The sequence below is a fragment of the Enterobacter cloacae complex sp. HYC003_NIDB genome (genome assembly GCF_056673375.1).
The window spans coordinates 2,700,944-2,813,925 of sequence record NZ_CP114220.1 but is presented as its reverse complement, the minus strand read 5'-3'; the positions used below and the strand labels follow the sequence as shown (position 1 = coordinate 2,813,925).

115 protein-coding genes and 2 pseudogenes (2 of these 117 running past the window's edge) are annotated in these 112,982 nt (G+C 54.9%); 42 read left to right on the top strand and 75 right to left on the bottom strand.

Features of this window, described 5'->3' with window-relative positions; genetic code table 11:
- Positions 1–434, bottom strand: the 5' portion of a protein-coding gene (locus O1722_RS13375) for a TetR/AcrR family transcriptional regulator (RefSeq protein ID WP_033487102.1). It extends 166 nt beyond the left edge of the window; 434 of the gene's 600 nt are visible here — the first part of the coding sequence; it begins with the start codon at positions 432–434; its stop codon lies off the left edge, out of view.
- A gap of 41 nt (positions 435–475) precedes the next feature.
- A complete protein-coding gene (gene eptA / locus O1722_RS13370; protein WP_032619787.1) occupies positions 476–2,101 on the bottom strand; it encodes a phosphoethanolamine transferase EptA in 1,626 nt (541 codons plus the stop codon).
- A gap of 147 nt (positions 2,102–2,248) precedes the next feature.
- Here eptA and O1722_RS13365 point away from each other — a divergent pair, with 147 nt between their 5' ends.
- The 3 genes from O1722_RS13365 to sodC all read left to right on the top strand — a co-directional run bounded on the left by O1722_RS13365 (position 2,249) and on the right by sodC (position 4,033).
- Entirely contained in the window at positions 2,249–2,488 is a 240-nt protein-coding gene (locus tag O1722_RS13365) for a DUF1289 domain-containing protein (RefSeq protein WP_017384600.1), read from the top strand.
- 48 nt (positions 2,489–2,536) lie between these two features.
- A complete protein-coding gene (locus O1722_RS13360) occupies positions 2,537–3,433 on the top strand; it encodes an aldo/keto reductase (protein ID WP_033487101.1) in 897 nt (298 codons plus the stop codon).
- Between the two features lie 81 nt (positions 3,434–3,514).
- The gene (gene sodC / locus O1722_RS13355) at positions 3,515–4,033 is read left to right on the top strand and encodes a superoxide dismutase [Cu-Zn] SodC (RefSeq protein WP_023303563.1); all 519 of its coding nucleotides are present in this window, start codon (positions 3,515–3,517) and stop codon (positions 4,031–4,033) included.
- Here the strand turns inward: sodC and O1722_RS13350 are convergent.
- The 3 genes from O1722_RS13350 to O1722_RS13340 are packed head-to-tail and all read right to left on the bottom strand — an operon-like array spanning position 4,012 to position 7,144.
- On the bottom strand, positions 4,012–6,045 hold the full coding sequence (locus O1722_RS13350; protein ID WP_033487290.1) for an FUSC family protein: 2,034 nt from the start codon (positions 6,043–6,045) through the stop codon (positions 4,012–4,014). The genes sodC and O1722_RS13350 overlap by 22 nt on opposite strands.
- Positions 6,045–6,905: an efflux RND transporter periplasmic adaptor subunit gene (locus O1722_RS13345; RefSeq protein ID WP_026080710.1), complete on the bottom strand. Its 861-nt coding sequence runs from the start codon at positions 6,903–6,905 to the stop codon at positions 6,045–6,047. The genes O1722_RS13350 and O1722_RS13345 overlap by 1 nt, the downstream gene beginning before the upstream one ends.
- A gap of 2 nt (positions 6,906–6,907) precedes the next feature.
- Complete coding sequence (locus tag O1722_RS13340) at positions 6,908–7,144, bottom strand: DUF1656 domain-containing protein (protein WP_003857607.1); 237 nt, start codon at positions 7,142–7,144, stop codon at positions 6,908–6,910.
- Between the two features lie 187 nt (positions 7,145–7,331).
- On the opposite strand from O1722_RS13340, the gene slyA reads away from it, so the two are divergent.
- Positions 7,332–7,772 carry a transcriptional regulator SlyA gene (slyA, locus tag O1722_RS13335; protein ID WP_006808997.1) on the top strand — a complete coding sequence of 147 codons (441 nt, stop codon included), beginning with the start codon at positions 7,332–7,334 and terminating at the stop codon, positions 7,770–7,772.
- Between the two features lie 35 nt (positions 7,773–7,807).
- Here the strand turns inward: slyA and O1722_RS13330 are convergent, their stop codons facing one another.
- Positions 7,808–9,172, bottom strand: coding sequence for a sensor domain-containing diguanylate cyclase (locus O1722_RS13330; protein ID WP_033487099.1), 1,365 nt, complete (start codon positions 9,170–9,172; stop codon positions 7,808–7,810).
- 192 nt (positions 9,173–9,364) lie between these two features.
- Positions 9,365–9,832 carry an outer membrane lipoprotein SlyB gene (slyB, locus tag O1722_RS13325; RefSeq protein ID WP_003857604.1) on the bottom strand — a complete coding sequence of 156 codons (468 nt, stop codon included), beginning with the start codon at positions 9,830–9,832 and terminating at the stop codon, positions 9,365–9,367.
- A 255-nt stretch (positions 9,833–10,087) separates the two neighbouring features.
- Between slyB and anmK the strand changes: the two genes are divergently transcribed.
- The 5 genes from anmK to pdxY all read left to right on the top strand — a co-directional run bounded on the left by anmK (position 10,088) and on the right by pdxY (position 14,670).
- Positions 10,088–11,212, top strand: a complete 1,125-nt coding sequence (anmK, locus tag O1722_RS13320) for an anhydro-N-acetylmuramic acid kinase (protein WP_033487098.1) — start codon at positions 10,088–10,090, stop codon at positions 11,210–11,212.
- Positions 11,213–11,305: 93 nt separating this feature from the next.
- Positions 11,306–11,629 carry a C-type lysozyme inhibitor gene (gene mliC, locus O1722_RS13315; protein WP_015570672.1) on the top strand — a complete coding sequence of 108 codons (324 nt, stop codon included), beginning with the start codon at positions 11,306–11,308 and terminating at the stop codon, positions 11,627–11,629.
- 57 nt (positions 11,630–11,686) lie between these two features.
- A complete protein-coding gene (gene pdxH, locus O1722_RS13310; RefSeq protein WP_033487096.1) occupies positions 11,687–12,343 on the top strand; it encodes a pyridoxamine 5'-phosphate oxidase in 657 nt (218 codons plus the stop codon).
- 125 nt (positions 12,344–12,468) lie between these two features.
- The gene (gene tyrS, locus O1722_RS13305; protein ID WP_017384594.1) at positions 12,469–13,743 is read left to right on the top strand and encodes a tyrosine--tRNA ligase; all 1,275 of its coding nucleotides are present in this window, start codon (positions 12,469–12,471) and stop codon (positions 13,741–13,743) included.
- Between the two features lie 66 nt (positions 13,744–13,809).
- Positions 13,810–14,670: a pyridoxal kinase PdxY gene (gene pdxY / locus O1722_RS13300; protein WP_015570669.1), complete on the top strand. Its 861-nt coding sequence runs from the start codon at positions 13,810–13,812 to the stop codon at positions 14,668–14,670.
- 90 nt (positions 14,671–14,760) lie between these two features.
- Here the strand turns inward: pdxY and gstA are convergent, their stop codons facing one another.
- The 12 genes from gstA to blr all read right to left on the bottom strand — a co-directional run bounded on the left by gstA (position 14,761) and on the right by blr (position 24,945).
- Entirely contained in the window at positions 14,761–15,366 is a 606-nt protein-coding gene (gstA, locus tag O1722_RS13295; RefSeq protein WP_003857598.1) for a glutathione transferase GstA, read from the bottom strand.
- A 105-nt stretch (positions 15,367–15,471) separates the two neighbouring features.
- Complete coding sequence (gene dtpA / locus O1722_RS13290; protein WP_003857596.1) at positions 15,472–16,980, bottom strand: dipeptide/tripeptide permease DtpA; 1,509 nt, start codon at positions 16,978–16,980, stop codon at positions 15,472–15,474.
- Positions 16,981–17,593: 613 nt separating this feature from the next.
- Positions 17,594–18,229 (bottom strand): endonuclease III, encoded by a 636-nt coding sequence (gene nth / locus O1722_RS13285; protein ID WP_033487095.1) that lies wholly within the window; start codon positions 18,227–18,229, stop codon positions 17,594–17,596.
- The gene (locus O1722_RS13280) at positions 18,226–18,912 is read right to left on the bottom strand and encodes an electron transport complex subunit E (RefSeq protein ID WP_003857592.1); all 687 of its coding nucleotides are present in this window, start codon (positions 18,910–18,912) and stop codon (positions 18,226–18,228) included. The genes nth and O1722_RS13280 overlap by 4 nt, the downstream gene beginning before the upstream one ends.
- 2 nt (positions 18,913–18,914) lie before the next feature.
- On the bottom strand, positions 18,915–19,535 hold the full coding sequence (rsxG, locus tag O1722_RS13275; protein ID WP_033487093.1) for an electron transport complex subunit RsxG: 621 nt from the start codon (positions 19,533–19,535) through the stop codon (positions 18,915–18,917).
- Positions 19,536–19,545: 10 nt separating this feature from the next.
- A complete protein-coding gene (gene rsxD, locus O1722_RS13270; protein ID WP_015570666.1) occupies positions 19,546–20,598 on the bottom strand; it encodes an electron transport complex subunit RsxD in 1,053 nt (350 codons plus the stop codon).
- Entirely contained in the window at positions 20,599–22,620 is a 2,022-nt protein-coding gene (rsxC, locus tag O1722_RS13265) for an electron transport complex subunit RsxC (RefSeq protein WP_033487091.1), read from the bottom strand.
- Positions 22,613–23,191, bottom strand: a complete 579-nt coding sequence (rsxB, locus tag O1722_RS13260; protein ID WP_015570664.1) for an electron transport complex subunit RsxB — start codon at positions 23,189–23,191, stop codon at positions 22,613–22,615. Before rsxB ends, rsxC begins: the two co-directional genes overlap by 8 nt.
- Entirely contained in the window at positions 23,191–23,772 is a 582-nt protein-coding gene (gene rsxA / locus O1722_RS13255; protein WP_000133206.1) for an electron transport complex subunit RsxA, read from the bottom strand. Before rsxA ends, rsxB begins: the two co-directional genes overlap by 1 nt.
- Positions 23,773–23,848: 76 nt before the next feature.
- Complete coding sequence (locus O1722_RS13250) at positions 23,849–24,289, bottom strand: DUF2569 domain-containing protein (RefSeq protein WP_033487090.1); 441 nt, start codon at positions 24,287–24,289, stop codon at positions 23,849–23,851.
- An 85-nt stretch (positions 24,290–24,374) separates the two neighbouring features.
- Complete coding sequence (ydgT, locus tag O1722_RS13245) at positions 24,375–24,590, bottom strand: transcription modulator YdgT (RefSeq protein ID WP_000217941.1); 216 nt, start codon at positions 24,588–24,590, stop codon at positions 24,375–24,377.
- 229 nt (positions 24,591–24,819) lie between these two features.
- Entirely contained in the window at positions 24,820–24,945 is a 126-nt protein-coding gene (blr, locus tag O1722_RS13240; RefSeq protein ID WP_151884424.1) for a division septum protein Blr, read from the bottom strand.
- Positions 24,946–25,184: 239 nt separating this feature from the next.
- Here blr and O1722_RS13235 point away from each other — a divergent pair, with 239 nt between their 5' ends.
- Positions 25,185–26,225 carry an oxidoreductase gene (locus O1722_RS13235; RefSeq protein ID WP_032648137.1) on the top strand — a complete coding sequence of 347 codons (1,041 nt, stop codon included), beginning with the start codon at positions 25,185–25,187 and terminating at the stop codon, positions 26,223–26,225.
- A 56-nt stretch (positions 26,226–26,281) separates the two neighbouring features.
- Here O1722_RS13235 and add read toward each other — a convergent pair whose 3' ends face one another.
- From add to malX, 3 genes are all read right to left on the bottom strand, one after another.
- The gene (gene add / locus O1722_RS13230) at positions 26,282–27,280 is read right to left on the bottom strand and encodes an adenosine deaminase (RefSeq protein WP_100151269.1); all 999 of its coding nucleotides are present in this window, start codon (positions 27,278–27,280) and stop codon (positions 26,282–26,284) included.
- A gap of 96 nt (positions 27,281–27,376) precedes the next feature.
- The gene (locus O1722_RS13225; RefSeq protein WP_033487087.1) at positions 27,377–28,549 is read right to left on the bottom strand and encodes a MalY/PatB family protein; all 1,173 of its coding nucleotides are present in this window, start codon (positions 28,547–28,549) and stop codon (positions 27,377–27,379) included.
- 49 nt (positions 28,550–28,598) lie between these two features.
- Entirely contained in the window at positions 28,599–30,191 is a 1,593-nt protein-coding gene (gene malX, locus O1722_RS13220) for a maltose/glucose-specific PTS transporter subunit IIBC (protein ID WP_015570659.1), read from the bottom strand.
- Positions 30,192–30,370: 179 nt separating this feature from the next.
- On the opposite strand from malX, the gene O1722_RS13215 reads away from it, so the two are divergent.
- Positions 30,371–31,399, top strand: a complete 1,029-nt coding sequence (locus O1722_RS13215; protein WP_033487086.1) for a Mal regulon transcriptional regulator MalI — start codon at positions 30,371–30,373, stop codon at positions 31,397–31,399.
- Positions 31,400–31,500: 101 nt separating this feature from the next.
- Here the strand turns inward: O1722_RS13215 and O1722_RS13210 are convergent, their stop codons facing one another.
- The gene (locus tag O1722_RS13210) at positions 31,501–33,027 is read right to left on the bottom strand and encodes a YdgA family protein (protein ID WP_033487085.1); all 1,527 of its coding nucleotides are present in this window, start codon (positions 33,025–33,027) and stop codon (positions 31,501–31,503) included.
- A gap of 99 nt (positions 33,028–33,126) precedes the next feature.
- Positions 33,127–34,302: a mannose-6-phosphate isomerase gene (gene manA, locus O1722_RS13205; protein ID WP_033487084.1), complete on the bottom strand. Its 1,176-nt coding sequence runs from the start codon at positions 34,300–34,302 to the stop codon at positions 33,127–33,129.
- A gap of 199 nt (positions 34,303–34,501) precedes the next feature.
- Here manA and fumA point away from each other — a divergent pair, with 199 nt between their 5' ends.
- Both fumA and fumC read left to right on the top strand, forming a co-directional pair.
- Positions 34,502–36,148: a class I fumarate hydratase FumA gene (gene fumA / locus O1722_RS13200; protein WP_015570656.1), complete on the top strand. Its 1,647-nt coding sequence runs from the start codon at positions 34,502–34,504 to the stop codon at positions 36,146–36,148.
- Between the two features lie 182 nt (positions 36,149–36,330).
- A complete protein-coding gene (gene fumC / locus O1722_RS13195) occupies positions 36,331–37,725 on the top strand; it encodes a class II fumarate hydratase (protein ID WP_017693543.1) in 1,395 nt (464 codons plus the stop codon).
- Here the strand turns inward: fumC and tus are convergent, their stop codons facing one another.
- From tus to O1722_RS13180, 3 genes are all read right to left on the bottom strand, one after another.
- Positions 37,726–38,655 carry a DNA replication terminus site-binding protein gene (gene tus / locus O1722_RS13190; RefSeq protein ID WP_033487083.1) on the bottom strand — a complete coding sequence of 310 codons (930 nt, stop codon included), beginning with the start codon at positions 38,653–38,655 and terminating at the stop codon, positions 37,726–37,728.
- Between the two features lie 74 nt (positions 38,656–38,729).
- Complete coding sequence (gene rstB / locus O1722_RS13185; protein WP_033487082.1) at positions 38,730–40,028, bottom strand: two-component system sensor histidine kinase RstB; 1,299 nt, start codon at positions 40,026–40,028, stop codon at positions 38,730–38,732.
- A gap of 281 nt (positions 40,029–40,309) precedes the next feature.
- Positions 40,310–40,540 (bottom strand): hypothetical protein, encoded by a 231-nt coding sequence (locus O1722_RS13180; protein ID WP_033487288.1) that lies wholly within the window; start codon positions 40,538–40,540, stop codon positions 40,310–40,312.
- Between the two features lie 114 nt (positions 40,541–40,654).
- Between O1722_RS13180 and O1722_RS13175 the strand changes: the two genes are divergently transcribed.
- Positions 40,655–40,852, top strand: coding sequence for a YnfU family zinc-binding protein (locus tag O1722_RS13175; RefSeq protein WP_306414190.1), 198 nt, complete (start codon positions 40,655–40,657; stop codon positions 40,850–40,852).
- Between the two features lie 161 nt (positions 40,853–41,013).
- Here the strand turns inward: O1722_RS13175 and O1722_RS13170 are convergent, their stop codons facing one another.
- The 3 genes from O1722_RS13170 to rstA form a co-directional block, all read right to left on the bottom strand.
- Positions 41,014–41,232: a cold shock domain-containing protein gene (locus O1722_RS13170; RefSeq protein ID WP_017384577.1), complete on the bottom strand. Its 219-nt coding sequence runs from the start codon at positions 41,230–41,232 to the stop codon at positions 41,014–41,016.
- Positions 41,233–41,619: 387 nt separating this feature from the next.
- The gene (gene iraM / locus O1722_RS13165; protein WP_033487287.1) at positions 41,620–41,991 is read right to left on the bottom strand and encodes an anti-adapter protein IraM; all 372 of its coding nucleotides are present in this window, start codon (positions 41,989–41,991) and stop codon (positions 41,620–41,622) included.
- Positions 41,992–42,428: 437 nt separating this feature from the next.
- Entirely contained in the window at positions 42,429–43,145 is a 717-nt protein-coding gene (gene rstA / locus O1722_RS13160; protein ID WP_015570649.1) for a two-component system response regulator RstA, read from the bottom strand.
- A gap of 127 nt (positions 43,146–43,272) precedes the next feature.
- On the opposite strand from rstA, the gene O1722_RS13155 reads away from it, so the two are divergent.
- Complete coding sequence (locus tag O1722_RS13155; protein ID WP_032670034.1) at positions 43,273–43,608, top strand: GlpM family protein; 336 nt, start codon at positions 43,273–43,275, stop codon at positions 43,606–43,608.
- Here O1722_RS13155 and folM read toward each other — a convergent pair.
- The 3 genes from folM to ydgH form a co-directional block, all read right to left on the bottom strand.
- Positions 43,605–44,327 carry a dihydromonapterin reductase gene (gene folM / locus O1722_RS13150; protein ID WP_033487081.1) on the bottom strand — a complete coding sequence of 241 codons (723 nt, stop codon included), beginning with the start codon at positions 44,325–44,327 and terminating at the stop codon, positions 43,605–43,607. The genes O1722_RS13155 and folM overlap by 4 nt on opposite strands.
- Positions 44,328–44,366: 39 nt before the next feature.
- Entirely contained in the window at positions 44,367–45,749 is a 1,383-nt protein-coding gene (locus O1722_RS13145) for an amino acid permease (RefSeq protein WP_003857548.1), read from the bottom strand.
- Between the two features lie 185 nt (positions 45,750–45,934).
- The gene (gene ydgH, locus O1722_RS13140; RefSeq protein ID WP_000769339.1) at positions 45,935–46,879 is read right to left on the bottom strand and encodes a DUF1471 family protein YdgH; all 945 of its coding nucleotides are present in this window, start codon (positions 46,877–46,879) and stop codon (positions 45,935–45,937) included.
- Positions 46,880–47,414: 535 nt separating this feature from the next.
- Here ydgH and pntA point away from each other — a divergent pair.
- From pntA to O1722_RS13125, 3 genes are all read left to right on the top strand, one after another.
- A complete protein-coding gene (gene pntA / locus O1722_RS13135; protein ID WP_033487079.1) occupies positions 47,415–48,944 on the top strand; it encodes a Re/Si-specific NAD(P)(+) transhydrogenase subunit alpha in 1,530 nt (509 codons plus the stop codon).
- A gap of 10 nt (positions 48,945–48,954) precedes the next feature.
- Positions 48,955–50,343, top strand: a complete 1,389-nt coding sequence (gene pntB, locus O1722_RS13130; protein WP_003857541.1) for a Re/Si-specific NAD(P)(+) transhydrogenase subunit beta — start codon at positions 48,955–48,957, stop codon at positions 50,341–50,343.
- A 107-nt stretch (positions 50,344–50,450) separates the two neighbouring features.
- The gene (locus O1722_RS13125) at positions 50,451–51,560 is read left to right on the top strand and encodes a mechanosensitive ion channel family protein (RefSeq protein WP_017694101.1); all 1,110 of its coding nucleotides are present in this window, start codon (positions 50,451–50,453) and stop codon (positions 51,558–51,560) included.
- A 40-nt stretch (positions 51,561–51,600) separates the two neighbouring features.
- On the opposite strand, the gene uspE is transcribed toward O1722_RS13125, so the two are convergent.
- The 6 genes from uspE to O1722_RS13095 all read right to left on the bottom strand — a co-directional run bounded on the left by uspE (position 51,601) and on the right by O1722_RS13095 (position 58,483).
- Entirely contained in the window at positions 51,601–52,551 is a 951-nt protein-coding gene (gene uspE, locus O1722_RS13120) for a universal stress protein UspE (protein WP_006808916.1), read from the bottom strand.
- A 137-nt stretch (positions 52,552–52,688) separates the two neighbouring features.
- Positions 52,689–53,441, bottom strand: coding sequence for a fumarate/nitrate reduction transcriptional regulator Fnr (gene fnr / locus O1722_RS13115; protein WP_000611906.1), 753 nt, complete (start codon positions 53,439–53,441; stop codon positions 52,689–52,691).
- A gap of 183 nt (positions 53,442–53,624) precedes the next feature.
- On the bottom strand, positions 53,625–54,140 hold the full coding sequence (gene ogt / locus O1722_RS13110; RefSeq protein WP_015570643.1) for a methylated-DNA--[protein]-cysteine S-methyltransferase: 516 nt from the start codon (positions 54,138–54,140) through the stop codon (positions 53,625–53,627).
- 9 nt (positions 54,141–54,149) lie between these two features.
- On the bottom strand, positions 54,150–55,676 hold the full coding sequence (gene abgT, locus O1722_RS13105; protein ID WP_017694100.1) for a p-aminobenzoyl-glutamate transporter: 1,527 nt from the start codon (positions 55,674–55,676) through the stop codon (positions 54,150–54,152).
- Positions 55,677–55,727: 51 nt separating this feature from the next.
- On the bottom strand, positions 55,728–57,173 hold the full coding sequence (locus O1722_RS13100) for a M20 family metallopeptidase (RefSeq protein ID WP_033487077.1): 1,446 nt from the start codon (positions 57,171–57,173) through the stop codon (positions 55,728–55,730).
- Positions 57,173–58,483 carry a M20 family metallo-hydrolase gene (locus O1722_RS13095; RefSeq protein ID WP_032671083.1) on the bottom strand — a complete coding sequence of 437 codons (1,311 nt, stop codon included), beginning with the start codon at positions 58,481–58,483 and terminating at the stop codon, positions 57,173–57,175. The genes O1722_RS13100 and O1722_RS13095 overlap by 1 nt, the downstream gene beginning before the upstream one ends.
- 174 nt (positions 58,484–58,657) lie before the next feature.
- Between O1722_RS13095 and O1722_RS13090 the strand changes: the two genes are divergently transcribed.
- Complete coding sequence (locus tag O1722_RS13090; RefSeq protein ID WP_032648168.1) at positions 58,658–59,563, top strand: LysR family transcriptional regulator; 906 nt, start codon at positions 58,658–58,660, stop codon at positions 59,561–59,563.
- Between the two features lie 350 nt (positions 59,564–59,913).
- Positions 59,914–60,477 (top strand): DNA endonuclease SmrA, encoded by a 564-nt coding sequence (smrA, locus tag O1722_RS13085; RefSeq protein ID WP_015570640.1) that lies wholly within the window; start codon positions 59,914–59,916, stop codon positions 60,475–60,477.
- A gap of 32 nt (positions 60,478–60,509) precedes the next feature.
- On the opposite strand, the gene tcp is transcribed toward smrA, so the two are convergent.
- Positions 60,510–62,171, bottom strand: a complete 1,662-nt coding sequence (gene tcp / locus O1722_RS13080; protein ID WP_017384568.1) for a methyl-accepting chemotaxis citrate transducer — start codon at positions 62,169–62,171, stop codon at positions 60,510–60,512.
- Positions 62,172–62,315: 144 nt separating this feature from the next.
- Between tcp and O1722_RS13075 the strand changes: the two genes are divergently transcribed.
- The gene (locus tag O1722_RS13075; RefSeq protein WP_023296516.1) at positions 62,316–63,182 is read left to right on the top strand and encodes an aldo/keto reductase family oxidoreductase; all 867 of its coding nucleotides are present in this window, start codon (positions 62,316–62,318) and stop codon (positions 63,180–63,182) included.
- Positions 63,183–63,228: 46 nt separating this feature from the next.
- Here the strand turns inward: O1722_RS13075 and O1722_RS13070 are convergent, their stop codons facing one another.
- Positions 63,229–63,429, bottom strand: coding sequence for a hypothetical protein (locus O1722_RS13070; RefSeq protein ID WP_032670025.1), 201 nt, complete (start codon positions 63,427–63,429; stop codon positions 63,229–63,231).
- 325 nt (positions 63,430–63,754) lie between these two features.
- Here O1722_RS13070 and O1722_RS13065 point away from each other — a divergent pair, with 325 nt between their 5' ends.
- Together O1722_RS13065 and O1722_RS13060 are read left to right on the top strand one after the other, a co-directional pair.
- Positions 63,755–64,174 carry a translesion error-prone DNA polymerase V autoproteolytic subunit gene (locus O1722_RS13065; RefSeq protein ID WP_003857514.1) on the top strand — a complete coding sequence of 140 codons (420 nt, stop codon included), beginning with the start codon at positions 63,755–63,757 and terminating at the stop codon, positions 64,172–64,174.
- Between the two features lie 346 nt (positions 64,175–64,520).
- On the top strand, positions 64,521–66,950 hold the full coding sequence (locus O1722_RS13060) for a glucose/quinate/shikimate family membrane-bound PQQ-dependent dehydrogenase (protein ID WP_033487076.1): 2,430 nt from the start codon (positions 64,521–64,523) through the stop codon (positions 66,948–66,950).
- Between the two features lie 86 nt (positions 66,951–67,036).
- Here O1722_RS13060 and pqqF read toward each other — a convergent pair whose 3' ends face one another.
- From pqqF to O1722_RS13020, 8 genes are all read right to left on the bottom strand, one after another.
- Positions 67,037–69,313, bottom strand: a complete 2,277-nt coding sequence (pqqF, locus tag O1722_RS13055; RefSeq protein WP_100151270.1) for a pyrroloquinoline quinone biosynthesis protein PqqF — start codon at positions 69,311–69,313, stop codon at positions 67,037–67,039.
- A 5-nt stretch (positions 69,314–69,318) separates the two neighbouring features.
- Positions 69,319–70,461, bottom strand: a complete 1,143-nt coding sequence (pqqE, locus tag O1722_RS13050; RefSeq protein WP_022651046.1) for a pyrroloquinoline quinone biosynthesis protein PqqE — start codon at positions 70,459–70,461, stop codon at positions 69,319–69,321.
- A complete protein-coding gene (gene pqqD / locus O1722_RS13045) occupies positions 70,448–70,726 on the bottom strand; it encodes a pyrroloquinoline quinone biosynthesis peptide chaperone PqqD (protein WP_003857508.1) in 279 nt (92 codons plus the stop codon). Before pqqD ends, pqqE begins: the two co-directional genes overlap by 14 nt.
- A gap of 2 nt (positions 70,727–70,728) precedes the next feature.
- A complete protein-coding gene (gene pqqC, locus O1722_RS13040; protein ID WP_003857506.1) occupies positions 70,729–71,484 on the bottom strand; it encodes a pyrroloquinoline-quinone synthase PqqC in 756 nt (251 codons plus the stop codon).
- Between the two features lie 2 nt (positions 71,485–71,486).
- Positions 71,487–72,404 (bottom strand): pyrroloquinoline quinone biosynthesis protein PqqB, encoded by a 918-nt coding sequence (pqqB, locus tag O1722_RS13035; protein ID WP_017384563.1) that lies wholly within the window; start codon positions 72,402–72,404, stop codon positions 71,487–71,489.
- Positions 72,405–72,459: 55 nt separating this feature from the next.
- Positions 72,460–72,531 (bottom strand): pyrroloquinoline quinone precursor peptide PqqA, encoded by a 72-nt coding sequence (pqqA, locus tag O1722_RS13030; RefSeq protein WP_002905689.1) that lies wholly within the window; start codon positions 72,529–72,531, stop codon positions 72,460–72,462.
- Positions 72,532–72,669: 138 nt separating this feature from the next.
- Complete coding sequence (locus O1722_RS13025; RefSeq protein ID WP_033487073.1) at positions 72,670–73,689, bottom strand: dipeptidase; 1,020 nt, start codon at positions 73,687–73,689, stop codon at positions 72,670–72,672.
- 104 nt (positions 73,690–73,793) lie between these two features.
- Positions 73,794–75,059 carry a Y-family DNA polymerase gene (locus O1722_RS13020; RefSeq protein ID WP_033487071.1) on the bottom strand — a complete coding sequence of 422 codons (1,266 nt, stop codon included), beginning with the start codon at positions 75,057–75,059 and terminating at the stop codon, positions 73,794–73,796.
- A 317-nt stretch (positions 75,060–75,376) separates the two neighbouring features.
- Here O1722_RS13020 and O1722_RS13015 point away from each other — a divergent pair, with 317 nt between their 5' ends.
- Positions 75,377–75,823, top strand: a complete 447-nt coding sequence (locus O1722_RS13015; RefSeq protein WP_017384560.1) for a hypothetical protein — start codon at positions 75,377–75,379, stop codon at positions 75,821–75,823.
- A gap of 67 nt (positions 75,824–75,890) precedes the next feature.
- On the opposite strand, the gene yajD is transcribed toward O1722_RS13015, so the two are convergent.
- Positions 75,891–76,238: an HNH nuclease YajD gene (gene yajD / locus O1722_RS13010; protein ID WP_006808895.1), complete on the bottom strand. Its 348-nt coding sequence runs from the start codon at positions 76,236–76,238 to the stop codon at positions 75,891–75,893.
- Between the two features lie 75 nt (positions 76,239–76,313).
- Positions 76,314–77,207, bottom strand: coding sequence for a PhzF family phenazine biosynthesis protein (locus tag O1722_RS13005; RefSeq protein ID WP_033487070.1), 894 nt, complete (start codon positions 77,205–77,207; stop codon positions 76,314–76,316).
- Between the two features lie 192 nt (positions 77,208–77,399).
- On the opposite strand from O1722_RS13005, the gene O1722_RS13000 reads away from it, so the two are divergent.
- Positions 77,400–78,434: an LLM class flavin-dependent oxidoreductase gene (locus tag O1722_RS13000; RefSeq protein ID WP_032609085.1), complete on the top strand. Its 1,035-nt coding sequence runs from the start codon at positions 77,400–77,402 to the stop codon at positions 78,432–78,434.
- On the top strand, positions 78,427–79,374 hold the full coding sequence (locus O1722_RS12995) for a zinc-dependent alcohol dehydrogenase family protein (protein ID WP_033487068.1): 948 nt from the start codon (positions 78,427–78,429) through the stop codon (positions 79,372–79,374). Before O1722_RS13000 ends, O1722_RS12995 begins: the two co-directional genes overlap by 8 nt.
- Here O1722_RS12995 and O1722_RS12990 read toward each other — a convergent pair.
- The gene (locus tag O1722_RS12990; protein WP_033487067.1) at positions 79,371–80,411 is read right to left on the bottom strand and encodes an AI-2E family transporter; all 1,041 of its coding nucleotides are present in this window, start codon (positions 80,409–80,411) and stop codon (positions 79,371–79,373) included. The two genes, O1722_RS12995 and O1722_RS12990, sit on opposite strands and share 4 nt — an antisense overlap.
- A 132-nt stretch (positions 80,412–80,543) precedes the next feature.
- On the opposite strand from O1722_RS12990, the gene O1722_RS12985 reads away from it, so the two are divergent.
- The 3 genes from O1722_RS12985 (at position 80,544) to mdtI (ending at position 81,511) form a co-directional block, all read left to right on the top strand.
- Positions 80,544–80,714, top strand: coding sequence for a protein YdgV (locus tag O1722_RS12985; RefSeq protein WP_006808891.1), 171 nt, complete (start codon positions 80,544–80,546; stop codon positions 80,712–80,714).
- Positions 80,715–80,832: 118 nt separating this feature from the next.
- A complete protein-coding gene (gene mdtJ / locus O1722_RS12980) occupies positions 80,833–81,195 on the top strand; it encodes a multidrug/spermidine efflux SMR transporter subunit MdtJ (protein ID WP_015570633.1) in 363 nt (120 codons plus the stop codon).
- Complete coding sequence (gene mdtI, locus O1722_RS12975; RefSeq protein WP_003857463.1) at positions 81,182–81,511, top strand: multidrug/spermidine efflux SMR transporter subunit MdtI; 330 nt, start codon at positions 81,182–81,184, stop codon at positions 81,509–81,511. The genes mdtJ and mdtI overlap by 14 nt, the downstream gene beginning before the upstream one ends.
- A gap of 5 nt (positions 81,512–81,516) precedes the next feature.
- On the opposite strand, the gene O1722_RS12970 is transcribed toward mdtI, so the two are convergent.
- From O1722_RS12970 to O1722_RS12955, 4 genes are all read right to left on the bottom strand, one after another.
- Positions 81,517–82,338, bottom strand: a complete 822-nt coding sequence (locus O1722_RS12970; protein ID WP_003857461.1) for a trypsin-like serine peptidase — start codon at positions 82,336–82,338, stop codon at positions 81,517–81,519.
- A 102-nt stretch (positions 82,339–82,440) separates the two neighbouring features.
- A complete protein-coding gene (gene ydgU / locus O1722_RS12965) occupies positions 82,441–82,524 on the bottom strand; it encodes a small membrane protein YdgU (RefSeq protein ID WP_057979992.1) in 84 nt (27 codons plus the stop codon).
- Between the two features lie 92 nt (positions 82,525–82,616).
- Positions 82,617–82,922, bottom strand: a complete 306-nt coding sequence (asr, locus tag O1722_RS12960) for an acid resistance repetitive basic protein Asr (RefSeq protein WP_003857459.1) — start codon at positions 82,920–82,922, stop codon at positions 82,617–82,619.
- A gap of 150 nt (positions 82,923–83,072) precedes the next feature.
- Entirely contained in the window at positions 83,073–84,560 is a 1,488-nt protein-coding gene (locus O1722_RS12955; protein ID WP_033487066.1) for a carboxypeptidase M32, read from the bottom strand.
- A 264-nt stretch (positions 84,561–84,824) separates the two neighbouring features.
- Between O1722_RS12955 and O1722_RS12950 the strand changes: the two genes are divergently transcribed.
- A complete protein-coding gene (locus O1722_RS12950) occupies positions 84,825–85,415 on the top strand; it encodes a hypothetical protein (protein ID WP_127341563.1) in 591 nt (196 codons plus the stop codon).
- A gap of 73 nt (positions 85,416–85,488) precedes the next feature.
- Here the strand turns inward: O1722_RS12950 and O1722_RS12945 are convergent.
- Positions 85,489–85,656, bottom strand: a pseudogene (locus tag O1722_RS12945) (MFS transporter); the annotation flags it as partial.
- A 32-nt stretch (positions 85,657–85,688) separates the two neighbouring features.
- On the opposite strand from O1722_RS12945, the gene O1722_RS12940 reads away from it, so the two are divergent.
- Positions 85,689–86,657, top strand: a complete 969-nt coding sequence (locus O1722_RS12940) for an IS5-like element IS903B family transposase (protein WP_022652343.1) — start codon at positions 85,689–85,691, stop codon at positions 86,655–86,657.
- Between the two features lie 56 nt (positions 86,658–86,713).
- Here O1722_RS12940 and O1722_RS12935 read toward each other — a convergent pair.
- Positions 86,714–87,808, bottom strand: a pseudogene (locus O1722_RS12935) (MFS transporter); the annotation flags it as partial.
- 121 nt (positions 87,809–87,929) lie between these two features.
- On the opposite strand from O1722_RS12935, the gene O1722_RS12930 reads away from it, so the two are divergent.
- From O1722_RS12930 to bioD, 3 genes are all read left to right on the top strand, one after another.
- Positions 87,930–88,835, top strand: a complete 906-nt coding sequence (locus O1722_RS12930; protein ID WP_015570629.1) for a LysR family transcriptional regulator — start codon at positions 87,930–87,932, stop codon at positions 88,833–88,835.
- A 121-nt stretch (positions 88,836–88,956) separates the two neighbouring features.
- On the top strand, positions 88,957–90,177 hold the full coding sequence (gene mlc, locus O1722_RS12925; protein WP_003857451.1) for a sugar metabolism global transcriptional regulator Mlc: 1,221 nt from the start codon (positions 88,957–88,959) through the stop codon (positions 90,175–90,177).
- Positions 90,178–90,306: 129 nt separating this feature from the next.
- Positions 90,307–91,002, top strand: coding sequence for a dethiobiotin synthase (bioD, locus tag O1722_RS12920; RefSeq protein WP_015570628.1), 696 nt, complete (start codon positions 90,307–90,309; stop codon positions 91,000–91,002).
- Here the strand turns inward: bioD and clcB are convergent.
- The 8 genes from clcB to O1722_RS12880 all read right to left on the bottom strand — a co-directional run bounded on the left by clcB (position 90,937) and on the right by O1722_RS12880 (position 99,301).
- Positions 90,937–92,247: a voltage-gated ClC-type chloride channel ClcB gene (gene clcB, locus O1722_RS12915; RefSeq protein ID WP_023296525.1), complete on the bottom strand. Its 1,311-nt coding sequence runs from the start codon at positions 92,245–92,247 to the stop codon at positions 90,937–90,939. The two genes, bioD and clcB, sit on opposite strands and share 66 nt — an antisense overlap.
- Before the next feature lie 105 nt (positions 92,248–92,352).
- Complete coding sequence (osmV, locus tag O1722_RS12910; protein WP_003857446.1) at positions 92,353–93,501, bottom strand: osmoprotectant ABC transporter ATP-binding protein OsmV; 1,149 nt, start codon at positions 93,499–93,501, stop codon at positions 92,353–92,355.
- Positions 93,501–94,148, bottom strand: a complete 648-nt coding sequence (gene osmW / locus O1722_RS12905; RefSeq protein ID WP_006808875.1) for an osmoprotectant ABC transporter permease OsmW — start codon at positions 94,146–94,148, stop codon at positions 93,501–93,503. Before osmW ends, osmV begins: the two co-directional genes overlap by 1 nt.
- An 8-nt stretch (positions 94,149–94,156) precedes the next feature.
- Positions 94,157–95,056 (bottom strand): osmoprotectant ABC transporter substrate-binding protein OsmX, encoded by a 900-nt coding sequence (osmX, locus tag O1722_RS12900; RefSeq protein WP_100151272.1) that lies wholly within the window; start codon positions 95,054–95,056, stop codon positions 94,157–94,159.
- An 18-nt stretch (positions 95,057–95,074) separates the two neighbouring features.
- Entirely contained in the window at positions 95,075–95,785 is a 711-nt protein-coding gene (gene osmY, locus O1722_RS12895) for an osmoprotectant ABC transporter permease OsmY (protein ID WP_032648184.1), read from the bottom strand.
- A gap of 250 nt (positions 95,786–96,035) precedes the next feature.
- Complete coding sequence (locus O1722_RS12890; protein ID WP_017384553.1) at positions 96,036–96,785, bottom strand: YoaK family protein; 750 nt, start codon at positions 96,783–96,785, stop codon at positions 96,036–96,038.
- 146 nt (positions 96,786–96,931) lie between these two features.
- Positions 96,932–98,116: an MFS transporter gene (locus tag O1722_RS12885; protein ID WP_033487065.1), complete on the bottom strand. Its 1,185-nt coding sequence runs from the start codon at positions 98,114–98,116 to the stop codon at positions 96,932–96,934.
- 57 nt (positions 98,117–98,173) lie between these two features.
- A complete protein-coding gene (locus O1722_RS12880) occupies positions 98,174–99,301 on the bottom strand; it encodes an alpha/beta hydrolase (RefSeq protein ID WP_033487064.1) in 1,128 nt (375 codons plus the stop codon).
- A 114-nt stretch (positions 99,302–99,415) separates the two neighbouring features.
- Here O1722_RS12880 and O1722_RS12875 point away from each other — a divergent pair, with 114 nt between their 5' ends.
- The 3 genes from O1722_RS12875 (at position 99,416) to O1722_RS12865 (ending at position 101,416) form a co-directional block, all read left to right on the top strand.
- Positions 99,416–100,300 carry a LysR family transcriptional regulator gene (locus O1722_RS12875; protein ID WP_033487063.1) on the top strand — a complete coding sequence of 295 codons (885 nt, stop codon included), beginning with the start codon at positions 99,416–99,418 and terminating at the stop codon, positions 100,298–100,300.
- 85 nt (positions 100,301–100,385) lie between these two features.
- On the top strand, positions 100,386–101,063 hold the full coding sequence (gene catA, locus O1722_RS12870; RefSeq protein WP_015570622.1) for a type A chloramphenicol O-acetyltransferase: 678 nt from the start codon (positions 100,386–100,388) through the stop codon (positions 101,061–101,063).
- 38 nt (positions 101,064–101,101) lie between these two features.
- The gene (locus tag O1722_RS12865) at positions 101,102–101,416 is read left to right on the top strand and encodes a hypothetical protein (RefSeq protein WP_033487062.1); all 315 of its coding nucleotides are present in this window, start codon (positions 101,102–101,104) and stop codon (positions 101,414–101,416) included.
- A 114-nt stretch (positions 101,417–101,530) separates the two neighbouring features.
- Here the strand turns inward: O1722_RS12865 and O1722_RS12860 are convergent, their stop codons facing one another.
- From O1722_RS12860 to O1722_RS12830, 7 genes are all read right to left on the bottom strand, one after another.
- Positions 101,531–101,842, bottom strand: a complete 312-nt coding sequence (locus tag O1722_RS12860) for a YebG family protein (RefSeq protein WP_017384548.1) — start codon at positions 101,840–101,842, stop codon at positions 101,531–101,533.
- Positions 101,843–101,951: 109 nt separating this feature from the next.
- Positions 101,952–102,566, bottom strand: coding sequence for a Tat proofreading chaperone DmsD (dmsD, locus tag O1722_RS12855; RefSeq protein WP_015570619.1), 615 nt, complete (start codon positions 102,564–102,566; stop codon positions 101,952–101,954).
- 44 nt (positions 102,567–102,610) lie between these two features.
- On the bottom strand, positions 102,611–103,465 hold the full coding sequence (locus O1722_RS12850) for a dimethyl sulfoxide reductase anchor subunit family protein (RefSeq protein WP_058686655.1): 855 nt from the start codon (positions 103,463–103,465) through the stop codon (positions 102,611–102,613).
- Between the two features lies 1 nt (position 103,466).
- Positions 103,467–104,084 carry a DMSO/selenate family reductase complex B subunit gene (locus tag O1722_RS12845; RefSeq protein WP_017384545.1) on the bottom strand — a complete coding sequence of 206 codons (618 nt, stop codon included), beginning with the start codon at positions 104,082–104,084 and terminating at the stop codon, positions 103,467–103,469.
- A gap of 10 nt (positions 104,085–104,094) precedes the next feature.
- The gene (gene ynfE / locus O1722_RS12840; protein ID WP_033486748.1) at positions 104,095–106,533 is read right to left on the bottom strand and encodes a selenate/tellurate reductase subunit YnfE; all 2,439 of its coding nucleotides are present in this window, start codon (positions 106,531–106,533) and stop codon (positions 104,095–104,097) included.
- 130 nt (positions 106,534–106,663) lie between these two features.
- Positions 106,664–106,969, bottom strand: a complete 306-nt coding sequence (locus tag O1722_RS12835) for a DUF1161 domain-containing protein (RefSeq protein ID WP_003857424.1) — start codon at positions 106,967–106,969, stop codon at positions 106,664–106,666.
- A gap of 128 nt (positions 106,970–107,097) precedes the next feature.
- Entirely contained in the window at positions 107,098–107,853 is a 756-nt protein-coding gene (locus O1722_RS12830; RefSeq protein ID WP_033486749.1) for a glycosyltransferase family 25 protein, read from the bottom strand.
- 136 nt (positions 107,854–107,989) lie between these two features.
- Between O1722_RS12830 and O1722_RS12825 the strand changes: the two genes are divergently transcribed.
- The gene (locus tag O1722_RS12825) at positions 107,990–108,700 is read left to right on the top strand and encodes a YnfC family lipoprotein (RefSeq protein WP_017384542.1); all 711 of its coding nucleotides are present in this window, start codon (positions 107,990–107,992) and stop codon (positions 108,698–108,700) included.
- A gap of 17 nt (positions 108,701–108,717) precedes the next feature.
- Here O1722_RS12825 and speG read toward each other — a convergent pair whose 3' ends face one another.
- Positions 108,718–109,278 (bottom strand): spermidine N1-acetyltransferase, encoded by a 561-nt coding sequence (gene speG / locus O1722_RS12820; protein ID WP_003857416.1) that lies wholly within the window; start codon positions 109,276–109,278, stop codon positions 108,718–108,720.
- A complete protein-coding gene (locus O1722_RS12815) occupies positions 109,278–109,616 on the bottom strand; it encodes a DUF1283 family protein (protein ID WP_006808856.1) in 339 nt (112 codons plus the stop codon). The genes speG and O1722_RS12815 overlap by 1 nt, the downstream gene beginning before the upstream one ends.
- Positions 109,617–109,766: 150 nt before the next feature.
- Between O1722_RS12815 and O1722_RS12810 the strand changes: the two genes are divergently transcribed.
- The 4 genes from O1722_RS12810 to O1722_RS12795 all read left to right on the top strand — a co-directional run.
- Entirely contained in the window at positions 109,767–110,093 is a 327-nt protein-coding gene (locus O1722_RS12810; RefSeq protein WP_003857412.1) for a YnfA family protein, read from the top strand.
- Positions 110,094–110,204: 111 nt separating this feature from the next.
- Positions 110,205–111,419, top strand: a complete 1,215-nt coding sequence (gene manD / locus O1722_RS12805; protein ID WP_017384541.1) for a D-mannonate dehydratase ManD — start codon at positions 110,205–110,207, stop codon at positions 111,417–111,419.
- Between the two features lie 14 nt (positions 111,420–111,433).
- Positions 111,434–112,453: a Zn-dependent oxidoreductase gene (locus O1722_RS12800; protein WP_033486750.1), complete on the top strand. Its 1,020-nt coding sequence runs from the start codon at positions 111,434–111,436 to the stop codon at positions 112,451–112,453.
- Between the two features lie 73 nt (positions 112,454–112,526).
- Positions 112,527–112,982, top strand: the 5' end (the start) of a protein-coding gene (locus O1722_RS12795) for an MFS transporter (protein ID WP_017694076.1). 930 nt of this gene lie beyond the right edge of the window; the window shows 456 of its 1,386 coding nt (coding positions 1–456); it begins with the start codon at positions 112,527–112,529; the stop codon falls past the right edge of the window.

The following is a 112,982-nucleotide window of genomic DNA, read 5'->3' as shown; positions in this document are numbered from 1 at the left end:
CGCCCGCTCTCCAGCGCCTGAGCCAACAGGGCAATAACGCCGCTGGCCCCTTTATCCATTGCGGTGCGCATATCTTCGGAGAGATCGCACACTTCGGCAGACAGTTTTACCGTCAGGCAGCCGCTGATGATGCCCTGCTGACAGAACTGCGTCAGCGTTTCCTGATAGTAGTTCAGAACACGATCCCGGTAGTCACCTACACCGCTGGCGAAGTGGGTTGCCAGGCGCTGATGGTAGCTGGCGTAGTGCCGCTCCAGCATGGCAACGCCGAACGCCTCTTTGGATCGAAAATAGTGATAAAACGATCCCTTAGGTACTTCAGCGGTTTTTAACAACTCGCTCAGCCCCATACCGGTAAACCCGCGATGCATGCAAAGACGCTCGCCGGTAGCCAGCAAATGTTCTCGTGTATCGTGTTCAGTGTGTCTGCTCATGCCCTTACTCTAATAGACCGTTCGGTCTAATGCAAGCCCGCTTAGCGACGACATTGCGACAGAATATCCAGCTGCGGTTGATAAACCGCTGATTTCACGTCCATCATGCCCAGAACGGTGGCGAATAAATTGTCCTGTGAAACCGCCTCTTTTGCGGCATGGTCACGCAGGCAATCCGTGTTTACGCCGAAGTTTTTCGCATAATCCGGGGAGAGCCAGAACATAAACGGAATATGCGTTTGCTGCTCCGGGGCCAGCATATACGGCGTACCGTGCAGGTAAATTCCGCTTTCACCCAGCGATTCACCGTGATCGGAGAGGTAAATGAGCGCCGTGTTCATGTTGGCCTGCCGGGCTTTTAGCGCGTCGATGGTTCGGCTGACCACGCTGTCGGTATACAAAATCGAGTTGTCATAGGTATTGATCAGCGACTGATGATCGCAATCCTGAATTTCATTGGTATCGCAGGTTGGGGTGAACTTGCGAAAGCTGTCCGGATAACGGTTGTAGTAGGCCGGACCGTGGCTGCCCATCAGATGAATAACCAGAACCGTATCCTGCTTTATTCCATCCAGTACGTTGTCCAGACGGTAGAGGTTGACGTCGTCGATACAGGATTTGTCCTTACAGAACTGATCCAGTTTCCACTGGGTCATGTCCGTGTGCGGCACGCGGTCGCAGGCGCCTTTACACCCGCCGTCGTTGTCGCGCCACAGCAGGTTGAAACCGGCATGGTTAAGTACATCGAGCAGACCTTCCTGGTGATGGGCGAGGTCCGCGTCATATTTTTTCCGCGTCATGCCGGAGAACATGCAGGGGACGGAAACGGCGGTTTCCGTGCCACAGGAGGAGGCCTGGGGGAAGTTGATGACATCCTGCTTTTTCAGCTCGGGGTTGGTTTCACGCGGGTAACCATTTAACGAGTAGTTTGCGGCGCGGGAGGCTTCGCCCACCACCACAATCAGCACGGTTTTCTTGCGTTGGCTGGAAATCAGCGCGCCTTTATGAGCATCCTCGCCAATGCGGACCAGCGTCTGGTCGCCGGCAAACCAGCGCATTTTGCTGTATTTCACCACGGCGCTCACGTAATTCGCCGGGGTAACCATTTTGACGATGCTTTTGTTATTGCGGAACAGAGAAGCATAGTCTTTATAAAACACCGCCGCGACCAGGATGATCACCAGCAGCGCACCCAGCATAGCGGCGACACGCGTCAGGAGGGCATACCACCATTTTCCGGTGCGAATGCGCGTCAGGGCTAAAATAATCGATGGAACCAGACCCGCAACGACCAGCCACAGGATCATCTGCGGCGTCACCAGGGCAGTCGCTTCCTGGGAATTAGTTTCGAACACGTTCACAATCATGTTCTGATCGATAACCGTGCCATAGGTATACATAAACCAGGTTGCGGCGGCGCATCCCAGGGTCAGGACAATCATGAGCGGCTTGCGAATAAAGGGAATATTCAGCAGGCTGAAGACAATCACCCAGCCGCAGAACAGCACCAGCGGCACGCTGGCAGCAAACAGGAGATCGTGCAGATGTGCAGGCGCAATGATTGACCAGCTGCGCTGGATAAACAATGCATTCAGTACGGTGAAGAAAAGTGCACAGCCCAGAGTAAATTTTATATCGTTACAGTGTAACTTTTTAGTGAACCACATGATGACCAGACCATTCGTTATATCAATGCGGCGAGTATAAGAAGGGAAGATTAGCGAAACCTTAATGCTCTGTTTGTGGCGCACATCCTTGCATGCAAGCCATTTAGGGTCTTCACTGTAGGGAATAATGACGTTCTGGAGGTAGGTGTGGCAGAGCAACTGGAGTTTTTCCCTGTCCAGAGCCCGTGCCGGGGTATTTGCCAGGTAGATGAACGAGGATACTGTCGTGGCTGCATGCGCACGCGCGATGAACGTTTTAACTGGCAAAATTTCAGCGACGCGCAAAAGCAGGAGGTCTTACGGCTCTGTCGACAGCGTCTGCTGCGTAAAATTCGTGCAAACAAAGCGGTTGAAAGCGAAGAACCTCAGCAACCTTCACTGTTTTAGCAGGGTAATTGCGTATACTGGTGACATGACTTCCTTGAGGAAAATGTTATGGTTCAGCGTATTACCCTTGCCCCGCAGGGCCCGGAGTTCTCCCGATTTGTTATGGGCTACTGGCGCCTTATGGACTGGAATATGTCTCCGGTCCAGCTGGCGGACTTTATAGAAGAGCATCTCGATCTCGGGATCACCACCGTCGATCACGCTGATATTTATGGCGGCTATCAGTGCGAGGCTGCCTTTGGCGAAGCGCTGAAGCGTGCGCCGGCGCTGCGTGAACGTATGGAGATTGTGACCAAATGCGGTATTGCCACCACAGCAAAACCGGAGCATGCGCTTGGGCATTACATCACTGACAGCGCGCATATCGTTAAAAGCGCCGAGCAGTCACTGATTAACCTGGCCACCGATCGTATCGACCTGCTGCTGATCCACCGACCCGATCCGTTGATGGATGCGGATGAGGTCGCGGAAGCCTTCCTGACGCTGCACCAGAGCGGCAAAGTGCGCCATTTTGGCGTGTCTAACTTCACCCCGGCACAGTTTGCGCTATTGCAGTCTCGCCTGCCGTTTACGCTGGCGACGAATCAGGTGGAGATCTCGCCTGTTCATCAGCCGCTGCTGCTGGATGGCACGCTCGACCAACTGCAACAGCTGCGCATCCGTCCAATGGCATGGTCCTGTCTGGGAGGCGGCCGCCTGTTTAACGATGAGGCATTCCAGCCGCTGCGTAACGAGCTTGAAATGGTGGCGCGCGAACTGAATGCGGAGAGTATCGAGCAGGTGGTTTACGCCTGGATCCTGCGCCTGCCGTCTAAACCGCTGCCAATTATTGGCTCCGGCAAAATTGAGCGCGTCCGCGCTGCGCTTGTGGCTGAGGAGCTGGATATGACGCGTCAGCAGTGGTTCCGCATCCGCAAGGCGGCGCTGGGCTACGACGTACCCTGAGCACGCCTGAACCTGACTTTCCGGTGAAATCTGCGCCGCTGGTATAGACTTAAGGTGCAAAAAATAACCCGTGGAGGTCTTATGAAGCGTTTTGCTCTGGCAATGGTCACGCTGGTTGTTTGCGCAGGTGCGCAGGCAGCCAGCGAGGACGTTGAAATGAATCTCGTCACTTCTCAGGGGGTAGGCCAGTCCATCGGGACGGTGAAAATCACCGAAACCGATAAAGGGCTGGAATTTGCTCCCGATCTCAAGGCTCTTCCACCCGGCGAACATGGTTTTCACGTTCATGCCAAAGGCAGCTGTCAACCCGCGATGAAAGAGGGGAAACCAACAGCTGCGGAAGCCGCAGGGGGGCATCTCGACCCGCACAACTCCGGTAAGCATGAAGGCCCGGAAGGGATGGGGCACCTCGGCGATTTGCCGGTGCTGGTGGTAAATAACGATGGTAAAGCCACCGATCCGGTTGTGGCGCCACGACTCAAAAAGCTTGACGAGGTCAAAGGCAAGGCGCTGATGGTCCACGTGGGCGGCGATAACATGTCCGATCAGCCTAAACCGCTTGGCGGCGGCGGGGCGCGCTATGCCTGCGGGGTGATCTGATCGCCAATCGTTCCGGGTGGCGGCGCCTGTTCAAGCTGTGACAGGGAGCAGTGCAGCCGCCAGATAATGGACGCCAGATCGCGGGCCGCAGGCTGATGATGGTGCGCCAGCGCGTCGCAAATACGCTGAAGCTCGGCGAGCGTGACGCTCAGGGGGCGCTGCTGCACCCCGCGCTCGCTCATCACATCTCGGAGCATGGAAATACAGTTATCACGGACCTGCGACAGCGGATCGGAACGCGTCTCCCAGGCGCGCAGTTGCCACACCACGTGCGAACAGTTTAACAGCACCACGCCCCAGCGCAGCAGCCAGCGACGGGAGAGTGAATCCTGGCTGTTGTTCAGCTGGCTGACATGATGGTAAACCAGCGATTCATACTCGCTTTCGCGCAGATGCGGCCTGCGGCTCAGCTGATCGACAAAACCCCTGCGCAACTCCCGAATATGCCTGCGGCTTTTACGCGCGTCCGAGCCCGGGCGTAGCACAGCGAAAGCCAGCCACGCCAGCCCCACGCCGAGGATCTTCGCCAGGTTGTCGTTGAGAAAATCAGCGTAATCGTAAACCGGTGGATTCGTTACAGAGATAAATGAGCCCATAAAAACAATCAACTGACCCCACAGACCGGCCAGTTTAGGCATTTGCAGTTTGAGCAACTGCATGGTGGTTAATAGCGGGAAGAGAAACAGCAGAAATTGCCAGAGGTCGGTTATCTGCACCATCAAACCAAATTTCACCACGAAGCTGAATAGCGACAGCAGTACCAGCGTACGCAGCAGAAGCGTAAGGGAATTAAAGGGGGAAGCGGCGACGGAATAGAGCACGCAGCTGATTGCCGCAAGCGTCAGGGCCGCACTGCCCGCATCCCATTGCGTGGTGATGGCCCATGCGCCCACGGCCGTCAACGCACAAAACGTACGAAAACCGCTCCACAGCGCCTCCATTGCGTCGGTATGGCGCGCCAGAGCAGGACTACCGGGAACGGAAAATTCGGTGACGGGCGTGGCATTCTCGACGGCTTTTAACCAGCGGCTGCTGCGCAGATACAGGCGGCAGAAATAGTTCAGACGCTGCCAGAAGGCACGGTGCCTGTAGTCATATTCATCCGTTGGGGCGAGCGGCGCGATAATGCGGGCCACGGTATAGATATCGGCATCCGGACGCGCAAGAGCGGCGAGCAGCGCCTCGATAATCTCCCGGGTATGGGCTGGCGGTGCAGGCCAGTTCAGCAACATCCGGCGAAGGCTTGAGATCGCGCTCGTCATCCGCAATTGCTGGTGCAGTAAATAGTTCAGAAGCGTGTTCTGGCGACGAAAACGGTAGTGGCTCCAGAAAGCCTGGATGCGCAACAGGTTCATGGTCAGGATCTGGCCGATGACCTTTTCGTGCGCGAGGCGGATGTCATCGCTGCTGTCAGGCTGCCAGAGCAGGCTGGCATGTTCCAGCAAACGTGCGTGCATCGTTTTAAGGGCGGTGATAAGCGTAGTGCCATCTGAGGTACTGGGCAGGATCATCATCATGACGCCTCCGCACAGAATGCCGACCATCACTTCACACACGCGTGCCTGGGCGATATCCCACAGCTCGGTGGTATCCAGCACGTTGACGACCGGAAAGGCGATAATGGCCGCGGTGTAACCCGCCAGTTGAAACGCATAGGCAACGTTATTGGTAAAATGGGCGCAGGCCCAGGTACACAGCCCCAGCCATGCCGACATGCTTAACAGAAAGAGCCAGGGATCGTTCAGGGTATGGCCGGCAAGAAGCAGTGCGGCGGTTGCCCCCAGCAGGCTACCCGCCACGCGCCCGAGGCTTTTACTGATAACGCCCCCGACGGTAGGGAAGCTGACGACCGCCGCAGAGGTCATCGCCCAGTAAGGCTCATCCAGATTCAGATAATAGGCAACCGTAAGCGCAAGGCACATGGCGATGCCGTTGCGCAGCGCGTAACGCCACTGCGGCCGTGTCGCTTTTATCCACGGCGTATTGCGCCAGGAGAAAGCCCCAAAGTTCATCATCGCGATCCGATGGCGACGGTGCAGGTTGTGCCAGAGACCAGGGTAATGTCTTTCGGCAGTTGATCAAACTCGACGCGAACAGGCACCCGCTGAGCCAGGCGCACCCACGGGACGTTGGGTTTGATGTCAGGCACCAGGCCAGAATCGGTTTCCACGCTCTGATCGTATATTGCCCGACCTATGCTGCTAACGTGACCCTGTAACGTTTCTGCGCCGCTGTAAAGCGTGATCCGGGCAGGCGCTCCCTCGCGGATATGGCGCAGCTTGGTCTCTTCAAAATAACCTACAACATAGAAAGAGTGGCTATCGACCAGGGCGAAGACCGGCTGGCCTGTGGTGGCGTAATCACCCACACGGGTAGACAGGCTCGTGATCCATCCATCCACCGGGGCTTTGACCACGGTCTGGGTCAGTTGCCACTCGGCCTGTTTCAGCGTTGCCTCTGCAACCTTCAGGCTGGCCTGCATGGCTTTTACATTGATATTGGCGGTATCGAGATCCTCCGCAGAGATATAATTTCTCGACAGATGGCGGCGGCGTTCGGCTTCGTTATTGGCTTTTGCCAGATCTGATTGAGCTTTTGCGAGCTGCGCCTGGGCATTAAGTACCGCAATGTGGAAAGGGGTCTCATCGATACGGAATAGCACATCGCCCGCATGAACGTACTGGTTGTCCTTCACCAGCAGCGCGCTGATACTGCCGGACACCTGTGGCGTGATGCTGACCTGTTCCGCGCGGATCTTGCCGTCACGCGTCCAGGGCGACTGCATGTAATAATTCCAGAGCCACCAGCCGGCCATCACCGCCAGCGCTAAAACGAAAAGAGTGGAAAAATATTTTAACGTTTTCAATGCTATTCTCACCACACGGTTAACACGGCAAGGCCAAGACAGACGGAGAGGGTAAACAGGGAGAGATCCATTAACATCGGGTGCCAGATTTCACCGGAATACATCCAGTCGCGCAGCAGACGATGCGCAATGAGCCAGATTACAAAACCGACCATCACGGCTTTAAACAGTGGCGGAAAGTAGACCGATGCGCCAACAATCAAATCCTGGAGGGGCAACCCTGCGGAGAAGGAAAACAACGTCACAAGCAGCGATCCTTTGCGGTGGAATGAGGGCCACATTGGCAGATTTCAATGCGATGGCGAATTACCATTCAGTGTAAATCATCCTTTAAGGAATGATGAATACCGTGATTGCATTTGTTTTGGCAATACAAATACTGCAAACTATTCTAAAATCACTATAATCACTTAGCAAGCTAATTATAAGGAGATGAAATTGGAATCGCCATTAGGTTCTGATCTGGCAAGGTTGGTACGCATCTGGCGTGCTCTGATTGACCATCGCCTGAAACCTCTGGAACTTACGCAGACGCACTGGGTTACGCTGCATAACATTCATCAGCTCCCGCCCGATCAGTCACAGATCCAACTGGCAAAAGCGATTGGTATTGAGCAGCCTTCTCTGGTGCGTACCCTTGACCAGCTGGAAGAGAAGGGACTCATCTCCCGACAAACCTGCGCCAGCGATCGTCGCGCCAAGCGGATTAAATTGACGGAAAAAGCGGCCCCGATTATTACTGAGATGGAGACCGTCATCAGTAAAACGCGAGGGGAGATCCTGGCCGGTATTTCCCCCGCTGAGCTGGAGATGCTGATCGGACTCATCGCCCGTCTTGAACAAAACATCCACGATTTACAGTCGCGCGACTGACGTTATTCACAGGCCTTGCTGGTGCAAGGCCTTTGTCATGTTCTGAACACCACCACCCGGTTGCGGCCCGTCTCTTTTGCCTCGTACATGGCTTTATCCGCGCTTTCCACACAGGTTTCAGCGCTGGTCTCCGGCGAGGTGGCGGTGAATACCCCCATACTGATAGTAATCGGTTCCGGGAGATAACCGCCGCTGCTGACGTTGTCGAAACCGCTCAATTTGAGACGTATGCGTTCGGCAACCTGTTGCGCAAGATCGGAAGGGGTATTTGTCAGCATGAGCACAAATTCTTCGCCGCCGATCCGCGCTGCGATATCCTGCGGTCGCACTGAATCGGTCAACAGGTTTGAGACAAACTGTAAAACCTTATCCCCCTGCAAATGGCCGTAGCAGTCGTTAATGCGTTTGAAACGGTCAAGATCGCTCACGATCACCGATACCGGGTGCGCCAGGGTTGCTGTACTCAGCGCGTGGTTTAATGAATCATAGAAATAGCTACGATTATACAGACGGGTGAGGGGATCGCGGATCGAGTTTTGATAAGACTGCTGATATTTTACATGCGAGTCACGATACAAATTAAATACATCGGAAAGTAAGATGAAGATAATGATTAATGTAGCGACAGTTTCGAATAACCGTGCCCGGTACCATGAAATATCTTCAGCGTGTCCGCCTAACAATAGCATGAGCAGGGTGACGATATAACAGACGCATAAAAAATTGCCGCCGACCCAAAACAAATTCCTCACGCGGGTAATGGCCATCAGGGTGATTAACGTTACTACCCACAGGACGATCAAAATGATATTAATCGCCTGGCTCCAGAGAACCATAAACTGTCGGGTTTCATTGTCTACCAGGTCCAGTGTGAGCAGGGTTGAATGGCTGGAATAGAACAATGCCAGCCCAAGCATACTGCCCGTAAAGAGCGAGGCGCCGACAACGATAACGATGTGGGTGCTTCGTGAGAGAGCGGACGTACGCAGGGTATACAGCAATGCCGAGATGATTATCAGCACCGCCATTAAAAAGTGGCGGAACATATAGAAAATCATGGCGTCATTATAGTTCGCCACGTTGAACTGATAGAGATCAAGCCAGGCCGGGAAGCTGGACAGAGTCCCCACCATCAATAACGCTGAGCCGGCAAAGGCCAGGGCAATGGGAACAAGATATAATCGCCTTCTGTCGCACCAGTATTTCATTGCCATAAAACAGGCAATAAACAGATGAAACACCAGAAGAAATATCGTCAGCGTAGGGAAAAACAAAGGTGAAAACGAAGGAACCCATTCAACAAGTTTTATAAAAAAAGCTTGTAATACGGCAATGATAACAATGCATCCAAGCGCGAAGGCCACAAAGCGGTTCTTTACAAATCGACAGATCGCAAGCATAGAGAATTTAAAAATTAAAAAAGAAAAGAGATTGCGAAGAGTCTAAGCGAGGTAAATAAAAAATACTTTGCGCACGGACAAAAATAGATGAAATGAATAATTCACCGTGTGAATGTATTGTGCAAATATATTGTTGGAAACGATGATTTTGTTAAATGGATGCGGTCTGAACAGACCACATCCATCAGGATATTAGCGCGGGGAGACGGTAACCTGGCTGCCGTTGCTTGCCAGTACAACACGCTGGCCAGCAGAGAAGCGGGTATTACCCTGTTTCTGCACAACCATAATGGTGCTGCCATCGTCTTTACGGATTTCCAGCTCAACGCCCTGAGTTTTGTTCATCGCACCCTGAACGCCCTGACCCGCTACGCCGCCTGCAACTGCGCCCGCTGCGGTAGCCAGAGAACGTCCGGTGCCGCCGCCAATGGTATTACCCAGGAAACCACCCAGCACAGCACCACCGATTGCGCCCACCACGTTCGTGTCATCGCCACCCTGAATCTGAACAGGACGGGCATTAACGATAGTACCGTATGTCACGTTCTGTACCTGTTTAGCTTCAGAAGCACTATATACGTCGCCGGAGAGTGAACTGTCATTCACACAACCCGCCAGTGTTAAACCAATCAGCGAAACGCCCAGTACACGTAAAATCATTTGACTCTCCTGTTCACCAAAAAACGCCCGGTTGGGGCATCCGTTATGGCTAAATTATATGGCATTCCTGACCACAGTTCATATCTTTGCATGCCGAATAGATAAATTTTACTTCAACAGGGCTTAACGGGACATAAACAAAAACCGTCTGTGCTACAGGTCTGAGATTGTTAAAAAATATTATCACCGCATAGCAAAGCCGCGTTATTTATGATGGAGTGTTTGCACTTAGCCCATGTAACGTAAGGAAAGCGCATGAAATCGGGTCGCTATATCGGTATGATGTCTGGTACCAGTCTTGACGGTGTGGATGTCGTTCTGGCCGCCATTGATGAAAACATGGTGGCGCAGCAGGCAAGCCTGACCTGGCCTATTCCTGTCTCGTTAAAAGAAGAGATCCTGAACATCTGCCAGGGACAACAGCTGACGCTTTCCCAACTGGGCCAACTGGATGTGCGTCTGGGGGCGCTGTTTGCTGAGGCGGTACTGGCCCTGATGCAGCAGGAAAGACTCCACCCGCAGGATATCGTGGCAATAGGTTGCCATGGGCAGACCGTCTGGCATGAACCTGTCGGCGAGGCGCCGCACACGATGCAAATTGGCGATAACAACCAGATTGTGGCAAAAACCGGCGTGACGGTGGTGGGTGATTTCCGTCGTCGCGATATGGCCCTCGGCGGGCAGGGGGCGCCGCTGGTTCCGGCATTTCATCAGGCGCTGCTGGCGCACCCGGTAGAGCGCAGGATGGTCCTGAACATCGGCGGGATCGCCAACCTGTCGATGCTTATTCCCGGGCAGCCCGTGCGGGGGTACGATACCGGACCTGGTAATATGCTGATGGATGCCTGGATTTGGCGCCAGAGCGGTAAAGCCTACGACAAAGACGCGCAGTGGGCCAGCCAGGGGAAAGTGATCCTTCCCTTGCTGCAAACCCTGTTAAGCGATCCTTTCTTTGCTCTGCCCGCGCCGAAAAGCACGGGGCGGGAATATTTCAACTACGGCTGGCTTGAACGTCAGCTGGCGCGCTTCCCCGGTCTTGCGCCTCAGGATGTGCAGGCTACGCTGACGGAGCTCGCCGCGGTGTCGATTTCTGAACAGGTGTTGCTGAGCGGCGGATGTGAGCGCTTGCTGGTATGCGGAGGCGGAAGCCGCAACCCGCTGGTGATGGCACGCCTCGCCGCCTTGCTGCCAGGCACCGAAGTCACGACCACTGATGAAGCCGGGATCAGCGGAGACGATATGGAAGCGCTGGCCTTCGCCTGGCTTGCCTGGCGTACGGTTGCCGGTCTGCCGGGGAATTTACCCTCCGTAACCGGTGCGCGGGAGGCGAGCGTCCTTGGGGCCATTTTCCCCGCAAACCCGCGCCATAATCAGAGTTAACTGAAATTCAGCGGGAGGCGTAACCCGTAAAATAGGGAGAAACAGGAGGGCGGTTAGGCCCTCCAGGACCAGGATAGTCTTCGGAATCTGCCCATGAAAAAACTTCTTCTCATTGCTGTACCTTTTCTTATGACCGGATGCAGCGTCTATAACCAGTTCGTTGAGCGTATGCAAACCGATACGCTGGAATATCGTTGTGATGAAAAACCGCTGACGGTGAAGCTGAACAACCCGCATCAGGAAGCCAGCTTTGTTTATGACAATAAGTTGTTAACGCTGAAGCAGGGAATGTCGGCCTCCGGTGCGCGCTACTCAGACGGGATCTACGTCTTCTGGTCGAAAGGCGACAGCGCCACCGTCTACAAGCGTGACCGCATTGTGCTGAACAATTGTCAGCTTGAAAATCCGAAGCGTTGAGATTTTTGAAGGGGGCGCGCACAATAGCGCCACCCAATCTCACTTTCAGCTAACGCCATGTCAGATAACGACGAACTACAGCAAATTGCGCATCTGCGCCGTGAATACACCAAAGGCGGTCTGCGCAGCCAGGATCTTCCCGCCGAACCGCTGGTGCTTTTTGAACGCTGGCTGAAGCAGGCCTGCGAAGCGAAACTGGCTGACCCGACGGCAATGGTCGTTGCCACGGTTGATGAAAATGGTCAGCCGTATCAACGCATCGTTCTTCTCAAGCATTATGACGAGAAAGGGCTGGTGTTCTACACCAATCTTGGCAGTCGTAAAGCGCATCACCTTGAAAATAATCCGCGTATTAGCCTGCTCTTCCCGTGGCATATGCTGGAGCGCCAGGTGATGGTCACCGGCAAGGCGGAGCGCCTCTCTACGCTCGAAGTGGTAAAATATTTCCACAGTCGCCCGCGCGACAGTCAGATCGGCGCCTGGGTGTCTAAACAGTCCAGCCGAATCTCAGCCCGCGGTGTGCTGGAAAGTAAATTCCTCGAACTCAAACAGAAGTTTCAGCAGGGTGAAGTACCGCTGCCGAGTTTCTGGGGCGGGTTCCGCATCCCCATTGAGCAGATGGAATTCTGGCAGGGCGGTGAACACCGTCTCCACGACCGCTTTTTATACCAGCGCGACAACGGTGGCTGGAAAATCGACAGACTGGCCCCGTAATCCCCAAAATTTGTTGATTTAAGCGCTAGCGCACACCGCGCTGGCGCTTTATTCTATGGTCCTTTCGCATCAGGCGAAAAGTCGTGTACCGGCAAAGGTGCAGTCGTTTATACATGGAGAATTTGATGGCAAGCAGTAACTTGATTAAACAATTGCAAGAGCGGGGCCTCGTGGCCCAGGTGACGGACGAGGAAGCGTTAGCAGAGCGACTGGCGCAAGGCCCGATCGCGCTCTATTGCGGCTTCGATCCCACCGCTGACAGCTTGCATTTGGGGCATCTTGTTCCATTGTTATGCCTGAAACGCTTCCAGATGGCCGGCCATAAGCCTGTCGCACTGGTTGGCGGCGCGACCGGTCTGATTGGCGACCCAAGTTTCAAAGCCGCTGAGCGTAAGCTGAATACCGAAGACACCGTGCAGGAGTGGGTGGATAAGATCCGTAAACAGGTTGCACCGTTCCTGGATTTCGACTGCGGTGACAACTCTGCGATTGCGGCGAACAACTACGACTGGTTTGGTGGCATGAACGTGCTGACGTTCCTGCGTGACATCGGCAAACACTTCTCTGTTAACCAGATGATTAACAAAGAAGCAGTAAAGCAGCGTCTTAACCGTGACGATCAGGGTATCTCTTTCACGGAGTTCTCCTATAACCTGTTGCAGGGGTATGACTTCGCCTGCCTGAACAAACTGCACGGCGTCTCTCTGCAAATTGGCGGTTCCGACCAGTGGGGTAACATCACCTCCGGTATCGATCTGACCCGTCGCCTCCACCAGAATCAGGTGTTTGGTCTGACCGTGCCGTTGATCACCAAAGCCGACGGTACCAAGTTCGGTAAGACCGAAGGCGGCGCGGTATGGCTGGATCCGAAGAAAACCAGCCCGTACAAGTTCTACCAGTTCTGGATCAACACGGCGGATGCCGACGTTTATCGCTTCCTGAAGTTCTTCACCTTTATGGATATCGAAGAAATCAATGCGCTGGAAGAAGAAGACAAGAACAGCGGTAAAGCACCACGCGCCCAGTACGTGCTGGCGGACGAAGTGACTAAACTGGTTCACGGCGAAGAAGGTCTGGCGGCGGCGAAGCGCATTACGGCTAGCCTGTTCAACGGAACCCTGAGCGATTTAAGCGAAGCGGATTTCGAACAGCTGGCGCAGGATGGCGTGCCGATGGTTGAGATGGAAAAAGGCGCCGATCTGATGCAGGCGCTGGTGGACTCCGAGCTCCAGCCGTCTCGCGGTCAGGCGCGTAAAACCATCGCCTCTAACGCGATCACCATTAATGGCGAAAAACAGGCCGATCCGGAATACACCTTTACCGAGAACGACCGTCTCTATGGTCGCTACACGCTGCTGCGTCGCGGTAAGAAAAATTACTGCCTGGTCTGCTGGAAGTAATCAAAAGTATGCAGGGGCGTGGGAAACCACGCCCCTTTTGTTTTGACAGGGTTTGGTAAGTACAACATGAAGAACATCCTCGCCATTCAGTCCCACGTTGTGTTTGGACATGCTGGCAACAGCGCTGCGGAATTCCCGATGCGCCGCCTCGGCGTTAACGTCTGGCCCCTCAATACCGTCCAGTTCTCGAATCACACCCAGTACGGTAAATGGACCGGCTGCGTAATGCCGCCGTCGCATCTGACGGAAATCGTTCAGGGGATTGCGGATATCGACCAGCTTAAACGCTGCGATGCCGTACTGAGCGGCTATCTGGGTTCGGCGGAGCAGGGGGAGCATATCCTCGGCATTGTGCGCCAGGTGAAAGCGGCAAACCCCGCGGCGAAATATTTCTGCGATCCGGTAATGGGACATCCGGAAAAAGGCTGCATCGTAGCGCCGGGCGTTGCGGAGTTTCATGTCCGTCATGCATTGCCCGCCAGCGATATTATTGCCCCCAACCTGATTGAACTTGAGATCCTGTGTGAGCATCCGGTCAACAGCGTAGAAGAGGCTGTAAGCGCCTCTCGCGAGCTGATCGCCCAGGGGCCAGAGATTGTGCTGGTTAAGCACCTGGCACGCGCAGGGTTGAGCCAGGACCGTTTTGAGATGCTGCTGGTGACGAAGGATGAAGCCTGGCATATCAGTCGACCGCTGGTGGATTTCGGTGCACGTCAGCCTGTCGGGGTCGGGGATGTGACCAGCGGTTTGCTGCTGGTGAAGCTATTGCAGGGCGCGAGCCTGCGCGATGCGCTGGAGCACGTCACCGCAGCCGTTTATGAAATCATGATTGCGACGAAGACGATGCAGGAATATGAGCTCCAGGTCGTCGCGGCGCAGGATCGCATCGCGAAGCCGGAGCACTATTTTAGCGCAACGCAGCTTTAGAAAACGCCCGTCGCCGCTGCGCTTGCACGGGCCTACGGAATTTATAGGCCGGGTAAGCGTCAGCGCCACCCGGCAATCCAGGCCGCTCGGTTAATTCAACCCTTCCGCTTTCAGCGCCGCTGCCACCGCAGGACGCTCCGCCACGCGCGTCATATACGATGCGACATGGTCTAATCCTTCCATGTTCAGCTTAACCGCGCGCGCCCAGCGCAGAACGGTAAACAGATAGGCATCGGCGATGGTGAAACGCGAGCCACAGATCCACTGGTCGTCTTTCAGCGCGTCGTTAACGTACTGCAACTTTTTCTCCAGCAGCGCGCGCACGGTAGGTTTGTACTCTTCCGGCGTGTCCGGGCGGAACAGGGGCGTAAAGCCTTTGTGCAGTTCGGTGGCAATATAGTTCAGCCACTCCAGCGTTTTATAACGCGCAATGCTGCCGGTGGGGGCAAGGAGCTGACGATCCGGTACGTTGTCCGCCAGGAATTGCATAATCGCCACCCCTTCGGTCAGTAGGGTGCCATCATCCAGCAGCAGGGCCGGAACCTGGCCTTTTGGGTTAATCGCAAAAAAGTCATCCCCGTTTTCCAGACGCTTTTTCATCAGGTCAACGCCGTCCAGCGTGAAATCTTTACCGCTCTCGCGAAGCGTAATATGGGAAGCAAGAGAGCAGGCGCCCGGTTTATAGAACAGTTTCATCGGTAACTCCTTTTTGCTGAGGTTCCAGCTATGTTAGTGCGCGTTCGGATAAAAAAAAAGCCGCTAATCAATTAGCGGCTTCTGTTCAGTCGTTTCCCGATGACATTACGCGTTCGCGGTTTTGATCGCTTTAGCGGATTTGTCGTCGTCCTGCGTCATACGATTCAGTTTAGGTGCGGTCAGCAGCATCAGCACGGCAATCACGGCGGTCGCGATACCAATTTGCATGAACACGGTGCCGTAGACATTCAGGGAAACCAGCGGGTCGGTAACGTTGTCTGGTACCGCCATCAGGTTCGCAATCTTACCTGCGATGATAGCCGCGCCAGCGGTGGTCAGGAACCAGCTGCCCATGATGAAGCCCATCAGACGCTGAGGGACCAGCTGCGCAACCATCGCCAGGCCCAGACCGGAGATCATCAGTTCACCGATGGATTGCAGCGCATAGCTCAGGATCAGCCAGTTAACAGACACGATACCCGCGTCGGTCGCGAATTTCGTCCCCAGCGGCAGCACCAGGAATGCGCCAGAGCACAGCACCATACCGATAGCGAACTTGTGCGGCATAGGCAGACGGTCGCCCATCTTGTTATAGATAGCGGCCAGAATCGGGCTACCAATCATGATCCAGAACGGGTTCAGGGCCTGATACTGCTCCGGCTCGAACGCGATACCAAGGATGGAGTGCTCAACGTTGCGGATAGCGAAGAAGTTCAGAGACGTTGGCATCTGGCTGTACAGAACGAAGAAGATGATCGCTTCCAGCATCAGGATGAACGCCACAATCATCTTACGACGTGCCGCACCCTGCATCGCAAAGGCTTCTTTCGCGAAGATAATCACGATACCCAGCGCAACCACGCCCAGTACGGCACGTGCAACGCCCTGGTTGTGCAGCAGCCAGGTGGCGACAGCGGCCAGGATCACGATGCCGACGATGGTTGCCAGCAGTTTGCCCATGTGCACGGGTTCGAAGTCTGGTTTTGAACCATAGTCTTTAACCCAGCTACGGCAGAACAGGAAGTTCACAACGGTGATCAGCATACCCACGAAGCTCAGCGCAAACGCTACGCTCCAGCCGAATTTTGCGGCCAGCCATGGGGTTGCCAGCATAGAGAAGAAGGAACCGATGTTGATGGACATGTAGTACATGGTAAATGCACCGTCCAGACGTGGGTCATCTTTGCTGTAGCAGGTAGAGAGCAGGGAAGACGGGTTCGCCTTGAAGAGGCCGTTACCTACCGCGATGGTAGCCATGCCCATGTAAACCACACCTGCATCGTGCCCGGACCAGGCAACCAGCCCATAGCCAATCGCCAGAACAACGGCGCCCAGCATAATGACTCGTTTAGTACCGAGGACTTTATCGCCTAACCAGCCGCCGATAGCGACCAGGCCATACACCAGGGCGCTGAAGGAAGAGAACAGCGTGATGGAATCGGCTTCAGACATACCCAGCTGTTTAACCAGGTAAACCGCCATGATCCCTTGCAGGCCGTAGTAGCCAAAACGTTCCCATAATTCGATAGAGAAAATGAGATAGAACGCTTTAGGCTGTTTGAAAGCGTTAAGACTTACGCTCTCATCTGTTGGTTTATTGTTTGCAGTAGACACATATACCTCTTTTTTTACATCCCATATTAACGGGGGTGTTCATAGCGTGATGACCGTAGTCCATCCGCTTTATAGTTATATTGGGAGGGGAAACGGCGGGTAATGTTCACTATCCAGCCCCATCTGGCAATACGTTTGTAATAATCTGTTACATATAACTCTGGCGGTATAATCATCGGTTCATGCAAATGTTATACAGCGTTAAATCTCATCCGTTCAAAATTGATGGTTTTTTTCACTGTAATAGACCCTGTTTAATGGCTGTATGGCGATATGTTCTGCTATTTTGGGTGAATGGCAGTGATATAGCCCATATTCTGAAAAATGACTGGTCTTATGTTTGGTATGGAATCGATGAAATCTTGTCTGACAAAGGGGTTGGGCGGGTTTTAACAACAAAAATCCAACATCAGGTTATCAGAGTGATCGCGATCACAGATGTATAGAAATTTTTGGTGATGAAAAAACTATTAACCTGTTTGAGTGTTAAATGACCGAAGAATCGACAATGCGTAAAGGAGAAAGAGAGGGCAATTTATGGTCAATTGGGAAGATATCAGAGCCCTTGTTAATTTTAAGGGCTTGAACAGGTAAGAAGTAAGGTGGTTTACGCTCAGGGATAGACTTTTTCTTTGTATTCGCAGAGATCTTCGATAATGCAGGAACCGCAGCGTGGCTTACGGGCAATACAGGTATACCGTCCGTGCAGAATCAGCCAGTGGTGGCAGTCCACCTTAAATTCCGCCGGGACCACTTTTAACAGCTTCTCTTCCACCTCTTCCACGTTTTTACCCGGCGCGAACCGGGTGCGGTTAGAGACGCGAAAGATATGGGTATCCACGGCGATAGTCGGCCAGCCAAACGCCGTGTTCAGCACCACATTTGCCGTTTTACGCCCGACGCCCGGCAACGCTTCCAGCGCAGCGCGGTCTTCCGGGACGTCACCGCCGTGCTGCTCCAGCAGGATCCGGCAGGTCTTAATGACGTTTTCGGCCTTGCTGTTAAACAGGCCAATGGTCTTGATATAGGATTTCACACCTTCAACGCCCAGCTCCAGCATGGCCTGCGGCGTATTGGCGACAGGGTAGAGCAGGGCCGTGGCTTTGTTGACGCTCACGTCCGTCGCCTGTGCCGAGAGCAGCACCGCGATCAACAGTTCAAACGGCGAGTTAAAATTCAGCTCTGTCGTTGGATGAGGATTCTCATCGCGCAGGCGCGTCAGGATCGCAATGCGTTTCTCTTTATTCATACTGCTTTCTCGGGGATCCCTTCCTGTACGCTGCGCTCAGCGGCGCGGCGTTTACGTTTTTCATCAATCAGGTATTTTAACGCCAGCATCATTCCAAGGCCAATGAAGGCGCCAGGCGGCAGCATGGCCAGCAGGAACGGAGTGTCCGTATGGAACACCTCAATACGCAGCGACTTCGCCCAGCCGCCAAGCAGCGCGTCCGCACCGTCGAAGAGCGTACCGTTGCCCAAAATTTCACGCAGAGAGCCGAGAACGAACATGGCGGCAGTCGCGCCCATGCCGATGGAAAAACCATCCAGCGCGGATATGGCCGGATTGTTTTTCACCGCAAAGGCTTCAGCGCGGCCTACGACAATACAGTTAGTCACGATAAGCGGAATGAAAATCCCGAGCGACTGGTACAGGCCAAATGCGTAGGCGTTAATCAGCATTTGCACCACGCTGACCACCGACGCAATGATCATGACATAGATCGGAATACGGATTTCCGACGGCGTCCAGCGGCGCAAAACAGAAATGGAAAAGTTAGTCAGGGTCAGCACCAGCGTGGTCGCCAGCCCCAGCCCGAGCGCGTTGGTGGCGGTAGACGTCACCGCCAGCAGCGGACACAGCCCCAGCAGCTGTACCAGCGCGGAGTTGTTCTTCCAGAGACCCTGGACGATAACCTCTTTAACCTGGCTCATGGTCACTCCTCACAGGTGGAAAGATGATTGATCTGCGCGGGCAGCGTTTCGGCATACAGCCCGGCGCGCTTGACGGCGTTGACCACCGCGCGTGGGGTAATCGTGGCGCCCGTGAACTGGTCAAACTCGCCGCCATCTTTTTTCACCGCGAAAGCAGGATCGTCTTCGCCATGAATCATCTTGCCGGCGAAGTGTAAGATCCAGTCGCTTAAGCGTGTTTCAATTTTGTCGCCAAGGCCCGGCGTTTCGTGATGCTCCGTCACGCGCGTGCCCAGCACGGTGCCGGAAAAATCGCTGCCCACCAGCAGCTGAATCGCACCGGAGTAACCGTCCGGCGCGGTGGCTTCCATGACGGCACCCACGGGATTATCGCCCTTGCGGGCAATATAAATGCGATGGGGTCCTTTACCGAGCTGCGGAGCCTGCACGACAAAGCAGCTTTTTTGCAGGTCATTATCGTAGAAGTCGGATGGGATCACCTGATCGAACAGCGCCTTTTGCTGCTTCATTGCCTGCTCTGCAATGGTTGTTTTCGTTAGTTCATTTACCAGCGCGGTCAGCCCGGTGAGGGCGGCAGCGAAGATCGCCAGCGTAACGCCGTGTTTTTGCATTGTTTTTAGCATGGCGTGACCCTTAGCGATGACCGTACACGCGTGGCCGCGTGTAGTAGTCGATGAGCGGAACGGTGATGTTAGCCAGCAGCACGGCAAATGCCACGCCGTCCGGATAACCGCCAAAGCTGCGAATAAGCCAGACCAGCAAACCCGCCAGCGCGCCGAAAATCAGACGTCCTCGGTTGGTGGTAGAGGCGGTGACCGGATCGGTCAGAATAAAGAATGCCCCGAGCATGGTCGCGCCGGAGAGCAGATGGAGCTGCGGGCTGGCCAGTGACTCAGGTGAGATGACCCAGCCGAGCGTCGAGCAGACGGCCAGCGTCACCAGGAAGCTCACCGGAATATGCCAGCGGATTGCCTTCTGTTGCAGCAGGAACGCGCCGCCCAACAAATAGGCCAGATTGACCCACTGCCAGCCAGCACCCGCCAGTACGCCGCTGTAAATAGACGATTTCATCACCTGCTCCACGCTGTGTCCGGCACGCAGGGAGGTTTTGAAGGTATCGAGCGGGGTGGCCTGGCTGATGCCGTCCACGCCCATGCGAAGCGCGTTCATATCTGCGCCCAGCGCGGTGTGGCCGGTAAAGATAACGTGCAGGGCATCCATAAAACCGGGGACGGTGGCGGCGATCTCATGCGGCGGCAGCCAGCTGGTCATCTGTACCGGGAAGGAGATCAGCAGTACCACGTAGCCAATCATCGCCGGGTTAAACGGGTTATGGCCCAGCCCGCCGTACAGCTGCTTGGCGATGATCACCGCAAACACCGTTCCCAATACCACCATCCACCACGGGGCGAACGGGGGAATGCTGATGGCCAGCAACAGGCCGGTCAACAGGGCGGAGTTATCGCTCAGGATGCGAGTCACTTCCATTTTGCGCAGCTTCAGGATCGCTGCTTCCGCTGCGACGGCACTGGCGCAACCCAGAACTAACTGGAAAAGCGTACCCCAGCCGAAAAACCAACACTGTACGGCAATACCTGGCAGCGCGGCCAGGCACACCAGCATCATAATACGCGATGTCTGGCGCTGGTTATGGGTATAAGGGGAACTTGCAATTCTGAAAACCATTTAATCCTCGTTAACGGCTTGCTGCGCGGCTTTCTTTGCCTGAACGCGCGCAATCGCGGCGGCGACTGCGGCTTTGCGTGGATCGTCGTTGGCGGCCGCAGGCCGTTCGTCCTGCTGTGCCGCTTTTCGTGCTTTGGCACGGGCGATGGCCGCTTCAACGGCGGCTTTACGCGGGTCGACAGGCGCTTCACTCTCTTCGGCAGGCTGAACCTGTGCCGCTTTTCGTGCTTTGGCACGGGCGATAGCGGCTTCAACGGCCGCCTTGCGCGGATCCGTCGCTTCCTGTTCAACCACCACTGTCTGCTGACCGGCCTTACGGGCTTTTGCCCTGGCGATAGCCGCTTCCACCGCCGCTTTACGCGGGTCGATATCGGCATCCGGTTTGGCGTGTTGCGCTTTCTCCGCCTGACGCGCGCGAGCTTCGGCTTTACGCGCTTCGCGGGCCGCAATCGCTTCGCTGTTGTCCGGTCTTTCTCCCGGAGCGATCACAACCGTCTGGGCGGCGGTGGCTTTCTTCTCGCGCACGCGGGCCAGGGCTGCGTTAATGGCATCCTGATCTTTCGCCGCAGGCTGGACGGCAGCCTGCTTATGGCGTTCCTGACGGGCTTGTTTCTCGCGCTCCAGTCGCGCCTGACGCGCTTCAAAGCGGGCCTTCGCTTCAGCGGCACGTTTTTCTTCCATGGAGATGGCGTAGATTTCGGCTTTCTCCTGACGGAAGTATTGCACCAGCGGAATATTGCTTGGGCAGACCCAGGCGCAGGCACCGCATTCAATACAGTCAGCCAGGTTATGCGCTTGGGCTTTATCGTGCAGCTGGCCTTTGCTGTACCAGTACAACTGCTGCGGCAGTAAATCTGCCGGGCATGCGTCCGCACAGGCGCTACAGCGTATGCAGCCTTTCTCTTCCTGCGTTTCGCCCATCTCCGTTGGGGAAGGGGCGAGCAGGCAGTTGGTAATCTTCACCACCGGCACATCCAGCCACGGCAGGGTAAAGCCCATCAGCGGGCCACCCATAATGACCAGTTGATCGCTACCCGGGCAGAAGCCAGCCTGTTCCAGCAGATGACGCACCGGCGTACCCAGACGCGCCCAGACGTTGCCGGGACGGGAGACGGACTCGCCGGTCAGCGTGACGACGCGCTCGGTCAATGGCTCGCCGTCAATCACCGCACGTTTCACCGCGTAGGCGGTTCCCACGTTTTGCATCAGCACGCCGATGTCGGACGAACGGCCCCCGTGGGGGACCTGTTTGCCGGTCAGGATCTGCGTCAGCTGTTTTGCCCCGCCGGACGGGTATTTGGTCGGGATCACTCGCAGGGCGATATCGTGGCTGTCTGCCAGTACCGCACGCAGCATCGAAATGGCCTGCGGTTTATTGTCCTCAATACCGATCAGCACTTCGCGGGGTTGCAGAATATGCGCAAGAATGCGAATCCCTTCCACCACCTGCGCGGCACAGTCCTGCATCAGACGGTCATCGGCGGTGATGTACGGTTCGCACTCGGCGGCGTTGATGATCAGCGTTTCGATTTTATCGCCGCCGCCGTGAAGCTTAGCGCCGGTCGGGAAGCCTGCGCCTCCCAGACCCGCCACGCCGAACTGATGAATGCGTTCAATCAGCGCTTCACGGCTGTGGGAACGGTAGTCGCTCCAGCCGTCACGATCGATCCAGCGGTCTTCACCATCGGCTTCAATGATCACGCTCAGCTCAGACAACGCCGACGGATGGGCAACGGTATGGGGGGCAACAGCCACCACCTTACCGGAAGTCGGGGCATGTATCGGCAACATCCGTCCGCGACCAAAGGTCAGCGGCTGGCCGCGAAGAACGCTATCGCCTTCTTTCACGCACAGTTCACCTTCCGCGCCGATATGCTGTTTAAGGGGCATAACGTAACGGGTCGCCAGCGGGATCTGGCGCAGCGGCGTGCCGTTAGACTGCGATTTCATCTCAGGCGGATGAATGCCGCCGTCGAAATCCCAGATCTTCTCTTTTCTGAAGGCAGAAAATAACTTAAGCATGTTGTTCCACAGGAATATTGCGAACCGGAATGGTCTGAAGGTCCCACTTCCAGCTTTCAGTAGTCGTTTCAACCGGGCGTAGTTCTATACACTGCGTCGGGCAGGGCGCCACGCAGAGATTACAGCCGGTGCACAGATCCGCCACAACGGTGTGCATCGCGCGCGTTGCGCCCACAATGGCGTCAACAGGACACGCCTGAATACATTTGGTGCAGCCAATGCAGTTGGCTTCGTCGATGACAGCAAGGGCACGAACGGGCTCCTGGGCCTGTTCATCGCCGTCGACAGGCTGGGGATCGACGTTCAGCAGGGCAGCTATTTTAAGCATGACCGCTTCGCCACCCGGTGCGCAGCGGTTGATCTTTTCGCCCTGCACGCCCACCGCCTCAGCGTAAGGGCGGCAGCCAGGGTAGCCGCACTGCCCGCACTGGCTCTGCGGTAAAAGTTCATCAATTTTTTCAACCACCGGATCGTCCTCCACCGCAAACCGGCGGGAGGCATAACCCAGAATGATGCCAAAGACGAGTCCCAGTACGCTGATGGACGCGATGGCAATCCAGATAGCACTCATTACAACTTCACCAGACCACTAAAGCCCATAAAGGCCAGAGACATTAAACCTGCGGTCACCAGAGCGATGGCGTTACCGCGAAACGGCGCGGGAATATCCGCCGCGGCCAGACGCTCGCGAATCGAGGCGAACAGGACCATAACAAAAGAGAAACCGACCGCCGCGGAAAAACCGTACAGCGCCGATTGCAGGAAATTATGCCCAAGGTTGATATTGAGCAGCGCCACGCCCAGCACCGCGCAGTTGGTGGTGATGAGAGGCAGGAAAATGCCCAGCAGGCGATACAGGGCAGGGCTGGTTTTCCGCACCACCATCTCGGTAAATTGCACCACAACCGCAATGACCAGAATAAAGGACAAGGTGCGCAGGTAGAGCATGTCCAGTGGGATCAGGATCCAGGTATCAATCAGCCATGCGCAAATGGAGGCCATCGTCATTACGAAGGTGGTCGCCAGCCCCATGCCCATTGCCGTCTCCAGCTTTTTGGAGACGCCCATAAACGGGCACAGGCCAAGGAACTTCACCAGTACGAAGTTATTAACCAGCACAGTTCCGACAAAGAGCAGTAAGTAATCGGTCATTATTTAGCCTGAAATAAAATAGCCGCCTATTATCGGATAAACGACAACAGGCCACAACAGGTTAACTGTAAGGTTATTACGGGTTGACAAAGGTCTTCTTAACGCGCGTCGAACGCTTGAAATAAGGGACCATAAGCGCCGTCGCCAGTAGCGGAAACAGTAACTGGCGAACCGCCAGCGCGTCAGACACTGGCGAGAAAGCGAATGCTTTGACAGCCAGCAGCACGGAGACCAGCAGCCAGATAATGTAATGTTTTGGCACGTTTTTGCGGCGTTTGAAGAAGGCGATAGTCAGCCACAGCGTGTAGTACCACATCGCGATCGCGAAAACGAACGACACAAACCACGTTGCAATATTGAGCGCACTCTGGGACATCAGTGCCTGGATAGCATGAGGCGTAACCAGTGCGGTGGTGTATAGCAACAGCGCCAGCGAAGCGCTTAATAATGCCACCAGCAGCCATGCCAGCGGGGCGATTAACCAGCCCCCAATTCTCTCTCCAGGCAATGCGGTCATACGCTCTCCCATAGTCTGCGCGAAATGTTATACAGAAATTTGCAGGGCGGAGAGTATATAACATTTCACGCCGAAGGCTACTTTCTTATACAACGTAACGCCATACGGATTTAGGCACTTCCCCCACATTGAACAGACGACCGCCAGAGACCAGTTCGGCGCGACGATGGTCAGCAGCGCGGTACATATTGATGATGTCCTGATTATCCGACAGCGTGTAGTTCAGATGGTCAAACAGTTTTTCCAGGCTTTCAAGGGAATTGATCTTGCGAAATTTTAATAAATAGTCCTGAACTGTCATATTAATAAGTTTCCATATAAAAGGGTAATACCCATAAAGGTAATGCGTTCGAATAATAAACGGATTAATAAAGACGTAAACTGTCCACTCGGGTAACGCGACGAAATTAGGAGTTTTCTTTGCGAAGAATCAGGCATCAGCAGATGCCTGGAAGAGAAGGGTAACCCCGTTCATTACGGCTGGCAATACGTTCCATGACGTAATGTGTCACGCTTTATGACGACACGGCTTACTTTTGTTGTGCGACAGTAACAGGCTCCGGCGGCTGGTAGTTATCGATATGGCTGGCAATGCCGAGCAACACGACTGAAACCCCAAGGACAATCCATCCCGCTAATTCAATGATTCGATTAATTATTGACGACATAATTTGTGTTTGTAATTTATCCATAAATACAGATTACAAATGTTACAGCGCCCTTTTCGCCAGAGCAAGCGCTTTGGGAACGATTCCTCGAACCCATATACACACTTTAATGCGAGGTAACAAAAAACGCTGTCGCGAGATGCTATTTTAACTCACAGGGCACATTATTAATCTGTGCGTTAAGCACAAGGCCAGTGATAAATAAGCGCACAGCGAGGGGGCAAACGATGAGTGAAAACATACGCGTCGGTCTTATTGGCTACGGGTACGCAAGCAAAACCTTTCATGCTCCGCTGGTTGCCGGCACGCCGGGAATGGAACTGGCGGCTATCACAAGCAGCGATGAGACTAAGGTCCGCGCCGACTGGCCAGCCGTGCCGGTGGTAACGGAGCCTAAGCATCTGTTTAACGATCCTAATATTGACCTTATTATCATTCCAACTCCTAACGACACTCATTTCCCCCTGGCGAAAGCGGCGCTGGAGGCAGGGAAACATGTTGTTGTCGATAAGCCCTTCACCGTGACGTTGTCACAGGCGCGCGAGCTGGATGCGCTGGCGCGAAGTCTGGGTCGGTTATTATCGGTCTTTCACAATCGGCGCTGGGACAGCGATTTCCTGACGGTTAAGGCGCTGATAAACGAAGGCACGCTCGGCGAAATTGCTTTTTTTGAGTCGCATTTCGATCGTTATCGTCCGCAGGTGCGAGATCGCTGGCGCGAGCAGGCGGGACCGGGTAGCGGCATCTGGTATGACTTAGCGCCGCATCTTCTCGATCAGGCCGTTCATCTGTTTGGTTTGCCCGTGAGCATGACGGTCGATTTAGCGCAGCTCAGGCCGGGGGCGCAGACCACCGACTATTTCCATGCCATTTTGAGTTATCCGCAGCGGCGCATTGTGCTGCACGGGACAATGCTTGCGGCGGCGGAATCGGCCCGCTATATCATTCACGGGGCGCGCGGCAGCTATGTGAAGTTCGGCCTGGATCCGCAGGAAGAGCGCCTCAAAAATGGCGAACGCTTACCGCAGGAGGACTGGGGCTACGACATGCGCGACGGGGTGGTGACGCGTGCGGAGGGTGAGGTACTGGTTGAAGAGACGGTATTGACCCTGCCGGGGAACTATCCAGCGTATTACGCCGCCATTCGTGACGCGCTGAACGGTTCAGGTGAAAATCCGGTTCCCGCAAGCCAGGCAATCCAGATTATGGAGCTGATCGAGCTCGGGATCGAATCTGCCAAACATCGCGCAACGCTCTGTCTGGCATAAGTGCCAAACGCTTTCGTAGGCCGGGTAAGCGCAGCGCCACCCGGCAGTAAAGAGGACTACTGAACAACTTTATCGCGCAGCGCCTGTTTCTCTTCAGGCGTCAGGAAGGCGATCTCCAGCCCGTTGATTTGCGCCTGACGGATCTGCTCGCGGCTCAGCCCGGCCTGTGGTGCGGCGATGTTGTATTCGTGAATAATATCCACGCCCTGAACCGCCGGATCGTCCGTGTTCAGCGAAGCCAGCACCCCGTGTTCGAGGAAGGTTTTCAGCGGGTGTTGCGCCAGCGACGCTACTGTACTGGTCTGAATATTGGAGGTCAGGCAGGATTCGATTCCAATACGTTGTTCGGCGAGGAAATCCATCAGCGCGCGATCTTCAATGGCTTTCACGCCATGACCTATACGTTCCGCACCCAGTTCACGAATGGCCTGCCAGATGCTTTCCGGCCCCGCAGCTTCGCCCGCATGAACGGTAATATGCCATCCTGCATCACGTGCGCGGTTGAAATGAGACAGGAACAGACTGCCCGGGAAGCCCAGCTCGTCACCGGCCAGGTCAATGGCGGTGATCTGGTCGCGATGCGCCAGTAATGCTTCCAGTTCCTGAAGACAGGTCGCTTCACCGAAGGTACGGCTCATAATGCCGATCAAACGCGCCTGAACGTCAAAGGTTTTACAGCCTTCACGCACGCCTTCAATGACCGCTTCAACCACGCCCGCTACGGGGAGGTTGTGGGTCATCGCCATATAGCCCGGGGAGAAACGCAGTTCGACATAGTGCAGGCCGTTACGCGCGGCATCTTCGATGTTTTCAAAGGCGACACGGCGACAGGCATCGACCGAGGCCAGCATCTTCACGCCCCAGTCGAGCTTGCTCAGAAAACTCACCAGATCCGGTTCGTTCGACGTGACCTGAACATGCGGGATCAGGGTTTCAAGCGTTTCGGCAGGGAGGGTTAAATTGAACTGGCGACCAAGATCGAGAATGGTTTGGGCACGAATGTTTCCGTCGAGGTGGCGATGAATATCAGTTAAAGGCAGGCGTGTATCAATCATGGTCGCACTCTTTGCTGGTTAAAGTGCGCCATATTATAAAAACAAAACGGGGTAAAAAGCTATTTGCGCAAGGGAATATTCCGTTGCGCAAATGATTTACAGCAGAGTGTTGATGCCAGCGATAAGGCGTTGAACGCCCTGTTCAAGCTTACTACGCGGACAGCCAGCGTTCAGACGCACATAGCCTTTACCTTCATCCCCATAGGTATATCCCGGCATGATGGCCACTTTTTGCTGATCAATTAGCACGTTTTGCAGCGTATTGTCATCAATGCCAAGCGGGCTGAGATCGATCCATGCCAGATAGGTGGCCTCGGGCGGTTGCCAGTTGAGTGTCGGAAATGCAGTATTCAGTTCGTCAGCAATGTAGCACAGGTTTTCTTCGAGATAGGTCCGCAGCGCGTCCAGCCAGGGTTCTCCATGTCGGTAGGCAGCAATGTGCGCGGTCAGCGCCAGCACGGAAGGGGAAGAGAGTCCGTCCCGACCTTTTAATGCATTCAGATAGGCGTTACGGCTGGCGTCATCGGCGATAAGCCCCCAGGCACCCGTCAGAGCCGGAATATTGAAGCTTTTGGAACCCGAGGTCAGCAGCGCCCATTTATCGCGCGCAACCTCATTCCACGGGGTATGACGATGCGTGCCCCATACCATGTCCATATGAATTTCGTCGCTGATCACCGCTACGTCATAACGTTCACACAGGGCCGCCATTGTGGTCAGCTCTTCCCGCGTCCAGACTTTGCCGGTCGGGTTTTGCGGGCTACACAGCAGCAGCACCTTGTTTTCCGGTTTTGACAGCGCCGCTTCCAGCGCGGCCATATTGCCCTCCCAGCCATGCGCTGTTTTCTGCATCGGCACGGAAACAACGGTACGCTGGTTGCCTTCGATGGCTTTATAAAAGGCATCGTAAGCCGGGGTATGGACCACCACGCCGTCGCCAGGCGAGGACCAGAGGCGGATCAGCTCCGAGACCATATAAATGACCGACGGCCCATACACCACGGTTTCGGTATCAATCTGACTGTTAAAGCGTTGGCGGAACCAGTGCGCCACGGCGGCCAGAAATTCGTCATTTTTCCAGCGACTGTAGCCAAACACCCCGTGGTTTATTCGCTGGTGCAGCGCATCGGTAATGCAGGGGGCGGTGGCGAAATCCATATCAGAGATGGTGAAGGGCAGCAGGTCGGCAGCGCCAAAACGGTCAGCGACATAATCCCACTGGGTACACCAGGTGCCGTGTCGATCCACGACGGTAGAAAAATCAAACATGACGGTGCTCCGTAAAGTAAAACCCCCTCATGACGAGGGGGGCGAGGCATCAGGCTTCGACGGTTCGCATCAGGGTTGCCAGCTCATCCTTCACTGACTGTACCTGCGGGCCAATGACGACCTGCAAATTGTGTTGATTTAACTGTACTACGCCAATAGCCCGGTTAGCTTTAAGTGCGTTGGTATCCACTTTGGACATGTCCGCCACCGACAAACGCAGGCGGGTGATGCAGTTATCCAGAGAGGTAATATTATCCGCACCGCCCAGCGCCGCCAGAATAGCCGGCGTGTTATATCCGGATTTCCCAATGGTGCCGGCTACCGCCTGTTCAACGCTGGTGGCCGTATCGGTATCGCGGCCAGGCGTTTTCAGGTTAAAGCGGGTGATGGCGAAGCGGAAGATCCCGTAGTAAACCGCGAACCAGATGGCGGCCACAACCGGCACCAGATACCACTTGGTGGACAGACCGTGCAGGATACCGAAGACCACGAAGTCAATCACGTTACCGTCGGTGTTACCGATGGTCACACCGAGCACAGCCATCACGGTAAAGCCCAGGCCCGTCAGTACGGCGTGGATGAGGTACAGTACCGGCGCTACGAACAGGAACAGGAACTCGATAGGTTCTGTCGTACCGCCCACCACGCAGGCAATAACGCCGGAGATCAGCAGACCTTTAATTTTATGACGATTTTCCGGACGGGCACAGTGGTACATCGCCAGCGCTGCGCCCGGCAGGCCGCCGAGGAAGGCAGGCATTTTACCCTGAGAGAGGAAACGCGTCGCACTTTCAGAGAAGCCGTGAGTGGTCGGGCAGCTCAGCTGGGCCTGGAAGATGGTCAGCGCACCGCTAACGGAATGACCGCAAACGTCCATGGTACCGCCGGCTTCGGTAAAGCGGATCAGGGCAACCAGGATGTGCTGTAAACCAAATGGCAGCAGCAGACGTTCACCCGTACCGAAAATCATCGGGCCGAAATCACCCGCGCCGTTGATAATGCGGCCGATACCGGTGATCCCCATGGCAAAAATCGGCCAAATCAGAGGGATGATCAGACCAAACAGACCCATCACAACCAGCGTAATGATTGGCACAAAGCGGGTCCCGCCGAAGAAGGCCAGCGCATCGGGCAGGCGGATGTTGTGGAAGCGCTCGTGCAGCATCCAGATAATCACCCCCGCGATCACGGCTCCAAGGATCCCGGTATCGATGGACTGAATACCAATCACGCTCTGAATGTTATTGGCTTTCAGTACCGCCGCGTCGGTCGTGGGCAGGATCCCTTTGGCAGTCAGCCAGAAGTTAACCGCAAGGTTCATGACCGCATAGCCAACGAAGCCCGCAAACGCCGCCACGCCTTTATTTTCGCGCGCCAGACCCAGAGGAATGGCGATACAGAACATTACCGGCAGGAAGCTAAAGGCAAAAGAGCCGACCTTGCTCATCCAGATGAAGATCGCCTGAAGTACCGGATTTCCGAGGAAAGGGATCAGGGTAATGACGTCGTGGCTGCTTAACGAGCTGCCGATCCCCAGCATGATCCCGCAAAAAGAGAGAAGCGCCACGGGCAGCATAAAGGTTTTACCCAGTTGCTGGAAAAACTCCCACAGCGATATTTTTTGTGCTGCTTTCGTCGTCATAAAACGACTCCTTAAATGGTAGAAAGAGATTTAACGACCTCGATGGGGCGAGAAGATAAAACGTTTTATCAAACTTTAGTGCGCGCTAAATCACATTCTCAGGCTTTTACTGGTAGTATAAAGATAACGTATTGATAAAACGTTTTAGCGATCTCATTATCAAGGAGTCACGCCACCACATGGCTGTAGCGAAAAAGATCACCATCAACGATGTCGCGCTGGCGGCGGGGGTTTCCGTCAGCACCGTTTCGCTGGTATTGAGCGGGAAGGGGCGCATCTCTCCTGCAACGGGTCAGCGCGTCAACGAGGCCGTTGAGCAGTTAGGCTTTGTGCGTAATCGCCAGGCGTCGGCGCTGCGCGGTGGGCAAAACGGGGTGATAGGGCTGATCGTTCGCGACCTCACGTCGCCGTTTTATGCAGAACTGACCGCCGGGCTTACCGAGGCGCTTGAAGCGCAGGGGCGAATGGTTTTCCTGCTCCACGGTGGGCGCGAACCGGAGCAGCTGCTCTCCAGGCTGGATATGCTGCTGACGCAAGGGGTGGATGGGGTGATCGTGGCCGGCGCGTCCGGCGTGGGCAGTGAATTGTGTGAGCGCGCGGCGCAGAAAGGCGTACCGCTGGTGTTTGCCTCGCGCGCAAGCTATCTCGACGAAGCCGATACCCTTCGGCCAGATAACATGCAGGCCGCGCAAATGCTGACCGAGCATCTTATTCATCGCGGCCATCAGCGCATCGCCTGGCTCGGCGGTAAAAGCTCGTCCCTGACGCGTGCCGAGCGGGTGGGCGGTTACTGCTCCACGCTCATCAAATACGGCCTGCCGTTTCACAGCGAATGGGTGGTGGAGTGTGAATCCAGCCAGAAAAAAGCCGCGGAAGCCATCGGCACGCTGCTTCGCAACAGCCCGACGATCAGCGCGGTGATTTGCTATAACGACGTCATTGCGATGGGGGCGTGGTTCGGTTTGATCCGCGCCGGACGCCAGAGCGGTGAGGGCGGGGTAGAAACGTTCTTCGGCCATCAGGTGGCGCTGGGGGCATTTGCGGATGTCGGTGAAAATGCGTTAGACGATCTCCCCATCGTCTGGGCGACGACGCCGGCTCGTGAGATGGGGTACACCCTGGCAGACAGGATCATGCAGCGCATTGAAAATACGGACGTGCAGGCCGGGCATCAGATTGTGGCTGCGCGGTTAGTGACGGTGAAGTAAACGCTTTGCTTGCACGGGCCTACAACGACTCAGGATCGGAGGCCGGGTAAGCGTCAGCGCCACCCGGCAATAAAAAACCCCTCATGCGAGGGGTTTTTCGTTTACTGCTGCGGTACTGCCGGCGGCGCTGCCGGTTCAGCCGGTGCCGGAATGCCCAGCGTCGGCATACCAAACATACCGACAAACTCTTCCAGCGGCATTTTGTCGCCGTTGAGCGTCACCTGGCCATTAGCATATTGCAGGCTGGTGGAAATGGTGTTGTCTTCCACCTTCGTGATACGGAACATCTGGCCCATCGCCGCCAGGCCTTTCACCTGTTGGTTTGCCAGTTTCCCTGCATCTTCTTCACCATACCCTTCAAGTTTCGCAATCTGCGTCATGAACTCGGTCGCCATATCCATCGGGATGGTCAGCTTGCTGTCGAGCGATTTCACGCTGCGGTCAACTTCCTGCGCCAGGGTCTGCGGTTCGCCGGTCGCAGCGGCCGGATCCTTCAGGAACAGCGACAGGTTGAAGTTGGTTTCGCCTTTGCCGTTTTTCCAGCTCAGTGGCGCAACGGTAATCACCGGCTCGCCCTTCAGCAGGATCGGCAGGTTATTAAACAGCACCGTCATCGCCTGCTGCTGGTACGCCTGCGGGTTCTGTTGCAGGGCGGCATCGGTCAGCAGAGCCTGGCTCTCTTTACTGTATTTCTGACTGAATTCATGCCACGCCTGGCCGTCAATGTTGCCGATTTTCAGAGACAGCTTACCGGTACCCAGATCCTGATTCTGTACTTTCAGGCTTTTCAGGCTGTAATCCAGCTGGGTGTTGATGCTTTTACCGTCTTTGGAGACGTCAGACTTACCGTCCAGATCCATGCCTTCCAGCACCGCCATCTCTTTGCCTTCGATCGCAATGGCGATCTTATCGAGGCTCAGTTTCTGGTCGCCGATACGCTCATCAAAATCGGTCATACGGCTATTGCCGCTGGCTTTAAGGTTGTTGAAGGTAAGCTGAACCTTCTGGTTATATTCATTGACTGAATTCACCAGGCCGCTGGCGGCATCGCCGGTCAGGGAGACATTCTTGCCGTCGCGATCGGCATCAAGCTGGAAATTACCGCCGCTGAAGGCGACTTTATCGGTGCCTTGTTCGTAATTCAGGGCTTTCAGGTCGATGTCGGAATGCGTATCACCGGCATAGCTGATGCGGGTATTGATCTCAAACGGCGACTCATTTTTCGCCATATCGAAAATCGGCTTCGTCACCTCGTTATTCACCAGTACGGTTCTGGCGGATGCCATGGAGGGGATCAGGTTAAACTTTTTCAACTGCGCCAGCGGGAACGGACCGTGGCTGACCACTTCATCCAGCACCACGCTCTGGCCCGGTTTCAGCCAGGCGTTCTGATTACCCGCAACCGGCTTCACCACCACCTGCATATGGCTGGTAAACACGCCACGCTGGTAGTTCTGGTAGCTCAGCTCCAGACCTGCTTCAGGCGCGCTGCGCTTAATCTCGCTGTTTGCCTGCGTCATCATCTCTGCCAGACGGCTTTCCAGCTGTTTCCCGGTATACCAGGAAGCACCCGTCCAGATCACGCCTAAAGCAACAATCACTCCTACCGCTACGACCGATTTTTTCATTGCGATTATCCCTAAAATGAAACCAGGCGGTTAAAACCGCCTGGTGTTACAACGCCTGTTACTAGCTTAGCAAGAGTTGTTAAAAAATTCAGTAAGTCCCTAAAGCTTATTAAAAACACGCGCCAGGCGACCGGTGCCGCTCACCCGGACAGGCGACTCGTTGGCCGCGACAAAGGCGGATTCACCCGGTTTAAGCACCAGACGCTCGCTATCTTTATGCAACGTCGCTTCGCCTTCTACACAGAACAGGATCGCTGCGCTCTCCTGTGCAATGGCGGTTTCGTCTGCGCTGAGGTCGTGCAGCGAGAAGGCAAAATCGTCAACCGGAATCGGGAAGTCCAGCTCTGCGCCGTTTTTCACCGGCTGCGTAAGCAGCTCCGCAGCAGGTTTCGCCACGAACTTCACGTTGGCAACCAGCTCAGGGATGTCGATGTATTTTGGCGTCAGGCCCGCGCGCAGTACGTTATCGGAGTTAGCCATCACCTCCAGCGCCACGCCGTTCAGGTAGGCGTGCGGGGTTTCAGCGAACAGGAACATCGCTTCGCCCGGGTTGAGCTTCACCACGTTCAGCAGCAGCGGAGAGAAGAGACCGCTGTCGTCCGGATAAAACGTGGAAATTACGCGAATGGTGTCCCATGGCTCACCCTGCTGGCTGTTCAGCGCGGCTTTCAGCACTGCCAGCGCGTGGGATTTTTCCTCGCCCTGCATATTCAGCAGGCTGGCAAACAGCTCGCTCAAGGCTTCTGCGTTCGGGTTTTCCAGGAAATGGGCGATCGCGTTGTGAGCCCCGGCGACCGGTTGCAGCAGGGAGATGATCTCGGAAAACTCGCGGAAGGCATTCATCGCCAGGAAAGGGGTCAGGGCGAAAACCAGTTCCGGCTTGTGGTTAGGATCTTTGTAGTTACGCTCTGCGGCGTCTAACGGAATACCGGCGGCATCTTCTTTGGCAAAGCCCAGCTCAGAGGCTTTTTTGTTCGGGTGAACCTGAATGGAGAGCGGCTGGTCGGCGCACAATACCTTGAACAGAAACGGCAGCTCACCAAAACGATTCGCCACTTTATCGCCGAGCAGTGCGGCTTTGTCGGCGTCGATGACGTCACGCAGGCTGCGAACCTGACCGCTGGCATCTTCAATTTTTGAGCTGCTCTTCGGATGCGCGCCCATCCACAGCTCTGCCATCGGCAGGTTGTCCGGGTTGGCGATACCGTAGAGATCCGTTAACGCAGTTTTACTTCCCCAGGCGTAGTTTTGCACTGAGTTGATGAGTTTTTGCATTATCAAGCCCTGATTCATATGTGGAATTAACTCCGCGTATTAAAGCAATAAACCGAATGGAAGTAACCTGCGGATGTAAAAAGTCGTACTAGTCTCAGTTTTTGTTAAAAAATTGTGTAGGATAAGCTGACTCGCTTTTAAGCCGGGCAGCGGAACATCTGCCCTGAATAAACAGACCGAAGCAGTAAGTGAGAGAACAATGTCGAATAAACCCTTCCATTATCAGGATCCTTTCCCCCTCAGTCAGGATCAGACCGAGTATTACCTGTTAACCCGCGATTACGTTTCTGTCTCTGAGTTTGAAGGGCAGGAGATCCTCAAAGTTGACCCGCAGGCGCTGACGTTGCTGGCGCAGCAAGCCTTCCATGATGCTTCCTTTATGCTCCGTCCGGCGCATCAGCAGCAGGTTGCTGATATCCTGAGCGACCCGGAAGCCAGTGAGAACGATAAGTACGTTGCCCTGCAATTCCTGCGTAACTCTGATATCGCGGCGAAAGGCATTCTGCCGACCTGCCAGGACACCGGCACGGCGATTATCACCGGTAAAAAAGGCCAGCGCGTCTGGACCGGCGGCGGTGACGAAGCGGCGCTGGCGCGCGGCGTTTACAATACCTACACCGAAGACAACCTGCGCTATTCGCAAAACGCAGCGCTGGATATGTACAAAGAGGTGAACACCGGCACCAACCTGCCTGCGCAGATTGACCTCTACAGCGTCGACGGTGACGAGTACAAATTCCTCTGCATCGCCAAAGGCGGCGGTTCAGCCAACAAAACCTATCTTTACCAGGAAACCAAAGCGCTGCTTACCCCGGGCAAGCTGAAGAATTATCTGGTCGAGAAGATGCGCACCCTCGGCACCGCGGCCTGCCCGCCGTACCATATCGCGTTTGTGATTGGCGGTACGTCTGCCGAAAGCACCCTGAAAACCGTTAAGCTGGCCTCAACCAAATACTACGATGGCCTGCCAACGGAAGGTAACGAACATGGTCAGGCGTTCCGGGACGTGCAGCTTGAGCAGGAACTGCTGGCCGAAGCGCAGAATCTTGGCCTGGGCGCGCAGTTTGGCGGCAAATACTTCGCGCATGACATTCGCGTAATCCGCCTGCCGCGCCACGGTGCTTCCTGTCCGGTGGGCATGGGCGTCTCATGCTCGGCGGATCGCAACATCAAGGCGAAGATCAACCGCGACGGCATCTGGATCGAGAAGCTGGAGAACAACCCGGGCAAATATATTCCTGAAGAACTGCGTAAAGCGGGCGAGGGGGAAGCGGTTCGCGTGGACCTGAATCGTCCGATGAAAGAGATCCTCGCGCAGCTTTCGCAGTATCCGGTTTCAACGCGCCTTTCCCTGAACGGGACGATTATCGTGGGCCGCGACATCGCCCATGCGAAGCTGAAAGAGCGCCTGGACAACGGCGAAGGGCTGCCGCAGTACATTAAAGATCACCCGATCTACTACGCAGGCCCGGCAAAAACGCCTGATGGATATGCTTCCGGCTCGTTAGGCCCAACCACGGCGGGCCGTATGGACTCCTACGTCGACCAGTTGCAGGCCAACGGCGGCAGCATGATCATGCTGGCGAAAGGCAACCGCAGCCAGCAGGTGACGGACGCGTGCCATAAGCACGGCGGCTTCTACCTCGGCAGTATAGGTGGCCCGGCAGCGGTGCTGGCGCAGGGCAGTATCAAGAGCCTTGAGTGCGTGGAGTACCCGGAACTGGGTATGGAAGCGATCTGGAAAATTGAAGTGGAAGACTTCCCGGCGTTCATCCTCGTGGATGACAAAGGTAACGACTTCTTCAAACAGATCCAGTCTTCCCAGTGTTCGGCGTGTGTGAAGTAATTCTGTAAATTGCCGGGTGGCGCTGACGCTTACCCGGCCTGCATTCTCGTAGGTCGGGTAAGGCGCAGCCGCCACCCGACATCAAAAAGAGCGCACAAAGCGCCATAACGTTTCTCAGAAGTCATCAATACTTATCTCTTAAGCATGTGAGCAATCCCATCTTTGTTATCAAGGAGTAAGTAATGACAATGCATCGCCGCGAGAAAGACTCCATGGGCGCCATCGACGTCCCGGCCGACAAGCTATGGGGCGCACAAACCCAGCGTTCGCTGGAGCATTTCCGCATTTCGACAGAGAAAATGCCCGTCTCGCTAATCCAGGCGCTGGCGTTGACCAAACGCGCTGCCGCCAAAGTCAATCAGGATCTGGGCCTGCTGGATGCCGATAAAGCCACCGCCATCATCAATGCCGCCGACGAAGTGCTGGCGGGCAAACATCCCGACGAATTCCCCCTTGCCATCTGGCAGACCGGCTCAGGCACCCAGAGCAACATGAACATGAACGAGGTGCTGGCGAACCGCGCAAGCGAGCTTCTTGGCGGCGTGCGCGGCATGGAGCGCAAGGTCCACCCGAACGATGACGTGAACAAAAGCCAGAGTTCCAACGACGTGTTCCCGACGGCCATGCACGTGGCGGCCGTCATCGCAATCCGCGAGCAGCTTATCCCGCAGCTCAACGTGCTTAAATCTACGCTTAACGAGAAAGCGCAGGCCTTCCGCGACATCGTTAAAATTGGTCGTACGCACCTTCAGGACGCCACGCCGCTGACGCTTGGTCAGGAGATCTCCGGCTGGGTGGCAATGCTGGAGCACAATCTTAAGCATATCGACAACAGCCTGCCGCATCTGGCGGAGCTGGCGCTCGGCGGGACGGCGGTGGGCACTGGCTTAAACACCCATCCCGAGTACGCGGTGCGCGTGGCCGAAGAGCTGGCGAAGATCACCGGGCAGCCGTTTGTTACCGCTCCGAATAAATTCGAAGCGCTGGCGACCTGTGATGCGCTGGTGCATACCCATGGCGCGCTGAAAGGGCTGGCGGCCTCGCTGATGAAAATTGCCAACGACGTGCGCTGGCTGGCCTCCGGCCCGCGCTGCGGCATCGGCGAAATCAGCATTCCGGAAAACGAGCCGGGCAGCTCCATTATGCCGGGCAAAGTGAACCCGACCCAGTGCGAAGCCATGACCATGCTGTGCTGTCAGGTGATGGGTAATGACGTGGCGGTTAACATGGGCGGCGCGTCGGGTAACTTCGAGCTTAACGTCTATCGTCCGATGGTGATCCACAACGTACTGCAATCGATTCGTCTGCTGGCCGATGGCATGGAGAGCTTTAACGAGCACTGCGCGGTGGGCATTGAGCCTAATCGCGAGCGAATCAGCCAGCTGCTGAATGAGTCTCTGATGCTGGTAACGGCGCTGAACACCCATATTGGTTATGACAAAGCGGCCGAAATCGCTAAAAAAGCGCACAAAGAGGGGCTTACCCTGAAAGCCTCTGCGCTGGCGCTGGGCTACCTGACGGACGCCGAGTTTGATGCCTGGGTCCGCCCGGAAGCGATGGTGGGCAGCCTCAGATAATCACTGCGCCACATACAGGTGCAGCCGCGGAATAATCAGCTGTAGCGGCTGCGCCTGGGGTTTATAGCGATGCTGAACGTTTTCAGCATCGTAATTCAGCAGTTCCCCGATATCCGGCACCACCGCACCCTGATCGGCATCGTAGAGCGCAATCAGCGGCGTCGGGCAGGCGTATTGCACCTGCTTTTGTTGTCCGGCGTACCAGACGCGGGCGATAGGCTGTACCTTCACCGGACGCTTTATTTTAAGACGGGTATCAGCTGGCAGGGAGGCAATGCTGTGGTACTCCTGCTCCAGCCGTTCAATCCACTGTTCCCGCGACCACGGGGCGACCGTTCGCGGCGATTTCAGGCTTTTCTCCAGCTGAGCCAGGATCTCATCGCGCGTGAAATTTTTAATGATGTGCTTGTTGGCCCAGCCGAAGCGCAGCGTGGCGGGGTGGCGCAGTACCGTCAGCGTGCGGTAAGCATTCAGGGTGATCAGCCCCGGAAGCTGGCGATGCACCCATTCAAAACGGGCAGCCCGCGCCAGCCCGGACTCAACGGTTACAATCTTCTCAAACGCGGCTTTCAGCGTATTGATATGCGTAATCTGCGCCTCAATTCCTTCACGCGTTGCGGCATCCGTTTGCAGGCAGATGACGCCGGGCAGGCGAACGGCGGCCTTACTGCTGCGATTTTCGGACTGCTGCTGGATGAAAAGGCGACGAAAGTGCTGCAACGTCATTTCCAGCGCCGCCTTGCCAATATGCTGTGTCACCTCAATGGTGTTCAGCGGGTCGTGCTCCGCGCCTTTCGCCACCTCGGGCAGGGAAAAGACGCGGGCGGCCAGCAGGCGGCAGTCCTGAAGTTGCCCCGTGAGGGTCAGTAACGCCTGCTCTATTTCCCGAAATGTGGTGTTAAGCCTTTCGATGAGATCGTAAGTTGCCATGGCAGCCCTTAATTAGTTACAACATACTACTGATATAGCATAACACGCCGGGTCAGGCCAGCGTGCGGTTTAGGTCAGGCAGGTACGGGAAGGGGAAGATTGTGATAGATCGGCCAGCTAAAGACGAACCGGGCTCCACCCAGCTCGCTCGCTTCGCAGCGAACCGAACCGCCCATCGCCTGGGCAATAGAACGGACAATAGCCAGCCCCAGACCACAGCCGCCGGTAGCCCGATCGCGGCTGGGATCGAGGCGCACAAACGGCTCAAAAACTTTTTCACGCTCCGCCGGCTCAATGCCGGGGCCATCGTCTTCCACACACAGAATCGCCTGGCTTCCCTGCAAATCTAAACCTATGCGCAGCGTCGTTTCGCTGTAGCGCATGGCGTTGTTCATCAGATTATCCAGCACGCGTTCCATCAGGCGCATGTCCAGTGCGCCGTACGCGCCGGGGGTAATGGCTGTAAGCAGTTTTCGCTGAGGGTTAACGCTCTGCACATCGTTAATATGCGTCTGTAGCCAGACGGGGAGATCCGGTGTACTGAGGTGCAACTCCGTCTGAGGCCGATCGAGGCGGGCATAGGTCAGCAGCTCTTCAATCAGCGCTTCAAGCTGGCCAATATCCCGATTGAGCGCCTGCGATTCCGCCCCGGTGAGGTTCTCGCTCATCTCCAGGCGATAACGCAGGCGTACCAGCGGAGTGCGCAGTTCATGCGCAATACCATCGATCAGCTGCTTCTTGCTGGCAATCAGTGCGTTGATGTTATCGGCCATCTGGTTGAAGGCAATACCGAGCCGGTCAAAACTGGAACCGCTGTCGAAATGTATGCGTTCAGTTAAATGACCCTCCCCAAAACGCTGTGCGGCGGATTCCAGTTTCAGCATGTCCTGCCAGTGCGGTCGCATCCAGATGAACACAGGGAAAGCGAGCGAGATGGCAATAAAGCCCAGCAGAGCGAGATCCAGCAGGCGCATCTGGTGCAGGTAATAGAGATAGGGCACTGGCCCGACGGCCAGAACATAATGGCTGCGCGGAATACGCTGAATGAAGGTATATTTCTCGTCCAGTGCGACGATGTCTCCGTCGCGCAGACGCTGCATCGCAGGCGGCGCTAAGTCAAAATCCTTCATGGGTTCGATACGCAAATCAAACGACAGATTCAGATCCAGCTCTTTTAACGTGCGCGCCCAGTCATGAGGAGGAATTTCTCGCAGCTCGCTACGCATCAGATAGAGCGAGCTTTTCATCAGATCGTCCAGGGATTGCCTGCCCGCGCGCTCTGCGGTGAATTTGTAGACCAGCCCGACCAGCATGGTCATCACCAGAAAGCAGACAAACAGCAGGAGATAAAACTGCACAAACAGCTTTTTCATTGGATAGCACCGCTAAATCAATCAATTAAGAACCCGGCTTTACTTCGTCAGCCCTGCGTGGACATCCATATCACCACAGGAACGAAGAAGGTTGATGATACACTTTCTTCGGAAACAGAGGGAGCAAAGTGAACAGCACGATTATGCGGAATAGTTAAATTTAAAGGGCAATGTCGTAAAAAAGCCTGCATTTTGCAGGCATTAATAATGATGGATTGTAATTTTTCTCATTCTGAGTGAAATAAATGCTGTGTTGTTAACCGGACTAGTGACAGAAAATATTATAAATATTGTTTGGCAGCATCAGATATTTCCTGAGAGGTAAGTTCCCTGTCTGAAGCAACATAGATAGAATTATGATCTCCCGTCAACGACGGAAAGCTTGCAGTCATGATCTGAAGATTAATTTCTTCACCATCCGGATATGTCTGGCGTACAGACGCTATGCCCTTAAGCACGATAATGACTTTGCTGGGGTTGGCATTAAAAAAAATGATCACCTTTCCATATATCACTCTATATCTCTTTGTGATTGTGCAAGGTAAGAATGTTCCAGAAGCGTGGCTCCTTTCTATTTTTTGCTCTCTTTGGGAAATAAAAGCAAGCAATATCCTGCCTTAACGTGTATGGTGGCAATCCTTTTCATTCAGGAGCAGCCTATGTCGGGACGTAAAAACTCGCAACTTCGTCGCAATTATTTAGTCAAATGTTCATGTCCAAACTGCGCTAAAGAGTCAGAGCACAGTTTCACTCGCATACAAAAGGGGGCCCAGCTTGTCTGTCCCTACTGTAGCGCTTTGTTTAAATCCTCTCAGCGTCTCTGAAGAAATACTCATACAAGAAGTGGAAGGGACGATGTTTTTCGCGGTCGCCTGATCTCAATAACACTTTACTGATTTACAAGCAGTTAGCATCGGATTGTAGACTGCTTGTGCAGTCCACGAGCCAGAAGCAACATCATCGTCAACGCGGCTGTGTGCTGATATTATTTATCGCAAAGCGTTACATTCGCAGCAGCAGGGCCTTTATCGCCGCTTACGATGATAAATTCGACTTTCTGACCTTCAAAAAGTGTTTTGAAGTTCTCTCCCTGAAGGGCAGAGAAATGCACGAAAACATCTTTGCTGCCATCTACAGGGGAGATAAAACCAAAGCCTTTATCTTCCTTAAACCACTTAACCAGACCTAAAATTTTTGATGACATAAAGACTCCATTTGAACATTTCCGAAGTGATATAAAAGCTAATAAACATATAATGCTAAGGTGTGGACTCAAAAGGAGGGGATATCAGCGATAGCGCCTGGTTATGAGAATTGTCATGCAACTTGCCCAACTATTATTGGATCGGACTAACGAGACCATTAATGCACGGGCAGGGTTAATTAGCAATTTTTATTTTAGCCTTCCGGATGGCTTGCTTAAAATTGCACAATAAAAATTAATTTGGTACAAGAAGCCAGAGTTGCCAGGCGTGACTACAGCCCAAATGTCCCCACAGGAGCATTTGGGCTGTAGTCACGGAGATTTATCCGGACAAAGGCGGTGCAGCAGAAATATTAATTATCTTGATCTCAATATTTCCGATTTTCGCTAATGTCTGGATTTACCTGTGCTGACAATCAGTGGGTTGGTGGCAAACCCATGCGGGCATTTCCGCGCGTTGCAATGCACCGCGTAAGTGCATATCTCCTCGTGCTGGTCTCGATTGTATGGGCAGGCCATCTTGTTTTTAATTTCACTCCACAACATTTCGTTGTAAGGTGATATGTTGTATATCGATATAGGCTTGAAAACACCATTTATGAAGACGCCATTTTTTGTCGGATATATCCTGTCACCGGGGTACAAATAGACATCGCTTTCATACCAAATGATGAGTTTCAAGAACTTGAGTCCCAAGATGCTTGAATAAACGATTCCCGTGTTAGGACAAATTACCGAGCTAATGACTCTCCATGACATTGCTATACCTCTTTCATTAAATAATTGAGAGAGTATAAGGTTTAGCATGAGAATTAGATTTCTGCAAACACGTAAGCTATTGAAAAAGATCGATATTATTTATATGTTCGCCATTATCCCCTTTGTTTTCATAAGGATAAGATAATGATTAAGTCAATTGTAAAGATCATTTTTAGCCTAATGTGCATTTAAGTGACGGATTTTTGATCGATGATGGTGCCTGCTCTGCTGAATATATATTGTACTATAGCAATCAAATACATTAGCGCTACTTTTGTTTACGCGAAAAATGCACATCGAATAGAACTGGAGAGAGGAATCAGACCAGAGGATATGTCATAACTGACGATGCATATAATCGATAACTTTCGACGAATACCGATAACAATTCCGATGCATCGTCAGTTATTTTTTGAATATTCCAGTTGGCTCCTTTTTCAGGTTTCCCAGGCGTGCGGTGCAAACAGATAGCCCTTGTTGCGTACGGTTTTGATGCGGTAAGGTTCCGTGGCGTTATCCAACAGTTTTTTACGCAGTCGTGAAATCGCCACATCAACGCTACGATCCATTCCGTCGTAACTTACGCCGCGCAGATTTTTCAGCAATGCATCCCGGTCCATAATTTGTCCGGCATGGGTTGCCAGCTCCCACAGCAGGTCAAAATCTGCGGTTGAGAGCGCAATCAGCTCCCCGGAAAGCATAACCTGTCGGTTGACCGGGTCGATAGAAAGTGTGCCGAAACGCATCGCTTTATGCGGCGTTAAGGAGGGCGCAGGCGCTTCACGCTCAGCGCTGGCACGCTGACGCAGATGGAGGCGTAAACGGGCTAGCAGAACCGCCGGCGGCGTGGTTTTCAGGATGTAGTCGTTTGCGCCCATCTCAAGCGACAGAATATGATTCATATCGCTGTCGAGAGAGGTCAGCAGCACGATCGGGCCGTCCCATTTCGCGCGCAGATCCCGGCATAGCGTCATACCATCTTTCCCGGGCAGCATGATGTCCAGCAACACCAGATCCGGATTTTCGCGGTTGACGACGTCTTCAGCGCGATCGCCACGAGGCTCGACAACCACTTCCATATCATGTTTACCCAGATAAGCGGCGATTAATTGCCCCACCTCGGGTTCATCTTCAACATAAACAATCTTATTCATACAACGTCTATCATCGCGAAAAACGTCAACATACACCGCGCAACCTTAACCTTCCATTAATCTTTCAAAATTAGCCGGAGTTCCGTTATCCTGCACGGGAATGTTATTTGATTGTTAAGGGAAAAGAATGGGGCTGGTGATAAAAGCCGCGCTGGGTGCGCTGGTCGTGCTGCTGATTGGGGTGCTGGCTAAAACGAAGAACTACTACATTGCCGGGCTGATCCCGCTGTTTCCCACCTTTGCGTTAATCGCGCACTATATTGTGGCCTCTGAGCGGGGTATTGAGGCGCTGCGCGCCACCATTGTGTTCGGGATGTGGTCGATCATCCCATATTTTATCTACCTGCTGTCGCTGTGGTACTTCACCGGTTTTCTGCGTCTGCCCCTGGCGCTGGGCGGGGCGGTGGTCTGCTGGAGCCTCAGCGCCTGGGTGCTCATCTTCTTCTGGAGCCGCTTTCACTAGCGCAGGGGGCGGCCACCGTCCACGGCAAACGTTCGGCCCGTGACGTAACAGCTGGTCAGCAGATAATCGATCAAGTCGATCACCTCTTTCTCGCCGGGCGCAATTTTCATTAACGACTTGTTGAGCGCCTGCTGACGATACTCGGCATCATCGCCTTCGTTAAATAAAATCATCGCCGGAGCAATCGCGTTGACCTTTACCTCGGGCGCCAGCTTGCGTGCGAAAGAGCGGGTCATATTATCCAGCGCGGCTTTGCTGGCCGCATAGGCGATATGTTTGTCGCTTCCTCGCTCCACCACGTAATCGGTGAAATGGATAATGTCTCCTGCGGCATGGCCGTGTCCGCGCAGCAAATCCTGTAGGGCATGGTTGAGCAGATAAGGCGCATTAACGTGGATCTGCATCATGCAGGCGAGCGTTTCGCTGAGTGAATGTCCTGCTTTTTCGGGAAGCCAGGTACTGGCGTTGTGAATAACCGCCCGCAGTCCGTGGGTGGTCGACTTCACTTTGTCCGCGAAGGCGAGAATACCTTCATCTCTGGAGAAATCCGCCTGAATGCAGACTGCTCCGGCATTTCGTAGCCCTTCAATGGAGGGATATTCCGTGCGGTAACTGACGATAACCGGATGGCGAAGATTGAGAAAGTGATGGGCGAGGGCGAGGCCAATGCGACGGCCTGCGCCAGTGATCAATATTGGGCGTTGCTGCGTGTGTCCCATCGTAATCTCCTTTTCAGTTCAACAATGGGACAGGCGGCGCTATCCCATTAACATCCACGTTGCCGGTACGGCAGCGACTAACAGCAAACCTATCAACGCCATTTCGCGGCGCTTAAGGGCATTATCAAGCTGATGCGTACGGCGAGCGTAGATAAACACCAGCAGGCCTGGGGCGTAGAGCACCACGGACAGCAGCAGATGCATCGGGCCGGAAGCATACAACAACCATAGACCGTAAATACAGGCGCCGACGCCTACCGCATAGTGTGCCGGGCGGGTCGCAATTTTTAACAGATATGCGCCCACTAAGAAATAGGGTACCAGAATCATCTCGGAGGCGATGGTCAGCAGCGTGTTATAGTCCGATCCTGTGAGCCAGATCAGCACCAGACAGACCTGCACGCTGATGTTGGTGAGCCACAGAGAGGCCGATGGCGCACTGTTTTTGTTCTGACGGGCAAACAGGCGCGGGAACGCTTTGTGCGTGGCGGCCAGGAACGGGACTTCCGCTGCCATAATGGTCCAGCTCAGATAGGCGCCGCAAACGGAAACAATCAGACCCGCCGCGATAATCACGTCCCCCCAGGGACCCAACATTTTCACCATCAGCCCGGCCATGGACGGGTTACGCATTTCCGCAAGTTCAGGGCGAGCTACCACGCCGAGCGACAGCAGCGTCACCAGCAGATAAACGCCCAGCGCCGCCAGTACGGCCAGCAGCGTGGCGCGTCCCACATCGCGCTTGTTACGCGCGCGGGCAGAGACCACGACGGCACCTTCAACGCCGATGAACACCCACAGGGTGATCAGCATGGTATTTTTCACCTGTTCCCAGACGGGGACGCCCAGCGCAATGCCGCTGAAATCGAGCGTAAAGACATCGAGACGGAAGGCGAGGAAGGCCAGCACGACGAACAGGCCAAGCGGCACCAGCTTGGCCAGCGTCGCCACCAGGTTAATGCTGGCTGCGGTCTGGACGCCACGCAAAATCAGCCAGTGAACTATCCACAGCAGCACCGAGGCGCCGACGATGGACTGCCAGGTATTGCCGTCGCCAAACAGGCGCAGTTCGGGCGTGTCGGTAAAGAAGCTGAGCGCCGAGAAGACGATAACCAGATAGGAGACGTTGGCGATCACCGCGCACAGCCAGTAACCCCAGGCGGAGCAGAAGCCGATCAGCTCGCCGAAACCTTCCCGGGCGTAAGTGAATATTCCGCCGTCCAGATCCGGTCGGATACGGGTCAGCAGCAGCATGGCGAACGCCAGCAGCAAAATCCCGACACCGGTAATGCCCCAGCCAATCAGTAATGCGGCCGGGCTGGCGACGGCCGCCATGTTCTGCGGCAAACTGAATACGCCCGCGCCCAGCATTGAGCTCAATACAAGTGCAGTTAAAGCACTCAGGCCAAGTTTCTTTTCCATTGGCTTCCTGTTATGAAAAGTCCAAATCCAGAATAATTATTTCGCTAAGGCGCATAAAAATGGTGGATCACGCTAAGGCGCGGGATTTTACGGAGTGTGAAGGATGCATGCAATGACGTGTGGCAGAAATCAGAAAAAAAGTAACAAAAAAGGCGGCACTGCGCCGCCTTTATGAAACCGTTTTGTTACTTGTACAGATCGGCGCTGATGGTCAGGTTGTTACCACGTTCCTGCCACTGGCGGGTGATGTGGTAATACTTCGCGCCTTTCTTCGCAGCACGCTTCGCCACCTGATAGGAGATTTCCGTCATGTTGCCATAGTTGCCCGTAAACTTGATGCTGTCGAACGGAACCATCTGCGCGGCAGTGGCTTTGTTCAGCTCTTCAATTTTCGTGCCGTCTGGTAACGTAACGGTATAACGTCCGCCTTTGGTGGATTGGGTTTCAAAGAAACGACCCACTTCAGCGCTTGGTGCCGCCGAGGTTGCAACGCCCGGAATTTCCACTTTCTTCGCTTCTTCACCGCCTTTCGCTAACGCGGCACGTCCCGCATCTGAATCCGCTGGAATGGCATCCGGGCTTTGTACTACGCGTTTTTTCGCATCTTGCTTATAGATGAAGGCGGTGATGCGCTGGTTTCCGCCCTGGTTGGCATCAACCTGACGCACGATATAGAACGCGTAAGCGCCTTTTTCTCTCGCGGCTTTGGTGATGGCATCGTTAACTTCAGGCTGGCTGCGGTAGAAGCCCTGAACGGTCACGGTGTCATACGGTTCCAGCTGAACAGCCTGATCTTTCGGCAGTTCAACAATGCCGTTAATCACGCGGTTTTTCTGTTCATCTGCTTTTGGGGCATTCTCTTTGTACAGCGCAATCGTCACGCGCTGGTTGCCGCTGTTGCCCTGATCGGACTGGTCAACAACGTAAAAAGAGGCAGCGCCGTTTTTATCGGCGGCTTTTGATGCGGCGGCGACGGCATCGCCAATAGAGTTATAGCGACCCACAATGACCGTATGGTCAAAAGGTTTTAACGCTGCCGCTTGCTCCGGCGTCAACTCTGTCGCGGCATTCGCAGACAGGGCGGTCGCGGAAAGAAGTGCGGACGCCAGGAGTGTGTTCTTAAGCTTCATAAAAATAATCCTTCGCCTTGCGCAAACCATGTACTGGTGTTGTTGTTAATTTGAGACGGTCCCGATTATGGCATTTAACACCCGTCGCTGTCTGCGGCATTTTTCACAGCCTGTGCTCACCAAAGGACCTGATTCGATAACATTTTGTGATATGTGGAAAAAACAGGCATTTCACAAGCAAAACTGATTAAGCATATGACTTTTACAAGTTAATTTAATGTTAATGAGTTGTTCTTTTATGGCGCTATATCATGTTTTTACCGCTTCGCTTGCGCGATTTATCGGTCCTGAAGGCGAATTTAAGGTAAATATCTCTGTCAGTGACCCCGATCGCTTATTTTTCACAGATAAAGTAAGAAATAGTGTTTTCTGGCGGTAGATCACGGGCGCTATTTTCAGTAGGTTATAGAAAGTTTGTTACTGTTTTATTTTCCGGGGTTAATCATTCTCCGTCGATATCTCGATGGTGAAAATTGATACAAACCGTGGGCAATTATCGACAAACCATCATCAAAAACCGATGGAAGGGAAAACTATGCGTATTGGGGTACCAAAAGAACGGTTAGCCAATGAAACCCGCGTAGCGGCAACACCAAAAACGGTGGAGCAACTGCTTAAACTGGGTTTTACCGTCGCGATTGAAAGCGGCGCGGGCAAACTGGCGAGTTTCGATGACGAGGCCTTTACTCAGGCTGGCGCGGACGTAGTGGACGGTGCTGAAGTCTGGCAATCACCCATCATTCTGAAGGTCAACGCACCGGAAGAGAGTGAAATTGAACTGCTGAACGCGGGCACGACGCTTGTGAGCTTTGTCTGGCCAGCCCAAAACCCGGAGCTGATGGAGAAGCTGGCAGCACGCGGTGTCACCGTGATGGCGATGGACTCCGTGCCGCGTATATCGCGCGCGCAGTCTCTGGATGCGCTGAGCTCCATGGCGAACATTGCCGGCTATCGCGCCATTGTCGAAGCTGCGCATGAGTTTGGTCGCTTCTTTACCGGTCAGATTACGGCGGCAGGTAAAGTACCACCCGCGAAGGTGATGGTGATTGGTGCCGGTGTGGCAGGTCTTGCCGCTATCGGGGCCGCAAACAGCCTGGGCGCTATTGTTCGCGCGTTTGATACCCGGCCGGAAGTGAAGGAGCAGGTGCAGAGTATGGGCGCCGAATTCCTTGAGCTGGACTTCAAGGAAGAAGCGGGCAGCGGTGATGGTTACGCGAAGGTCATGTCTGAAGCCTTTATTAAGGCGGAAATGGCGCTCTTTGCGGCGCAGGCAAAAGAGGTGGACATCATTGTCACCACCGCGCTTATTCCGGGTAAACCGGCGCCGAAGCTGATCACCCGTGAGATGGTGGATTCCATGCAGCCGGGCAGCGTTATTGTCGATCTGGCGGCGCAAAACGGCGGTAACTGTGAGTATACCGTGCCAAACCAGGTCACGACGACCGCGAACGGCGTGAAGGTGATCGGTTATACCGACCTGCCAGGGCGTCTGCCAACCCAGTCCTCTCAGCTGTACGGCACGAACCTCGTTAACCTGCTGAAGCTGCTCTGCAAAGAGAAAGACGGCAACATTACCGTTGATTTTGATGATGTGGTGGTGCGTGGCGTTACCGTGGTGCGTGAAGGGGAAATCACCTGGCCTGCACCGCCGATTCAGGTTTCCGCTCAACCTCAGGCTGCGCCGAAAGCGGCGCCAGAGCCCGCGGAGCCAGAAAAACCTGCGTCGCCGTGGCGCAAATACGCCATCATGGCGCTGGTTATTATCCTGTTTGGCTGGCTGGCGGATGTCGCGCCAAAAGAGTTCCTTGGCCACTTCACCGTCTTCGCGCTCTCCTGCGTGGTGGGTTACTACGTCGTGTGGAACGTTTCTCATGCGCTGCATACCCCGCTGATGTCGGTCACCAATGCCATCTCCGGGATTATCGTGGTCGGGGCATTGCTGCAAATTGGTCATGGCGGCTGGATCAGCTTCCTGAGCTTCATTGCGGTGCTGATCGCCAGTATCAATATTTTCGGTGGTTTCACCGTGACTCAGCGCATGCTGAAAATGTTTCGTAAAGGCTAAGGGGTAGCATATGTCTGGAGGATTAGTTACAGCCGCATACATTGTTGCTGCAATCCTGTTTATTTTCAGTCTGGCGGGGCTTTCCAAACACGAAACGTCTCAGCAGGGAAATAACTTTGGTATCGCCGGGATGGCGATTGCGCTGATTGCCACCATCTTTGGGCCGGACACCGGCAACGTGGCGTGGATCCTGGTGGCGATGATCATCGGCGGCGCGATTGGTATTCGTCTGGCGAAACGCGTTGAAATGACCGAGATGCCGGAGCTGGTTGCCATTCTGCACAGCTTCGTGGGTCTGGCGGCGGTGCTGGTGGGCTTCAACAGCTACCTGTACCACGAACCGGGCCTGGAGCCGATTCTGGTGAACATCCACCTGACCGAAGTGTTCCTCGGCATCTTCATCGGTGCGGTGACCTTCACCGGGTCGATTGTGGCGTTCGGCAAGCTGCGCGGGAAGATCTCTTCCAAACCGCTGATGCTGCCTAACCGCCACAAGCTGAACCTGGCGGCGCTGGTCGTTTCCTTTGTGCTGCTGGTGGTCTTCGTGCGTACCGAAAGCGTAGGCTTGCAGGTGCTGGCGTTACTGGTGATGACCATCATCGCGCTGGCCTTCGGCTGGCATCTGGTGGCGTCTATCGGCGGAGCAGATATGCCGGTGGTGGTTTCCATGCTGAACTCCTACTCCGGTTGGGCAGCGGCGGCGGCAGGCTTTATGCTGAGCAACGACCTGCTGATTGTCACCGGTGCGCTGGTCGGTTCTTCCGGTGCGATCCTGTCTTACATCATGTGTAAGGCGATGAACCGTTCGTTTATCAGCGTCATCGCGGGTGGCTTCGGTTCTGACGGCTCATCAACCGGTTCTGATGAGGAAGTGGGTGAACACCGTGAAATCAGCGCGGAAGACACCGCAGAGATGCTGAAAAACTCGCATTCCGTCATCATCACCCCAGGCTATGGCATGGCGGTGGCGCAGGCGCAGTATCCGGTGGCGGAAATCACCGAGAAACTCCGCGCGCGCGGCATCAAGGTTCGCTTTGGTATTCACCCGGTGGCGGGGCGTCTGCCAGGCCACATGAACGTGCTGCTGGCGGAAGCGAAGGTGCCTTACGACATTGTGCTGGAAATGGACGAGATCAACGATGATTTCGCCGACACCGACACCGTGTTGGTGATTGGCGCCAACGACACCGTTAACCCGGCGGCGCAGGACGACCCGCGTAGTCCGATTGCGGGTATGCCTGTTCTCGAAGTGTGGAAGGCGCAGAACGTCATTGTCTTCAAACGCTCTATGAACACCGGCTATGCTGGCGTGCAGAACCCGCTGTTCTTTAAAGATAACACCCACATGCTGTTTGGCGACGCCAAGGCCAGCGTGGATGCGATCCTGAAAGCGCTGTAATTGCGCTTCATCCTGACAAACCGCCCCCTGGGGCGGTTTTCTTATTTCTGCGGCCAGCTTTTCTCCTCTGTCTATACTTTACCCTTTGTGTAATACGAGGAGGTGTAATGCGATTTTTGTCCCGCTTCGACATCATCGAGCTGATGATGACGCCATCTTTCTGGATCGGCGTCGCCACGGTGGTTTTTGTGACTCTGCTGGTGTACTGGCTGCTGACGCGTCTGATCGCCTTCGTTAAGAAAGGGATCACTACCTGGGGCGACAAGCACCCCACCACCAACCGGATGCGTTTTATCCTGACGGATATGCTTAACCGCACCAGCCGCTTCCTGCTTTTTGTCGTGGCGCTGTTATTCAGCCTGCGTTTCGTCGACTTACCGGATCATCTCTTTGGTACCGTGAGCCACGCCTGGTTCCTGGTCTTCGCTATCCAGGTGGCGCTGTGGATGGATCAGGGGGTGGTGTCGTGGCTTCGTCACGTCATGCTGGCGCCGGGAAGCCATAAAAACCCGGTGACGCTGGTGATCACGGGGCTTATCCTCCGTGCCATAGTCTGGTCAGTGATGCTGCTGTCTATTCTTGCTAACGCGGGCGTCAACATCACTGCTCTGGTTGCCAGCCTTGGGGTAGGGGGTATTGCAATCGCCCTCGCGGTGCAAACGATCCTGAGCGACGTGTTTGCATCGCTTTCCATCGGTTTTGATAAGCCGTTCGAAATTGGTGATTTTGTGGTGTTTAACGATGTCGCCGGGACGGTAGAGCACATTGGCCTGAAAACCACCCGTATCCGCAGCCTGAGCGGGGAGCAGATTGTCTGCGGGAACGCCATTCTGCTGCAACAGACGCTGCATAACTACAAACGGATGCAAACGCGCCGGATCGTCTTTACCTTCGGGGTTGCCAGCGACACGGCGCCGGACAAACTGCGTTCAGTGGGTGATATGGTCAAACAGATCATTACCGACGTCGGGGAAACGAAGTTTGACCGCGCCCATTTCCTGGGCTTCGATCGCGATCGCCTGACCTTCGAGGTGGTCCATATCGTTAATACGGCGGACTACAACAAGTACATGGATATTCAGCAGGAGATCAATATCCGTATTCTGGAGGGGCTGAACCAGCAGGAGATCAAGCTGGCGCTGCCAAGCATGGTTCTGCACGCGCCCTGGATGAATGCCGGCGACGAGGCACCGACGCAGCGGTTGAGCGAAGCGTAATAAAAAAGCCCGCCGTTACCGGCGGGCTTTCATTTTGGGGTCAATCGTCTTCCTCATCGTCCAGTTCAACCGGCGTTTGATACTGATCCGGTTTGATGACCAGAAGGTCGCAGCGCAGGTGGTCAATCACCTGCTCGGCGGTATTTCCCAGGAACGCGGCAGAGATACCGGTCCGGCCAATGGTGCCCAGCACCACAATCCCGGCCTGCAAATGCTCCGCCAGATCCGGAATAACCTCTTCCGGTAACCCTTTTTCTACGTGCGTCATATTCTCATCGATACTGAATTTCTGGCGCAGCGCTTTCATGGCCAGCAGATGCTGACCGCGAATCGCGTCGTTATACACGCTCGGGTCAAATTCAGGCAACTCGATGGCGATATTGATTGGCGTAACCGGATAGGCACCCACCAGATGGACTTCGGTGTGGTTAACCTGGTCGGCAAGCTGGATGGTTTCCTTCACCAGCTTCTCGTTCAGCGAATTGTGATAATCCTCTTCGCTGGCCAGATTCACCGCCACGACGGCTTTCCCGCCCTCAGGCCATGGCTGATCTTTCACCATCCATACCGGGCAAGGGCATTTGCGCAGCAGGTGCCAGTCGGTTGGAGTGAAAATCACGGATTCCAGTTTGTCATGCTGGTGCGCCATTTTCAGCAGCAGGTCATGCCCACCGGCCACCACTTCCTGAATAATGGCTTCGAAAGGTCGGTTGTGCCAGACCACTTTGATATCAATCGGTACGCCCGCTTCCAGGTAATATTTCGCCTGCTCGCGGATCCACGCGGTACGCTGGCTGATCACTCCCTGACGCATAGCGGTGCGCTCGTCAGGCGACAGAAGGGTGGTCATCTCGTATGAGAAGTCATAAATCGGCAAAAAGGCTTTAATTTTGCCACCAATCCGTTGATGTAAATACACAGCACGTCGTAATGCCGGCTGATCGTCCTGATTAGGATCGATAGCCACCAGCATGTTTTGATACTTTGCCATACAGGTCTCCTTACTACTGTCACCACAGTCTGTAAGTAAAAGAGTAACCTATATATCTTGAATGAAACAGGGGGGAAGTTTTTGCCAGATCAATAATCATGAAAATTTATCGACCTGGCATAAGATATCCGGGAGAGTTATGCCACGTTACGTGAGTGACCCGCCAGAATGGCCAGCGCTTCACCGTTTTCGATGGTGATGTACTTACCTTTAACCGCCAGCATTCCGCTTTTCTGGAAGCGACCCAGCAGACGGCTAATGGTTTCCACGGTCAGGCCCAGATAGTTGCCAATATCGCCGCGCGTCATGGTCAGACGGAATTCACGCGGGGAGAAGCCACGCTCCGCGAAACGGCGGGAGAGGTTATAGATAAAGGCGGCCAGACGCTCTTCGGCATTCTTTTTGGAAAGCAGCAGGATCATATCCTGATCGCCTTTAATCTCACCGCTCATCAGACGCATCATCTGCTGACGCAGGTTCGGCATCTTACCGGACAGATCGTCCAGCGTCTCAAACGGAATTTCGCAGACCATAGAGGTTTCCAGCGCCTGAGCAAAGCTCGGGTGATGGCCACTGCCGATGGCGTCAAAGCCGACTAAATCGCCTGCCAGATGGAAGCCGGTGATCTGCTCGTCGCCCTGTTCGGTAATGGTGTAGCTTTTGATAGTGCCAGAACGGATAGCATAGAGCGATTTCAGTTCGTCTCCCGCCTTAAACAGCGTCTGCCCTTTCTGAATAGGCTTTTTGCGCTCGATGATATTGTCAAGCTGATCGAGTTCGTGCTCATTCAGAGTAAACGGGATACAGAGCTGGCTGATGCTGCAATCCTGGCAATGGATAGCACAACCGCCAGACTGAATGCGTCGTATAATTCGCTTTTCCGGGATCATAGGTTTGCTCAAGCCTTAATTGATATTGGTCAATTTTAACATCTTTTTGGTAAGGACGTAAGTCTGGCAAACCCCCAATAAAGACAAGAGACGGCAGCGTGTTGCCATCTCCTTGAAATTCCACAGAATGATTAAGGATTATGAACCTAACAGGAAGAAAATTAAGCACAAAAAGCCTGGGAATTACAGCAGAAAATACCCTTCGTGACGCAGCAGCCACTCTTTGCGCTGTACGCCCCCGGCATAGCCGGTGAGGGTGCCGTTGCGCCCGATCACGCGATGGCAAGGCACCACAATGCTGACGGGGTTAGAGCCATTTGCCGCACCGACCGCGCGCGCCGCGCCGGCACGGCCAAGCTGCTCTGCCAGCTGACCGTAGTGCATCACCTGCCCGCAGGGAATATTACGCAGCGCCTGCCACACCTCGCGCTGGAAAGGGGTGCCCGCCGTGGCAGTTGGCAGGGTATTAATAATGCTGAGATCGCCCTCGAAGTAGGCCGTCAGTTTATCGCTCAGCCCGCCAGGATTACGGGCAGTAATACGCTCGTAACCCTCGGCGCGATAATGGATGTTGAGCAGCTCAACCATCCGGTCGCTGTGCTCTTCCCATTCAACCGCGCGCAGATTGAACGCTTCATCCGCGATAACCCACAGCGGCCCCAGCGGCGTCGCAATCTTATCTTCGAGTAATCTCAGCATCAGTACTCCTTAGTTCAGCCTCGGGTAAACACCCGGTCCAATCGGCAGGCCGACAAGATACCATGCCACCAGCATCACCAGCCATACCCCTAAGAAGATAAGCGGATAGGGCAGAACCAGCGAATAGTAGGTACCCAGCTTAGCCTCCGGTCTGTAGCGTTGCAGGAAGCCTAAAAACAGCGGAACGAAGGGTGACACGGGCGCCAGCGGGATCACCGAGGAATCGGCGACACGGAACAGGATCTGGGCGAACGCAGGATGGAAGCCGAGCATCATAAACATGGGGACAAAGATGGGCGCCAGAATCGACCAGATGGCCGACCCGCTGGCAATAAACATGCACAGCAGGGACGACAGCAGCGCCAGGCCGACAAACGCCGGAACACCGCTCAACCCCGCCGCCTCCAGCGCGTCCGTCAGGCTCACGGCCATAAACTTGCCCATGTTGCTCCAGTTAAACATGGCGACAAACTGCGCCAGCGGGAACACCATCACGATAAAACCCGCCATCTCCTTCATCGGCTCGATCATCAGGTGCGGCAGATCTCCCTGACGGCGGATTTTGCCGGTGGCGATGCCGAACGCGAGCGAAACGACGAAGAAGAAGAGAATTATCAGCGGCACAATGCCCTGAATAAACGGCGAGGGCAGTACGGTGTGTTTGATCGGATCGCGCAGCACGCCATTTTCCGGCACCACCATCAGCGCCACCACCGCAATGAACGCCAGCGAGACGATCCCGGCTACGCGCAGGCCGAACTGCTGCTCTTTGCTCAGCGTCTCCAGCTTTTCATCGCTCCGGCCTTCCCATTTACCCAGGCGCGGCTCAATGATCTTATCGGTAATCAGCCCCCCGACAATCGTCAGGACAATCACCGAACTGGCCATAAAGTACCAGTTGTCGATCACGCTGACGTGCATAGTCGCATCGATGGTGCTGGCTGCCTCCGTACTGATGCCGGAGAGCAGCACATCGGTGGTCACGATAAGCAGGTTAGCGGTAAACCCACAGCCGACGCCCGCAATCGCCGACAGCAGGCCCGCAACAGGATGACGGCCAACGGCGAGGAAAATCAGCGCCCCCATCGGCGGCATGATCACCAGCGCCGCGTCGGACGAGATATGGCTGAAGAAGGCAATAAACAGCACCATATAGCTGGCATAACGCGCGCTGACGTGCGAGGCCATTTTCACCATCAGCGCGGGCAGCAGACCCACGCGTTCGGCCAGTCCCGCGCCTAACACCAGCGCCAGGATGGCGCCCAGCGGCGCAAAACCGCTGAAGTTTTTAATCACGTTCGGCAAAAACCAGTGCAACCCTTCAACGCTGAGCAGGTTTTTCACTGCCACCATGCTGCCGTCGGCCGGGCTGCGCACGCTCACATCAAAGGCGGACAGCACGGCCGTCGCGACCATCAGGATGACAATTAAATAGATAAAAAGCAGGAAAGGGTGCGGCACTTTATTGCCGATCCTTTCAACCCAGCCATAGAGCTTACCGGATGGGGAATGCGAAGGTATGGAAGACATACTCATGGGCGTTCCTCGGGACTGTTGTTGTGTTGTGTTGTGTTGTGTTGTGTTTTTTTATTTTAAAGGTGACGGTGTCACGCCCTGCGGGATCGGACACTCGTACGGTTTTTCTGTTATGTGTTGTTCGAACTCTTCCCGGCATTTTCGCAACAGGTCGGCATCCTGAAGCAGATGCAGCGCGGTCGCGCCCATCACTTTTCCGGCCAGCAACATGCCTTTATGGGCAATTGAGGTACGCCCCTGCGCCACTAATTGCCAGGTATGCAGTGGGGTGCCGACGGTAAAACAGGGGCTAAAGCACTGTGCAACAGGCATCTTCCAGCTGACATCCCCCACATCGGTGGAGCCTGCCAGCACGTTATCGGTGATGGCGTAAGGGGCAACTTCATCCACCAGCAGCGTCTCCTGATGGCGTCGGGCAAACGCTTTTCCCTCTTCGCCCCCCGTTGCGGCAATGTTTTTCAGGCTGTTTTGCAGGTCGTTTGCCGTGAGCGTGGCGCGGATTTCACGGGCAAATTCGCGTTCCTCTTCCGTCCAGGCCGGCGTGCCATAATGCTGCAATGCGTGGTACATCGCCGCTTCGAGCGTACGGTTCGGCAGATAGCTGGAGCAGGCTTTATCAAAGCGGCACTCGACGGTGGTTTCGGTCATCATCGCCGCACCCTGGGCGATTTTCTCGATGCGCGCGTAGATCTGCTGCGCATCGGCCATCTCCGGGGCGCGGATCAGGTACAGCACCTCGGCCTGGGCCTGTACCACGTTGGGCGAAATCCCGCCGGTATCGGTGATGGCGTAATGAACGCGCGCTTTTTCTATGATGTGTTCGTTGAGGAAGTTTGTACCGGTGGTCATCAGCGTCACGGCATCCAGCGCGCTGCGCCCCAGATGTGGGGAGTTTGCGGCATGAGCGGCGATCCCCTTAAACCGCCAGGCGGCCTGAATATTGGCCAGCGTGCTGACGTTAAACATCCCGGCAAAGGCCTCCGGGTGCCATGTCACGGCAGCGTCCACGTCGTCAAACAGCCCTTCACGTACCATAAAGGTTTTACCGGAGCCGCCTTCCTCGCCGGGGCAGCCGTAAAATCGTACCGTTCCGCTGCCGCCGTGTTGTTCCAGCCAGCTTTTCACCGCCACCGCCCCGGCGAAGGCAGCAGTGCCTAACAGGTTATGCCCGCAGCCGTGGCCGTTCGCCCCCGGGGTGGCGGATTGCGCCGTCGCGCAGTGCGCCTGCTGGCTTAGCCCGGCCAGGGCATCGTATTCGCCCAGAAGGGCGATAACGGGCTTGCCGCTGCCGTAGCTGGCAATAAAGGCATTGGGAATGCCTCCGGCTTCCCGCGTCAGGGCAAAGCCCTCGGCTTCCAGCGCACTGGCGAGCCGTTCGGCGGACCAGAACTCTTCGAAGCGCGTTTCGGGATGATCCCAGATGTCGTCGGCAATATCGGTAAACGTCTGACATCGCGTGTCGATGGCATCGGCGATAAAAGCGTAGTTCTCCTGCATTACACACCTCGCGTCCACGGGAAATTAAGCGCAGTTCGCGCCAGCGTTTCGATGGCAACGTTCATCACCTGCTCATCAAAATCGAATTTTTCGTTATGATGTCCGGCGCTCAGCTCGGTGCCGAAGACCATATACGACGCCATGCCGCCGTTCTGCTGAACGCGGGCCATCATCAGCGTGGCATCTTCGGAGCCCGCAGGCGCTGTCACCTTATCAATTGCATGCTCAATTCCGGAAACCTGGCTCGCCTGTTCGCGCAGATAAGCAACCCAGGCCGGCGTCGGCGCGCTGAAGGTGGCGGCACCCATCAGGCGTATTTCGGCGCTTACGCCGTAGAGCGCGGCCGCGCCGGTGATAACCGCCTGCGCGCGTTCAAAGACATACTGATTAATGGCTTCGGTTTCGCCGCGGGTTTCAACCTTGATCAGGGCATTGGCGGGCACCACGTTGCGTCCGCTACCTGCCTGCATCACCCCGACGTTGACGCGGGAGGCGCCTTCGCTGTGTGGCGCAATGCTGTGCAGGGCAAGTGCGGCCTGCGCGGCGGCGAGCAGAGCGTTACGTCCGTCCTCCGGCTTACCGCCCGCGTGTGCCGCAACGCCGGTAAAGTTCACGTCGAACTTGGTGGTGGCCATAAAGCTATCGCTGCCGCAGATCGCCGTTCCGGCAGGCACGCCGGTACCAATATGAATGGCGGTAAAATAATCCACGCCGTCCAGCGCCCCGGCGGCAACCATGGCGCGCGCGCCGCGGGTGCCTTCTTCGGCAGGCTGGAAAATTAGCTTGATGGTGCCGTTGAGCTGCGCTTCATTCTGCTTAAGCACCTGCGCCAGCCCCAGACCAATGGTGGTGTGGCCGTCGTGCGCGCAAGCATGCATCATTCCCGCATTGCAGGAGGCAAAACCGTCGCGGAAGGGGCGATGACTTTCGTCAAGCGCTTCGCTTAAATCAAGTGCATCCATGTCTACCCGAAACGCCAGCGTCGGGCCCGGACGTCCGGTATTCAGGGTCGCCACAATGCCGGTAAATCCGCCCTCAAACGGCGCCAGCCATTTCTCCGGCGCACCCTGCGCCCGGGCGCGGGCAAACTCTCGCGAAAGGGTGGCATCATCGGGCAGTCCCATACGGCTTTCGGCATCGACCACGTCGCGACCCATCGCCAGTTCGTAGCCCAGCGAGTCGAGGATTTCCGCGACTTTCGCAGCTGTTCGAAACTCTACCCAGCCGGATTCCGCAAAATGGTGAAAATCGCGACGCCATGCGATCAACTGGGGGGATAATGTCTGGATGTACTGTGCCAGTGTGTCCATATCTGCTCCTGTCATCATAAAAAATGTGAACTGCTTCACGTTGTGATAGTTTTTACTTATCACTAACCGTTTTTTCACAGTTTTAACCGTTCAGAAATTACCCTCGCATATACCTTTCCATTAAAGTAGATGACAGTTTCTTTACTCTGATAAACAACGGTTATCGGTTGAGCTATGTCATTTCAGATTAAATTTCATCAAATCCGGGCGTTTGTTGAAGTGGCGCGTCAGGGCAGCATTCGCGGTGCCAGCAGGACGTTAAATCTTTCCCAGCCGGCGCTGACCAAATCCATTAAAGAGCTGGAGGAGGGTATGGCGGCCCAGCTATTTGTGCGCCGGAGTAAAGGCGTCGCGCTGACCGAGTGCGGGGAAGGGTTTTATCACCGCGCTAATTTGATTCTGGAAGAGCTGCGTGCAGCGCAGGATGACATCCGCCAGCGACAGGGCGAGCTTGCCGGGCAGATCAATATTGGGATGGGAGCCAGCATTTCACGCAGCCTGATGCCGGCCGTCATTACGCGTTTTCATGCGCAGCATCCTCAGGTCAACGTCCGGATTATGGAAGGCCAGCTGGTGTCGATGATTAATGAATTACGTCAGGGTGAGCTGGACTTTACCATCAATACCTATTATCAGGGGCCGTACGATCACGAATTTACGTTTGAAAAGCTGTTCGAAAAGCCTTTTGCTGTATTTTGTCGGGCAGGGCATCCGGCGACAGGGGCGACCTCAATTAATGAGCTTTTGCAATATAACTGGACGATGCCTACGCCCCGGGGAAGTTATTATAAGCAGTTGCAGGATACTTTTAGCCATCGCTCTCAAATACCGCGAATTGGCGTTGTCTGTGAGACCTTTTCCTCCTGTATTAGCCTCGTCGCACAAAGCGATTTCATCAGCATTTTACCGCAGGAGCTGGGCTGCGATCCGCTTCTGGCGCACCGTCTGATAATGCTGCCGGTTGTCGAAACCCTGCCTAAAGCAGCATATTATTTAATTCAGCGTCGTGATTCTCGCCAGACACCGCTTGCCGAATCATTAATCACGCAGTTTCGAAGGGAAGCCAGGAAATTAATTTAATCAAAATAACAACAATAAAAAAATAGAGTCTGCCCGACATCAGACAGACTCCACAGTACACACAGTCGTGCGTCCTTTCGCGGATCCTACATGCATTATCCGTTGGGCAGGTTTATTAAGTTATAACAGCTTTTTCTTAAAAGAGAAGGACGTTGAGTGATTGATTTCACGATTTTTTAACGTAAATTATTTAATTAATTACGGCTGAAATTTAAGTTAAGGTTAGATTAAATTTATTGCGTCTGCGATTATCTGTTCCTTAAGCCATTATTTGAACCTGTGCCTGGATGATTGAGACCCGCAACGGGCGCAGGTATAGTACATCACTCAGATGTAGCCGGAGGATTTCCATGAACCCTGACGACAAATCACTTTTTCTTGACGCCATGGAGGATGTCCAGCCGCTCAAACGCTGCGCGGATATTCACTGGCAGCAGAGCCGCAACACGCGGGCGCGTCAGGAAATAGATACTGAGCAGCTCGATAACTTTCTGACGCTGGGGTTTCTGGAACTGTTGCCCCTTGCCGAGCCGCTCATGTACCAGCGCGAAGGGGTACAGCAGGGGGTATTTGATAAGCTGCGTTCCGGCAAATATTCCCGTCAGGCCAGCTTAACGCTGTTACGCCAGCCTGCGGAGCAATGCCGCCAGCTGGTCTATTCCTTTATTCGCCAGGCCGGACGTGACGGGCTACGCAACCTGATCATCGTGCATGGTAAAGGGCGTGAACAGCAGTCGCATCCTAACGTGGTGCGCAGCTATCTTGCGCGCTGGCTGACCGAGTTCGACGAAGTACAGGCCTTTTGCGAAGCGCAGCCGCATCACGGCGGCAGCGGAGCATGCTATGTCTCGTTGCGTAAGTCAGAGGATGCGAAGCGAGATAACTGGGAGCGCCACGCCAAGCGCAGCCGCTAATCAGGAAGGCGGGCGAGATGCCCGCCTGTCACTCAGAAGGTTTCCCAGTTCGCGTCAGCTGTATTCGCGCCTGCCGCTGACGGGCGCAGCAGTACGGGCGTTTTCACGTTTTTAGGGCGAGCCGCCAGCGATGCCTGAGCGTTCAGCCGGAATGCCGCCACGGCCTGACGCAGCTGTTCAGACTGATCTTCCAGCGCTGCCGCCGCCGTTGCCGACTCCTGTACCAGCGCGGCGTTTTGCTGTGTGACGCTGTCCATCTGCGAGACCGCCAGGCTGACCTGCTCTATACCGCGGCTCTGCTCGTCAGACGCCGAGGAAATCTCAGCCATAATATCGGTTACGCGCGTCACGGCCGCGACGATCTCTTTCATGGTCGCACCCGCCTCGCTCACCTGTTCCGAGCCGGTATTCACTCGGCTGACAGAGTTCTCGATAAGCCCTTTGATCTCTTTTGCCGCCTGCGCGCTGCGGCTGGCCAGCGTCCGTACTTCACCTGCCACGACCGCAAAGCCGCGACCTTGTTCCCCGGCACGGGCGGCTTCAACCGCCGCGTTGAGCGCCAGAATGTTGGTCTGGAAGGCAATGCTATCGATAACGCCGGTGATATGCGCAATTTGCTGAGAACTGTCGGCAATGTCATTCATGGTACGCACCACGTTATCCACCACCTGACCGCCGCGAGCGGCGGTTTCAGACGCATTCTTCGCCAGCAGCGTCGCCTGACGGGCGTTATCCGAGTTCTGTTTCACCGTGGCAGTCAGCTCTTCCATACTGGCGGCGGTCTCTTCCAGCGAGGCTGCCTGCTGCTCGGTTCGCGCGGAAAGGTCGTTACTCCCGGCGGCAATTTCTCCTGCGCCCGTGTAGATCGAATCGGTGCTGCCGCGCACGGCGCTGACGGTGCTCACCAGCGACTGCTGCATCTCGTGCAGACCAGCAGCCAGCTGGCCCATCTCGTTGCGCCCGGTAATCGCGACATTTTGCGTCAGATCGCCGCTCGCGATGGTGCGAATATGGTTCATGATGGCGTTGAGCGGTTTCAGGAGCAGGTGCTGTAAACCCTGCCAGATCACCACCAGCACGGCGATCACAGTCAGGAAGATCGCCGCCAGCGTCCACTGCATCTGGGTAAAGCTGCTCTGATTCTCTTCGGCGGCGGCTTTCAGCAGCACGTTGTTTTCAGCGCGCCAGCGGGTATAGACCGCCTCCATCTCATCCTGCGCCTGCTGGGCGTCCAGGTCGCCATAGGCCTGATAGTTATCGGCGCGCAGATACTCAATGGACAAGCGCATCACCTCGTGCATTTGCTTCCAGGCTTTCTGCATCTCTTCGGTAAGCGCGGCATTCTGGCCCTTCACCTGCGAAATCGCCTGCCAGTTTTTGTAATAGTCTTCGGCTTTGGTCAGCGAACCGTTCGCGGTGCCCAACAGCGTGTTGATTGCTGCGAGAGAGGCCGGATCGCGCTGGTTTTTCAGATAGCGGATCGCCACGCGGGTGACGGTAACGCGCGTTTTCACCAGCGTGTTCACGCTGTCGCTCAGGCTCTCCTGTTGGGCATTGAGTAACCCGGAGTTCTGAAAGTTGTGACGATCGTTGTTAACGGCAGAGTAGAACAACCCTCCCGTGACAACTTGCAGCAGACAGAATATGGTGAGGGCAAAGATAATACCGGTAATCACGTGCAGATTTTTCAGCATGGCGGTCATCCGTAAGAGAAGAGGCAGGGTTACATCAATACTATCGTCGTAGCGAATTTAAACTTTAATTTTACTATTGCTTAACTAATGGTTTCGTTGCGGAACCTGTTGTAAATCCGGATCATTTTTATGAGGAAGGTCAGCATGAGCAGCATAGATAAAAGCGGAACGTTCACGCTCGGAACGCGTACGGTTAAACGATTTGGCTATGGCGCGATGCAGCTTGCCGGGCCTGGCGTTTTTGGTCCGCCAAAAGACAAAAATGCGGCGCTGGCGGTGCTGCGTGAAGCGGTGGCGTCGGGTGTGAATCACATTGATACCAGCGATTTTTACGGACCTCATGTGACCAACCAGCTTATCTGCGAGGCGCTTCATCCGTACCGGGACGACCTTACGATTGTGACCAAGATCGGAGCCCGACGCGGCGAGGATGCCTCCTGGCTGCCGGCGTTTTCCGCGCAGGAGCTGACGCAGGCGGTGCATGACAACCTGCGTAACCTGAAGCGGGATGTGCTGGACGTGGTTAACCTGCGGATCATGTTTAGCACCCACGGACCGGCGGAAGGTTCGATTGCCGCGCCGCTGAGCACTCTTGCGGAGCTACAACAGCAGGGGCTGGTTCGCCATATTGGGCTGAGCAACGTCACCGCTTCGCAGGTCGCTGAAGCGCAGAAGATGGTTTCCGTGGTGTGTGTACAGAACATGTACAACGTTGTGAATCGCGGTGACGATGCGCTGGTCGATTCGCTGGCGCAGCAGGGGATTGCCTGGGTGCCGTTCTTCCCGCTGGGAGGTTTCACGCCACTGCAATCTTCCGGACTACAGGCGGTGGCGGATTCACTGGGCGCGACGCCGATGCAGGTGGCGCTGGCATGGCTGCTGCAACGCTCACCAAATATCCTCTTGATCCCGGGAACCTCGTCGGTGGCGCATCTGCGTGAAAACCTGGCGGCAGCCGATCTGGTATTGCCGCCTGAGGCGCTGGAGACGTTAAATTCGCTGGTGGGGTAATCCCGATGGCAGCAAAAGCCCGGAGGATTTTTCGGGCTTTTGCTGTTTATGATCCAATCTGACTTTTTTGGCGGTGAAGCGCTAATGCTTCCGCCACGATTTCCTGCTTACTTTTCCGTGTTTCATACGCAGTAATGCGGATGTACTCCATCAGCGCAGGATCGATGCGCGCGCTTAACATCCTGAGTTCGGCCTCCTTTGCGACACCGCGAGCAACACGCTTATCGGGATAATCACGGGCGGGCATAGAAAACGTCCTCCAAAAATTGTCTTGTTAATTTGTGCTGTAAAATATGCGTCAGTCTAAATAGAAAGTCAATGGATAGTGATTGTGCAGTGAAGCTAAGTTGTGTTTTGTGTATTTAGAAGTCATTAGTAAGTGATTTAATAGTGATGTTTTATGACGCGTTAAGCTTGCCCATACGTAAAAATTTACAAAGCAAATAATCTTCATTGCTATAGGGGGTTATAAGCGAAGCGGTTAAGGCGTAGCCAGCCGCTTACGCTGACATGGCTTGATCGATACCTCAGTTAAAACTACTGTATATAAAAACAGTATGGAGGTATTTATCATGATCTTTTTCAGACCCGCAGAGTTGCGTGAAATCGTTGCTATTCCACTTTTCAGCGACTTAGTACAGTGCGGCTTCCCCAGCCCGGCAGCGGATTATGTAGAGCGGCGTATCGATTTAAACGAGTTATTAGTCGCCCATCCCAGCTCCACTTACTTTGTCAAAGCCGCCGGTGACTCGATGATAGAAGGGGGGATCAATAACGGTGATTTGCTGGTGGTGGACAGTTCCCGCAAGCCTGAGCATGGCGATATCGTGATTGCGGCGGTAGAGGGCGAATTTACCGTGAAGCGCCTCCAGTTGCGTCCCAATATTCAACTCAACCCCATGAACAGCGCCTATTCACCGATTATTGTCGGCAGCGACGATACGCTCGATATCTTTGGTGTAGTGACGTATATCGTGAAATCCGCGAGCTGATCGTGTTTGTGAAGCTTAATTAATAGGCAATAAGTTAATTCTCATCATGCAAAAATCTTACGTTATCCGGGCTGTCTTGTCAGCAAACCTGATATTCATCGCATAAGCCGGAACTGACTGGTCAAATATTCTGGTATTGGCGAATTACAGAGTGATATCCCATTTTTTTATTTTGTTATGTTCCTGCACTTTAGTGAGTTTTCTTTTCTTCCGACAGAATACATTTTGTCTACATTATAATTTTAACTTATGATTCGCACACGAACAATCGATGTTATGCAGGGTTTTAGCATCGTGGCAGTCAATAAAACCCTGCTGTTATAAAGTAATCAGGAGATTCATTTTTATGTCAGACAATAATCCCCGCCCATCCGGCTGGTTAGGCCCGTGGTGCCTGCTGGTGGGTGTGATACTTCTTGTAACGGGGCTCTTTTTTGCCATCGGCGGTTTTAAACTGGTTTCCCTGGGGGGGAGTTGGTATTTTCTCATCGCCGGGGTTATCACTCTGCTCTCTGCGATTCAGTTCTTCCGCCGCAAGTCCTCTGCCGTGGGGCTGTTTGCCCTGGTGTTTCTTGGTACCCTGATTTGGGCATTTTTCGATGCCGGGCTCGACTTCTGGCCGCTGGTTTCCCGTTTAATGGTACCCGCCGGGCTGATGGTGCTGGCAGCCGCCACCTGGCCTGCATTGCGTAAACGTGAAGGAAAACCGTCCTGCGTAAAAGGGGCCCTGGGGGTCTGCGCGGTCCTTATTGTCGCCATGGGCGTCACCTTTGTTCAGATGTTTCAACCCCATCCGACCGTGCCGTTTAGCGGTGAAAAACGCCCGCTGGTGCCGGTAAAAGATGATGCGAAACAGCAGAACTGGGATCACTACGGTAATACGGCTGGCGGTAGTCGCTTTGTGGCGCTGGACCAGATAACCCGTGACAACGTGAAAAACCTGAAACCGGTCTGGACCTACCATACCGGTGACGTACCGGAAAGTCCGGACGGCAATGGCGCAGAAGATCAGCAAACGCCGCTACAGGTTGGCGATCGTGTCTTCCTCTGTACGCCGCATAACAACGTGATCGCCGTGGATGCCGATAGCGGGAAAGAGATCTGGAAAGCGGAAATCAACGCCAGGTCTGCAATCTGGATGCGCTGCCGTGGTCTGGCGTACTTTGATGCCACCAAACCGCTGGCGCAGCCAACGGTAGCCGGCTCCACGCCGGTTCTGCCAGCGCAGGTGGCACCGGGCGCTGCATGCCAGCGTCGTATCCTGATGAACACCATCGACGGTAAGCTGATCGCGTTAGACGCCGATAACGGCAAGTTCTGCCCGGACTTCGGTACTAACGGCAGCGTTAACCTGCATGAAGGGATGGGCGACGCGTCAGATCCCACCTACGTGCTGACGTCGGCCCCGACGCTGGCGGGTACGACGGTTGTCGTTGGCGGCCGCGTTGCGGATAACGTCAGCACCGATATGCCGGGAGGCGTTATACGTGGTTATGACGTGATCACCGGCCAGCTGCGCTGGGCGTTCGACCCGCGTAATCCGGATCCGAACTATGTTCTGAAGCCGGGTGAACACTACAAACGTAGCTCTGCAAACTCCTGGGCCCCTATGTCCTGGGATGCGTCGATGAATACCGTGTTTATCCCGATGGGAAGTTCCTCTGTCGACCTGTGGGGCGCTGACCGTATTCCGGAAGATCACAAATACGCCACCTCAATCCTCGCGCTGGATGCGACTACCGGGAAAGAGAAGTGGGTATACCAGACCGTTCATAACGACCTCTGGGATTTCGATATCCCGATGCAGCCGAGCCTGGTTGATTTCCCGACGAAAGAGGGCAACAAGCCCGCGGTGGTGGTGGGCACCAAAGCGGGGCAAATTTACGTTCTTGATCGCCTGACGGGTAAACCGCTCACTGAAGTGAAAGAGGTTCCGGTAAAACCAGCGGATATTCCACGTGAACAGTACCCGGCAACGCAGCCGCGCTCTGTGGGAATGCCGCAGATTGGCGCGGAAACCCTGAAAGAATCGGATATGTGGGGGGCGACGCCGTTTGACCAGCTGGCCTGCCGTATCAGCTTCAAATCAATGCGTTATGACGGTCTGTACACGATGCCGGGAACCGATATTTCCCTGAGCTTCCCGGGCTCGCTGGGGGGAATGAACTGGGGCAGCTTGTCCACCGATCCGAACAACCAGTACATCTTCGTCAACGACATGCGTCTGGGTCTGTGGGTCCAGCTGATTAAACAAGATCCGCAGAGCGCGGTGGCAAACACGGGCGGTGAAGCCGTGAACGCCGGGATGGGCGCCGTTCCGATGAAAGGAACGCCGTATTCGGTCAACAAAAACCGTTTCATGTCACCGCTGGGCATTCCGTGCCAGAAACCACCGTTTGGCTCCCTCTCCGCAATTGACCTGAAAACGCAGAAAATCGTCTGGCAGGTGCCGGTCGGTACCGTTCAGGATACCGGTCCGTTTGGGATAAAAATGCGCATGCCAATGCCTGTCGGTATGCCGACGCTGGGCGGTACGCTGGCCACGCAGGGCGGTCTGGTCTTCATTGCGGGAACCCAGGATTACTACCTGCGCGCCTTTGATTCCTCCACGGGGGAAGAAGTGTGGAAAGCGCGTCTCCCGGTGGGTAGCCAGGGCGGACCTGTCAGCTATGTATCACCGAAAACCGGCAAACAGTACATTCTGATCTCTGCCGGCGGTGCACGCCAGTCGCCGGATCGTGGTGACTACGTGATTGCCTACGCGCTGGATAAATAACAGCGAAATAAGCAGCCCGGCCCCGTCGTAGTACGGGGCTTTTTTTTGACTAAAAACTACGCACAGGAAGAAAGCGCCGGTTCCGGTCAGCCCGTGAAAAGCACCCGCCAGCGTCGGCGACGGCGAGTCATCTCGCGCCATAGCGCGACTATCTCGTCAGGTTGCAGGGCATCAATAGCCTGCGGCGTTAACACCGGCAAACCATAGCGCTGGCGCAGGGCGGCCACTGCCGTGGCGCTGGCATCCATCGGTGAGCGGATCTGCGTCGCCAGCTGCTGTCGCAACATGCTGAACGCTGCCTCATCGCACGGCGTCAGCTCACGCAAAAATCGTTTGCAGCAACCCAACAGGTTCACGGGAGAACGGTCAGGCGACTGTAACGCCAGCAACAGGCCATCGCGATCGGCAATACGCTGATAACGACAGCTGACCACGTAGCCAATCTGCTGTTCCACGCGCAGGCGCTGGAAAAATTGCGGTTCGCAGCATAACGCCAGCAGCCGCAGCGCGGCGAGCGACGCGCCCGGCGGCAGGGGAATAAACACCAGCAGCGCCGAATCCGCGCTGGCGTGCGGGATGTGTTCGATCCCGCCGGGACAACCGCTTAACGGCAACGGCTTAGCGTTAACCGGCACCCGGAGCAGGCCAAGCTGCCGGGCTAACCCGTGCGCGTGTCCGGCGCTGCCGCCAACTAACGCCGCCAGCCAGCCGTACCGTGGCGGGTCCGATGCCAGACGTTCAGGCAATTGCTGAAGCAGCTCACGGATGGCAATGCCTTCTGGCGCTGGCGTAATAGCAGGTGCGGGGTGGGAGAGGCGATCGATTATCGCCCCGATGATGGGTTCCGCCGTCACCATGGCGTCAGGAAGCCGCAGGGTGAGCTGCCAGCTACCGTCAACCGTTTGCCACTCGCCGCTGCCGTCGATATGGCGCAGTTCAGCAAGAAGAGGGCGTAACTGTTTGCCCATCGCCACCCCCTGAGACCTGTTCACGCGCGAATAAAAAGGCCTGCGCAGGATCAGCGTCGGCGGTTGTGTCTGCGCCGACAAATGCAGCAGTGGAGCGGCTTCTGACGTCGGGGCTGGCGCAGCATACCTGGCAGTCTGCGGGTAGAAGGAAAACGCGATGGGGCTATCATCTGCAACCGGCTGGCGACGCCAATGGCTAAGCGGCAGGGTAAAACCCTGGCTGGCAATAATTTCAGCGGTTTCCATTTTTTTGCAGGCCAGATACGAGACTGGCGCCGCCAGTAAGTCAGCACAGAAGGCGGAAAAACCTACGGGCGCCGCGCCGGGCGCAAAACCAAATGCCCGCTGACGCAGCTGCTCCAGCGTCGGCAGGGCGCTGAAACGCTGCTGTGCCAGCCGATAATAATGCCGCTGCTGCTCATCCGTCGTTTGCTGTAGCGCCCGTAGCCAGTGGGTAATATGCGGGTCAATGTCCTCGGGCCGTTCGCTATCAACCGTTAGCGCCAGCCAGCCGTAATCGTCATCCTGATAAAGCCAGTTCAGGGCTACCTCTTCTGCCAGCCCGCGCGCCCGTAGCCCGGCAATCAGGCTTCCGGGGGCGTCGTCCAGTAAAAACTCCCGAAATAAAGTGACGCTGTCACTTTTTCGGATTAACGGACAACGCCACAGTGCGGGTCGCTCCGTTACCGCCAGCTGATAATCTGCTTCAGCGCTGAGACGCAACGGGGGAGCGGTTTCAGGCATGCCTCCTGACGCAAAATCTGACGCAAACGTATGGGCAAGCTCGGCCAGCACATCCAGCGTTTGCGGCCCTTGCAGCCACAATTGCAGGTGTCCTGCCACATAATAGCGACGATGAAAGTCGAGCAACGCGGCTTGCAGCGATCCCGGGTCCTGCTCGAGAGACTCCTTGCTACCCACCTGAAAACGGCGAAAAACCGCGGGTTCTTCCATCGCGTGGCGCGCCGCCGCTTCGCGCCGGGCGGAATCATGTTGCTGGATGAGCCGGTTTTCCGCATCAATGACCGCCACTTCGCGCTGTATGTCATGCGGTGAAAGCAGCGGCGCCTGCAACATATCCCGCAGCCGCGCGACGCCGTTGGACAGGTTATCGGCGGCAACGTCGAAGAAAAAAGCGCTATGGCGTGCCAGCGTGGTGGCATTGACGCTGCCGCCCTGGCGCTGGACCCAGGCCATGAGTCGATCATCGCCCTGATAGCGCTGGCTACCGCGGAACAGCAGGTGCTCAAGCAAATGCGCAAGACCGGCGAAGCGCGGTGGCTCGTGATGGCTTCCGGCACTCACGCGCGCCAGCGCCGCCGCGCGTGTCGCCTGCGGCTGATGCACCAGCGTTGCGCGCAAACCGCCTGCCAGTTCCACGATGCGGGTGGTCATTATCGTTACAGTTCCCGGGTTTTATAGATAAGCTGAGAACGGGTACGGTTGCGGAACTGAAGCTGACCGATCTTCATATCACTACAGGCTGCTTCGCGTCGCGCCTCGAGGATTTTATGATGATGCGGCGATTTGCTGCACACCGGATCGGCGTTATCCGCATTCCCGGTGAGCATAAAGGCCTGGCAGCGGCAGCCGCCGAAGTCCTTCTCCTTTTCATCGCAGGAGCGGCACGGCTCCGGCATCCAGTCAAACCCGCGATAGCGGTTGAAGCCGAAAGAGTCATACCAGATGGATTCCAGGCTCTGCTCAAGCACCGACGGGAAATCCACCGGCAGCTGGCGCGCGCTGTGGCAGGGCAGCGCCGTGCCTTCCGGGGTCACGCTGAGGAAAATCGACCCCCAGCCGCCCATACAGCCTTTTGGCCGCTCTTCGTAATAATCGGGGGTGACGAACAGCAGGTTGGTCAGATTGCCGCTGGCGGCCATTTTTTGCCGATATTCGGCAACCACGCGTTCCGCGCGGGCGATCTGTTCCCGCGTCGGCAGAAGCCCCTGACGATTAAGGAACGCCCAACCGTAGAACTGGCAGGTGGCAAGTTCGACATCGTCGGCGTCCAGTTCGATGCACAGCTCGATGATTTTATCGATCTGATCGATATTATGCCGGTGCAGGACGAAATTCAGCACCATCGGGTAATCACGGGCTTTGACCGCTTTGGCCATCGCCAGCTTCTGCTGGAAGGCTTTTTTATTCCCCGCCAGCGCAGCGTTGAGCACTTCATCGCTGGCCTGGAAGCTAATCTGGATATGGTCCAGACCGGCCTCGCTGAACGCGTCGAGTTTGCTTTCCGTCAGGCCAATTCCCGAGGTGATCAGGTTGGTATAAAAACCGAGATCGCGGGCGGCGCGGATCAGCTCCGGCAGATCTTTACGCGTCAACGGTTCGCCGCCTGAAAAACCTATCTGCACGCTGCCCATCGCCCGCGCCTGGCGGAAAACCTCAATCCACTGTTCGGTGGTCAGCTCCTGATCCTGCCGGGCGAAGTCCAGCGGGTTAGAGCAGTAAGGACACTGTAGCGGACAGCGATAGGTCAGCTCCGCCAGCAGCCACAGCGGTGGATTGACGGCGGGTTTATTCTGGCTCACGGAAAATAATCCACTTCTGTTGATAAGCGATTTGCAGGAATTCTACGACGTCGTCATCCACGCCGCCGGCTTCCGGGAACCGTTCGTTGAGTATGGCAATGATGGCCGCCGCGTCGCGTTGGCCATCGACCAGTTCGAGGATCGCGGCCGCGGTCTCATTGAGTTTAGCCATGCCTTCCGGATAGAGGATGACATGGCTGTCCTGAGCGGCTTCCCATTGCAGGCGATAGCCGCGACGAAAGGCGACGATGGAGTTTTTTTGCATGCTTATACCAGTCGGGTTGTGTGCCAGGCCGCTTTGTCGGTGACCGTGTGATAAGGCGGACGCTGTAGCGCGTAGGCCATGGTCATCGCGTCGAGCATCGACCACAGGATATCGAGTTTGAACTGAAGGATCTCCAGCATCCGATTCTGCTTTTCCGCGCTATCGCAGTAACGCTTCGCCAGCTCCAGACCGTGTTCAACGTCGCGGCTGGCCTGGCTGAGGCGGCTGCGGAAATAAAAATAGCCTTCCTCTTTGATCCACGGGTAGTGCTGTGGCCAGCTGTCGAGACGCGACTGATGGATTTGCGGGGCGAACAGTTCGGTGAGCGAGCTGCATGCCGCCTCCTGCCAGTTGGCGCGGCGGGCGAAGTTAACGTAAGCGTCGACGGCGAAACGGACGCCGGGCAGCACGTGGCGTTCGCTGATTAAGTCCTCGCGGCTGAGCCCCACGGCTTCGCCCAGCTGTAGCCAGGCTTCGATACCGCCGTCATGACCGTTGCTACCGTCGTGATCGAGGATCCGCTGCACCCATTTGCGACGCGTGTGCGGATCCGGGCAGTTCGCCATAATTGCCGCGTCTTTCAGCGGGATCGTCGTCTGGTAGTAAAACCGGTTCGCCACCCAGCCCTGGATCTGCTCGCGGCTGGCCTCGCCGTTATGCATCGCGATATGGTACGGATGGTGAATATGATAGTAGGCGCCTTTCGCCCGAAGGGCGTGCTCAAACTCTTGCGGCGAGAGCGTTTCGCGAATGTGCATAGTTAGTCCTGAAGCGTGATGTTCATCCCGTCCCAGCTCACTTCTATTCCCTGCTGCGCAAGGGCGTGACGCTGCGGCGACTGCTCGTTAAGGATCGGGTTGGTGTTATTAATGTGGATCAGAATCTTGCGCTTTGCCGGCAGCGAGGCCAGCAGCGCCATCATGCCGTGTTCATCGCCGAGCGCCAGATGGCCCATGTCGCGGCCGGTATTGCGTCCGACGCCGGTGGCCTGGAGTTCATCGTCCTGCCAGACGGTGCCGTCAATCAGCAGACAGTCCGCTTTTTTAAGCCACGGCAGGATGGTGTCATCGGGTTCACCGAGACCCGGTGCGTAGAACAGCGTCTGACCGTTGCGGCGGTTTTCGATAAACAGCGCCACGTTATGCCCCGGCAGCGGGCGGTCGCGCCACGGCGAATAGGGCGGTGCGTTACTGGCGATGGGGACAGCGGTAAACTGCAAATCAGGGCAGGCTTCCACGCTAAAGGCGGTGAGCGGCGCGATCGGGTGGTGAATCAGGCCACCGTTCCAGTGCCGGAGCATGGTAAAAATCGGGAATCCGCTGGAAAGATCTTCATGCACCTCCGGCGTACACCATACCTGATGCGGGCACCCTTCGCGCAGGCTGAGCAGCCCGGTGGTGTGGTCAATCTGGCTATCGGTGAGAATAATGCCGCCAATATGTGTGCCGCGCAGAACCTCTTTCTTATTCAGTTCTGGCGTATGGGCAATCTGCTGGCTGATATCGGGGGAGGCGTTACACAGCACCCACTCTTTGCCGTTATCGCTGACGATGATCGACGACTGGGTGCGAGGGGTCGCCTGAAGGGTACCGTCGCGCAAACCCTGACAGTTGGCGCAGTTACAGTTCCACTGGGGGAAACCACCGCCAGCGGCGGAACCGAGGACTTTAATAAACATGAAGATGGGCCAGGTAGTCAAACAAAAATGCCCGCACGGATGGCGGGCAGAGCGATTAGCGGTTGGAAATGTACAGGGTCACTTCCAGGCCAAGACGTAAATCAATAAAAGCAGGTTTCTTCCACATCGTTTTTTCCTCTTTAAAAAAGCAGCACCAACGCCATTGTTTGTGCCAGTTTTGTGATGGTCATCAAATAATGCGTCACAGGAGGGCAAAGCTCAACCCGAAAGATGTAAGGAATTAACTTAATGTTTACAACGTAACCTATTGTTGCCAAACATTTTGCAATACCTTTTGCCAGTTGCCCCACAGCAGCTTATTCAGCACAAATTGATCATAGCCGCTGTCACGCAATGCGCTGATTAGCCGTGGTAAACCACTCACATCGTGTAAATCATCAGGCAACGTAATGCCGTCAAAATCGGAGCCCAGCGCGACATGATCGTCACCCATGATGTTAATAAGATAGTCGATATGACGAACGATTGTGCTCAGCGGGGTATCGCTATCGCGTTTACCGTCGGCGCGCAAAAACGCGTTGCCGAAATTGACGCCTGCCACGCCGCCGCTGTCGCGGATAGCCAGCAGCTGCCGATCGGTCAGATTGCGCGGTTGCGGGCACAGCGTATGGGCGTTGGAATGGGTGGCGACCAGCGGTGAAGAGGAATGACGAGCGGTATCCCAGAACGCTTTTTCATTCATATGCGAAACGTCAATCAGCATGTTCAGGGCGTTAGCGTGCTTAATGAGGGCGATACCCTCAGCGGTAAGCCCTGGGCCGCTGTCCGGGCTGCCGGGAAACGCCCCGTTAACGCCGGTGCCGAAACGGTTAGCAATGTTCCAGAAAGGCCCAATGCTGCGCACCCCGGCGGCATAGAAAGCCTGTAGATCGTCTCCCTCGCCGTCAAAACCGCCCGCGCCCTCAATATGCGCCACCATCGCCAGCACTTTATCCTGACGGCAGCGTTCGATATCCGCCGCGCTCAGGCACAATCGCGCCCGGCCATCGGAGTGGGCGACAAGCTGCTTAAGGATCGTCAGCTGCTGCCAGAGAATGTCGACTGGCTGCCACGGCTCGCTGGCGTATTGTGGCGCCATGCGGGCGATATACTCCTGCGGCGGCACGAACAGCGCGAACAGCCCGCCGGAAAATCCGCCTTGCTGCATGCGTGGATAATCGAGGTGTCCGTTCTCAATGCCGGAGAAGAAGGCCGTTACCGGATCCTGGCGATGGTGAAGCCATAAATTAAGCAACAGGTCATTGTGACCATCAAAAATCGCCATAGCGCATCCCACTGTCTTTTATTGCTGCGAAAGTTGCCTGGCACGATAACCGATTTGTCCGGTCCGGCAAGGGGAAAATTACAACTTAGCAGCAATTGTTAATATCACTTAACAGTGAGGAGATCCGCAAAGCGGGTGGTGTAGCGGGGTGAAAGCATTTCCCGTTTCATCTGCCACGGCTGCTGTATACCCTGTCCCGCGAAGTAAAGCGTGCCACGGCCATTTTCAGCATTCAGATGGTCTAATACATCCATTAACTTTTGGCTGTTTTTCCTGGGTGCGTTGTCGTCAAACAGATTAAGTTGCGCGACGCCCTGGCTATAAAAATCTCCCAGCATCACTCCGGCTTTCTGGTACCGATGGCCGTTCTTCCAGACCGCATCCAGACAACGAACTGATGCGCCGATAATATCCCGGCTATCCTGGGTTGGGGTGAGCAGTTTTACCGACGCGCTATTGCCATAATATGGCTCGTTAAGCGCGAAGGGCGAGGTTTTAACAAATACGGAGATAAAGCGGCAATGCTGATGCTCATTGCGAAGTTTTTCTGCTGCCCGGGCGGCATAACTACTGATGGCCTGGCGTACATCGTCATATTCCGTGATGCGTTCGCCAAACGAGCGCGAACAGACGATTTCTTGCTTTACCGGGGCAAACTCTTCCAGTTCAAGACACGATTCGCCCCGTAATTCACGCACCGTTCTCTCCAGCACGACATTGAAATGTTTTCTTATGAACCGGATATCGGTGTCTGCCAGTTGCAGGACGGTCTTAATCCCCATCATCTCAAGCTTCTTCGCTATGCGACGTCCTACCCCCCAAACGTCTTCGACGGGTAGCGCCGCCATCAGCTTTCTCTGACGATCCACATTGGATAAATCAACAACGCCTCCCGTCTGGCGCTGCCAGCGTTTCGCCGCGTGATTTGCCAGTTTCGCCAGCGTCTTTGTGGGTGCGATGCCCACTCCGACGGTCAGATGGGTGCGTTGCAGTACGGTCGCTCTCATTTCATGCCCAAAGTCGGAAAGATCGCGACAATTACGCACGCCGGTAAGATCGCAAAAGATCTCATCAATTGAGTATATTTCGCTACGAGGCGACATCTCTTCAAGCGTGTTCATTACCCGGTTGGACATATCCGCGTAAAGTTCATAATTACTGCTGAAACAAACCACGCCATGATGCCTGAAGAGATCTTTCTGTTTGAAGTACGGTTCACCCATTTTCACAAAGGGTTTGGCTTCAGCGGAGCGAGAGATGACGCACCCATCGTTATTGGACAACACGACCACCGGTCGTCCCTTCAGGTCCGGGCGAAAAACCGTTTCACAGGAAGCATAGAAAGCGTTCACATCACACAGTGCAAACATGGTCAGCTCGCAGATGTCGCGATACAGGTCACTACGCCGCGAGCCTTCGTGGGCGCGCTTATACGTTCATTCAGAACGTAAGGAACAGGGTCATTGAATAGGGGAAGGGCCACGCTCCGGCGTCGCTCTGATGGCGTGAAAAACTGCATGATGATCACCGTCAATTAATACTGTATTTATATACAGTATTGTATATCGATAGCAAAGATCAAGGGTAACAAGGCATCATGGCGTACGGGCGTAGAAGGGTAATTATCACGACCAGACTATTTGGGTATACTTCTTCACTTATAACTATGCATGTCAGGTAACGAAATATGCGGGAGAGCATTAACGTTCTTTTTGTGGTGCTGTCTTTTGTGGCACTGATTATGCTGATACGCTTTTTCGTCAGGCGTATTCGGCATCCAACGCGCATCGTTGCCGATAGCCGGGGAATGAAAAAAATCTCAACCCATCCTGTCTGGTTTGGCGGCTCGTCAGGTAAAACCTACTTTTATGATGAGCAGTATTTATACGAGGTTATAAAGAGCAGCACCCGTAAAATTGAGCTGGCGACTATCATAAAAATTAAACCAGGCTCGATAGTGATAAATAACAGGCGGATCTGGTCTGTGACTTATCTTGAGGGAACCCGTGAAAAACAGGTGCAATTTTATAATAATCTGACGGTGTTTAATCAAAACTTCGCTGCGTTTTTAGAGGCAGTAAAACGCGTGAACCCTGAGGCAGATATTAAAGCCGTGTCATTGTTCAACCTGTGACTGGAATACAACATATGTGGCTTTCTGACTGCCCATACGACAGGTATGGGCAGTGAAGCCGTCGATATTACTTCTTCTTGTTCATCATCGCCTTGAGATCGGCAAAGGGGTTAAACGTGGCGACACCCACGTCTTTTTGCGCATCCTCACCCGCGACAACGGTGGTGCCATACTGATCCGCTTCGGTGTACTTTGAGTGTTCGTGATCGTGACAAAACAGGCACAACAGCTCCCAGTTACTGCCATCTTCCGGGTTATTGGTGTGATCGTGGTCGATATGGTGAACCGTGAGTTCACGAAGATTTGAATAAACAAACTCACGCGAGCAGCGTCCACAAACCCAGGGGTAGATTTTTAGCGCTTTTTCACGGTAGCCGCTTTCCAGCCGTGCGTAGTTTTTGGGGATCAGAGCCATTGCTGATGTTACCTGTTAAAAAATCTTAGTGCCAATATATCCCATAAGAGAACGGAAGGGGAACGCGTCTCTGCCTCAAAGCGTAAATGTTCCCTCAAGCGTAATGACACATTCACCACCGACCCGAACCACAGCCCTTCCTGACGATGCATCGTATTCCGAAAACAACACGCTTGTACGCCCCATATCAACGCCCTGGCTAATCTTCAGTGAAAGTGTGGTTTGATCACGACGCAGGGCCAGCAACGCCGTGGCTGCTGCGGCTGCACTGCCTGTTGCCGGATCTTCCGTCATTCGAGGAGTAAACATACGTGCCTGAAGATCGCAGGACTCATCTGAAGCCCTGTCTAAGGTATACGTATAGACAGAGACTGCGCCGTCAAGCGGCAGAATCGCGCGGAAACCTTGTAAGTTGGGCACGCATCGACGAAGCGCATCGCGGGAGACCAGCTCTACGATCAAAAAGGGCAGGCCCACCGAGGCAACAACAGGATTATGCACGTCCCTGCGTATATCATCCGGGCTTAAGGAAAGGCAGGCTGCAACCTGTTCCGCGCTGACTTCAGAATGGCAGGAAAGCGCCTCAGGAGCTAACAGCTCAGCTCCCGTCACTGTGCCGTTCTGTTTTAACAGCCGCACCGGCACCATCCCCGCGATTTCTTCGAAGTGCAAGGTGTCGGATAATGTCTGCCCGTTTTCTATGGCGTGATGCGCCAGCACAAAGGCAGTTCCGACGTTAGGGTGCCCGGCGAAAGGTATTTCGCGCGAGGGGGTGAATATCCGCACGCGTGCCGTACTCGAGAGATTTTCTGGCGGCAGCACAAACGTCGTTTCGCTGTAGCCAAATTCAACGGTAACCTGCTGCATCTGTTCACTGCTCATACCTTCAGCATCAAGGACAACGGCGACTGGGTTGCCGAGAAACGGCGTATTCGTAAAAACATCTGCAATGACATAGCGTCTTTTCATTATCTGTTCTGCCTGGCGGGAAATGGCTTACAGTAATAGCGCTAAATCAAACAGATAACCAGAGTAGAATAAATTGAAACTTGATGGTCTCTGTCAGTTTATTTGAAGCATTCCGTTAAATAATCACCATTTATTCTCATCCGTTAATGCGTAGAGTAGGGATAACGCAATGCTTTATCAGGATACTCCACTATGAAAAAGATCGGATTTTTGTCGTTTGGTCACTGGACGCCGTCACCCCAGTCCGGCACGCGAACCGCGGCTGACACGCTGCTACAGTCCATCGATCTGGCGGTCGCCGCCGAAGAGCTGGGCGCGGACGGGGCTTATTTCCGTGTGCATCACTTTGCCCGCCAGCTCAGTTCGCCATTCCCCTTGCTGGCTGCAATAGGCGCGAAAACCAAACGCATTGAAATCGGGACGGGCGTGATCGACATGCGGTATGAAAATCCGCTGTATATGGCGGAAGATGCTGGCGCGGCAGATCTCATCTCCGGCGGGCGATTACAGCTTGGTATCAGCCGGGGTTCGCCGGAGCAGGTGATTGATGGCTGGCGTTATTTTGGTTACGTGCCGCAGGAAGGGGAAAACGAATCTGATATGGCGCGCCGCCACACTGAGGTACTGCTTGATGTATTACGCGGTGAAGGGTTTGCAAAGCCTAACCCACAGCCGATGTTCCCAAACCCGCCGGGATTGTTGCGTCTGGAGCCGCATTCAGAAGGCTTACGCGACCGTATCTGGTGGGGGGCTGGCTCGAATGCAACGGCAGTATGGGCGGCAAAACTGGGGATGAACCTGCAAAGCTCAACGCTGAAAGATGATGAAACCGGCGAGCCGTTCCATATTCAGCAGGCAAAACAGATCCGTGCCTACCGACAGGCCTGGGCTGAGGCAGGGCATACCCGTCAGCCACGCGTTTCGGTCAGCCGCAGTATTTTTGCCCTGATGGACGATCGCGACCGGATGTATTTCGGCTCAAGCCGCAATGAGAGCGACAGCGTGGGCTATCTGGATGAGAAAACGCGGGCCATTTTCGGGCGCAGCTATGCCGCAGAGCCAGACAAACTGATTGAACAGTTGAAAAAGGATGAAGCGATCGCGGAAGCGGATACGCTGTTACTTACCGTGCCGAATCAGCTGGGCGTGGAATACAACGCACATGTGATCGAGTCCATCCTGAAACATGTCGCACCGGAAATGGGATGGCGCGATCGCAATGCGTAATCTGGCCCTCTGGTATCGCCGGTTTGGTGAGCCTGAATCGGTACTGCAAGCGGAAACCGCACCATTGTCGCCGCGACAGCCGGGAGAGATACGCGTGCGCATGCTTTTTTCTCCGGTGAACGCCTCCGATCTCATCCCCATCACCGGGGCATATCGCCATCGCACGCCGCTGCCTGCGATAGCCGGTTATGAAGGGGTCGGAATAGTGACCGAAACGCCCGCCGCTTATCCGGCGCTGCTGGGCAAGCGGGTCCTGCCGTTACGGGGGCAGGGTACCTGGCAGCGCTATGTCGACTGCCCGGCGGCGTATGCGGTTCCCGTCCCGGACGACGTCGACTCGCTTCTTGCCGCGCGGGGATATATCAACCCGCTTGCCGCACAGATGATGCTGGACCGCTATCCTCCGGTCGGGAAAACGGTGCTGCTCACCGCTGCCGGTTCTGACTGCGCCGTTCTGCTCGGGCAATGGGCACGCCAGGCGGGTGCAGAGGCGGTTTACGGGATCCATCGTTCGCCCGTGCACGCTCAACGTCTGGCTGAAATGGGGATCGTCCCGATTGCGCAACATGATACGACCGCCGTCAACGCTGCCGCCGCGCAAGCGGAGGTGGTGTACGACGCCACGGGCGGCAGCCTGGCGGAGACGATCCTGAGCGTGATGCCCGAAACCGGCACCTTTGTCTGCTACGGGCTACTCTCCGGGCAGACCCTCCGGCAGCAGCGGCCGTTGCCGCGCGTGGCGTGGTTTCACATTCGTAACTATCTGGACGCGCTGAGCGCTGAGGCGTGGCAGGCGGAGTTTCGGCGCATCTGGCCTAAACTGCGCGCCAGCCAGTGCAGCGATGTCACCCTCTACCCGCTGTCGGAATGGCAGCGGGCAGTGGGCAACTATCGCGAAGCGGGAAGAACGGGTAAGCCCATGCTGTCGATGGACAATTAATCGACCTTATGGCTCATGTCGCTCAGCAGTACAGCGATACTTTGTCCACCGGCGGTCTGCTCCAGGCCAATTTTGACAATAATTGTCAGCGGAACGGAGAGCAGCATGCCGACAGGCCCGAGCAGCCAGCCCCAGAAAATCAGGGACAGGAACACAACAAGGGTTGAAAGCCCCAGCCCGCGTCCCATTATCCGTGGTTCGAGAATGTTCCCGAAGACAAGGTTAATCACCAGATAGCCTGCCAGCAGAATCAGGGCATCATACAAACCGCTGAAAACCAGCACCTGAAGGATAGGGGGGATCGCCGCCAGCACGGAGCCGATGTTAGGAATATAGTTGAGCGCAAAGGCCAGCAGCCCCCAGACAAAGGCAAAACGTACATCCAGCGCGGCGAGCATCCCCCAGACCACTAATCCCGTCACCAGGCTGATGGCCGTTTTCAGCACCAGATAGCGTGAAACGCTGTCGAGCGCGCGCTGAATGGCGCCCATTCCCTCTACCGGACGCACCATGATGTGCTGGAGCTTTGCAGGCAGCTGTGGAACTTCCAGCAGCATAAACACAACCGTCAGGAACAGCAGGAAAATCGAGGTCATGGCGTTGGAGAGTTGTGCCAGCAGGCTGGTGACAATCGTCATGGCGGCATTCGGATCGATGTATTTAAGCAGTTCCTCAACCGAGACTTCGATACCCGCGCGTTGCAGCCAGGGTTCAATTTGCAGCAGCGGGGTCGCCAGGGAAGAGCGGTATGTCGGTAGCGTCCGCGCCAGCTCGTTCAGGGAGGTTCCCAGATAGGCGACTAACAGCACCATCGCAACGATAATAATACTGATAAGCAGGCTTATCGCCAGCACACGCGGGATGCGCAGCCGCACCATTCGCTGCACTAGCGGATTGAGGATCACCGCGATAAAAAGCGCCAGGATAAAAGGCACGATGATATCGGCCGCAAAACGAACGCCGGTCAGAATGATCACCAGCATGCCCAGCATGATGACGATCTTAAGCCCGTTGAGGGTGATAATAGGTTTGGCCATGGACGTTCCTGAACAGTTTTTTATTTATAATAGAGGGGAAAGCGGATTAAAAAAACTAACCAAAATCAAACAGACTGGGTAAAGAAATGAAAAGGCTTTGAGTAAATTCCTGGCTTATGATACAAATCAGGCGTGTTCAACTACCGAGGACAATTTTCATCCGCAAAGACGAGAAGCAACACCGCGGATAATTGTAATTTTATGGACAATTTGTTCAGGACGTATTTTTCAAACAACTCTGCTCTGTTTTCAACCTCCCTCTGCCTGCTTTCTGGTGAGCAACACTGGCGTTCCGCGCTATAGTCACGTCTTCTGCCTGAGCTAGCGCTATGCGCTTAGCTAACTGATTTAATTCCCAATTTTTTGGTTTGCTGTCCGCAGCGAGCCTCGATGGATTATATTCTCAAGCAGGAGAAAAAACATGTTTTACTGGATTTTATTAGCTCTGGCGATCGTCGCTGAAATTACCGGCACCTTGTCGATGAAATGGGCAAGCGTGAGTGATGGCAGCACCGGTTTTATTTTGATGCTGGTCATGATTACGCTTTCCTATATTTTCCTCTCTTTTGCGGTTAAAAAAATCGCGCTGGGCGTGGCATACGCATTGTGGGAAGGTATTGGTATTTTATTGATTACGCTGTTTAGCGTCATGTTATTTGATGAAACCCTGACGACAATGAAAATTGCCGGGCTGACGACCCTGGTCGCAGGTATCGTGCTGATTAAATCGGGTACACGCAAACCGGCAAAACAGCAGAAGGAGCAGACCCATGCAGCAGTTTGAATGGATCCACGCGGCCTGGCTGGCTTTCGCCATCGTTCTGGAAATTATTGCCAACGTCTTTCTGAAGTTCTCCGACGGTTTTCGTCGCAAAGCCTACGGCCTGTTATCGATTGCCGCGGTTCTGGGGGCGTTTAGCGCCCTGTCGCAGGCGGTGAAAGGCATCGATCTGTCCGTGGCCTATGCGCTGTGGGGGGGCTTCGGTATTGCCGCCACCCTGGCGGCAGGCTGGATTATGTTCGGGCAGCGTTTAAACAATAAAGGCTGGATAGGGCTGGTATTACTGCTCGCCGGCATGATCATGATTAAACTGGCCTGAGTGACCTACTGCTGCGCCAGGGCTTCCAGCCGGTCGCGAAAACCGGTCACCGACAACGCCCGGTTATCGGCGCGCCAGCGGTCTTTCGCCGCTGGCGCAGAACTCTGAACGCCAATCAGCTGCCAGCCGTTATCGGTTTTTAACATCAGGGGCGATCCGCTATCACCCGGTAGCGTATCGCACTGATGCGACAGTACGCTGTTTTGCGCCCAGCCCGTCACCACGCAGTCCGTATGGGTGTACAGCGAATCGAGGTGATCAACAGGATAACCTGATTGCGTCACTTTTCGATCGGCGGCTTTCAGGGCGGCGGTGAGCGCGGCCTTATCGCCATCAAAGAGCGGCAGCGGGGTGATCCCGGACGGCGGATAACGTAAAACGATCAGCCCGAAATCCCAGGAGGCCGCCCCGGGCGGCACAATCCAGCCATCGCCATCCGGTTTCAGGCGTTTGCCAAGCGACGGATCCACTCGCCCCTCAATACCGTGAATTTCGTAGCGCCATATTCCTTTTTGCGACACAAAGCGCAGGGCGATCGCTTTATCCGGTTTGCCTTCAGGCGGCATTAACAGGCAATGACCCGCCGTCAGCGCAAGGCGTGGCGTAATGAGGGTTGCGGTACATAAATTGCCGCTGGCGGTTTCCAGTTGCCCGATGGCATCCCAGGGCGATTCGGTAGGATCGGTGACACGCGTACGATCGTCATGACCAAAAAACAGCGTCTTTACCTCTTTGGCGCTAATGGCGTCATCGTCGCCATCATCCGCATGTGAAAAGCCAGCAAAAAGGCTAAACGTTCCCAGTAACAACACAACAGATTTACGCATATCACACTCTGGTGGGGGTAATTATGATTATTAAAAGTGAACCCTATGAAAATACTATAGACGCGACGGCGAGAAAGTGGGAGTAAAATCAGCGTGCTACATTCAGGAAAGATAAAAGTGGCTGGCGATGAGCGCGCATAAAATTAGCAGGATAAGAATGAACTCAAACCGATAGCGCCGCAGCATACGCCCTCCGGATAAAAAAACGGCGCTGACCGCAAACCCGTTCAGCGCCGGTTTACCAACGTGCCCCGAAGGGCACGGTTAAGCTTGTACTCTTACGCTGCTGGCTGTGCAGCAGGTTTAGCCGCTTCGTGTTTTGCCGCTTTTTTGTGATGCTTTTTAGCCGCCTGGGCTTTCTGCTCTACCGCAGGTTTTGCCGCTTTTTTGTGGTGCTTTTTCGCGGCCTGCGCTTTCTGTTCTGCCGCTGGTTTAGCCGCTTTGTGATGTTTTTTATGGTGAACCGTTTTGGCCGGAGCAGCGGTGGATGCCGCAGGCGCTGCGGTGGCGGTAGTTTCAGCCGCGAATGCAGCGGAAGACAGACCCATAGCAGCGGCAACAACCAGAGCTAATACTTTTTTCATTTTCAAACCCTCGAATTTGGTTTCTCATTTAACCCCACTGCGGGGCCGTTGAAATAACTATATCCCTGTAAATTCGGGGTTTCCGTGAGTGATTGGTATCGGCGTGTAACCATATGTACAACGCCGGGGTGGGCCCCCCGGCGCGTTCGGTTACAGATAGCGGGACGTCAGGTGTTCGCGGAAGTAGCGGATATTCAGATCTTCACCTGTAGCCTGGGTGATGAGTTGCGACGTGCTGAAACGGCTGCCGTGCTGCCAGATATTCTGACGCAGCCAGTCAAACAGCGCCGAGAAATCGCCCCCGGCAATGGATGCCTGCAACCCGGGCAGCGCAGTTTTGGCGGCATGGAACAGCTGTGCCGCATACATTGCCCCCAGCGTGTAAGACGGGAAGTAGCCAAAACCGCCGTCGGTCCAGTGGATATCCTGCATACAGCCGTTGCGGTAGTTATCTTTGGTGGATAACCCAAGCCACGCCTGCATTTTCTCATCCCATAACGCGGGAATATCATCGACTTCAATTTCGCCATTGATTAGCGCGCGCTCGATCTCATAGCGCAGCACCACATGCGCCGGATAGCTCACTTCATCCGCATCAACGCGGATGTAGCCCGGCTTCACGCGCTGGTTCCAGGCAATAAAATTCTCTTCGCTGAATGCCGCCTGGCTGCCGAAACGGGCATGAACCGCCGGAAGCAGATGCTTCAGGAAAGCGTCGCTGCGGCCCAGCTGCATTTCAAAGAACAAGCTCTGGGATTCATGGATCGCCGTAGAGCGCGCCAGCGCAACGGGCTGGCCGGCCCACGCTCGCGGAAGGTTTTGCTCGTAGCGGGCATGTCCGGTTTCGTGGATCACGCCGAAAAGCGCGCTGAGCAGTTCATCTTCATCGTAACGCGTGGTGATACGTACATCTTCCGGCACGCCGCCGCAGAACGGGTGAGCGCTAACGTCCAGACGACCGCCATTAAAATCGAAGCCAAGCATTTTCATCGCTTCCAGGCCCAGCTCGCGCTGCGTGGCGGTCGGGAAGGGACCCTGTGGCGGAACGAACGATCGTTGAGCCTGTTTTTCCACAACTTTTGCCAGCAGCTCCGGCAGCCAGGACTTCAGATCGCCGAACAGCACATCCAGGCGAGCGCTGGTCATGTCGGGTTCAAAGATATCCAGCAGCGCGTCGTAAGGCGTGCAGCCTTTAGCCTCAGCGCGCAGGCGGGCCTCTTCACGACTGAGTTTCACCACCTCTTTCAGGTTGGCTGAAAAGCCCTGCCAGTCGTTGGCCGGACGCTGAGTGCGCCACGCGTGTTCACACCTGCTGCCCGCCAGCGATTTGGCCTCCACCAGCGATTCCGGCAGTAAAGTGGCCTGCTGGTAGTGGCGTGTCATTTCACGCAGGTTGGCCTGCTCAACGTCGTTCAGATCTTCGTCTGCCGCCGCCGCCAGCCATTCACCCACTTTTTTATCGGTCAGGATCTGATGTTGCAGGACGCTCATCTCCGCCAGCGCTTCACCGCGCGCGGCGCTGCCGCCTGGCGGCATCATGGTGAACATGTCCCAGCTGGCGATGGAGGAGAGGTGCGAGAAGCGGGAGAGGCGCTGGAAGGTTTTGGTAAGAGATTGATAAAAATGGTTATTTTTCATTCTGTGCTCTCGTTGTGTTTGAATGTCATAACGAGCATACAGAGGTTCATATCTGATTAAAACATATGTTACTTATTCAAATGACGTTGATATTCTATGTTATCGAATAATCTGCGCAAATAAATAATGTTGTTTATATTGATTGGGTGAATTATTTGGATGTTGAAAATAGCTCTCATAGTCAAATATAGAAGAGTGTATAGGAATATTCTTATCTGGCGCGATATTCAATGCGTCAAAGTCAATTAATAGGCAACTCTTATAATGAATAAATTTATTTTCTGCGCGATTGCAGCGCCTTTGCTAAGTGGCTGCGCGATGCAACCCGTTCCTTCTCAGTATAGAAATGCCACAATTACCCTTATTGGGCATAGTAAGGCAGAAGCAATGACTGATTTAGGGATACCAACACGTACAATGCCCATCAATGGCAGTCAGACGATGTATCAGTGGGACAGTAATCAGGGGACAACGTCTGTCGGTTCTTTTAGTACTGATACTTATGCTGTGGCGGTGAGTGGTTCCAGTTATCAGGGATATGGTAACGGTTTTTCTGGTGGGGCGGTTGGAACATCTGACACCACTGGAAATTATGGCAGTGCTACGGCAACTCATATTTGTGCATTGTCATTATCAATAGATAATAAAACTGATAAAGTACTTTCGGGCACCTTCAATGGAACTGTTGATGAAGCTTGCATGAATCATTTTAGCAATGTTATTACATTGGACCCTAACGCGGTTAATGCTAATAAAGCAGCAATAATGCATAACCAGCATGTAAAAGAGGCTAAAGCAGTGGTGGGTGTATTGGCTATTGTTGGCGCAGGTATTGCCGCTTACAATACTCGTTGATTTAAGTCATTTAAAACGAAAGGCCATCAAATTTGGCCTTTCGTAATATGCAATATCGTCAGTTCAATTAAATTTAATGCAGTCGTTTATGCAGGCTCGCGCCCACCAGCAGTGCCGCGCACAACATCAGCGCGATAAATCCGCCCACGCCGTTCCAGCCGTAGTTATGCCAGAACACCCCGCCGAGCGTACCGGCTATGCTGGAACCGAGATAGTAACTGAACAGATACAGTGACGAAGCGGCTTTGTTGAATAAATCGAACTTTTGCTGAGTTGAAGGATCAGATCACGCATCTTCCCGACAACGCAGACCGTTCCGTGGCAAAGCAAAAGTTCAAAATCACCAACTGGCCCACCTACAATAAAGCCCTCATCAACCGTGGCTCCATAACTTTCTGGCTGGATGATGAAGCTATTCAGGCCTGGTATGAGTCAGCAACACCTTCTTCACGAGGCAGACCTCAGCGCTATTCTGACCTTGCCATCACGACTGTGCTGGTCATTAAACGCGTATTCAGGCTGACCCTGCGCGCTGCGCAGGGCTTTATTGATTCCATTTTTTCTCTGATGAACGTTCCGCTACGCTGCCCGGATTACAGCTGTGTCAGCAGGCGGGCAAAGTCGGTTAACGTCAGTTTCAAAACGTTCACCCGGGGTGAAATCGCGCATCTGGTGATTGATTCCACCGGGCTGAAGGTCTTTGGTGAAGGCGAGTGGAAAGTCAAAAAGCATGGCCAGGAACGCCGTCGTATATGGCGAAAGTTGCATCTGGCAGTTGACAGCAACACACATGAAATCATCTGTGCAGACCTGTCGCTGAACAATGTGACGGACTCAGAAGCCTTCCCGGGTCTTATCCGGCAGACTCACAGAAAAATCAGGGCAGCATCGGCAGACGGCGCTTACGACACCCGGCTCTGTCACGATGAACTGCGGCGTAAGAAAATCAGCGCGCTTATCCCACCCCGAAAAGGTGCGGGTTACTGGCCCGGTGAATATGCAGACCGTAACCGTGCAGTGGCTAATCAGCGAATGACCGGGAGTAATGCGCGGTGGAAATGGACAACAGATTACAACCGTCGCTCGATAGCGGAAACGGCGATGTACCGGGTAAAACAGCTGTTCGGGGGTTCACTGACGCTGCGTGACTACGATGGTCAGGTTGCGGAGGCTATGGCCCTGGTACGAGCGCTGAACAAAATGACGAAAGCAGGTATGCCTGAAAGCGTGCGTATTGCCTGAAAACACAACCCGCTACGGGGGAGACTTACCCGAAATCTGATTTATTCAACAAAGCCTGACGAAGCCTGACCTTTGGCGCGGCGCGCGCGTGGGCCAATCCAGCTGCTGGCAACGGAATGCGCGGCAAAGAAGCCCGCAGAGAAGAGCAGCATTCCGGCAAAAATCAGCCACAGGGAAGAGAAAAGCGTCATCAGCAGTCCGAACAGCATCACGGCGGTGGAAACCAGCATCACCGGACCACGACCGAAGCGCGCGGTCATGGCGCCCGCTTTTGGCGAACTCCATGTCCCGGTGAGATATGCCACAGAGAGCAAACCCACCAATGCCTGACTAAGATGCCACGGTGAAAGCATCAGACGATAGCCGATGTAATTAAACAGCGTCACGAACGAGCCCATCAGCAGGAAACCGGTCAGGAACAAACGGGGCAGCCCTTGATCGCGCCAGTGCAGACGAAAGTTGATAAATAACGTTTTCGGACGCAGGGAGGTCGGGCGGAAATGGCGCGATTCCGGCAGGATTTTCCAGAACATCAGCGCCGAAGCGAGGGCGAAGCAGCCGATAACGGCCAGTGCAATGCGCCAGTTAAAGAAATCAGTAAACACACCGCTGAGCAGGCGTCCGCTCATCCCGCCGATAGAGTTCCCGCTAATGTATAGCCCCATGGAGAAGGCCACGAAGCTCGGGTGGATCTCCTCGCTGAGATAGGTCATCCCGACCGCCGCCACGCCGCTGAGGGATAACCCAATCAGCGCGCGCATGACCAGAATGCCGTGCCAGCTGGTCATCATGGTGGACAGCAAGGTACACACGGAGGCCAGCATTAACGCCGTTACCATGACCTGCTTACGTCCGATGGCATCCGAAAGTGGCCCGGTGAACAGCAGACCGATCGCCAGCATCCCGGTTGAAATGGAGAGCGAAATACTGCTGCTGGCTGGCGACACGCCAAATTCATGCGACAGGACCGGCAGGATCGGCTGAACGCAGTAGAGCAGGGCAAAAGTGGCGAGACCTGCTGAGAAGAGCGCCAGCGTGACGCGCATAAACTGGGGGGTACCACGTTTAATAAACTGAACCGGCTGCGGTGCTGCGGGTAAATCATCAATGTCGCTGGCCGGCGCGATATCAACGGTCGTTGTACGGCTCACACATAATCCTTGCTTAAACATCCCCGTGGTTTCTGGTGACGGGTATGACCACAAGATTAGGGTAGGAAAATGTAAATATTCTGTCTAATATATTAATAATCTCAAATGATACTTTAAAAATATGAATATCGAGCTGCGCCATCTGCGCTATTTTGTCGCCGTCGCCGAAGAGCTGCATTTTGGTCGTGCGGCGGCAAGGCTGAATATCTCTCAGCCACCGCTAAGCCAGCAGATCCAGATCCTGGAGCAGCAGGTCGGGGCGCGTCTGCTGGCGCGAACCAACCGCAGCGTGAGCCTGACGGCGGCGGGAAAACAGTTTCTCGCCGATAGCCGGCAGATCCTGAGTATGGTGGAGGACGCCGCCGCCAGAGCGGAACGGCTTTATCTTGGGGAGACGGGGGAGCTGCGCATCGGGTTTACCTCATCGGCCCCCTTTATCAGCGCTGTTTCACAAACGCTATCCTCGTTTCGCCGTAACTTTCCGGATGTGCATATTCAGACGCGCGAAATAAATACCCGGGAGCAGATATCGCCGCTTAACGAAGGATCGCTCGACCTGGGGCTGATGCGTAACACGCAGTTGCCTGATACCCTGGCGTGGCAGGTGATCCTCCGCGAACCGCTGATGGCGATGATCCCCCGGGATCATCCGCTCGCCGCGCAGCACAGCGTCTCGCTGGCTGAACTGGCGAAAGAGCCGTTTGTCTTTTTTGACCCACAGGTGGGTACCGGGTTGTATGACGATATTCTTGGTCTGATGCGGCGATATGGCCTTGTCCCGACTATCGCGCAGGAGGTGGGGGAAGCCATGACGATCATTGGTCTCGTTGCCGCAGGGCTTGGCGTATCGATTCTCCCGGCCTCATTTAAACGGGTACAACTGGCGGAAATGCGCTGGGTGAAGATAGCCGAGCAGGATGCAGTCTCAGAGATGTGGCTGGTGTGGTCTAAACATCATGAACAGAGCCATGCGGCACAGCGTTTCAAAGAACAATTAATTACCGCTTCTCGCGGGCATTATTTATAGGGAAAAGTGGGCGAAAATGTGCAGTAAATCACATGGCTAAGTAAAAATTTGACGTCAGCCATTGAAGTGCTTCACCATAGCCCTCAGTTTATTTCGAAGCTCGAAAATAAGGGAGTACGAGGTGGTTGCTGATAGTCAGCCAGGGCATATCGATCAGATCAAGCAGACCAACGCGGGTGCCGTTTATCGCCTGATTGATCAGCTTGGTCCGGTTTCGCGTATCGATCTTTCGCGCCTGGCACAACTGGCACCCGCCAGTATTACCAAGATTGTCCGCGAAATGCTGGAAGCCCATCTGGTTCAGGAGACAGAAATTCAGGAGCCGGGCAGCCGTGGCCGTCCGGCGGTAGGGCTGGTGGTGGAAACGGAAGCCTGGCACTACCTGTCGCTGCGGATTAGCCGCGGGGAAATCTTCCTCGCGCTGCGCGACCTCAGCAGCAAGCTGGTGGTGGAGGACCGGCTGGAACTCCCGCTTAATGCAGAGCAACCACTTCTCGATGCCATTCTGACCCACATCGACCAGTTCTTTATTCGTCACCAGCAGCGTCTTGAACGTTTAACGGCGATTGCGATCACCCTGCCGGGAATTATTGATACCGAAAATGGCATTGTTCACCGCATGCCGTTTTATGAAAACGTCAAAGAGATGCCGCTGGGCGACGTGCTGGAAAACCACACCGGTGTGCCGGTCTACATTCAGCATGATATCAGCGCCTGGACGATGGCGGAGGCATTGTTTGGTGCCTCCCGGGGCGCACGCGACGTAATTCAGGTGGTGATTGATCATAACGTTGGCGCAGGTGTGATCACCGACGGGCGTCTGTTGCATGCTGGCAGCAGTAGCCTGGTGGAGATCGGCCATACGCAGGTCGATCCGTACGGAAAACGCTGCTACTGCGGTAACCATGGCTGTCTGGAGACGATTGCCAGCGTCGAAAGCGTGCTGGAGCTGGCGCAGGTGCGGCTCAGCCAGTCGATGAGCTCCACGCTGCACGGTCAACCGTTAAGCGTCGAGGCACTGTGCGCTGCGGCAAGGCAGGGCGATCTGCTGGCGAAGGACATTATTACCGGCGTGGGCAATAATGTCGGGCGCATTCTGGCCATTATGGTGAACCTGTTTAACCCGCAAAAAATACTGATCGGCTCCCCGCTCAGCCAGGCGGCGGATATCCTCTTTCCGGCGATTTCCGCCTGCATCAATCAGCAGGCGCTTCCCGCGTACAGTAAAAACATCGTGGTCGAAAGTACGCAATTTTCCAACCAGGGTACGATGGCCGGCGCCGCGCTGGTAAAAGATGCGATGTACAACGGCTCGTTACTGATTCGTTTGCTACAGGGCTAACTCTTTTCCAGAGATGTACGAAAAATTGCGCTATCTCAAGCCCGGTAGCGCACGCATCCCGTAGACTTTCCCCACTGAATTATTTACCTGGTTTATATTTTGAAGCATACCCAAGAGGTGGAATGAGTCATGCTTAAGCGTTTCTTTATTACTGGTACGGATACGTCTGTCGGGAAGACAGTCGTATCCCGCGCGTTACTTCAGGCCCTGGCGGCAAGCGGTAAACGCGTTGCAGGATACAAGCCGGTTGCAAAAGGCAGTAAAGAGACGCCAGAAGGGCTGCGCAATAAGGATGCCCTGGTTCTGCAAAGCGTCTCGTCTCTGGAACTGCCTTATGATGCCGTTAATCCTATCGCCTTAAGCGAAGAGGAAAGCAGCGTCGCTCACAGTGGGCTTATCAACTACAGCCTGCTTTCTGATGGCCTGGCAAATCTGAGTGAAAAGGTTGACCACGTTGTCGTTGAAGGGACCGGCGGCTGGCGCAGCCTGATGAACGATTTACGTCCCCTTTCCGAATGGGTGGTGCAGGAGCAGTTGCCGGTGATTATGGTCGTGGGCATTCAGGAAGGGTGCATCAACCATGCCTTGCTGACGGCGCAGGCTATCGCTAATGACGGCCTGCCGCTGATTGGTTGGGTGGCGAACCGTATTAACCCGGGCCTTGCGCACTACGCTGAAATCATCGATGTGCTGAGCAAAAAGCTGCCTGGCCCGCTGGTGGGCGAACTGCCTTATCTGCCCCGCGCCGAGCAGCGCGAATTAGCGCACTACATCGATCTCTCGGCTTTCGGCGGTATGCTGGCCGTAGATCGAGTCGTGGCGTAGCGTTCTCGACAATACCGACGCCACAACACAGGCAACCAGCAAACCGGGAAGTAAAAAATACTGCCCGGTCATCTCACATACCATCAAGGCCGACATGATTGGCGCATGCGTTGTGGCGGCGAGCAGCGTCGCCATACCCGCCAGTCCGAGCAGGATCGCCGTCTCAGAGCCAGGAAACCACAGCGCAAAGATCTGCGCAAACAGCATTCCCGTTGCCATACCGACAAACAAGGTTGGCGTGAACACGCCTCCCGGCGCGCCGGACCCGCTGCTTGCCAGCACCGCCAGCAGCTTGCAAATAAAGACGCCAGCAATCACCGACAGCAGCGGCGGTGACTGCAAAAACGCCTGAACCACGCTATAGCCATTCCCCCATACCTTCGGCGTTAGCAGCGACAGCAGCCCGACGATCAGACCACCCAGCGCCAGCTGCCACGGCGGTGAAAGTTTGAGACGCAGAAACAGCCTGTGGCTGGCCGCCATCAGCCACATCAGCAGCGGGCCGCAAACGCCAGCCAGCAGACCCACGCCAACGATCAGGAAATAATCCACCGCCGTAAGCATCTCGCTGAGATGGACATCATATAGCGTATTCGCGCCGGGACTTAACAGGCGCGTGGTCAGCAGGGCCACTACAGCAGCAATCACCACCGGGCCGAGGGAGGCCAGCATCAGCGTGCCAAACAGGATCTCTGCGATAAACAGGCTGCCCGCCAGCGGCGCATGATAGGCGCTGGCCATCCCGGCGGCGGCACCGCAGGCGATCCACAGTTTCCATTCGGATTTCGGCGTACAACGTTGTGCAAAAAAGGAGGCGGCGAGGGCAGCAAGCAGGATCATGGCGCCTTCACGGCCGATGGCGCTGCCGCTGGCGACCACCAGCAACGACGCGAGGGATTTCACCAGGCTGGCGCCGTAATCAAACTGGCCGTCACCCGTCTCAAGCGCTTCCATATAATCGGTGGGGGCGTGGGGACGTTGTGCCGTCATGCGCTGCCATCCCCACAGTAGCATTCCCGCGGCCAGACCACCCAGCGCAGGCGTCAGCGCCCGCCGCCAGGGTGATAACGCGGCTGCGGCGTTCACCAGACTTCCGCTTTCGTTGCTGAGAAATAGCCACTCCAGCAGATACATGCTGTGGCGGAACACCGCAACGGCCAGCGCCGCCAGCACGCCGGTGACGGTAGCAATCAGGAGACGACGAAACATCGCGCGGATGTCGGGGTAAGCGTGAAGACGTTGCATGAAGTCGTGATTTAACGGGGACGATACAATATTGTGGCGGTAAATCGGGAGGTTAGCAAAAGGTATGCGTGCGGAAAAAGGCCGGGCAGTACCCGGCCTGAATGCTTAACTCTCGCTATGAATATTCAACGCCCGGCGCGTACGCCCTGAGCTCAAATACTCCGCAATATAATCCTGGGATATTTCGCCGTTATAGCGTCCGTCCTCGTCCACAATCGGCATCCAGCTGGTGTTGCTCTCATACAGGCGAGAAAGCACCACGCGCAGGTTATCCTCGGCCTTACCGGTCATGCGGAACGGATGCAGAATATCCCCGCAGCTGCCGCTGGCGTTACGCGCTTCGCGGCGCTTCACAAAGCCGAGCGGTTTGCCGTGCTCATCAACCACGGTAATGGCGCGAATATCGTTGTCATCCATGGTGGCGAAGGCCTCCGGCAGCGGCGTCGATTCGCGTACCGTAATGGTAGGCTGCTGGTCGGTGACGTCGCCCGCCGATACCAGCAGCAGGCGTTTCAACGTCCGGTCCTGGCCAACAAACGAGCCAACAAACTCATTCGCGGGTTTCGCCAGCAGCTCGTCCGGGCTGGCGCACTGCACGATACGTCCCTGACGGAAGACGGCAATACGGTCGCCCAGCTTCAGCGCTTCGTCAATATCGTGGCTCACCAGCATCACGGTCTTTTTCAGCTTGCGCTGCATCTCCAGGAACTGGTTCTGGATCACCTCACGGTTAATCGGGTCGACCGCGCCGAACGGTTCATCCATCAGCAGGACCGGAGGATCCGCTGCCAGCGCGCGGATGACGCCGATACGCTGCTGCTGACCGCCGGACATTTCGCGCGGATAGCGGTGAAGGAATTTATGCGGATCCATTGCCACCATATCCATCAGCTCCTCGGCACGGGATTTACAGCGCGCTTTATCCCAACCCAGCATGCGCGGCACGACGGTAATGTTCTCTTCGATGGTCATGTTGGGGAACAGGCCAATTTGCTGGATCACGTAGCCAATGTTGCGACGCAGGGTCACGGTGTCCATTCCGCTGGTGTCTTCGCCGTTAATCAGGATCGTCCCGCTGCTTGGCGTAATGAGACGGTTGATCATCTTTAGGGTAGTGGTTTTCCCGCAGCCGGACGGGCCGAGCAGCACGCACATTTCCCCTTCAGGCACGTTCAGGTTGACGTTGTCGACGGCCTTAAACGTCTGGCCGTGTTTCTGTGAAAATTGTTTGGTGAGGTTTTCCAGTTTTATCATTATCGAATCCCCTTCGGAGTCAGTACCACCTGCAAACGGTGCAGCAACCAGTCGAGCACAATCGCTAAAAGACAAATCATCAGCGCGCCCGCAATCAACATACGAATATCACTCCCGCCAATACCGTTAAGCAGCAGCAGGCCCAGCCCGCCCGCACCGATCACGGCGGCAATCGCCATGACGCCGATGTTCATCACCACGGCGGTGCGGATGCCGCCAAAAATCACCGGCAACGCCATCGGGATTTCCACCCAGCGCAGACGCTGCCAGAAGGTCATGCCGATGCCGCGTCCCGCTTCACGCAGGCCCGGCGGCAGGCTGTCGAGCGCCGTGTGGGTGTTACGCACAATCGGCAGCAGCGAATAGAGGAACACCGCCGTAATCGCGGGCAGGGCGCCAATGCCCTGACCGATCAGCGAAAAGAGCGGGATCATCAGGCCGAAAAGCGCAATTGACGGGATGGTGAGCACAATGGTGGCAATTCCCAGCACCGGCGTTGCCAGCCATTTATGGCGGACAATTAAAATGCCCAGCGGCACGCCAATAATAATCGCCAGGCCCACGGCGAGCGCCACCAGCCACAGGTGTTGCAGCGTCAGGGTTAAGAGATAGTCCCAGTTGTCGAGAATATAGTGAATCGTCTCCATAGCGCCTCCTACAGCAACTGTTTGCTACGCAGGAAATCACGGGCGACCTGCTGCGGTGACTGATGGTCGATATCCACCTTCTTATTCAGTTCGGTGATAACGTCATTATTGAGCTGGGCTGATAGGGTGTTCAGCGCCTCCTCCAGCCCCGGATTAGCCTCCAGCGTGTCTTTTCGAACAACTGGCGTCACGGCATAACTCGGGAAGAAGCCTTTGTCATCTTCCAGCACTTTAAGATCGAAGCCCTTTACGCGCCCGTCGGTGGTGTAGATCAGCCCCGCATCGACAAACCCGTGGCGCACCGCGTTATAGACCAGGCCCGGATCCATCTGGCGGATCTGCGGGCGGTCCAGCTCCATGTTGTAGGCTGCCTGCAACGGTTTCATCCCGTCGCTGCGCCCGGCAAATTCCAGGTCAAGGCCCAGCAGCCAGTTGTTATCCGGATCGGTTTTACGGATCTGCTCAATCTTTGCCACCATCTCAGACATGGTATTGATATGTTCAGCCTCGGCGCGCTTGCGCTGCATGGCAAAGGCATAGGTATTGTTCATATCGGCAGGTTTAAGCCACACCAGACCGTGCTTCGCATCGAGGCGTTTCACCGTCTCGTACGATTCCTGCGGCGACATGCGTTTGTTGATGTGGTTGAAGATGATCAGCGAGGTGCCGGTATACTCCCAGGTCATATCAATCTGCTTGTTGATCATCGCGTTACGGGAAATCACCGTTGCAATATTGGTCTGAGGCTGTACCTGAAACCCTTTCTTTTGCAGATACTGCACGGTCATGGCCGAGAGAATGTGCTGCTCGGTAAAGCTCTTGGTGGCCAGGATCAGCGGCGCGGCGAGCGCCTGGCTGGTGAAAAGCGCGGCGGCGCATAGCGCCGTCAGCCCGGAAAACAGTCTCATAGAAGCTCCTTGTTATAATTATCGCGCGAGATGCGGGCTCAGTAATCGGCCCAGTGCCGCCAGCAGCGTATCCAGAATCAGGGCGAACAGAGCGGTGGCCGCCGCGCCCAGGATCAGCGTCGGGAAATCATTCAGATAGATCCCAGGGAAAATCAGCTCGCCGTAGCTGCTGGCGCCAATCAGGAATGCCAGCGGTGCGGTACCGACGTTAATCGCAGTGGCAATGCGAATACCGGAAAGCATCACCGGCCAAGCGTTTGGGATCTCAACCTGACTCAGGCGCTGCCATTTGGTCATGCCGATACCGTTTGCCGCTTCCAGCAACGACGCGGGAACAGAGCACAGCCCGGCATAGGTGTTACGCACAATCGGCAGCAGAGAGGCCAGAAAGAGGGCGATAATGGCCGGTTTATCACCGATGCCAATCACCACCATCGCCAGTGCCAGAACGGCCAGCGGCGGCAGGGTGTTGCCCACGTTAAAGATTTGCATCACATATTCGGCGATACCACGCGCGGCCGGACGGCTCAGCAGAATCCCGCTTGGAATACCCACCAGCAGGGCAAAGAACATGGATGAAAAGACCAGAATCAGGTGCTGTTGCCCGAGGTAAATCAGGTCAACCTGGCGCGCCTTAATCGTCTCCAGTCCAATTCCCCAGGTGAGGAGAGCGAGAACCACGATAATCGCGCCGACAAAAAGCAGCGAACGTTTAAGTAATGGGTGCATTGCGGTGTGTCTCCCTGTGCGCATGCGTTATAGCAACCACCGGTTGCCTGTTGTTATGCCATGTTTCGGCAGGGGTATTTCACCTATAGCAAGCGAAACGGAAGGGTTCCAGCGAAGGGGGTAAATCAGTAACCCTATGAAATTAGTGACAACCTGAGTGAAGCCTTATGGCATAAGGGCTGTCAGTGGGCAGGCAGAATAGTCTTAAAGAAGTACGCCTTACGTGACAACGTCACATAAAGCGTGCTGATTATACCTGTCGACTGAGCGCGGCGCGCACCTTGCGTACGCGCCACGAGATGCGGACGATAGAGAAGGCGGCGACGATTACCAGCAACAGGCCCAGCGCCAGCATCGCGTGGAATCCAAACTCTCTGAACAGGATCAGCCCCGCGATCCCGCCGCTGATAAAGGAGAAAAGGGTAGTTAAATGGGTTTTGAGCTGACTCTTTTGCGCGGCCGTATCTTTGGAGTAATCCCGGCGCAGCATGGCGACCATAACGGAGGCCAGCGAAATGCCCGCATCGGTCAGCGTGCCGGTGATGTGCGTGGATCTCACCCGACCGCCGGATAGTTGAGTGGAGGTGGAATTATGAATTCCCATCAACCCGCACAGGAAAATAATAATCTCCTGATTCGTGGCGAAGGAGTGAAAATACATTTCGTACAGGGATACCCCGGCCAGTAATAGCCCTTCAACAAACAGAACCTGGCTGAATACCAGCCTGACGTTATGGATAATCCCCCAGATAACAATAATCCGCGCAGCGATGGCGCCTGAGACAAACGAAAGAATAATGGCGCCAAAGAAAAGAATATCGCTGAGATCGGTGGAGGAAACTTCGCTGGATAGCTGCGAGGTATTGCCCGTCATATGCGAGGGAAAAAAACCGAACGCGCCCAGCGCAATGGCATTCAGCAGTCCCGCGGAGGTCGCCAGCCAGAGGGCAAGACGACGATCCTCCTGATGCGTTCGTTCTTTCTTTAATTTAATCAGCAAAGAATACCTCCGGTTTGAGCTTTGCCTGAATGCTCAAGCTAACAAAGCGATGTCGCTGGCTGACCAGGATATTGCTTAATTATTATTTCTACGGGAGGTGAGCGAGGTTTTGTAATTAAATAAAACAACCCTGTTAATATAAAGCCTTATTTCCGATGGCGCGACGTCGTAAAAGTCAGCACCCCTGCACTCAGGAGTAATATGCTGCTTAAAGCGAAGGTGCTCTGCCAGCCAAAGGTATCAAACACCACGCCACCCGCCGTTGAGCCAAGCGCAATGGAGAGTTGGATCACCGCGACCATTAGCCCGCCGCCAGCCTCGGCATCTTCCGGTAACGTACGGGCGATCCACGTCCACCAGCCCGTAGGGGCCGCAGTTGCCAGCATTCCCCAGAAACCTAACAGCAGGGCCACGATCCACAGGCTGTCCCCGGTGAGCATTAATACCCCTGCAATGAGCGCCATAAGCAGCGGTATGGCCATTAAGGTGGGGTAAAACGCGGCATTCAGGACCAGCGCGACGATCAGCGTGCCGATGAAACCTGCGATACCGATAGTGAGCAGGATCAGCGATAAGCCGGAAGGACTGACGTGGGTGACGGTTTCGAGGAAGGGGCGCACATAGGTAAATAACGCAAACTGTCCCATGAAGAACAGGCCGCACGCCATCAGACCCACCGAAACCGCAGGCTGGTGGAGCAGGCGAAATACGCTTTTACGTGGCGACGGCCGCTGGTTCCCGCCCATGTTGGGCAGGCTAAAATATTGCCAGATGAACGCCACAATCGCCACGGGAACCAGGCAAAGAAACGCGCCGCGCCAGCCAATGGTCGAGCCGAGATAACTGCCCAGCGGGGCGGCGACCACCGTCGCCAGCGCGTTGCCGCCGTTAAAAATCGCCAGCGCACGAGAGACCTGATGCTGAGGCACCAGCCGAATGGCGGTGGCAGCAGACATCGACCAGAAACCGCCGATGGCGATGCCGATCAGCGCCCGGCCTGCCATATACATCAAAGCGTTTGGGGCGAAGGCGATAATGATCCCTGACAGCGCCATCAGGACGGTCATGCCTGAAAGAAGATGTTTGCGATTCATATTCCCGGCAAGCCGGGAAAGAAAAAGGCTGGTCAGGACAGCCAGCGCACCAGAGAGGGCGATCCCCTGGCCAGCCGTCCCCTCTGTCACCCCTAAATCTCTGGCGAGGGGCGTGAGCAGACTGACGGGCATAAATTCCGAGGCAATGAGGACAAAAACGCACAGGGTCATGGCAAAAATACCGCCCCAGTGTGCACGCTCAGCATCACGGGATGAGGTTTGATTCAGTGTGGACATAGGTGTAATTCACGGCGAAGAGAAGATAAGCCCCCTGATTGCCGGGGGCTAAGAGAATTAATTCAGACTGGTTTTGAAAAACTGCCCGAACTGCGCGAACGGGATTTTCCCTGCGACGTTATCGTAGAGATCAACGTGATTCGCACCGGGAACAATCACCAGTTCCTTCTGTTTGCTGCCGACAGCTTTAAACGCATCTTCCGCAAAATAACGTGAGTGCGCGTTTTCACCGGTCACAATCAGCGTTGGGATGGTGATCTCCCCGGCATAGCTCAGCAGCGGCATATTCATAAAGGACAACGGCATGGTCGCGGTCCATGCGCCGGTGGAGTTTACGGAACGGGCATGGAAGCCGCGCGGCATACGGTAGTAATCATAGAACTCTTTCAGTACCGGATGCGGATCGGCGGGCAATGCTTCCGGCAGAATACGCCCGGCCGCCGTTACCTTACCGTTTTCATCGACATAAATATCGTGGCCGCCATGGGCGAAGGTGCCGCTTTCAGCATCTTTCCAGCGTTGCGCGTTCAGATACTGCAACACGGCCCGGCGATCGGCCGCTGAATAACGATCTCTCCCGTCGCCCACGCCGTGACCCATCGCGCGGCTCATATCGTACATTACGCTGGTGGCGACCGCCTTCACGCGGGTATCCATGGATGCCGCGTTCAGCGCCATACCACCCCAGCCGCAGATCCCGAGAATGCCGATACGGTTACGGTCGACTTCTTTCTGTAATCCGAGGAAATCCACTGCGGCGCTAAAGTCTTCGGTGTTGATGTCAGGGGAGGCAACGTTACGCGGCTGGCCGCCGCTTTCACCCGTGTAGGATGGGTCGAAGGCCAGGGTCACGAACCCCTGTTCAGCCAGAGTCTGGGCGTAAAGACCACTGGATTGTTCTTTTACCGCACCGAACGGTCCACTGACGGCAATCGCCGCCAGCTTCTGGTCGCCGCTGTTCCTGGGAATGTACAGATCGCCGACCAGGGTGATCCCGTATCGGTTCTCGAACGTCACCTTGCGGTGGTCGACTTTATTGCTCTCGGCGAAGGTCTTATCCCAGGTTGTCACCATCGAAACGGGGGCGGCAGGATTTCGTGTTTCTGCATAACTCATTGTTGTCACTCCACTTAATGATGCGCATAGCAGCAGCGCAACGGACAGTTTTTGGGTGAATGTTTGCATAAGAGGTACCGTGTGTTGTTGTAATGCGGTCATTATAGTTAGCAGAAATAGTGCTGATTAGAGGCCAAAGGATGCTAAGATTAATATCATATTGTTATGAATTGATGAGGCATGATGGCGAAGCGGGAAAACTACAATGAGCTGTATCTGTTTATCCAGGTGGTGCGGGAGGGAAGCTTCACGGCAGCCGCGCAACGGCTCGGGCTGGCACAATCCGGGATCAGTCGATCGGTTCGCGAGCTGGAAGAGCGGCTGGGCGTTCGGCTTCTGGTGCGTACCACGCGCAAACTGTCGCTGACCCACGCCGGGGAGCAACTTTACCAGACCGCTGGTTCAGCCTTTGATGCGCTCGATACCGGGCTGACCAGACTGGCGCATTACCGCCAGACGCCATCCGGCACGGTGCGCATTAATGCCAGCCAGCACGCCATCGAAAAATGCCTGCTGCCAAAGCTCGCTATCTTCAAACAGCGTTACCCGGATATCCGTCTGGAATTGATGAATGAGAGCCGGTTCGTGGATATCATTGCCGAGCGATTCGACGCGGGCGTCCGGCTTGGGCCGGAGGTGGGACAAGGCATGATTGCCGTGCGCATCACGCCCGATATGGAGATGGCTGTGGTTGCCGCTCCGGCGCATTTTCGGCGCTATGGTTTCCCGCAGACGCCCGCCGATCTGGATGCTCATCCCTGCATTGCCTACCAGTTTGCCGACGGTAACCACTATCAATGGGAGCTTGTTCAGGACGGGAAGCATGTTACTCACCGCCCGGAGGGGCAATGGGCCTTTTCCGACAGCTACATGGAGGCTGAAGCGGCCCGGCTGGGACTCGGGCTGGCCTATGTCCCGGTTGAGCTGGTGGCTGACGATCTGGAGCGTGGCACGCTCATACGCGTCTTACAGCGCTACAGCCTGCGGATGGACGGACTGTACCTCTATTATCCACACCGCAACGTATCCCCGGCGTTGAGAGCGGTGATTGATACGCTGAATATTTAGGGTGCCTCTTCGCTACGGTCTATACAGCCCCTACGTTTGTGATACGCTACTATTTTATATAGCGCAGCTCAACTAAGGCTCTGAAATGACAAAAATAATGCCAGAATATACGGTAGTTGACTTATCACGTTGGGCAAGAAAGGAACACTTTGAAGTATTTCAGGGCTTTGCTCAATCTACATTTAACCAAACGGTTCAGCTGGACATTACCGTGCTGCTAAAGCATATCAAAGAGGTTGGCTGGAAATTTTATCCTGCGATTATTTCCCTTATTTCTGACGTCGTAAACCGGCATCCGGAATTCCGTATGGCCATGAAGGATGATGAGCTTGTAATATGGAATGAGGTTCATCCAAGCTATACCCTTTTCCATAAAGAAACGGAGACGTTTTCATCGTTATGGAGTCATTACGATGGAAATATTCACCATTTTCAGCGCGTTTATGCAGAAGATGTCGCCCGCTATGGCAATATCCTTGCTTATTGGCCTAAGGAAGAGTCCCGGGAAAATATATTCTTCATATCGGATATTCCGTGGGTCAGCTTTAGCAGTTTCAACGTCAACGTCGCTAACATGCGGAATTTTTTTGCGCCCATGTTCACGTTTGGAAAATACTATAACCAGGATGGAAAAGTCTTGTTGCCTTTCGCCGTTCAGGTCCATCATTCTGTCTGTGACGGTTTCCATGTGGCCAGGCTGATCAACGAGTTACAAGAGTTGTGTGATAATTTACCGCACCATTCAGAGGCGCTCAACGTGTGATTCACGTGTTTTTAACATACGCCTGACGAGGGGAAATAATGGAACCGAATTTTACGCCAGAACAGATTGAAATGATTAACCGCATTGTTTTCGAGCAGATCGAGATCATGCATGAGAAAGTAGCTGAAATAATCGCAGATACAGAGACGGTGGCGCATCAGCGCCTGAAGGATAACGGGATCACTACGACAGATTTCTATCCTGCAAATAAAAACTTCCTGATGATGACCCTTGTACAAGATCTGATAGATAAAGTGCACGGGGGCGATAAGGACCTGGCCAAAACAATGATAACCATGGAAGCAAAAAGGCTGAATATCAGCGTAACCGTTGAGGCGGACAAATCAAGATAACAGGACGTATTTTCAGGGTTACGGTTGATGAATATAAGGTTCAGCCGACCTTAATAAAGCCGCGAGCCGTTTCCGGCCCGCGGCGGCAGGACAGGTGATGAGACGTTCTGACAATCAGGCGGCTTTGACGGCCCGGATTTTTTTGCTGCTGTCCGCATCTGATGCTGTTTTATCCGTTTCAGCATTGAGCTCGGGAAGCTTGCTGGTACGCAGGATATGCTGCACGGACTCTTTCTGCTCGGCGAGATAAAGACCAAGGTTCTCCGCCTGCGTTTCATCCATCTGCATTCCGCTTTGCAACAGCCAGTCGGTAAACGCTTCTGCCATATCGAGCAGCTTGTCGTGAGCGTCAGCCTCTTTCTTACTGGCAAATGTCATTTTTTCTTCACCTTTTCTTACGACAACAAATTTTGTTTCAACAGCCATTGTGCACCCCCGTATACTGTAATTATATACAGTATAGCAGTTGTGACGTTGTGTTGCAGCAAAAATGTGCGAGCCTGGCCTGCACAACGGGTGGACAAGCCAGGTGCTGTTATCGGTACAGCGTTTTTTCGGCAATCGGGATCAGCAAAGTGGACTGCCATTCCGCCAGCGTCAGCTGGGCAAGTTTACCCAGCGCGGTGTAGAACGGATGGGCCGCGTTTTCAACGAATACGCTAAGGAAACGCGTGCTCCATGGCAGCAGATGCCAGGCAAGAAGTTGGTCGCGTTCTGTTTCGCGACCGTTCTCGGCAAGCCATGCCGCCAGCATCAGCAACGTTCCGAAATGATCTTCGGGCTCATTCTGCTGCATCTCAAAGGCGATATGGTTTTCACGCATCCACTGACGCAACGCGAGGGTCGAATCGCCAAACAGCACGGACTCGCGATCAAGCCAGACTGAGCCCCACGGGGGGGCGGGCAGGGCATACGGGCCAATAAACAGACGCTGCCAGGCGTCTTTCAACGCTTCATCCGATGGGGTCTTAAACATACTGGCGACAGGCAGCAGATTTTCCTCCGCCAGCGGCCAGTCCTGAACCCAGTCACCTGCGGTCAGGGCACTCACCAGCGGCGCGGTCTGCTCGCTGTCTGGAGCGAAATAAAACAGCGCGCCCAGTACCCGGGCGCTGAACGCGAACGATTCGCGGTGTGAGACGTCATTCATTACAACTTTCCTTACTTGCGCGCGGGTAGCCCCGCGCACCTGTGTTAACCTGCAATTGCTAACCCTGCGGTCATATGCAGACCATAAAATAGCCCTCGGCCAATCAGTTCACCCAGCGCCACCAGCACGATACCTGCAAACAGGCCGAGCGTTTTTGGCTCCTGACGACGAATCAGCGGGCAGATCCAGCAGCCTAAACCCGCCGCCAGCAACGCGATGCGCCATACCTGAAGCGAACCATAATCCGGAAGCAGGGCGTTAGCCTGCTGGATGGAACTCTGTATTGTCCCCAGCGTATTGCTTTGCAACACGACGACCGCCACGCAGACGATAAGTGCCAGTACGCTGACTGACGCGGCAAGAGTACCTTTGAATGTCACGTTTGCGACGCGCAGCAGCAGCGCGGCCAGCAGAGGACCAGCCAGAACCATCGTCAGGAAGAAGCTCAGCGTGGTGTAACCCGTATACCAGGTCGGGACAGTCTCAATCTGATAGACACGGGTCATCGCCCAGACAAAAACGATGCCCAGGATCTGGCTGACAACCAGCCAGATTTTGCCCAAAGCTGGGGGCATTTTACCGATAACCGACACCAGCCACCAGAAACCGCCCACGGCAAAGAAGATCGAACCCGCCGCGATCTCATTACTCAGCGCTGACGCGCCCACGCGGTTAAGCGAGTTGAAAGCACGCAGCGGGGAGCCAAGATGCAGTACCGAGGCCATAAACCCAATACCCATTACCAGCCAGAGACAAAACAGGCTGCGCACGATACGCATTCTGGCCTTGTCATCATTTTCCTTTAGCCAGACGAAGCCCATCACGATTAACGCGCCGGCCACGCACTGCCCGAAAACGGTGAAGATCACCAGCGGCCATTCATGCCATCCACTTCCCATCTCACACCTCCTTCGGGTTTGCCAGGTAGCCGGTGGTGTCACCCGTCGGACGGCTGTTGGCGTTAGGTTTAATCACAATACTCGGCTTCGTGAAGTGCGCAGACGGCAGCGGCGCGACGGCAGCAAGCTGACCGTGTTTTTTGCGCAGCTCTTCAATCGGGCCAAAGTCCAGCGCGCGCAGCGGGCAGGACTCGACGCAGATGGGCTTTTTGCCGTCCGCCACGCGGCTGTGGCAGCCGTCGCACTTGGTCATGTGGCCTTTGGCGGCATTGTACTGCGGCGCGCCGTACGGGCAGGCCATGTGGCAGTAGCGACAGCCGATGCAGACATCCTCGTCCACCACCACAAAACCGTCGTCGCGCTTGTGCATTGCCCCGCTCGGGCAGACCTTGGTGCAGGCCGGATCTTCGCAGTGGTTGCAGGCAATCGACAGGTAATAGGCGAAGACATTCTGATGCCAGACGCCGTTGTCCTCCTGCCAGTCGCCGCCCGCATATTCATAAATACGCCGGAAGCTGACGTCCGGGGTCAGGTCTTTGTAATCCTTGCAGGCCAGCTCGCAGGTTTTACACCCGGTGCAGCGGCTGGAATCAATAAAAAATCCATACTGGGTAGTCATCGGTTAATCCTTATGCCTTCTCGATCTGCACCAGGTTCGTGTGCTGCGGGTTGCCTTTCGCCAGCGGTGACGGGCGGTGCGTGGTCAGGGTATTGATGCAGGAGCCGTGATCGACACGATCGCCATTCATGTTGGCGTCATGCCAGGCGCCCTGGCCCATCGCGCTTACGCCGGGCATGATGCGCGGGGTGACTTTCGCGGCAATACGCACTTCGCCGCGGTCGTTGAAGACGCGCACCATATCCCCGTTTTTGATTCCACGTTGCTCCGCATCCACAGGGTTAAGCCACACCTCCTGGCGACAGGCGGCCTGGAGCACATCCACGTTGCCGTAGCTGGAGTGGGTACGGGCTTTAAAGTGGAAACCGAACAGTTGCAGCGGGAACTTGCTGCGCTCGGGCGCGTCCCAGCCTTCAAAGGTTGAGGTATAGACCGGCAGCGGGGTGATGGTTTCGTCTTTTTGCAGTTCCCAGGTTGCCGCAATATCCGCCAGCTTGCTGGAGTAGATCTCGATTTTGCCCGACGGGGTTTTCAGCGGATTGGCATCCGGATCGTCACGGAATTTTTTATAGGCCACAAAATGTCCGTTAGGATCTTTGCGCTTATAAATACCCATTTTTTTCAGCGCATCGTAGGATGGCAGCAGCGGATCTTTGGCGACCATTTTGGCGTACAGGTAGCGCAGCCACTGCTCCTGCGTACGGCCTTCGGTGAATTTCTGATGGATATCCGGTCCGAGGCGTTTCGCCACTTCACTCATGATCCAGTAGATGGGCTTGCGCTCGAACTTCGGGGCGGTAACCGGCTGGAGAAAAATCAGGTATCCCATGTTGCCGGCGTAATCGTTGGGGATGATATCTTCCTGCTCGACGGTCATCAGATCCGGCAAAACAATATCGGCATACTTCGCGGAGGAGGTCATAAAGTTGTCGATGACGACGATCGTTTCGCACTTGTTCTCATCCTGCAAAATGTCGTGAGTTTTGTTGATATCGGAGTGCTGGTTGATGATGGTATTACCCGCGTAGTTCCAGATGAACTTGATCGGCACATCGAGCTTATCTTTGCCGCGTACGCCGTCGCGCAGGGCGGTCATCTCCGGTCCACGCACGATGGCATCCGTCCAGCTGAAGCAGGAAATTTGCGTTTTCACCGGATTTTCCGGCAGCGGCATGCGTTCGATGGTGATGGTGTAGGTCGATTCGCGCGCGCCGCTGTTGCCGCCGTTAATGCCGACGTTGCCGGTCAGGATCGGCAGCATGGCGATGGCGCGGGACGTTTGCTCCCCGTTAGCCTGACGCTGTGGGCCCCAGCCCTGGCAAATGTAGGCCGGTTTCGCCGAACCGATTTCACGGGCCAGCTTAATGATGCGATCGGCAGGGATGCCCGTTATGCGAGACGCCCACTTCGGGGTTTTCGCGGTTTTGTCATCACCCTGGCCGAGAATATAGGCTTTGTAATGACCATTAGCCGGTGCGCCTTCCGGTAGGGTTTTTTCGTCATAACCCACGCAGTATTTATCGAGGAAAGGTTGATCGACCAGATTTTCATTAATCAGCACCCACGCAATACCTGCCACCAGCGCGGCATCGGTGCCCGGACGAATCGGGATCCACTCGTCTTCACGCCCTGCGGCAGTGTCGGTGTAGCGCGGATCGATAACGATCATCCGCGCGTTTGACCGTTCGCGCGCCTGCTCAAGGTAGTAAGTGATCCCGCCGCCGCTCATGCGCGTTTTCGCCGGATTATTGCCGAACATCACGACCAGTTTGGTGTTTTCGATATCCGATGTGCTGTTGCCGTCGTTGCTGCCGTAGGTGTAGGGCATTGCGCAGGCGATCTGCGCGGTGCTGTAGGTGCCGTAGTGGCTGAGGAAGCCGCCGTAGCAGTTCATCAGGCGCGCGACCAGCGAGGCATAAGGGGAGGAGCGGGTGATGTTGCCGCCTACAATTCCGGAGGAGTAGTTAATGTAGACCGCTTCGTTGCCGTATTTTTCGACCACGCTTTTCAGGCTCGCGGCGATGGTGTCCAGCGCTTCTTCCCAGGTGATACGCTCAAACTTGCCTTCTCCGCGTTTGCCCACGCGTTTCATCGGATAGTTCAGACGGTCTGGGTGATTAATGCGACGGCGAATTGAACGGCCTCGCAGACAGGCGCGAACCTGATGGTTGCCGTAAATATCCTCGCCGGTATTATCCGTTTCAACCCAGTAGACTTCGTCATCGCGAACGTGCAGACGTAGCGCGCAGCGGCTACCGCAGTTTACCGAGCAGGCGCCCCAGACAACTTTGTCTTCTGCGGGCTGAATAGCGGACTGCACAGCGGCGGCGGCGCTTTTCAGACCAAAAGGTAATGCGATCCCACCGGCGGCAAGCGCAAGGGATCCTATGGCAGTAGATTTAACCAGAGTTCGACGGCTTATACCGCCGTGATGTTCAACTTCGGACATAACTCACCCCATCATTGTTAATAATTATTTTCACCCGTGACTACAACCGGGCTAATGATGGGGGGAGTGTTACTTATTTAGAGGTATTAAATATTAATCCTCGTCAAATCAGGGGAATTGAGTGGGAAAATCATTGCGGCTCAGCGGGCGCATTCTCTTGCGTACCTGCGCCGCTCACCGGGTAGTTGCCGCTACTGGTGCGGGTGTACAAAATTTTGAAAGTATCGTTGGCACAATGCCCAACGACCTGCGCATCCGGCTGATCGGCCTGATCGTTCGGGACGATGTTCAGGGTAAAGCCAGACTCCGGTACGCCGTTGTTGATAATCTTCTGCTGAATGTCGCTTTTCACGCGCTCGCAGGAGTCCGGGGCCGCAAGAAGAGCGGGTGAAGCACTCATTAACAGCAGGGCGGTAATCCAGGGTAACCGTTTCATCTGTAGCTCCTTTTCACTGTGTGGACTGTAAGCATAGCAGGGTTAGGGTAAGCTTTTGTTTTTGGACCTGTCTTTCTGAATTGTCCTGGAAATGCTAAATCGCTCGGTAATTAAAAAGAATAATACTCTTACCCTTTCCCTTGATTTATTATTGGATTGAACAATGGTGTAATCGCGCGTCGGCAACGATGGCGAAGCTTTGCAGCTAAAGGTCTTTCCCGCATCAGCAATTCCCAGATTTCTTTCTTTTTGGCATCTAAAGCGGCATCGCCTTTCGATTCATTAATAGTTGAGGCGTTCGCTTCTTCGGAAAGACATACAGGAAAAGGTATGATTGAATGAATTTTAGCCAAAGATAAATCTTCGAATAAGCTCCATTTGTCAGAAACCATCCACACAGGGTATAGGTTCTGAAGGAGATTACTGGCAGCTTTTTGATTAATAATATAAGCGTGAGCAGTCGTGGCTTGTTGAGTTTTATGAATGCTATATGAGCCATTTATGCTTTTGAGAGGTTTTTTGTAATATTTATTAACTCGACTAAGAAGTAGAATCTCAGGTTTAGTCGTGCTAAGCGTTACGTTGTCGAGTATTTCACGTAAATCATTATTTATTACGACATCATCCTCGAGGATGAGAGCTGCGTCGATATTTTCATATGTTATTTTTTTATATATTTCCAGGTGACTTAATGCGCAACCCACTTCACCTGGGAGAAAAGCATAATTCACCTCACGCGTGACATTTCTGCGTTCAGTTTCAGTCATTTTCCGACCGTCAATTGCTTCGATAAATTCGTGTGCAATGTTCAACTTTAATAGTTGAGATTCCATTTTTGCACGACGCTCGAGCGAGTGTTTGAGATTGATTATAAAAGTTCTCATCCTTTGAACGTTCCTTGAAGACTGTTTGGCTGGACTACATTCGTACATTTTACCAGTATTCGAACCAATTCAACATCGCTACCATACTATTTGCTACTATGAGTGCCACAATCCTTTCATTCTTTTGGTAAATGATGTGAACAAATACGCAGCGATAACGCTACTGGCAACGGTACTGGTGGGATGCGACAACAACACCGCGCCGCTGTCATTTACGCCGGAGATGGCGAGTTTTTCGAACGAGTTTGACTTTGATCCTCTGCGCGGGCCGGTGAAGGATTTTACCCAGACGCTGTTCAACGATAAGGGTGAAGTCTCTAAACGTGTGACCGGCACGATGTCAACGGAAGGGTGTTTCGATACGCTTGAACTGCACGATCTCGACGCTAATACGGGCGTTGCGCTGGTGCTGGATGCTAACTACTACGTCGATGCGGAAACCCAGCAGCAGAAGGTAAAGTTGCAGGGAAAATGTCAGCTGGCGGAACTGCCGTCTGCCGGCCTGACGTGGGACACCGACGATAACGGGTTTGTGGTTGCCGCGCACAGCAAAGAGATGGAAGTGAAGTACCAGTATGACGCCGACGGCTACCCGCTGGGTAAAACTACGGTTTCCGGCGACAAGCGTTTATCGGTCAAGTCGGTGCCGTCGAAAGATCTGCGCAAGCGCATGGATTATACGGCGGTAAGCCTGTTGAACGATAAACCGATGGGCAATGTAAAGCAGAGCTGTGATTACGATCGCCACAATAACCCGGTGAGCTGTGAGCTGGTGATCACCGATGACAGCGTCAAACCTGCCGTTGAGCACAAGTACACCATCAAAAACAGCATTGAATATTATTGAGAATAAAACCGCGCAGGTTACTGCGCGGTGGGTTTAAGCAGGCTGGCGGAGGAGGACTTATGCCCGGCCAGATGCTGATGCTGGAAAATGCACATGCGGATGGTGTTACGGTATTCGCCGTTAATAAAGAACTCATGGATCAGTTCACCTTCCACCATAAAGCCCAGCTTACGGTAGATATGAATCGCTTTTTCGTTCTCTTTGTCGACGATAAGGTAAAGCTTGTAGAGATTCAGGACGTTAAACCCGTAATCCATCGCCAGCTTTGCCGCCCGCGACGCAAGACCTTTCCCCTGGTGCTCCGGTGAAATAATGATCTGAAATTCCGCCCGACGGTGAACGTGGTTGATCTCAACCAGTTCAACCAGCCCGGCTTTCTCACCTTCGCACTCCACCACAAACCGGCGTTCACTCTGATCGTGGATATGCTTGTCGTAGAGATCGGACAGCTCGACAAACGCCTCATAAGGCTCTTCAAACCAGTAGCGCATCACGCTGGCATTGTTGTCGAGCTGGTGAACAAAGCGTAAATCTTCGCGCTCCAGCGGACGGAGCTTAACGTCACACGGCGTCGACATTACGGTGCTACCGTGCGGCCAGTGCGACGATCCAGACAGCGCAGGGTGTTAGGCTCCCAATAGGCGTTGACGTTGGCACTTTGCTGGCATTTGTCGCGGGCATCAAACGCGACGTCTTCTTTATCCCACTCTTTTTCCACGCGCTTATTCACTTTCTGACGCAGGCTGCGGGTGTCATTCCATTGTTCTTTGTCCATGGCGGCGTTCTGACGGCTTTGCGCGCTGTCACCAGACTCAATGATGAGTTTGCTGGTTTCGGCTGATGCCGTTGCGGCGAAGGCGAACGATGACAGCGCCAGTACGGCTGTCAGACAAAGGCGTTTGCTTAATGTAGTCATAGCGTTTCCTTTAAACGGGTGCAGACAATCGGATTACCCCGTTGGATTCTACACCAATCCGAAAGGGTGTCATACCCGCGCGGCAGGTATGGGAACGATGTGAACATTATCGCGTATGATGTCTAAATCAATCCTCACGAAACGAGAAAAATGTTCAAAACGACGCTGCTTTTTTTCGCGACCGCGCTGTGCGAAATCATCGGATGCTTTTTGCCGTGGCTCTGGCTAAAGCGGGGCGCTTCCGCGCTGCTGCTGATCCCGGCGGGTGTGTCCCTGGCCCTTTTTGTCTGGCTGCTCACCCTGCATCCGGCCGCCAGCGGGAGGGTATATGCGGCCTACGGCGGAGTGTACGTCTGTACCGCGCTGCTGTGGCTGCGCGTTGTCGATGGCGTCAGGCTAAGCCTGTATGACTGGGCAGGCGCGCTGATTGCCCTGTGCGGCATGTTGATCATCGTGGCCGGTTGGGGACGCGCATAAGCGTCCTTATAGTGTGATCGCCCGCTGATTTTACGATCATTATACTTGTATGGTAGTAGTGTAGTTGCGTAAATTTCCTGCATCACAACGAGCGATGTAAGGAAATGGATTATGAAGATTGTCGGGGCTGAAGTATTTGTCACCTGCCCGGGGCGTAACTTTGTCACCCTTAAAATCACCACCGATGAGGGCATTGTCGGCCTGGGTGATGCCACGCTGAACGGACGTGAACTTTCCGTTGCCTCCTACCTGAAAGATCACCTGTGCCCTCAGTTGATTGGCCGCGATGCGCACCGCATCGAAGATATCTGGCAGTTCTTCTATAAAGGCGCTTACTGGCGTCGTGGTCCGGTCACCATGTCAGCGATTTCTGCCGTGGATATGGCGCTGTGGGACATTAAGGCGAAAGCCGCGAACATGCCGCTCTATCAGCTTCTGGGCGGAGCCTCCCGGGAAGGGGTGATGGTTTATTGTCACACCACCGGGCACACCATTGACGACGTGCTGGAAGATTATGCCCGTCATAAAGAGATGGGCTTCAAGGCAATTCGCGTGCAGTGCGGCGTGCCGGGAATGAAAACCACCTACGGCATGGCAAAAGGAAAAGGGCTGGCGTATGAGCCAGCGACCAAGGGCGCCTGGCCGGAAGAGCAGCTGTGGTCCACTGAAAAATACCTCGACTTCACGCCGAAACTGTTCGACGCAGTGCGCAGTCAGTTCGGCTTCAATGAACATCTCCTTCACGACATGCACCACCGTCTGACGCCCATCGAAGCGGCGCGATTCGGCAAAAGCATTGAAGAGTACCGTCTGTTCTGGATGGAAGATCCGACTCCCGCTGAAAACCAGGAGTGTTTCCGCCTGATCCGCCAGCACACCGTCACGCCAATTGCGGTGGGGGAAGTGTTCAACAGCATCTGGGACTGCAAGCAGCTGATTGAAGAGCAGCTCATTGACTATATCCGCGCCACCATAACCCATGCGGGCGGCATCACCGGGATGCGTCGCATTGCGGACTTTGCCTCACTTTATCAGGTGCGTACCGGCTCACACGGCCCGTCGGATCTGTCGCCGATTTGCCACGCCGCGGCGCTGCATTTTGACCTGTGGGTACCGAACTTCGGCGTGCAGGAGTATATGGGGTATTCAGAGCAGATGCTGGAAGTGTTCCCGCACAGCTGGCGCTTCGATAACGGCTATATGCACCCGGGCGACAAGCCAGGGCTGGGCATTGAGTTTGATGAGAAGCTGGCGGCGAAATACCCGTACGATCCGGCTTATCTGCCGGTGGCCCGTCTGGAAGACGGCACCCTCTGGAACTGGTAAACGAGGAGCGAATGATGAAAAGCGTAGTGATCCAACAGCCGGATGTGCTGGTGATTGAAGAGCGTCCTCTCCCGTTGCCGGGCGCAGGCGACGTCCGCGTCAAAATTAAGCTCGCCGGTATTTGCGGTTCAGACAGCCATATCTATCGCGGGCATAACCCGTTTGCGAAATACCCGCGGGTAATCGGTCACGAGTTCTTTGGCGAAATAGACGCGGTTGGCGAAGGCGTGGAGGGCACCCGACTGGGCCAGCGCGTTTCGGTTGATCCGGTGATCAGCTGCGGGCACTGCTACCCGTGTTCCGTTGGAAAACCGAACGTTTGTACTTCGCTGGTGGTGCTGGGCGTCCACCGTGACGGCGGCTTCAGCGAATACGCCGTGGTGCCGGCGAAAAATGCCTGGCGCATTCCGGATGCGATCCCTGACCACCACGCGGTGATGGTTGAGCCATTCACCATTGCCGCCAACGTGACGGGGCAGGCGAAACCTACCGAACAGGATGTGGCGCTGATTTACGGCGCAGGCCCGATGGGGCTGGTCACCGTGCAGGCGCTGAAGGGCGTTTACAAGGTGAAGCAGGTCATCGTGGTGGATCGCATTGATGAGCGGCTGGAGATGGCGCAACGCAGCGGCGCAGACTGGGTTTTCAACAACGGCGAGCAGTCCCTACAGACCGCGCTGGATGAAAAAGGCATCAAGCCGACGTTAATCATCGATGCTGCCTGTCATCCGTCCATTTTACAGGAAGCGATTACGCTGGCGTCTCCGGCGGCGCGCATCGTGCTGATGGGCTTCTCCAGCGACCCGAGCCAGATTGTGCAGCAGGGGATCACCGGCAAAGAGCTGTCGATCTTCTCTTCGCGCCTGAATGCCAACAAATTCCCGGTGGTCATTGACTGGCTGGAAAAAGGGCTGATCGACCCTGAAAAACTGGTCACCCATACATTTGACTATCACCACGTTACAGACGCCATCGAACTGTTTGAAAAAGACCAGCGGCAGTGCTGCAAAGTCTTGCTCACGTTCGACCAATAATAATTCACGCGGTTAAGAGCCTGCGAAGACAGGCTCTCAGTGGTACGCATCTTACCTTGCAGAGATAGCCATTATGACTCAAGCACAACCTCAAAGAAGTACGTCAGATCTGGTGAAAGCCGCCGTATCTGGCTGGCTGGGCACCGCCCTGGAGTTTATGGATTTCCAGCTCTACTCCCTTGGCGCCGCGCTGGTGTTTCATGAAATTTTCTTCCCTGAGCAGTCCGCGGCCATGGCGCTGATCCTGGCGATGGGCACCTACGGCGCAGGCTACATCGCGCGTATTGTCGGGGCATTTATCTTCGGCAGAATGGGCGACAGAATTGGCCGTAAAAAAGTGCTGTTTATCACCATCACCATGATGGGGATCTGCACCACCTTAATCGGCGTCCTGCCAACCTACGCGCAGATCGGGATTTTCGCACCGGTGCTGCTGGTGACGCTGCGTATTATTCAGGGGCTGGGCGCGGGGGCTGAAATCTCCGGCGCAGGCACCATGCTGGCCGAATACGCCCCGAAGGGTAAACGC

Excerpts from the sequence above, each read along its gene's own strand:
- eptA (WP_032619787.1), bottom strand. The coding sequence starts at position 2,101 with ATGTGGTTCACTAAAAAGTTACACTGTAACGATATAAAATTTACTCTG.
- O1722_RS13360 (WP_033487101.1), top strand. The coding sequence starts at position 2,537 with ATGGTTCAGCGTATTACCCTTGCCCCGCAGGGCCCGGAGTTCTCCCGA.
- sodC (WP_023303563.1), top strand. The coding sequence starts at position 3,515 with ATGAAGCGTTTTGCTCTGGCAATGGTCACGCTGGTTGTTTGCGCAGGT.
- O1722_RS13350 (WP_033487290.1), bottom strand. The coding sequence starts at position 6,045 with ATGAACTTTGGGGCTTTCTCCTGGCGCAATACGCCGTGGATAAAAGCG.
- slyA (WP_006808997.1), top strand. The coding sequence starts at position 7,332 with ATGAAATTGGAATCGCCATTAGGTTCTGATCTGGCAAGGTTGGTACGC.
- O1722_RS13330 (WP_033487099.1), bottom strand. The coding sequence starts at position 9,172 with ATGCTTGCGATCTGTCGATTTGTAAAGAACCGCTTTGTGGCCTTCGCG.
- slyB (WP_003857604.1), bottom strand. The coding sequence starts at position 9,832 with ATGATTTTACGTGTACTGGGCGTTTCGCTGATTGGTTTAACACTGGCG.
- anmK (WP_033487098.1), top strand. The coding sequence starts at position 10,088 with ATGAAATCGGGTCGCTATATCGGTATGATGTCTGGTACCAGTCTTGAC.
- mliC (WP_015570672.1), top strand. The coding sequence starts at position 11,306 with ATGAAAAAACTTCTTCTCATTGCTGTACCTTTTCTTATGACCGGATGC.
- pdxH (WP_033487096.1), top strand. The coding sequence starts at position 11,687 with ATGTCAGATAACGACGAACTACAGCAAATTGCGCATCTGCGCCGTGAA.
- tyrS (WP_017384594.1), top strand. The coding sequence starts at position 12,469 with ATGGCAAGCAGTAACTTGATTAAACAATTGCAAGAGCGGGGCCTCGTG.
- pdxY (WP_015570669.1), top strand. The coding sequence starts at position 13,810 with ATGAAGAACATCCTCGCCATTCAGTCCCACGTTGTGTTTGGACATGCT.
- gstA (WP_003857598.1), bottom strand. The coding sequence starts at position 15,366 with ATGAAACTGTTCTATAAACCGGGCGCCTGCTCTCTTGCTTCCCATATT.
- nth (WP_033487095.1), bottom strand. The coding sequence starts at position 18,229 with ATGAATAAAGAGAAACGCATTGCGATCCTGACGCGCCTGCGCGATGAG.
- O1722_RS13280 (WP_003857592.1), bottom strand. The coding sequence starts at position 18,912 with ATGAGCCAGGTTAAAGAGGTTATCGTCCAGGGTCTCTGGAAGAACAAC.
- rsxG (WP_033487093.1), bottom strand. The coding sequence starts at position 19,535 with ATGCTAAAAACAATGCAAAAACACGGCGTTACGCTGGCGATCTTCGCT.
- rsxD (WP_015570666.1), bottom strand. The coding sequence starts at position 20,598 with ATGGTTTTCAGAATTGCAAGTTCCCCTTATACCCATAACCAGCGCCAG.
- rsxC (WP_033487091.1), bottom strand. The coding sequence starts at position 22,620 with ATGCTTAAGTTATTTTCTGCCTTCAGAAAAGAGAAGATCTGGGATTTC.
- rsxB (WP_015570664.1), bottom strand. The coding sequence starts at position 23,191 with ATGAGTGCTATCTGGATTGCCATCGCGTCCATCAGCGTACTGGGACTC.
- rsxA (WP_000133206.1), bottom strand. The coding sequence starts at position 23,772 with ATGACCGATTACTTACTGCTCTTTGTCGGAACTGTGCTGGTTAATAAC.
- O1722_RS13250 (WP_033487090.1), bottom strand. The coding sequence starts at position 24,289 with ATGACCGCATTGCCTGGAGAGAGAATTGGGGGCTGGTTAATCGCCCCG.
- ydgT (WP_000217941.1), bottom strand. The coding sequence starts at position 24,590 with ATGACAGTTCAGGACTATTTATTAAAATTTCGCAAGATCAATTCCCTT.
- O1722_RS13235 (WP_032648137.1), top strand. The coding sequence starts at position 25,185 with ATGAGTGAAAACATACGCGTCGGTCTTATTGGCTACGGGTACGCAAGC.
- add (WP_100151269.1), bottom strand. The coding sequence starts at position 27,280 with ATGATTGATACACGCCTGCCTTTAACTGATATTCATCGCCACCTCGAC.
- O1722_RS13225 (WP_033487087.1), bottom strand. The coding sequence starts at position 28,549 with ATGTTTGATTTTTCTACCGTCGTGGATCGACACGGCACCTGGTGTACC.
- malX (WP_015570659.1), bottom strand. The coding sequence starts at position 30,191 with ATGACGACGAAAGCAGCACAAAAAATATCGCTGTGGGAGTTTTTCCAG.
- O1722_RS13215 (WP_033487086.1), top strand. The coding sequence starts at position 30,371 with ATGGCTGTAGCGAAAAAGATCACCATCAACGATGTCGCGCTGGCGGCG.
- O1722_RS13210 (WP_033487085.1), bottom strand. The coding sequence starts at position 33,027 with ATGAAAAAATCGGTCGTAGCGGTAGGAGTGATTGTTGCTTTAGGCGTG.
- manA (WP_033487084.1), bottom strand. The coding sequence starts at position 34,302 with ATGCAAAAACTCATCAACTCAGTGCAAAACTACGCCTGGGGAAGTAAA.
- fumA (WP_015570656.1), top strand. The coding sequence starts at position 34,502 with ATGTCGAATAAACCCTTCCATTATCAGGATCCTTTCCCCCTCAGTCAG.
- fumC (WP_017693543.1), top strand. The coding sequence starts at position 36,331 with ATGACAATGCATCGCCGCGAGAAAGACTCCATGGGCGCCATCGACGTC.
- tus (WP_033487083.1), bottom strand. The coding sequence starts at position 38,655 with ATGGCAACTTACGATCTCATCGAAAGGCTTAACACCACATTTCGGGAA.
- rstB (WP_033487082.1), bottom strand. The coding sequence starts at position 40,028 with ATGAAAAAGCTGTTTGTGCAGTTTTATCTCCTGCTGTTTGTCTGCTTT.
- O1722_RS13175 (WP_306414190.1), top strand. The coding sequence starts at position 40,655 with ATGGTGGCAATCCTTTTCATTCAGGAGCAGCCTATGTCGGGACGTAAA.
- O1722_RS13170 (WP_017384577.1), bottom strand. The coding sequence starts at position 41,232 with ATGTCATCAAAAATTTTAGGTCTGGTTAAGTGGTTTAAGGAAGATAAA.
- iraM (WP_033487287.1), bottom strand. The coding sequence starts at position 41,991 with ATGTCATGGAGAGTCATTAGCTCGGTAATTTGTCCTAACACGGGAATC.
- rstA (WP_015570649.1), bottom strand. The coding sequence starts at position 43,145 with ATGAATAAGATTGTTTATGTTGAAGATGAACCCGAGGTGGGGCAATTA.
- O1722_RS13155 (WP_032670034.1), top strand. The coding sequence starts at position 43,273 with ATGGGGCTGGTGATAAAAGCCGCGCTGGGTGCGCTGGTCGTGCTGCTG.
- folM (WP_033487081.1), bottom strand. The coding sequence starts at position 44,327 with ATGGGACACACGCAGCAACGCCCAATATTGATCACTGGCGCAGGCCGT.
- O1722_RS13145 (WP_003857548.1), bottom strand. The coding sequence starts at position 45,749 with ATGGAAAAGAAACTTGGCCTGAGTGCTTTAACTGCACTTGTATTGAGC.
- ydgH (WP_000769339.1), bottom strand. The coding sequence starts at position 46,879 with ATGAAGCTTAAGAACACACTCCTGGCGTCCGCACTTCTTTCCGCGACC.
- pntA (WP_033487079.1), top strand. The coding sequence starts at position 47,415 with ATGCGTATTGGGGTACCAAAAGAACGGTTAGCCAATGAAACCCGCGTA.
- pntB (WP_003857541.1), top strand. The coding sequence starts at position 48,955 with ATGTCTGGAGGATTAGTTACAGCCGCATACATTGTTGCTGCAATCCTG.
- O1722_RS13125 (WP_017694101.1), top strand. The coding sequence starts at position 50,451 with ATGCGATTTTTGTCCCGCTTCGACATCATCGAGCTGATGATGACGCCA.
- uspE (WP_006808916.1), bottom strand. The coding sequence starts at position 52,551 with ATGGCAAAGTATCAAAACATGCTGGTGGCTATCGATCCTAATCAGGAC.
- fnr (WP_000611906.1), bottom strand. The coding sequence starts at position 53,441 with ATGATCCCGGAAAAGCGAATTATACGACGCATTCAGTCTGGCGGTTGT.
- ogt (WP_015570643.1), bottom strand. The coding sequence starts at position 54,140 with ATGCTGAGATTACTCGAAGATAAGATTGCGACGCCGCTGGGGCCGCTG.
- abgT (WP_017694100.1), bottom strand. The coding sequence starts at position 55,676 with ATGAGTATGTCTTCCATACCTTCGCATTCCCCATCCGGTAAGCTCTAT.
- O1722_RS13100 (WP_033487077.1), bottom strand. The coding sequence starts at position 57,173 with ATGCAGGAGAACTACGCTTTTATCGCCGATGCCATCGACACGCGATGT.
- O1722_RS13095 (WP_032671083.1), bottom strand. The coding sequence starts at position 58,483 with ATGGACACACTGGCACAGTACATCCAGACATTATCCCCCCAGTTGATC.
- O1722_RS13090 (WP_032648168.1), top strand. The coding sequence starts at position 58,658 with ATGTCATTTCAGATTAAATTTCATCAAATCCGGGCGTTTGTTGAAGTG.
- smrA (WP_015570640.1), top strand. The coding sequence starts at position 59,914 with ATGAACCCTGACGACAAATCACTTTTTCTTGACGCCATGGAGGATGTC.
- tcp (WP_017384568.1), bottom strand. The coding sequence starts at position 62,171 with ATGCTGAAAAATCTGCACGTGATTACCGGTATTATCTTTGCCCTCACC.
- O1722_RS13075 (WP_023296516.1), top strand. The coding sequence starts at position 62,316 with ATGAGCAGCATAGATAAAAGCGGAACGTTCACGCTCGGAACGCGTACG.
- O1722_RS13070 (WP_032670025.1), bottom strand. The coding sequence starts at position 63,429 with ATGCCCGCCCGTGATTATCCCGATAAGCGTGTTGCTCGCGGTGTCGCA.
- O1722_RS13065 (WP_003857514.1), top strand. The coding sequence starts at position 63,755 with ATGATCTTTTTCAGACCCGCAGAGTTGCGTGAAATCGTTGCTATTCCA.
- O1722_RS13060 (WP_033487076.1), top strand. The coding sequence starts at position 64,521 with ATGTCAGACAATAATCCCCGCCCATCCGGCTGGTTAGGCCCGTGGTGC.
- pqqF (WP_100151270.1), bottom strand. The coding sequence starts at position 69,313 with ATGACCACCCGCATCGTGGAACTGGCAGGCGGTTTGCGCGCAACGCTG.
- pqqD (WP_003857508.1), bottom strand. The coding sequence starts at position 70,726 with ATGCAAAAAAACTCCATCGTCGCCTTTCGTCGCGGCTATCGCCTGCAA.
- pqqC (WP_003857506.1), bottom strand. The coding sequence starts at position 71,484 with ATGCACATTCGCGAAACGCTCTCGCCGCAAGAGTTTGAGCACGCCCTT.
- pqqB (WP_017384563.1), bottom strand. The coding sequence starts at position 72,404 with ATGTTTATTAAAGTCCTCGGTTCCGCCGCTGGCGGTGGTTTCCCCCAG.
- O1722_RS13025 (WP_033487073.1), bottom strand. The coding sequence starts at position 73,689 with ATGGCGATTTTTGATGGTCACAATGACCTGTTGCTTAATTTATGGCTT.
- O1722_RS13020 (WP_033487071.1), bottom strand. The coding sequence starts at position 75,059 with ATGTTTGCACTGTGTGATGTGAACGCTTTCTATGCTTCCTGTGAAACG.
- O1722_RS13015 (WP_017384560.1), top strand. The coding sequence starts at position 75,377 with ATGCGGGAGAGCATTAACGTTCTTTTTGTGGTGCTGTCTTTTGTGGCA.
- yajD (WP_006808895.1), bottom strand. The coding sequence starts at position 76,238 with ATGGCTCTGATCCCCAAAAACTACGCACGGCTGGAAAGCGGCTACCGT.
- O1722_RS13005 (WP_033487070.1), bottom strand. The coding sequence starts at position 77,207 with ATGAAAAGACGCTATGTCATTGCAGATGTTTTTACGAATACGCCGTTT.
- O1722_RS13000 (WP_032609085.1), top strand. The coding sequence starts at position 77,400 with ATGAAAAAGATCGGATTTTTGTCGTTTGGTCACTGGACGCCGTCACCC.
- O1722_RS12995 (WP_033487068.1), top strand. The coding sequence starts at position 78,427 with ATGCGTAATCTGGCCCTCTGGTATCGCCGGTTTGGTGAGCCTGAATCG.
- O1722_RS12990 (WP_033487067.1), bottom strand. The coding sequence starts at position 80,411 with ATGGCCAAACCTATTATCACCCTCAACGGGCTTAAGATCGTCATCATG.
- mdtJ (WP_015570633.1), top strand. The coding sequence starts at position 80,833 with ATGTTTTACTGGATTTTATTAGCTCTGGCGATCGTCGCTGAAATTACC.
- mdtI (WP_003857463.1), top strand. The coding sequence starts at position 81,182 with ATGCAGCAGTTTGAATGGATCCACGCGGCCTGGCTGGCTTTCGCCATC.
- O1722_RS12970 (WP_003857461.1), bottom strand. The coding sequence starts at position 82,338 with ATGCGTAAATCTGTTGTGTTGTTACTGGGAACGTTTAGCCTTTTTGCT.
- ydgU (WP_057979992.1), bottom strand. The coding sequence starts at position 82,524 with ATGCTGCGGCGCTATCGGTTTGAGTTCATTCTTATCCTGCTAATTTTA.
- asr (WP_003857459.1), bottom strand. The coding sequence starts at position 82,922 with ATGAAAAAAGTATTAGCTCTGGTTGTTGCCGCTGCTATGGGTCTGTCT.
- O1722_RS12955 (WP_033487066.1), bottom strand. The coding sequence starts at position 84,560 with ATGAAAAATAACCATTTTTATCAATCTCTTACCAAAACCTTCCAGCGC.
- O1722_RS12950 (WP_127341563.1), top strand. The coding sequence starts at position 84,825 with ATGAATAAATTTATTTTCTGCGCGATTGCAGCGCCTTTGCTAAGTGGC.
- O1722_RS12930 (WP_015570629.1), top strand. The coding sequence starts at position 87,930 with ATGAATATCGAGCTGCGCCATCTGCGCTATTTTGTCGCCGTCGCCGAA.
- bioD (WP_015570628.1), top strand. The coding sequence starts at position 90,307 with ATGCTTAAGCGTTTCTTTATTACTGGTACGGATACGTCTGTCGGGAAG.
- clcB (WP_023296525.1), bottom strand. The coding sequence starts at position 92,247 with ATGCAACGTCTTCACGCTTACCCCGACATCCGCGCGATGTTTCGTCGT.
- osmV (WP_003857446.1), bottom strand. The coding sequence starts at position 93,501 with ATGATAAAACTGGAAAACCTCACCAAACAATTTTCACAGAAACACGGC.
- osmW (WP_006808875.1), bottom strand. The coding sequence starts at position 94,148 with ATGGAGACGATTCACTATATTCTCGACAACTGGGACTATCTCTTAACC.
- osmX (WP_100151272.1), bottom strand. The coding sequence starts at position 95,056 with ATGAGACTGTTTTCCGGGCTGACGGCGCTATGCGCCGCCGCGCTTTTC.
- osmY (WP_032648184.1), bottom strand. The coding sequence starts at position 95,785 with ATGCACCCATTACTTAAACGTTCGCTGCTTTTTGTCGGCGCGATTATC.
- O1722_RS12885 (WP_033487065.1), bottom strand. The coding sequence starts at position 98,116 with ATGTCCACACTGAATCAAACCTCATCCCGTGATGCTGAGCGTGCACAC.
- O1722_RS12880 (WP_033487064.1), bottom strand. The coding sequence starts at position 99,301 with ATGCAAACATTCACCCAAAAACTGTCCGTTGCGCTGCTGCTATGCGCA.
- O1722_RS12875 (WP_033487063.1), top strand. The coding sequence starts at position 99,416 with ATGGCGAAGCGGGAAAACTACAATGAGCTGTATCTGTTTATCCAGGTG.
- catA (WP_015570622.1), top strand. The coding sequence starts at position 100,386 with ATGACAAAAATAATGCCAGAATATACGGTAGTTGACTTATCACGTTGG.
- O1722_RS12865 (WP_033487062.1), top strand. The coding sequence starts at position 101,102 with ATGGAACCGAATTTTACGCCAGAACAGATTGAAATGATTAACCGCATT.
- O1722_RS12860 (WP_017384548.1), bottom strand. The coding sequence starts at position 101,842 with ATGGCTGTTGAAACAAAATTTGTTGTCGTAAGAAAAGGTGAAGAAAAA.
- dmsD (WP_015570619.1), bottom strand. The coding sequence starts at position 102,566 with ATGAATGACGTCTCACACCGCGAATCGTTCGCGTTCAGCGCCCGGGTA.
- O1722_RS12850 (WP_058686655.1), bottom strand. The coding sequence starts at position 103,465 with ATGGGAAGTGGATGGCATGAATGGCCGCTGGTGATCTTCACCGTTTTC.
- O1722_RS12845 (WP_017384545.1), bottom strand. The coding sequence starts at position 104,084 with ATGACTACCCAGTATGGATTTTTTATTGATTCCAGCCGCTGCACCGGG.
- ynfE (WP_033486748.1), bottom strand. The coding sequence starts at position 106,533 with ATGTCCGAAGTTGAACATCACGGCGGTATAAGCCGTCGAACTCTGGTT.
- O1722_RS12835 (WP_003857424.1), bottom strand. The coding sequence starts at position 106,969 with ATGAAACGGTTACCCTGGATTACCGCCCTGCTGTTAATGAGTGCTTCA.
- O1722_RS12830 (WP_033486749.1), bottom strand. The coding sequence starts at position 107,853 with ATGAGAACTTTTATAATCAATCTCAAACACTCGCTCGAGCGTCGTGCA.
- speG (WP_003857416.1), bottom strand. The coding sequence starts at position 109,278 with ATGTCGACGCCGTGTGACGTTAAGCTCCGTCCGCTGGAGCGCGAAGAT.
- O1722_RS12815 (WP_006808856.1), bottom strand. The coding sequence starts at position 109,616 with ATGACTACATTAAGCAAACGCCTTTGTCTGACAGCCGTACTGGCGCTG.
- O1722_RS12810 (WP_003857412.1), top strand. The coding sequence starts at position 109,767 with ATGTTCAAAACGACGCTGCTTTTTTTCGCGACCGCGCTGTGCGAAATC.
- manD (WP_017384541.1), top strand. The coding sequence starts at position 110,205 with ATGAAGATTGTCGGGGCTGAAGTATTTGTCACCTGCCCGGGGCGTAAC.
- O1722_RS12800 (WP_033486750.1), top strand. The coding sequence starts at position 111,434 with ATGAAAAGCGTAGTGATCCAACAGCCGGATGTGCTGGTGATTGAAGAG.